This window comes from Pseudoalteromonas sp. SR43-5 (assembly GCF_014163835.1).
GTDB lineage: Bacteria > Pseudomonadota > Gammaproteobacteria > Enterobacterales > Alteromonadaceae > Pseudoalteromonas > Pseudoalteromonas distincta.
Window position 1 is genome coordinate 55,737 of the sequence record NZ_JACJEA010000004.1, and the last position, 115,343, is coordinate 171,079.

Annotated in this window: 104 protein-coding genes and 1 pseudogene (1 of these 105 only partly in view); 39 read left to right on the forward strand and 66 right to left on the reverse strand. The window is 39.0% G+C overall.

Annotated elements, in window-relative coordinates; all coding sequences use genetic code 11:
- Window positions 1-369: 369 nt before the first annotated feature.
- From nqrM to H5090_RS03610, 11 genes are all read right to left on the reverse strand, one after another.
- A complete protein-coding gene (gene nqrM / locus H5090_RS03560; RefSeq protein ID WP_007376137.1) occupies window positions 370-582 on the reverse strand; it encodes a (Na+)-NQR maturation NqrM in 213 nt (70 codons plus the stop codon).
- A 101-nt stretch (window positions 583-683) separates the two neighbouring features.
- Entirely contained in the window at window positions 684-1,715 is a 1,032-nt protein-coding gene (locus H5090_RS03565; protein ID WP_182695054.1) for an FAD:protein FMN transferase, read from the reverse strand.
- Window positions 1,716-1,824: 109 nt separating this feature from the next.
- A complete protein-coding gene (gene nqrF, locus H5090_RS03570) occupies window positions 1,825-3,054 on the reverse strand; it encodes an NADH:ubiquinone reductase (Na(+)-transporting) subunit F (RefSeq protein ID WP_002958895.1) in 1,230 nt (409 codons plus the stop codon).
- A gap of 18 nt (window positions 3,055-3,072) precedes the next feature.
- Window positions 3,073-3,681, reverse strand: coding sequence for an NADH:ubiquinone reductase (Na(+)-transporting) subunit E (nqrE, locus tag H5090_RS03575; RefSeq protein ID WP_002958896.1), 609 nt, complete (start codon window positions 3,679-3,681; stop codon window positions 3,073-3,075).
- Window positions 3,682-3,691: 10 nt separating this feature from the next.
- Window positions 3,692-4,324 carry an NADH:ubiquinone reductase (Na(+)-transporting) subunit D gene (locus H5090_RS03580; protein ID WP_002958897.1) on the reverse strand — a complete coding sequence of 211 codons (633 nt, stop codon included), beginning with the start codon at window positions 4,322-4,324 and terminating at the stop codon, window positions 3,692-3,694.
- Window positions 4,324-5,076: a Na(+)-translocating NADH-quinone reductase subunit C gene (locus H5090_RS03585; RefSeq protein ID WP_002958898.1), complete on the reverse strand. Its 753-nt coding sequence runs from the start codon at window positions 5,074-5,076 to the stop codon at window positions 4,324-4,326. Before H5090_RS03585 ends, H5090_RS03580 begins: the two co-directional genes overlap by 1 nt.
- Window positions 5,069-6,271: an NADH:ubiquinone reductase (Na(+)-transporting) subunit B gene (locus tag H5090_RS03590; protein ID WP_002958899.1), complete on the reverse strand. Its 1,203-nt coding sequence runs from the start codon at window positions 6,269-6,271 to the stop codon at window positions 5,069-5,071. Before H5090_RS03590 ends, H5090_RS03585 begins: the two co-directional genes overlap by 8 nt.
- Window positions 6,272-6,275: 4 nt before the next feature.
- On the reverse strand, window positions 6,276-7,619 hold the full coding sequence (locus H5090_RS03595; RefSeq protein WP_024596562.1) for a Na(+)-translocating NADH-quinone reductase subunit A: 1,344 nt from the start codon (window positions 7,617-7,619) through the stop codon (window positions 6,276-6,278).
- Window positions 7,620-8,247: 628 nt separating this feature from the next.
- Complete coding sequence (gene fabV, locus H5090_RS03600; RefSeq protein ID WP_182695055.1) at window positions 8,248-9,441, reverse strand: enoyl-ACP reductase FabV; 1,194 nt, start codon at window positions 9,439-9,441, stop codon at window positions 8,248-8,250.
- 113 nt (window positions 9,442-9,554) lie between these two features.
- A complete protein-coding gene (locus H5090_RS03605; protein ID WP_024596564.1) occupies window positions 9,555-9,866 on the reverse strand; it encodes a BolA family transcriptional regulator in 312 nt (103 codons plus the stop codon).
- A 61-nt stretch (window positions 9,867-9,927) separates the two neighbouring features.
- Window positions 9,928-10,539, reverse strand: a complete 612-nt coding sequence (locus H5090_RS03610; RefSeq protein ID WP_024596565.1) for an alpha-ketoglutarate-dependent dioxygenase AlkB — start codon at window positions 10,537-10,539, stop codon at window positions 9,928-9,930.
- A 42-nt stretch (window positions 10,540-10,581) separates the two neighbouring features.
- Here H5090_RS03610 and H5090_RS03615 point away from each other — a divergent pair, with 42 nt between their 5' ends.
- Genes H5090_RS03615 through H5090_RS03630 form a run of 4 tightly spaced genes read left to right on the forward strand, consistent with a single transcriptional unit; the run spans window position 10,582 to window position 14,337 of the window.
- Window positions 10,582-11,724 carry a methyltransferase gene (locus H5090_RS03615; protein WP_024604970.1) on the forward strand — a complete coding sequence of 381 codons (1,143 nt, stop codon included), beginning with the start codon at window positions 10,582-10,584 and terminating at the stop codon, window positions 11,722-11,724.
- The gene (locus tag H5090_RS03620) at window positions 11,725-12,285 is read left to right on the forward strand and encodes a YajG family lipoprotein (RefSeq protein ID WP_182695056.1); all 561 of its coding nucleotides are present in this window, start codon (window positions 11,725-11,727) and stop codon (window positions 12,283-12,285) included. It begins immediately after the preceding gene.
- A 2-nt stretch (window positions 12,286-12,287) separates the two neighbouring features.
- Window positions 12,288-12,908, forward strand: a complete 621-nt coding sequence (locus H5090_RS03625; RefSeq protein ID WP_182695057.1) for a peptidylprolyl isomerase — start codon at window positions 12,288-12,290, stop codon at window positions 12,906-12,908.
- A 49-nt stretch (window positions 12,909-12,957) separates the two neighbouring features.
- Window positions 12,958-14,337, forward strand: a complete 1,380-nt coding sequence (locus H5090_RS03630) for an AmpG family muropeptide MFS transporter (protein ID WP_002958907.1) — start codon at window positions 12,958-12,960, stop codon at window positions 14,335-14,337.
- A 70-nt stretch (window positions 14,338-14,407) separates the two neighbouring features.
- Here H5090_RS03630 and H5090_RS03635 read toward each other — a convergent pair whose 3' ends face one another.
- Window positions 14,408-14,647: a helix-turn-helix domain-containing protein gene (locus H5090_RS03635; RefSeq protein ID WP_002958908.1), complete on the reverse strand. Its 240-nt coding sequence runs from the start codon at window positions 14,645-14,647 to the stop codon at window positions 14,408-14,410.
- Window positions 14,648-15,093: 446 nt separating this feature from the next.
- Between H5090_RS03635 and H5090_RS03640 the strand changes: the two genes are divergently transcribed.
- Entirely contained in the window at window positions 15,094-15,282 is a 189-nt protein-coding gene (locus H5090_RS03640) for a hypothetical protein (RefSeq protein ID WP_024596569.1), read from the forward strand.
- Between the two features lie 49 nt (window positions 15,283-15,331).
- Here H5090_RS03640 and erpA read toward each other — a convergent pair whose 3' ends face one another.
- The gene (gene erpA, locus H5090_RS03645) at window positions 15,332-15,670 is read right to left on the reverse strand and encodes an iron-sulfur cluster insertion protein ErpA (RefSeq protein WP_002958911.1); all 339 of its coding nucleotides are present in this window, start codon (window positions 15,668-15,670) and stop codon (window positions 15,332-15,334) included.
- A gap of 321 nt (window positions 15,671-15,991) precedes the next feature.
- Between erpA and H5090_RS03650 the strand changes: the two genes are divergently transcribed.
- From H5090_RS03650 to H5090_RS03670, 5 genes are all read left to right on the forward strand, one after another.
- The gene (locus H5090_RS03650) at window positions 15,992-17,674 is read left to right on the forward strand and encodes a chloride channel protein (protein ID WP_002958912.1); all 1,683 of its coding nucleotides are present in this window, start codon (window positions 15,992-15,994) and stop codon (window positions 17,672-17,674) included.
- Between the two features lie 14 nt (window positions 17,675-17,688).
- Complete coding sequence (locus H5090_RS03655; RefSeq protein WP_002958913.1) at window positions 17,689-18,123, forward strand: CopD family protein; 435 nt, start codon at window positions 17,689-17,691, stop codon at window positions 18,121-18,123.
- Between the two features lie 114 nt (window positions 18,124-18,237).
- Window positions 18,238-19,254, forward strand: coding sequence for an aspartate carbamoyltransferase (locus H5090_RS03660; RefSeq protein ID WP_002958914.1), 1,017 nt, complete (start codon window positions 18,238-18,240; stop codon window positions 19,252-19,254).
- A 33-nt stretch (window positions 19,255-19,287) separates the two neighbouring features.
- A complete protein-coding gene (gene hemL, locus H5090_RS03665) occupies window positions 19,288-20,568 on the forward strand; it encodes a glutamate-1-semialdehyde 2,1-aminomutase (RefSeq protein WP_024596268.1) in 1,281 nt (426 codons plus the stop codon).
- Between the two features lie 179 nt (window positions 20,569-20,747).
- The gene (locus tag H5090_RS03670; protein ID WP_182695058.1) at window positions 20,748-22,589 is read left to right on the forward strand and encodes a methyl-accepting chemotaxis protein; all 1,842 of its coding nucleotides are present in this window, start codon (window positions 20,748-20,750) and stop codon (window positions 22,587-22,589) included.
- Window positions 22,590-22,803: 214 nt separating this feature from the next.
- On the opposite strand, the gene mrcB is transcribed toward H5090_RS03670, so the two are convergent.
- From mrcB to H5090_RS03690, 4 genes are all read right to left on the reverse strand, one after another.
- The gene (mrcB, locus tag H5090_RS03675) at window positions 22,804-25,146 is read right to left on the reverse strand and encodes a penicillin-binding protein 1B (protein WP_024596271.1); all 2,343 of its coding nucleotides are present in this window, start codon (window positions 25,144-25,146) and stop codon (window positions 22,804-22,806) included.
- A gap of 150 nt (window positions 25,147-25,296) precedes the next feature.
- A complete protein-coding gene (locus H5090_RS03680; RefSeq protein ID WP_024596272.1) occupies window positions 25,297-26,526 on the reverse strand; it encodes an ammonium transporter in 1,230 nt (409 codons plus the stop codon).
- A gap of 9 nt (window positions 26,527-26,535) precedes the next feature.
- The gene (locus tag H5090_RS03685) at window positions 26,536-26,874 is read right to left on the reverse strand and encodes a P-II family nitrogen regulator (RefSeq protein WP_004587162.1); all 339 of its coding nucleotides are present in this window, start codon (window positions 26,872-26,874) and stop codon (window positions 26,536-26,538) included.
- Between the two features lie 211 nt (window positions 26,875-27,085).
- Window positions 27,086-28,309, reverse strand: coding sequence for a diguanylate cyclase domain-containing protein (locus H5090_RS03690; RefSeq protein ID WP_002958922.1), 1,224 nt, complete (start codon window positions 28,307-28,309; stop codon window positions 27,086-27,088).
- A 363-nt stretch (window positions 28,310-28,672) separates the two neighbouring features.
- Here H5090_RS03690 and H5090_RS03695 point away from each other — a divergent pair, with 363 nt between their 5' ends.
- Window positions 28,673-30,190 (forward strand): S10 family peptidase, encoded by a 1,518-nt coding sequence (locus tag H5090_RS03695; RefSeq protein WP_182695059.1) that lies wholly within the window; start codon window positions 28,673-28,675, stop codon window positions 30,188-30,190.
- A 38-nt stretch (window positions 30,191-30,228) separates the two neighbouring features.
- On the opposite strand, the gene H5090_RS03700 is transcribed toward H5090_RS03695, so the two are convergent.
- From H5090_RS03700 to H5090_RS03715, 4 genes are all read right to left on the reverse strand, one after another.
- Complete coding sequence (locus H5090_RS03700) at window positions 30,229-32,460, reverse strand: ATP-binding protein (RefSeq protein ID WP_182695060.1); 2,232 nt, start codon at window positions 32,458-32,460, stop codon at window positions 30,229-30,231.
- A complete protein-coding gene (locus H5090_RS03705; RefSeq protein ID WP_182670812.1) occupies window positions 32,447-33,256 on the reverse strand; it encodes a phosphate/phosphite/phosphonate ABC transporter substrate-binding protein in 810 nt (269 codons plus the stop codon). Before H5090_RS03705 ends, H5090_RS03700 begins: the two co-directional genes overlap by 14 nt.
- Window positions 33,257-33,343: 87 nt before the next feature.
- Window positions 33,344-34,009 (reverse strand): START domain-containing protein, encoded by a 666-nt coding sequence (locus H5090_RS03710; protein WP_182695061.1) that lies wholly within the window; start codon window positions 34,007-34,009, stop codon window positions 33,344-33,346.
- Window positions 34,010-35,533 (reverse strand): CYTH and CHAD domain-containing protein, encoded by a 1,524-nt coding sequence (locus tag H5090_RS03715; protein ID WP_024596277.1) that lies wholly within the window; start codon window positions 35,531-35,533, stop codon window positions 34,010-34,012.
- A gap of 307 nt (window positions 35,534-35,840) precedes the next feature.
- On the opposite strand from H5090_RS03715, the gene H5090_RS03720 reads away from it, so the two are divergent.
- Window positions 35,841-36,446, forward strand: coding sequence for a TIGR04211 family SH3 domain-containing protein (locus tag H5090_RS03720; protein ID WP_002958928.1), 606 nt, complete (start codon window positions 35,841-35,843; stop codon window positions 36,444-36,446).
- 32 nt (window positions 36,447-36,478) lie between these two features.
- Here the strand turns inward: H5090_RS03720 and H5090_RS03725 are convergent, their stop codons facing one another.
- The 5 genes from H5090_RS03725 to H5090_RS03745 all read right to left on the reverse strand — a co-directional run bounded on the left by H5090_RS03725 (window position 36,479) and on the right by H5090_RS03745 (window position 42,435).
- Window positions 36,479-37,540 (reverse strand): DUF21 domain-containing protein, encoded by a 1,062-nt coding sequence (locus tag H5090_RS03725; RefSeq protein WP_182695062.1) that lies wholly within the window; start codon window positions 37,538-37,540, stop codon window positions 36,479-36,481.
- 55 nt (window positions 37,541-37,595) lie between these two features.
- Window positions 37,596-38,948 (reverse strand): magnesium transporter, encoded by a 1,353-nt coding sequence (locus H5090_RS03730; protein ID WP_182695063.1) that lies wholly within the window; start codon window positions 38,946-38,948, stop codon window positions 37,596-37,598.
- A gap of 314 nt (window positions 38,949-39,262) precedes the next feature.
- Entirely contained in the window at window positions 39,263-40,012 is a 750-nt protein-coding gene (locus H5090_RS03735) for a serine/threonine protein kinase (protein WP_182695064.1), read from the reverse strand.
- A 133-nt stretch (window positions 40,013-40,145) separates the two neighbouring features.
- Window positions 40,146-40,661: a MarR family winged helix-turn-helix transcriptional regulator gene (locus H5090_RS03740; RefSeq protein WP_259365683.1), complete on the reverse strand. Its 516-nt coding sequence runs from the start codon at window positions 40,659-40,661 to the stop codon at window positions 40,146-40,148.
- 106 nt (window positions 40,662-40,767) lie between these two features.
- Complete coding sequence (locus tag H5090_RS03745; protein ID WP_182695065.1) at window positions 40,768-42,435, reverse strand: methyl-accepting chemotaxis protein; 1,668 nt, start codon at window positions 42,433-42,435, stop codon at window positions 40,768-40,770.
- 521 nt (window positions 42,436-42,956) lie between these two features.
- Between H5090_RS03745 and H5090_RS03750 the strand changes: the two genes are divergently transcribed.
- The 8 genes from H5090_RS03750 (at window position 42,957) to pelG (ending at window position 57,630) form a co-directional block, all read left to right on the forward strand.
- Complete coding sequence (locus tag H5090_RS03750) at window positions 42,957-45,662, forward strand: endo alpha-1,4 polygalactosaminidase (protein ID WP_182695066.1); 2,706 nt, start codon at window positions 42,957-42,959, stop codon at window positions 45,660-45,662.
- A gap of 305 nt (window positions 45,663-45,967) precedes the next feature.
- Window positions 45,968-48,676 (forward strand): endo alpha-1,4 polygalactosaminidase, encoded by a 2,709-nt coding sequence (locus H5090_RS03755; RefSeq protein ID WP_182695067.1) that lies wholly within the window; start codon window positions 45,968-45,970, stop codon window positions 48,674-48,676.
- A complete protein-coding gene (locus tag H5090_RS03760; protein ID WP_182695068.1) occupies window positions 48,676-51,963 on the forward strand; it encodes a tetratricopeptide repeat protein in 3,288 nt (1,095 codons plus the stop codon). The genes H5090_RS03755 and H5090_RS03760 overlap by 1 nt, the downstream gene beginning before the upstream one ends.
- A 14-nt stretch (window positions 51,964-51,977) precedes the next feature.
- Window positions 51,978-52,493, forward strand: a complete 516-nt coding sequence (locus H5090_RS03765; RefSeq protein WP_024597301.1) for a hypothetical protein — start codon at window positions 51,978-51,980, stop codon at window positions 52,491-52,493.
- Window positions 52,490-53,788: a PelD GGDEF domain-containing protein gene (locus tag H5090_RS03770; protein ID WP_182695069.1), complete on the forward strand. Its 1,299-nt coding sequence runs from the start codon at window positions 52,490-52,492 to the stop codon at window positions 53,786-53,788. The genes H5090_RS03765 and H5090_RS03770 overlap by 4 nt, the downstream gene beginning before the upstream one ends.
- On the forward strand, window positions 53,785-54,768 hold the full coding sequence (locus H5090_RS03775; RefSeq protein ID WP_024597303.1) for a hypothetical protein: 984 nt from the start codon (window positions 53,785-53,787) through the stop codon (window positions 54,766-54,768). Before H5090_RS03770 ends, H5090_RS03775 begins: the two co-directional genes overlap by 4 nt.
- Complete coding sequence (gene pelF / locus H5090_RS03780) at window positions 54,761-56,278, forward strand: GT4 family glycosyltransferase PelF (RefSeq protein WP_182695070.1); 1,518 nt, start codon at window positions 54,761-54,763, stop codon at window positions 56,276-56,278. Before H5090_RS03775 ends, pelF begins: the two co-directional genes overlap by 8 nt.
- Entirely contained in the window at window positions 56,266-57,630 is a 1,365-nt protein-coding gene (pelG, locus tag H5090_RS03785) for an exopolysaccharide Pel transporter PelG (protein WP_182695071.1), read from the forward strand. Before pelF ends, pelG begins: the two co-directional genes overlap by 13 nt.
- A gap of 270 nt (window positions 57,631-57,900) precedes the next feature.
- On the opposite strand, the gene H5090_RS03790 is transcribed toward pelG, so the two are convergent.
- The 3 genes from H5090_RS03790 to H5090_RS03800 form a co-directional block, all read right to left on the reverse strand.
- Window positions 57,901-58,902, reverse strand: a complete 1,002-nt coding sequence (locus H5090_RS03790; protein WP_182695072.1) for a D-Ala-D-Ala carboxypeptidase family metallohydrolase — start codon at window positions 58,900-58,902, stop codon at window positions 57,901-57,903.
- 11 nt (window positions 58,903-58,913) lie between these two features.
- On the reverse strand, window positions 58,914-60,239 hold the full coding sequence (locus H5090_RS03795; protein WP_182695073.1) for a murein L,D-transpeptidase: 1,326 nt from the start codon (window positions 60,237-60,239) through the stop codon (window positions 58,914-58,916).
- Between the two features lie 209 nt (window positions 60,240-60,448).
- A complete protein-coding gene (locus tag H5090_RS03800) occupies window positions 60,449-61,426 on the reverse strand; it encodes a DNA topoisomerase IB (RefSeq protein WP_024597308.1) in 978 nt (325 codons plus the stop codon).
- A 311-nt stretch (window positions 61,427-61,737) separates the two neighbouring features.
- Here H5090_RS03800 and H5090_RS03805 point away from each other — a divergent pair, with 311 nt between their 5' ends.
- Both H5090_RS03805 and purU read left to right on the forward strand, forming a co-directional pair.
- A complete protein-coding gene (locus H5090_RS03805; RefSeq protein ID WP_182695074.1) occupies window positions 61,738-63,624 on the forward strand; it encodes a hypothetical protein in 1,887 nt (628 codons plus the stop codon).
- 206 nt (window positions 63,625-63,830) lie between these two features.
- Window positions 63,831-64,661 carry a formyltetrahydrofolate deformylase gene (gene purU / locus H5090_RS03810; RefSeq protein ID WP_182695075.1) on the forward strand — a complete coding sequence of 277 codons (831 nt, stop codon included), beginning with the start codon at window positions 63,831-63,833 and terminating at the stop codon, window positions 64,659-64,661.
- 100 nt (window positions 64,662-64,761) lie between these two features.
- On the opposite strand, the gene H5090_RS03815 is transcribed toward purU, so the two are convergent.
- Complete coding sequence (locus H5090_RS03815) at window positions 64,762-65,412, reverse strand: response regulator transcription factor (RefSeq protein ID WP_002958948.1); 651 nt, start codon at window positions 65,410-65,412, stop codon at window positions 64,762-64,764.
- A 104-nt stretch (window positions 65,413-65,516) separates the two neighbouring features.
- Complete coding sequence (gene acs, locus H5090_RS03820) at window positions 65,517-67,457, reverse strand: acetate--CoA ligase (RefSeq protein ID WP_039486744.1); 1,941 nt, start codon at window positions 67,455-67,457, stop codon at window positions 65,517-65,519.
- A 443-nt stretch (window positions 67,458-67,900) separates the two neighbouring features.
- Between acs and H5090_RS03825 the strand changes: the two genes are divergently transcribed.
- On the forward strand, window positions 67,901-69,067 hold the full coding sequence (locus tag H5090_RS03825; protein WP_024600614.1) for a DcaP family trimeric outer membrane transporter: 1,167 nt from the start codon (window positions 67,901-67,903) through the stop codon (window positions 69,065-69,067).
- Between the two features lie 219 nt (window positions 69,068-69,286).
- Window positions 69,287-71,410, forward strand: coding sequence for a TonB-dependent siderophore receptor (locus H5090_RS03830; protein WP_182695076.1), 2,124 nt, complete (start codon window positions 69,287-69,289; stop codon window positions 71,408-71,410).
- A gap of 189 nt (window positions 71,411-71,599) precedes the next feature.
- On the opposite strand, the gene recA is transcribed toward H5090_RS03830, so the two are convergent.
- Window positions 71,600-72,643 carry a recombinase RecA gene (recA, locus tag H5090_RS03835; protein ID WP_002958952.1) on the reverse strand — a complete coding sequence of 348 codons (1,044 nt, stop codon included), beginning with the start codon at window positions 72,641-72,643 and terminating at the stop codon, window positions 71,600-71,602.
- A gap of 67 nt (window positions 72,644-72,710) precedes the next feature.
- Entirely contained in the window at window positions 72,711-73,199 is a 489-nt protein-coding gene (locus H5090_RS03840; RefSeq protein WP_024597314.1) for a CinA family protein, read from the reverse strand.
- 21 nt (window positions 73,200-73,220) lie between these two features.
- Between H5090_RS03840 and mutS the strand changes: the two genes are divergently transcribed.
- Window positions 73,221-75,806 (forward strand): DNA mismatch repair protein MutS, encoded by a 2,586-nt coding sequence (gene mutS / locus H5090_RS03845; RefSeq protein WP_182693730.1) that lies wholly within the window; start codon window positions 73,221-73,223, stop codon window positions 75,804-75,806.
- A gap of 91 nt (window positions 75,807-75,897) precedes the next feature.
- Here mutS and rpoS read toward each other — a convergent pair whose 3' ends face one another.
- The 11 genes from rpoS to H5090_RS03900 all read right to left on the reverse strand — a co-directional run bounded on the left by rpoS (window position 75,898) and on the right by H5090_RS03900 (window position 83,484).
- Window positions 75,898-76,872 (reverse strand): RNA polymerase sigma factor RpoS, encoded by a 975-nt coding sequence (rpoS, locus tag H5090_RS03850; RefSeq protein ID WP_002958955.1) that lies wholly within the window; start codon window positions 76,870-76,872, stop codon window positions 75,898-75,900.
- Window positions 76,873-76,907: 35 nt separating this feature from the next.
- Window positions 76,908-77,732 (reverse strand): peptidoglycan DD-metalloendopeptidase family protein, encoded by an 825-nt coding sequence (locus H5090_RS03855; RefSeq protein ID WP_182695077.1) that lies wholly within the window; start codon window positions 77,730-77,732, stop codon window positions 76,908-76,910.
- A gap of 41 nt (window positions 77,733-77,773) precedes the next feature.
- A complete protein-coding gene (locus H5090_RS03860; RefSeq protein ID WP_002958957.1) occupies window positions 77,774-78,352 on the reverse strand; it encodes a YqaA family protein in 579 nt (192 codons plus the stop codon).
- 9 nt (window positions 78,353-78,361) lie between these two features.
- Window positions 78,362-79,000 carry a protein-L-isoaspartate(D-aspartate) O-methyltransferase gene (locus tag H5090_RS03865; RefSeq protein ID WP_002958958.1) on the reverse strand — a complete coding sequence of 213 codons (639 nt, stop codon included), beginning with the start codon at window positions 78,998-79,000 and terminating at the stop codon, window positions 78,362-78,364.
- Window positions 78,990-79,754, reverse strand: a complete 765-nt coding sequence (gene surE, locus H5090_RS03870; protein WP_024600608.1) for a 5'/3'-nucleotidase SurE — start codon at window positions 79,752-79,754, stop codon at window positions 78,990-78,992. The genes H5090_RS03865 and surE overlap by 11 nt, the downstream gene beginning before the upstream one ends.
- Window positions 79,735-80,787, reverse strand: coding sequence for a tRNA pseudouridine(13) synthase TruD (gene truD, locus H5090_RS03875; RefSeq protein ID WP_182695078.1), 1,053 nt, complete (start codon window positions 80,785-80,787; stop codon window positions 79,735-79,737). Before truD ends, surE begins: the two co-directional genes overlap by 20 nt.
- A complete protein-coding gene (gene ispF / locus H5090_RS03880; RefSeq protein WP_024604077.1) occupies window positions 80,784-81,281 on the reverse strand; it encodes a 2-C-methyl-D-erythritol 2,4-cyclodiphosphate synthase in 498 nt (165 codons plus the stop codon). Before ispF ends, truD begins: the two co-directional genes overlap by 4 nt.
- The gene (ispD, locus tag H5090_RS03885) at window positions 81,278-81,979 is read right to left on the reverse strand and encodes a 2-C-methyl-D-erythritol 4-phosphate cytidylyltransferase (RefSeq protein WP_182673805.1); all 702 of its coding nucleotides are present in this window, start codon (window positions 81,977-81,979) and stop codon (window positions 81,278-81,280) included. The genes ispF and ispD overlap by 4 nt, the downstream gene beginning before the upstream one ends.
- Entirely contained in the window at window positions 81,969-82,256 is a 288-nt protein-coding gene (ftsB, locus tag H5090_RS03890) for a cell division protein FtsB (protein WP_002958963.1), read from the reverse strand. Before ftsB ends, ispD begins: the two co-directional genes overlap by 11 nt.
- Window positions 82,257-82,293: 37 nt before the next feature.
- Window positions 82,294-82,929 (reverse strand): hypothetical protein, encoded by a 636-nt coding sequence (locus H5090_RS03895; protein WP_002958964.1) that lies wholly within the window; start codon window positions 82,927-82,929, stop codon window positions 82,294-82,296.
- 75 nt (window positions 82,930-83,004) lie between these two features.
- Window positions 83,005-83,484 (reverse strand): DUF2947 domain-containing protein, encoded by a 480-nt coding sequence (locus H5090_RS03900; protein ID WP_002958965.1) that lies wholly within the window; start codon window positions 83,482-83,484, stop codon window positions 83,005-83,007.
- A gap of 60 nt (window positions 83,485-83,544) precedes the next feature.
- Here H5090_RS03900 and H5090_RS03905 point away from each other — a divergent pair, with 60 nt between their 5' ends.
- From H5090_RS03905 to H5090_RS03915, 3 genes are read left to right on the forward strand one after another with little or no spacing between them, the layout of a single operon-like run.
- The gene (locus H5090_RS03905; RefSeq protein WP_039486721.1) at window positions 83,545-83,784 is read left to right on the forward strand and encodes a DUF1653 domain-containing protein; all 240 of its coding nucleotides are present in this window, start codon (window positions 83,545-83,547) and stop codon (window positions 83,782-83,784) included.
- A gap of 52 nt (window positions 83,785-83,836) precedes the next feature.
- Window positions 83,837-84,685, forward strand: coding sequence for a MoxR family ATPase (locus H5090_RS03910; RefSeq protein WP_182695079.1), 849 nt, complete (start codon window positions 83,837-83,839; stop codon window positions 84,683-84,685).
- A gap of 1 nt (window position 84,686) precedes the next feature.
- The gene (locus tag H5090_RS03915; protein ID WP_182695080.1) at window positions 84,687-85,874 is read left to right on the forward strand and encodes a VWA domain-containing protein; all 1,188 of its coding nucleotides are present in this window, start codon (window positions 84,687-84,689) and stop codon (window positions 85,872-85,874) included.
- Window positions 85,875-86,081: 207 nt separating this feature from the next.
- Here H5090_RS03915 and H5090_RS03920 read toward each other — a convergent pair whose 3' ends face one another.
- The 6 genes and pseudogenes from H5090_RS03920 to tkt form a co-directional block, all read right to left on the reverse strand.
- Window positions 86,082-86,732, reverse strand: coding sequence for a DUF4760 domain-containing protein (locus H5090_RS03920; RefSeq protein WP_182695081.1), 651 nt, complete (start codon window positions 86,730-86,732; stop codon window positions 86,082-86,084).
- A 493-nt stretch (window positions 86,733-87,225) separates the two neighbouring features.
- Window positions 87,226-87,387: pseudogene (locus H5090_RS03925) on the reverse strand (GNAT family N-acetyltransferase); the annotation flags it as partial.
- A 79-nt stretch (window positions 87,388-87,466) separates the two neighbouring features.
- Window positions 87,467-88,642 (reverse strand): NRAMP family divalent metal transporter, encoded by a 1,176-nt coding sequence (locus H5090_RS03930; protein WP_165743886.1) that lies wholly within the window; start codon window positions 88,640-88,642, stop codon window positions 87,467-87,469.
- Between the two features lie 202 nt (window positions 88,643-88,844).
- Window positions 88,845-89,201 (reverse strand): ribosome hibernation-promoting factor, HPF/YfiA family, encoded by a 357-nt coding sequence (hpf, locus tag H5090_RS03935; RefSeq protein WP_007376058.1) that lies wholly within the window; start codon window positions 89,199-89,201, stop codon window positions 88,845-88,847.
- 177 nt (window positions 89,202-89,378) lie between these two features.
- Window positions 89,379-89,693 carry a pyrimidine/purine nucleoside phosphorylase gene (locus H5090_RS03940; RefSeq protein WP_002958974.1) on the reverse strand — a complete coding sequence of 105 codons (315 nt, stop codon included), beginning with the start codon at window positions 89,691-89,693 and terminating at the stop codon, window positions 89,379-89,381.
- A gap of 184 nt (window positions 89,694-89,877) precedes the next feature.
- Window positions 89,878-91,869 (reverse strand): transketolase, encoded by a 1,992-nt coding sequence (gene tkt, locus H5090_RS03945; RefSeq protein ID WP_138489545.1) that lies wholly within the window; start codon window positions 91,867-91,869, stop codon window positions 89,878-89,880.
- Window positions 91,870-92,173: 304 nt separating this feature from the next.
- Between tkt and metK the strand changes: the two genes are divergently transcribed.
- The 5 genes from metK (at window position 92,174) to serA (ending at window position 96,610) form a co-directional block, all read left to right on the forward strand.
- Window positions 92,174-93,325, forward strand: coding sequence for a methionine adenosyltransferase (gene metK, locus H5090_RS03950; protein WP_002958976.1), 1,152 nt, complete (start codon window positions 92,174-92,176; stop codon window positions 93,323-93,325).
- A 175-nt stretch (window positions 93,326-93,500) separates the two neighbouring features.
- A complete protein-coding gene (locus tag H5090_RS03955; RefSeq protein WP_182695082.1) occupies window positions 93,501-94,049 on the forward strand; it encodes a hypothetical protein in 549 nt (182 codons plus the stop codon).
- Window positions 94,050-94,067: 18 nt separating this feature from the next.
- The gene (locus H5090_RS03960) at window positions 94,068-94,664 is read left to right on the forward strand and encodes a 5-formyltetrahydrofolate cyclo-ligase (protein ID WP_039486700.1); all 597 of its coding nucleotides are present in this window, start codon (window positions 94,068-94,070) and stop codon (window positions 94,662-94,664) included.
- Between the two features lie 53 nt (window positions 94,665-94,717).
- On the forward strand, window positions 94,718-95,371 hold the full coding sequence (gene rpiA / locus H5090_RS03965) for a ribose-5-phosphate isomerase RpiA (RefSeq protein WP_002958979.1): 654 nt from the start codon (window positions 94,718-94,720) through the stop codon (window positions 95,369-95,371).
- A 9-nt stretch (window positions 95,372-95,380) separates the two neighbouring features.
- A complete protein-coding gene (gene serA / locus H5090_RS03970) occupies window positions 95,381-96,610 on the forward strand; it encodes a phosphoglycerate dehydrogenase (protein WP_024595232.1) in 1,230 nt (409 codons plus the stop codon).
- A gap of 52 nt (window positions 96,611-96,662) precedes the next feature.
- Here the strand turns inward: serA and panP are convergent, their stop codons facing one another.
- Window positions 96,663-98,288: a pyridoxal-dependent aspartate 1-decarboxylase PanP gene (gene panP / locus H5090_RS03975; protein ID WP_002958981.1), complete on the reverse strand. Its 1,626-nt coding sequence runs from the start codon at window positions 98,286-98,288 to the stop codon at window positions 96,663-96,665.
- Window positions 98,289-98,818: 530 nt separating this feature from the next.
- Here panP and H5090_RS03980 point away from each other — a divergent pair.
- The gene (locus tag H5090_RS03980; protein ID WP_033020723.1) at window positions 98,819-100,699 is read left to right on the forward strand and encodes a GGDEF domain-containing protein; all 1,881 of its coding nucleotides are present in this window, start codon (window positions 98,819-98,821) and stop codon (window positions 100,697-100,699) included.
- Window positions 100,700-100,965: 266 nt separating this feature from the next.
- On the opposite strand, the gene H5090_RS03985 is transcribed toward H5090_RS03980, so the two are convergent.
- The 8 genes from H5090_RS03985 to folB all read right to left on the reverse strand — a co-directional run bounded on the left by H5090_RS03985 (window position 100,966) and on the right by folB (window position 107,138).
- Window positions 100,966-101,643: a tRNA (guanosine(46)-N(7))-methyltransferase TrmB gene (locus H5090_RS03985; RefSeq protein ID WP_024603594.1), complete on the reverse strand. Its 678-nt coding sequence runs from the start codon at window positions 101,641-101,643 to the stop codon at window positions 100,966-100,968.
- Window positions 101,643-102,410, reverse strand: coding sequence for an ABC transporter permease (locus H5090_RS03990; protein WP_002961025.1), 768 nt, complete (start codon window positions 102,408-102,410; stop codon window positions 101,643-101,645). Before H5090_RS03990 ends, H5090_RS03985 begins: the two co-directional genes overlap by 1 nt.
- Window positions 102,411-103,340 carry an ABC transporter ATP-binding protein gene (locus H5090_RS03995; protein ID WP_024595485.1) on the reverse strand — a complete coding sequence of 310 codons (930 nt, stop codon included), beginning with the start codon at window positions 103,338-103,340 and terminating at the stop codon, window positions 102,411-102,413.
- The gene (locus H5090_RS04000) at window positions 103,340-103,960 is read right to left on the reverse strand and encodes a flavin prenyltransferase UbiX (RefSeq protein WP_002961027.1); all 621 of its coding nucleotides are present in this window, start codon (window positions 103,958-103,960) and stop codon (window positions 103,340-103,342) included. Before H5090_RS04000 ends, H5090_RS03995 begins: the two co-directional genes overlap by 1 nt.
- A gap of 1 nt (window position 103,961) precedes the next feature.
- Complete coding sequence (gene mpl / locus H5090_RS04005; RefSeq protein WP_182695083.1) at window positions 103,962-105,317, reverse strand: UDP-N-acetylmuramate:L-alanyl-gamma-D-glutamyl-meso-diaminopimelate ligase; 1,356 nt, start codon at window positions 105,315-105,317, stop codon at window positions 103,962-103,964.
- Between the two features lie 175 nt (window positions 105,318-105,492).
- Window positions 105,493-106,293, reverse strand: a complete 801-nt coding sequence (locus tag H5090_RS04010) for an undecaprenyl-diphosphate phosphatase (protein WP_149603106.1) — start codon at window positions 106,291-106,293, stop codon at window positions 105,493-105,495.
- Complete coding sequence (folK, locus tag H5090_RS04015) at window positions 106,290-106,778, reverse strand: 2-amino-4-hydroxy-6-hydroxymethyldihydropteridine diphosphokinase (protein ID WP_024595488.1); 489 nt, start codon at window positions 106,776-106,778, stop codon at window positions 106,290-106,292. Before folK ends, H5090_RS04010 begins: the two co-directional genes overlap by 4 nt.
- Complete coding sequence (gene folB, locus H5090_RS04020; protein WP_024604056.1) at window positions 106,779-107,138, reverse strand: dihydroneopterin aldolase; 360 nt, start codon at window positions 107,136-107,138, stop codon at window positions 106,779-106,781. It lies immediately after the preceding gene.
- A 230-nt stretch (window positions 107,139-107,368) separates the two neighbouring features.
- Between folB and plsY the strand changes: the two genes are divergently transcribed.
- Window positions 107,369-107,980 carry a glycerol-3-phosphate 1-O-acyltransferase PlsY gene (gene plsY / locus H5090_RS04025; RefSeq protein ID WP_002961038.1) on the forward strand — a complete coding sequence of 204 codons (612 nt, stop codon included), beginning with the start codon at window positions 107,369-107,371 and terminating at the stop codon, window positions 107,978-107,980.
- Between the two features lie 20 nt (window positions 107,981-108,000).
- On the opposite strand, the gene tsaD is transcribed toward plsY, so the two are convergent.
- The 3 genes from tsaD to H5090_RS04040 are packed head-to-tail and all read right to left on the reverse strand — an operon-like array spanning window position 108,001 to window position 109,989.
- Window positions 108,001-109,014 carry a tRNA (adenosine(37)-N6)-threonylcarbamoyltransferase complex transferase subunit TsaD gene (gene tsaD, locus H5090_RS04030; RefSeq protein ID WP_024595490.1) on the reverse strand — a complete coding sequence of 338 codons (1,014 nt, stop codon included), beginning with the start codon at window positions 109,012-109,014 and terminating at the stop codon, window positions 108,001-108,003.
- A gap of 38 nt (window positions 109,015-109,052) precedes the next feature.
- Window positions 109,053-109,643, reverse strand: a complete 591-nt coding sequence (locus tag H5090_RS04035; protein WP_182670777.1) for a YjaG family protein — start codon at window positions 109,641-109,643, stop codon at window positions 109,053-109,055.
- The gene (locus tag H5090_RS04040) at window positions 109,636-109,989 is read right to left on the reverse strand and encodes a DUF2007 domain-containing protein (RefSeq protein WP_002961041.1); all 354 of its coding nucleotides are present in this window, start codon (window positions 109,987-109,989) and stop codon (window positions 109,636-109,638) included. Before H5090_RS04040 ends, H5090_RS04035 begins: the two co-directional genes overlap by 8 nt.
- A 75-nt stretch (window positions 109,990-110,064) precedes the next feature.
- Between H5090_RS04040 and H5090_RS04045 the strand changes: the two genes are divergently transcribed.
- The 3 genes from H5090_RS04045 (at window position 110,065) to H5090_RS04055 (ending at window position 112,461) form a co-directional block, all read left to right on the forward strand.
- Window positions 110,065-110,487, forward strand: a complete 423-nt coding sequence (locus tag H5090_RS04045) for a DUF2721 domain-containing protein (protein ID WP_002961042.1) — start codon at window positions 110,065-110,067, stop codon at window positions 110,485-110,487.
- Between the two features lie 377 nt (window positions 110,488-110,864).
- Window positions 110,865-111,749: a LysR family transcriptional regulator gene (locus H5090_RS04050; protein ID WP_002961044.1), complete on the forward strand. Its 885-nt coding sequence runs from the start codon at window positions 110,865-110,867 to the stop codon at window positions 111,747-111,749.
- Between the two features lie 91 nt (window positions 111,750-111,840).
- Complete coding sequence (locus H5090_RS04055) at window positions 111,841-112,461, forward strand: 2OG-Fe(II) oxygenase (protein WP_154903688.1); 621 nt, start codon at window positions 111,841-111,843, stop codon at window positions 112,459-112,461.
- Between the two features lie 38 nt (window positions 112,462-112,499).
- On the opposite strand, the gene ubiA is transcribed toward H5090_RS04055, so the two are convergent.
- Both ubiA and H5090_RS04065 read right to left on the reverse strand, forming a co-directional pair.
- The gene (ubiA, locus tag H5090_RS04060) at window positions 112,500-113,378 is read right to left on the reverse strand and encodes a 4-hydroxybenzoate octaprenyltransferase (RefSeq protein WP_182694150.1); all 879 of its coding nucleotides are present in this window, start codon (window positions 113,376-113,378) and stop codon (window positions 112,500-112,502) included.
- Window positions 113,375-113,914, reverse strand: coding sequence for a chorismate lyase (locus tag H5090_RS04065; protein ID WP_002961048.1), 540 nt, complete (start codon window positions 113,912-113,914; stop codon window positions 113,375-113,377). Before H5090_RS04065 ends, ubiA begins: the two co-directional genes overlap by 4 nt.
- A 154-nt stretch (window positions 113,915-114,068) precedes the next feature.
- On the opposite strand from H5090_RS04065, the gene H5090_RS04070 reads away from it, so the two are divergent.
- On the forward strand, window positions 114,069-114,467 hold the full coding sequence (locus tag H5090_RS04070; protein WP_002961049.1) for a flagellar basal body-associated protein FliL: 399 nt from the start codon (window positions 114,069-114,071) through the stop codon (window positions 114,465-114,467).
- 3 nt (window positions 114,468-114,470) lie between these two features.
- Here H5090_RS04070 and glpG read toward each other — a convergent pair whose 3' ends face one another.
- Both glpG and glpE read right to left on the reverse strand, forming a co-directional pair.
- On the reverse strand, window positions 114,471-115,289 hold the full coding sequence (gene glpG / locus H5090_RS04075) for a rhomboid family intramembrane serine protease GlpG (RefSeq protein ID WP_182695084.1): 819 nt from the start codon (window positions 115,287-115,289) through the stop codon (window positions 114,471-114,473).
- A protein-coding gene (gene glpE / locus H5090_RS04080) for a thiosulfate sulfurtransferase GlpE (protein WP_010554397.1) crosses the window boundary here: on the reverse strand, window positions 115,286-115,343 show its 3' portion. The gene runs 260 nt beyond the window's last position; only the last 58 of its 318 coding nucleotides appear in the window; its start codon lies beyond the right edge, outside the window; its stop codon occupies window positions 115,286-115,288. Before glpE ends, glpG begins: the two co-directional genes overlap by 4 nt.

A 115,343-nucleotide genomic window follows, 5' to 3' on the forward strand; every position in this document is an offset into this window, starting at 1 on the left:
ATAAAGATTCTTGGCTTACACTGCGTGGCAATTGTAGGGAATAAAAACAACTCAAACTCAGTCACCACCAAACTTGAGTTGCCTTTCACACTGACAACATCTTCACACACAATATAAAGATTCTTTTAAGCGAGGCTAACTTATGCCTCAAGCTTATGACGAGAGCCTTGCTCTTTGTCTATGGTTAAACTTTAGAGTGTTAGCTCCAATTTGACAAACGAGAAAAATAAACCTAATAGGTGAAAAAAACTAAACTATATACCTTTGTCTAATACATTTAGGTTGGATTGCTTTGGAAGCTATGATGCGAAGGCGTTTTACAGGCACAAAAAAAGCGCTATAAAGCGCTTTTTAATATTTAAGACAGGCTTAAATAATTTGGTTTTCTTTCCAGGCTTGCTCTTTTGCTAAACGGTTTTTGCGTTTATCACATGGATCATCGCAATCACAGGCTTTATCAATACCAACCGAACCTAAACCACCACAGCTGCTTGCCATAGATTTTTTTTGCACGATCATACCAACGGCCATAGCCGAAACTATCAAAATTAGTAAGCCAAAAGTAAGAAGAAAAAGTGACATTGCTTAGCCCCTATTGATCAGCAATAAATTAAACTCAAATATTTTTGAGCGACTGCTATTATATACCCAAATAACACGGAAATAAACAAGTCAGCACCATACTATAAATAAGGCTTAAATGCTGGGCTTGAGTAGGTAACTAAACCCTCTTTTGATTTACCTATTAAATAAACCGGTAAATCATGTTGTTCAGCATAAGCTTGCGCTTTTTGCATCCCCATTACAGTAAGTGCCGTCGCTAAACCATCTGCCGTCATAGCGCTTGGATGAAGCACAGTTACCGACACTAAGTCGTGCTTAATAGGCATACCTGTTGCTGGATCAATTAAGTGGGTATAGATCTCGCCATCCATTTTATAAAAAATACGGTAATCACCCGATGTCGCTATACCACTTGTACCTGGCGATAAGACACGGTGTACCTTACGCTCTCCAGGTTGCGCATCTGGTTGCTCAATCGCGATTTTCCAATCCTGATTATTTGGCTTTTCACCTGCTATACGCAGCTCACCACCAATCTCAACCATGTAATTAGTAATGTCGTGGCTTTCTAATAACTGGGCAACTTTATCAATACCATAGCCCTTAGCTGTTGCCGAAAAAGAAAGCTCCAGTCCATTAACTGTTTTAGCCAGTCCTTGCTCATTTAAGATAAGTTTATCAATGCCTATTTTTTCAACCATACTTGCAAGCTCTTCATCACTTGGGCGATTAGTTGGTTTTTTATCAGGCCCAAAGCCCCATAAATCAATTAAAGGCCCCATTGTTACGTCGAGTGTTTTAGTTGATTCACCCAAGCGAATAGACTCGCTTATAACAGCCCTAAAATCTTCGCTAATTGGCATGACTTGATTTGCAGGTAATCTGTTAAATGTATTTATTTCAGAGTCTGCTATGTAAGTAGACATAGATTGGTTCACATCTTTTAAAACAGCGTCTATTTGCAGCTGTAGTTGTGAAGCCGATAGCTGGGCTTGCTCATCATAATATTTAATATGATAAGTGGTACCCATAGTCTTACCTTCTAAAAAGGTTTCTTTTAACTCTGGCTTTTCACCACAACCAGACAATAATACAGTCAGTGTAATTAGTAAAAAGGCCATTATGCCCTGTGAAGTACTTACTCGATTCATAACAGCTCTACTTAATAGATTGATAAAATTAAAGAATAAAAAAAGCCTCGTAACACAAGTGCTACGAGGCTGGTATTTTAACCAAAACTAAACTGTTTTGGTATTAGTGTTAGCCACCGAAGTCATCTAGTAAGATATTTTCGTCTTCAACACCTAAATCTTTAAGCATAGTAATAACTGCCGCATTCATCATTGGAGGACCACACATGTAGTACTCACAATCTTCAGGCGCTTCGTGATCTTTAAGATAGTTCTCAAATAACACGTTATGGATAAAGCCAGTATAGCCTTCCCAGTTATCTTCAGGCTGTGGATCTGAAAGTGCTGTATGCCATACGAAGTTAGGATTTTCAGCGGCTAGGCCGTCAAAATCTTCTACGTAGAACATTTCACGCTCAGAACGTGCACCATACCAAAAACTCATCTTACGTTTAGAGTTCAAACGTTTAAGTTGGTCAAAGATATGAGAACGCATTGGCGCCATACCAGCACCACCACCAACAAATACCATTTCTGCGTCAGTGTCTTTAGCAAAGAACTCACCAAATGGGCCCGAAATAGTTACCTTGTCGCCTTCTTTAAGTGACCAAATGTACGAAGACATTTTACCACATGGCAAGCTAAGGTTTCTTGGAGGTGGAGCAGCAATACGCACGTTAAGCATAATGATGCCTTCTTCTTCTGGGTAGTTAGCCATTGAGTAAGCACGAATTGTTTCTTCGTCTACTTTTGACTCCAGATCGAAGAAACCAAAATGGTTCCAGTCGCCACGATACTCTTCAGGAACATCGAAATCTGCATATTTAACATGGTGAGGTGGAGCTTCGATTTGGATGTAACCACCCGCACGAAACGGCACTGACTCGCCATCTGGAATTTGCAGCTTAAGTTCTTTGATGAACGTTGCTTTGTTATCATTAGAGATAACTTCACAATCCCACTTCTTAACACCAAAAATTGACTCTTCAAGTTCAATTTCCATGTCATTTTTAACATTTACCTGACACGCTAAACGACAGCCTTCACGGGCTTCACCTTTAGATATGTGATCAAGCTCAGTTGGCAGAATATCACCACCACCTTCTTTAATGTGTACACGACACTGACCACAAGAGCCACCGCCACCACAAGCAGATGATACAAATATACCTGACTCAGATAGTGCGCCTAAAAGCTTACTACCTGCAGATGTTTTAATGGCTTTATCTGGGTCGCCATTAATGCCGATGATAATATCGCCACTTGCAACTAACTGAGATTTAGCACCAATGATGACTAAAACCAGTAGTACAACGATAGCGATAAAAACACCAACGCCTAAGAAAATCTGATAATCCATGATTTATCCTCGCTACCTTTACAGTGAAATACCAGAGAATGACATAAAGCCAAGTCCCATTAAACCAACAGTGATGAAGGTAATACCTAAACCACGTAAGCCGTCAGGTACGTCTGAGTATTTCAGTTTCTCACGGATACCTGCAAGTAATGTAATTGCAAGTGCCCAACCAACACCAGCGCCAATACCATAAACAACAGACTCGCCGAAGTTATAGTTACGCTCAACCATGAATGATACCGCACCAAATATTGCACAGTTAACTGTGATAAGTGGTAAGAAGATACCTAACGCGTTGTATAGTGCAGGGAAAAACTTATCTAATGCCATTTCAAGAATTTGCACAAGTGCTGCAATAACACCAATGAAAGTTAAGAAACGTAAAAAGCTAAGATCTGCATCTGGGTAACCTAACCAAGTTAGTGAACCAGGTGCAAGTACCGCATGATAAACCAAGTTGTTTACAGGCACAGAAATACCCAATACAACTATAACCGCTATGCCTAGGCCAATTGATGTAGTTACTTTTTTAGATACCGCTAAAAAAGTACACATGCCTAAGAAGAATGACAACGCTAAGTTCTCAATAAAAACGGCTTTTACAAATAAACTAATATAATGTTCCACTATTTGCCCCTTACGCTTTAGCTTCTACTTGGTCTTTCTTATAAGTACGCAGTACCCATATGAATAAACCAATGATGAAGAATGCACTCGGTGGTAAGATCAATAGACCCATAGGCTGATACCAACCGCCATCTTGTACTAATGGGATAATATCAACACCGAATAGTGAACCCTTACCAAATAGCTCACGAATGAAACCAACAGTAAGTAGTACTACAGAGTAACCTAAGCCGTTACCAATACCGTCAAGGAATGACATAAGTGGTGGCGACTTCATCGCGTATGCTTCAGCACGACCCATTACGATACAGTTAGTAATGATTAGACCAACGAATACAGAAAGCTCTTTTGCAGTAGCATAAGAAAATGCCTGTAATACTTGGTCAACAACGATTACCAATGATGCGATAATTGTCATTTGTACGATGATACGTACAGATGATGGGATCTGGTTACGAATAAGCGAGATAAAGAAGCTCGAAAACGCAGTTACAAGTGTCAATGCGATTGACATAATTAACGCATTTTTTAAGCTAGACGTTACCGCTAGCGCAGAACAAATACCAAGTACTTGTAGTGCGATTGGGTTGTTAGCTAAAACCGGGCCAAATAGGACCGCCTTCATTTCTTTAGTATCAGCCATTATTTCAATGCTCCTTTACGTACTTTCGCAAGGAAAGGGCCAAAGCCATTTTCGCCAGTCCAAAAGTCAACTGCATGATCAACACCGTTAGACGTTAATGTAGCACCTGAAAGACCATCGATCTTATGCTCATCATTGCCCGCAGTACCTTTAACAATTTGAATTGGAAGTTCTTTACCTTCCCATGTAGCAGTCCACTGTGGATTTTGGATTTCGCCACCAAGACCTGGGGTTTCATTATGCTTGTAAAAAATAATGCCCTTAACTGTTTCACCATCGCTTTCAAGCGAGATAAAACCGTACATCAAGCCCCATAAGCCGTAGCCTTGGATAGGAAGAATGATTGCATCAACTGAGCCATCTTCTTTTTTAGAGATATACACCGGTGACTCTTTAGTCACACGTTGAATACCAGCAATATCTTTAACGCCTTTCTCTTGAAGAGAAACACTTAGCGCTGCATCATATTTGCTTTTTTCAAAGTCAAAGATTGTTGGGTCTGTATCTACAAACTCACCTGTAGTCATGTTTACAACGCGCGCTTCGATTTTTGCATCAAATGTTTCAAGAACATTTTCAACTTTGTCGATGCCCGCAGCAGCTAAGATATTGCTTTGAATATCTTTGTTTTTATTAGCTTGCTGTAAAGGACGAAGCTGTACAGAAGCAAACGATACAATGATTGCACACACTAAACATAGTGCTACAACAACTGATAACGTTTTGCCGATTGATTCGTTATTACTAGACATTACGTGCCAACCTCCGCTTAATATTAGCCTGCACTACAAAGTGATCGAACAGTGGAGCGAACAAGTTAGCAAATAAGATTGCTAGCATCATGCCTTCTGGGAAAGCAGGATTCACAACACGTATCATAACCACCATAAAGCCAATTAGTAGACCATATGCTAATTTACCTTTGTCAGTAAATGCAGCTGATACAGGGTCAGTAGCCATAAAGAACATGCCAAACGCAAAGCCACCAAGTACGAAATGCCAATACCAAGGCATTGCAAATACAGGGTTAGTTTCTGAGCCAACAGCATTTAATAAAAATGCAGTTGCTACCATACCTAGGAATACACCTAGTACGATGCGCCAAGAAGCGATACGAACGTAAATTAAGAACAAACCACCTACTAATAATGCAAGTGTAGATGTTTCACCTACAGAACCTTGAATGAAACCATAAAACGCATTCCACCATAATTCCATGTTTGCAAAGTCAAGTGTGCCAGCAAATGCTTGGCCTAGCATAGTTGCACCAGAGAAAGAATCTACTGCTGTCCATACTGTGTCACCTGAGATTTGAGCTGGGTATGCAAAGAATAAAAATGCACGACCGGCTAAAGCAGGGTTTAAGAAGTTACGGCCAGTACCACCAAAGATTTCTTTAGCGATTACTACACCAAACGTAATACCTAACGCAACTTGCCATAAAGGAATAGTTGCTGGCAAAATAAGTGCGAATAATACAGAAGTAACGAAGAAACCTTCGTTAATTTCATGCTTACGCACTGAAGCAAATATAACTTCCCAGAAACCACCTACTGCAAATGTTACAGCGTAGATAGGTAAGAAGAAACATGCTCCATAGAACATCTTAGCGCCCCAGCCTGCGTCAGCGGTTAACTCACCACCGAATAACTGGAACAAACCAACTTGCCACGTGTTTGCTAGTTCAAAACCTTGTGCTAAAGCACCAGCGGCCTGATGACCGATATTGAACATACCAAAAAACATAGCTGGGAACGTCGCCATCCACACTAAAATCATCATACGTTTTAGGTCGATGTTATCGCGTACGTGTGTCGCGCCTTTATTTACGTAGCCTGGTGTATAAAAAATAGTTGCAGCTGCTTCATACAGTGCATAAAACTTTTCATATTTACCACCGGCTTCAAAATTCGGCTCGATATCTTCTAGATATTTTTTTAAACCCATCTCTCTAGCCTTCCTTCTCGATCGTAGTTAAGCAATCGCGTAGGATAGAACCATACTCGTATTTGCCTGGACAAACGAAGGTACATAACGCTAAATCTTCTTCATCAAGTTCAAGCGCGCCCAATGAAATTGCACTGTCTAAATCACGTGCAATTAAGTCACGTAATAATAGAGTAGGCAAAATATCTAACGGCATTACGCGCTCGTAGCTACCAATTGGTACCATGGCACGTTTTGAACCACCTGTTGACGTTGTCATTTTAAATAAACGACTTGGTGCAAGGTGAGAAAGGAATGTACGCGTTACAGAGAATTTATCACTACCTGGTGCAATCCAGCCAAACAATTCTTTTTCGCGACCTTCAAGTAAAACAGATACTTGAACGTGGTAACGACCTAAGAATGCATGAACACCGTTTGAAATAGAACCCGATAGAACAGAACCAGAAATAACGCGGTTATCTCCGTCTTCTAACTCACCAGCCACTAAATCATCCAATGAAGCACCTAATTGTGTTTTCACTAAACGTGGGTTTTTAACGCGAGGACCTGCAAGCGAAATAACACGATTTGTGTAAATTTCACCAGTAAGGAATAAGTGACCATACGCAATAACGTCTTGGTAACCAATATGCCAAACTTGTTTGCTAACAGAAACTGCATCAAGATGATGGATATGAGTGCCAACGAGGCCAGCCGGATGCACACCACCAAACTCATGTACTTCTACTTGAGCTATAGATGAGCTAGGAACTTGGCTGCCTGCTTTTTTACACACAAATACTTTGCCATCGGTCAAACGCGAAACAACTGCAAGACCCGCTTCAAATGCTTGCGCATTTTCTGCAATAATTACTGCAGGATCTGCAGCTAATGGGTTTGTGTCGATTGCGGTCACAAAAATAGAACTAGGATTTGCATCCACAGCCGCTACTTTGCTGAATGGGCGAACACGAAGTGCTGTCCATTGACCAGACTGGATAAGTACTTCTTTGGCTTTTTCGCGCTCTAAGCTCGGAAGCTCGTCTGCTTTGAAAGAGTCAAAGGTGATTTGCTCACTGCCTGCTACTTCAATAACAACAGATTGCAGCACACGTTTAGCACCACGATTTATTTCTTTTACTGTACCAGAAGCTGGAGCAGTAAATAGGACGCCTGGGTTCTTTTTATCTTCAAAAAGTACCTGGCCTTTTTTGACTTGGTCATCCACACGAACATGCATGGTTGGACGCATACCGATAAACTCTTCGCCAAGCACAGCTACACGTTTGACAGCAGAACCGTCATGTATAACTTGCTGTGGCGCGCCCTCTAAGGGTAAATCCAGACCTTTTTTTATGTTGATCATACGCACTTGCATTACATTAAAGGAAAGAAACTGAAAAATCGTATCAACCACGTCGCCATTTGAGTTATTCCAAGTTATATCAAGGTACAAAAGAGCAGCTTGCTAGAGATATCAAACAAGCAACGTAGTAAAACTCATCACATATTGTCGAGATTTTAACATCATTTTAGATGACTATGCGAGTGTATTTATGAAAATTATACGACAGAAACACTTATTTAGTTTTGTTAAGTGAATTAAATAAAAATCAAGCTAGACCAAAGTGGTAGCCTAAGCAATTATCATTCCTGATTTCATCGTAAATTCAACAAATCGCATAATACAAAAAAAGCCGCGATAGCGGCTTTTATAACTAGGGCCAGTTGACCTTTCAGGATTAAAATTTGTTCAATCTAGGGGCTATTTAATCGCGGCGTGAGGTTTGTAACCTAGTGGGCTAAGTAAAAACCAAGCAACAAAGAGTAAATAGCCCCTAGGCAGAACCCTTTGGGCAGCGCATGTTTGGCATTTATTCCACGTCATCGCCCATTTATGGGGAATAACCACACTACATAGGCTCTGTCTTGCCTAAATACCAAACAGGCTGCTGCAAATTTAACCTCGAAAGATAAACAGGCCCTAAGTTCTGTTAGTCAATCATATTGGCAATTGGCTTAACTGAATCTACATCTTGATCGTAGTCAACACTATCTATACCAAAACCAAATAAGCGTAAAAACTCATTATGGTAACCAACATAATCTGTTAGCTCATCAATGCTGCTCGTATCTACTTTATCCCAAACAGCTTGCACGCGAGCTTGTACATCGTCTTCTAGCTCTTTGTAGTTTTGGAATAAATGTCCACCGTCGTCAAAGCGAGGAGATTCACCATACAAGTTTTCACTAAATAAAGCGTGAATTTGCTCAATAGTGCCTTCGTATGTGCCATCTGCTTTCATAACTTTAAATAAAGCAGAGATATATAACGGCATAATAGGAATAGCAGAACTTGCTTGCGTTACCACAGCATTAAGTGATGAAACATATGCCTCACCATTTAAATCTTTTGTTGATTTTTTAATAGCAGCGGTTGCACGGTCTAAATCTTCTTTAGCCTTACCAATAGTAGCGTGTCCGTATATTGGCCATGTTAGCTCTTTACCAATATAAGTGTACGCAGTCGTTTTAAAGTTATCGGCTAATACATCCGCTTCTTTTAATGCGTCAATCCACATTTCCCAATCTTCACCGCCCATTACTTTAATGGTGTTGTCGATATCGTCTTGGTTTGCAGCTTCAACAGTAATTTCATCAATTTCACGCTTTGATGTATTTAAGTTTTTAGTAGTAACGGCATTTCCAATTGGCTTAAGCGTAGATGAGTAAACTTCGCCCGTATTTGGGTCTGTACGACGAGGAGACGCTAAGCTGTAAATAATACAATCTACTTTGCCCAAATCTGCTTTAATAGTGTCGATTGCTTTTTGTTTAATTTCGTTAGAAAACGCATCGCCATTAATATTTTTAGACCAAAGGCCTGCTTCGTCTGCTGCATCTTGAAAAGCAGCGGTATTGTACCAACCAGCAGAGCCTGTTTTGCGTTCTGTACCTTCTTTTTCAAAGAAAATACCTAATGTTTTAGCACCACCACCAAACGCTGCTGTAATGCGCGAAGCCAAGCCGTAGCCTGTTGATGCGCCAATAACTAATACATTTTTTGGTGCATTTTTTAATGCGCCTTGTTGTTTTACATAGTTAATTTGTTCTTGAACATGCTCTGCACAACCAGCTGGATGTGCGTTTGTGCAGATAAATCCACGAATTTTAGGCTTAATGACCATTGATCATCCTATATCTTTTACAATAAAAATTAGCGCTAGTTTAAAGGCTAATACTAAAAACACTGATCTGATCAGTTAACCACAAGTGTAACAATCAAATCGCTATTAATTATTTAAGCTAATTTAGAGCCGCCCATACAATTAGGTGAATCAGGTGCCTCGCCGCCCTGCTCTGTATACTCATCGGGTGTATATGTATGAATTGCGAGTGCATGAATATGATTTGCTAATTCATCTTTTAGAATTTCATTAATTTCACGATGGCGCTGCAATAAACGTTTACCTGTAAAACCTTCGCTAACCACTATTACTTTAAAGTGTGATTCAGTGCCCGCACTGTGCATATGGCTTTCGTTAATTACGTTTAAATGTTTACACGCAATAGCGTTGCTTATTTTTTCTTGGATCTGTTGCTGCATTGACATAAAAGACCGTTTTAATTAGCTAATTTATACACTTACTATAACAATTTAACGCAGCGCTTGGCTAACTAAATTGCTTTTGTTTAATGTCCTTAATAAATCGGTAAGTTAAACTTATTCGAGGATGTGCAAGCGTTGTTTGTTTAGGTATTGCATGTTGATAATCTCGCTGGCTATGTCCATTCATTATTAAACAGCTGCCACTTTGTAATTTTAAGTCGGTTACTTTATTGCTCGCCTTGTGCTTTAACTTTAGAACCCGATCAGCTCCTAGCGAGACACACACAATTGTTGGTTTATCACCAAGCTCTATTTCATCATCACTGTGCCAGCCCATCGTATCATTACCATCTCGGTAATAATTAACGAGTAATGAGTTTAGAGGCTGATTTAAGTGCGCCTCTAAACGCCTTCTCATATTAAGTAACAATTCATCCCATGGCTCTACTATTTGCTTACTACTTGAATAGCCGTATTCAATATTTAAATCGCTCATGAAGCATTGTAGCCGTGGAATAGGCCCCGTTTTACCATAAACAGTTACATCGGGTTGCTGCCAACGTAGGTTTTTTTGCAAATAATAAAATAGATCGAGGCTTTTTTGTGCACTAAGTGCCCTACTTTGATAAGAAAAGCCATTTGGTAACTGTTGGGGGTTGGCGTTTTGCCGTTGCATGTTAGAATTTACCTACATTAGATTACTGATCAACGAACCATTATGACGACGCAAGCCCAGCTAGGCGATAAAACCTTTACTCTTGAACGCTTTCCTTTGGATCAAAAAAACCGCAGCTTACAAGCGTGGGATTCGGCAGATGAGTACCTTATCAATTATGTTAACGAACATCACCCTGATTGTCGCTCATTGCTTATTTTAAACGATAGCTTTGGTGCACTTGCTTGTTATTTTAATAAGTTAACGGTTTGTTCAGTTAACGATTCTTATATTAGCCACCAAGCTGCGGCTTATAACTTACAAGAAAACAAACTGCCTACAGCAGATTTCACACAATTAGATAGTTTGTCTGCATTACCGCAGGATGTTGATTTAGTACTTATTAAAATCCCTCGTAATGTAGGTTTTTTACAGTTTCAGTTAAGTGAGCTCAGTGAAGTCCTTGCACCTGGTACGCCAGTAATTGCTGCAGGTAAAACAAAAGAAATTCATAACTCAACAATAAAATCATTTGAGCAATTTATTGGTGAAACAAAAACTAGCCTAGCAGTTAAAAAATCCCGCCTTATATTAAGTACAGCTAAAGGCGGATATAAAGCAGCAGATTTCCCTGTAACGTGGGAGCTTGAAGGTACTGAGTTTAATATAACAAACCATGCAAATGTGTTTTCGCGTGATTCGTTAGATATTGGTGCACGCTTCTTTTTTAACTACTTACCAGAAACACCAAAAGCTAAAAGCATTATTGATTTAGGCTGTGGTAACGGAGTTGTTGGATTAATGACGCTTGCTCGTTGCCCTAATGCATCAGTTACTTTTGTTGATGAGTCTTACATGGCAGTAGAGTCGGCTCGGTTAAATGTAGAAATTAACCTAGGCGATAAGTTTGATAACTGCGAGTTCATCGAAAACGACTGTTTAACAGGCTTTGAAAGAGACAGTGTAGATATGGTGCTTTGTAACCCTCCATTTCACCAAGCTCAGGCCGTTACCGACCATATTGCTTGGCAAATGTTTAAACAAGCAAAAGATACTTTAAAAGAAGGCGGCGAGCTGCGTATTATTGGTAATCGTCATTTAGATTATCATGATAAATTAAACCGTATGTTTGGCAACTGTAAGTTGCTAGGTTCAAACAAAAAGTTTGTCGTTTTAAGTGCAACAAAAAATAGTGGAATGCTATAAATGAAATTAACAAACATTATAATTGGGTGTTGTGTATTACTGATACTTGCTGGCTGCGCGAATCAGCCTAGCCAAGTAATACTTAACCCTGTTTATAAAAATGGTCAAATTAGCACTATAAATAGTAGCTTAAGTACTAGTGTAATTGATTTACGTGGCGATACATCAACACTTAAACTTATTGAGTCAGACAAAACTAAAACCTTTGCAAGCCAAGGCATTACCAGCTCTATTAAAAGTGTGTTAGACAGCGCCCTTAGCCGCAATGGAGCCAGTATTTCTAACTTAGCAACTGTTCGCTTTGAAGTAGATATTCATGCATTGCAAGCTGTTGTAACCGAAAAGCTAGTGAGCCATACCAGCGAAGCCCACATAGAACTTGGCGTGCGTGTTATTCGCGCCTCAAGTAACTTTAGTAAAGTGTATAGAGGCAGTGCTGATTTAGAAGGCCCATTTAGTCATGAGCGAGCAAAAATAGAAGGTCAGCTCAATAAGTTGACTGAGCAAGTTATTACCCGCATTGTATCTGACCCTGAATTAATAGAATTTTTAGAAGGTTAACTATGAGACGACTTTTTTTAATCTGCTTAGGCCTATTCTTTAGTGTAAGTAGCTTAGCAGCCCAAGAAGGCCGCTTTGTGCAAAAGGACAACATTTTTCCACGCGTAGAAATTGTAACGTCAATGGGTAGCATCGTGGTTGAGCTGGATCGCTCTAAAGCGCCCATCACAGTCAATAATTTTTTAACTTACGTGTCAGACAAAAGTTATCAAGGCAGCGTTTTTCACCGTATTGAGCGCGATGTAGAAAATGATCGCGACTTTGTTATTCAAGGTGGCGGTTACGATAAAGACTATGATGGCCTACATGAAAATGACCCTATTTTTAATGAAAGCGGTAACGGTTTAAAAAACGATATGTATAGCATTGCTATGGCCTATCAAGATAGACAACCGCACTCAGGAACTCGCCAATTCTTTTTTAATATGGATAATAACGATCACTTAAATCCAGGGAAAGATTGGGGCTTTGCAGTATTTGGTAGCGTAATGGATGGTTACGACACGCTTGATAAAATTATGACTGTTGAAACCGGTTTTAATGAAAAAATTGGCTACGATTTCGTACCTAAAAAACCTGTTGTCATCTTAAATATTAAAGTGCTTGAACAAGTCCCACTATAATTTTTTAAGAGCAGCTTAGCTGCTCTGCATCAAAGCCAATGAAGGCCCTATGAGCAAATCTCTCTCTATTAGCGAATATTTTTCTTACTTTAAAGACAAACGCTTAATCCACATTTTCATATTTGGTATGAGTAGCGGTTTTCCGTGGGTTTTAATTGGCTCTGTTATGTCTGCTTGGCTAAAAGATGAAGGGCTAAGTCGCAGTATGATTGGCCTATTTGGCATTGTATTTGGCGCTTACAGCATAAACTTTTTGTGGTCGCCACTCATTGACCGTACAAAACTTCCTATTTTATATAAATGGCTAGGCCAACGTCGCAGTTGGATACTATTTTGCCAAAGTTTTATTTTTATTGGCACCTTGCTATTAGCAGGGCTTGATTTAAAAGCTAATTTGGCAATTGTTGCTGCGATTTGTTTATTAATCGCCATTGCTTCAGCTACTCAAGACATTGCTATTGATGCCTTTAGAATAGACACCCTAAGCGAAAGCGAATCACACAAAGCAACCGCTGCAGCCGCAATGGCAACTTCGGGTTGGTGGACAGGTTATGCACTTTTAGGCGCCATTCCATTTTACATGGCCGATATACCCTCGCTCGACTGGCCACAAATTTATTACTTTTTAGCTGCCGTAATGCTGCTGTTAATGAGTGGAGCACTGTTTGCAAAAGAGCCCGAAACTAACCGCGAAGCAGTACATGCTGAACTTGAGCGTGTGTACCTTGAAAAACTGTCCTCTACAAAACAAACTCCTTTAACAAAAACTGTTGCGTGGCTTGCGGTAACCGTTATTGATCCCTTTAGAGCTTTTTTTACTAAAAATGGCGTTAAAACAGCACTAGCATTACTTGCGTTTATTTTCTTATTTAAAATAGGCGAAGCGTTTTTAGGGCGCATGTCGATTGTGTTTTATAAAGAAATTGGTTTTAGTAATAGCGATATAGCTACATTTTCGAAGGTAGGTACAGCGGTACTTACAATCATATTTACCTTTGTTGGCAGTTTATTTAATCAAAAATATGGCATTGTTAAGGGTTTATTTGTAAGTGGTATTGCAATGGCTGCTTCAAACTTAGCCTTCTCGTGGATTGCTTTAGTTGGCCCTGACCTAAGGCTGTATGCCTTTGCTATTGTTATTGATGGCTTTACGCAAGCGTGGTCGTTGGTCGCTATGGTGGCCTTTATATCGATGTTATGCGATAGAGCATTTAGTGCAACGCACTATGCATTACTGGCGTCATTAGGGAATTTAGGACGAACATTGCTTTCAAGCTACAGTGGTGTAGTAATTGATGATTGGTTAATGGGAAATTGGTCGCTGTTCTTTATTTTAACAGCCTTAATGGTTTTACCTTCGTTGATATTTTTATATCTGATTAGGCATAAGTTGTATGAGCTTGAGAAGAATTACCACAAAAATATTTAATGCATCCCTGCATTAACATATTGCTTAGCACTATCAAGTGCCCTTTAAAGTGTACTAAGCAATTATTGAGTTAATCTACTTTTAGCAAGCTAAGTGCTTCATGTGGATCAACTTCTAGAGCTGTACAATAGCGAACAAACTCAATGACATCTAAACGGCGTTCTTGATTTTCAATCTTGCCGATAAATGAATGAGGCGTTCCAAGCACTTGTGCTAGGCTTCGCATTGTATGACCCTTTTCATGGCGCTTAGTTTTAAGCCACTTTGTTAGCTTTGCATTTTCTTCAGAAGAAACTGTTTTGCCCATCATTTTACATCTCCTACTAGATGATTTGACGTACCCATTAAAGCAGTAGTTTCCATCAATAGCCGTAGGCAGGTAAGCAGTCATACTTTCAATAGCAAGCTATTGCTTAATAAAGCATGTGTTGCTACTCACTCCACCAACACAGCTAAAAACTACGCTAATAATATGGTAAAGATTTGTTTTTATTGAGAATGAAATTTTGCCCGTCTCATTCTTGGATACATTATATACTATTAACACTTTGGTTAAATAATTAATTACATACTCGGTACAAAATCAACCTGAACGAACATTTATAAACACTGAATATTTGACCTAAGTTATCAGAAAATATTAAAAAAATAATATTACCTTCATAAAACAGCTTAAAAATATTTATAACATATTTGTTCCTTTTTAATGTTACACGTTTATTATTAAGCAATAATTTGCACTAAAAAGGCCAAGTAATGTTCAGACTTCTTTTTTTATTACCTATCGTGTTGTGTTTAGGTTGGTACTTTTTTTTGCGCCACAACGGCGTACCAATTAAACAAGGTAAAAAAGGCTTTATGTATATTTTAGCGTTTTCAGCCTTTGTACTCGGCTTTTTTGTATTGATAATGCAAATTACCGAATACGCACCAACTGATTTATAGGCATTAAAAAAGCCGCAAAAGCGGCTTTATTCTATTTAGCGTTTGGCTGTTAAACGCTAAAGCTTGCACCACAACCACAGGTTGTTGTCGCATTTGGATTAGATACAAAAAAGCGTGCGCCTTCTAACCCTTCAGTGTAATCAACCTCACCATCAACCAAATATTGAATGCTCATTGGATCAATAACGAGTGTTACACCATTTTTTACAATTTCTAAATCGCCAGGATTCGCTTTTTCATCAAAAGTAAAACCATATTGAAAACCAGAACAACCACCGCCTGTTACATAAACACGCAGTTTTAAGTCTGGGTTTTCTTCTTCGTCGATTAACTGTTTAACACGAACAGCAGCCGCATCGCTGAACTTAATTGGTAATTCTTCAGACATTTTAAAACCCTCAATATCGCAATGGCGTGATTATCTAATACCCGAGTGTTTTAATCAAGTATAGTAAAACAACTCTTTCCTCTAAGTTATATCTATAAATTAGTAAAAAAGTGGCCAAACATTAACTAGCTAAAATAATACTTAAGCAAACTAAAAGCGACCTTTATACGCTATAAACTCATTAAATATTTTAGTTATAGGCAATAGGTCTTAATCTTCACTGCAAATTGTTAATATAAGTTACGAAAATTTCAAAATCACAAGGACTTAGCTAAACTCTTTTGCTAAAATGCTGCTGAAAAATACAGCGAGGAATTATGCATGTGGCTTGAGCAACTCAGGCGTCGGCTGGCAAAACCTAAAACATCTGTACAATTATGCTTATTAGGCGTAGTTGCCGGATTAATTGCTGCATTTTTTATTATTTTATTTCGCTTAACCATTCTGTTTTTCCAAAGCTTATTTTTAGAAACACCTGACGACTTTACTACCCTACCAACACTTGAACGTGTACTAATGCCTTTAGTTGCTGCATTACTAATAGCCACGTTTGCTGCCTTTACTGGGTTTAAACATTACCGCTTGGGTATCCCCTTTGTTATACACAGAATTAAACGTCACTACGGGCAAATGCCTTTATACAATACGGTTAATCAATTTGTTGGTGGCGCACTTGCTCTCATTAGCGGTTTTTCAGTTGGCCGAGAAGGTCCTTCCGTGCATATGGGCGCAACGGGGGCGAGTATTTTGGCAGATAAGCTACATTTACCGCATAATGCCATGCGTACTCTAAGTGGTTGTGGAGTAGCTGCAGGCATAGCCGCGTCGTTTAATACTCCACTTGCAGCCGTTATTTTTGTAATGGAAGTGGTACTTCGTGAATATAAAGTACATATATTTGTACCTATCATGCTTGCCGCTGTTACTGGCGCACTGGCAACACAGTTTGTTTTTGGTGAAGGCTCAGAGCTTGCACTCATTACCATAGCGCCATTGAGTGGTTGGCATTACCCTTATTTAATATTATGCGGTATGGCGCTGGGTGCTATTGCATTTAGCTTTAATCAAAACTTAATGCTAATTATTAAAACATTTAAACCTTTAAGTATGTTCCCTCGTTTATTAATTGCAGGATGCATTGCCAGCTTAATAGCTTACGCAGTGCCTCATGCTATGGGCTCTGGTATGAGCGCAATAACTATCGCGGTTGAATCTCCTGATGACGTGAAGCTACTCACAACTATTTTAATCGCTAAACTACTTGCTACATTGTTTGCTATCGGTTTGGGTATACCTGGTGGTTTAATTGGTCCGGTAATTGGGCTTGGCGTATTAATTGGCACTCTAATGGCTTTTTTTGCTCAGTTTATTAGTCCTGGCACTGATATAGCGGGTACTTATGGAGTTTTAGGTATGGCCGGATTAATGGCCGCCACATTGCATGCACCACTAGCTGCTTTAACAACGGTCATGGAGCTTACATCGTCACCTGAAATAATTGTTCCAGCTATGCTTGTGATCACCACGGCCTATGTAACAGCATTACAGTTTTTTGGAAATCGCTCCATATTTTTGCAGCAACTAGATTTTCAGGGATTACCGTACCATGTATCTCCCGCTACCGAAGCATTACAAAAAGTGGGGATAATGGATGATATGGATGAAGACTTTAAATTGCTTTATTCAGACGACAAAGTGCAAATAAAAAGCACATTAGATGCCATGGATAGCCAAACTCCGTTAATTGTTTTTGACGAAGAAAATGGCTATCGTCTCGCTGAATACGATTTAACGCTAATGTCTAATGAAACAATAAATATAAATTATATTAGCTTGCAGGGCATCAGTAGTCAGGCCACCCTAGCCGATGCTTTCGATATCCTAAAAGATAAAAGAAGTGGCGCGCTTTACGTTTATAACCTTTTAGATAATCAACAAATTATGGGGCTATTACGCTGGGATCAAATTCATCATATTTTAACCATTCGTAACAGCTTACTTTAAAAAATAGGACTATTATGAGCGCATTATTGATTTATAAAACACTCCACATATTTTTTATGATTGCGTGGTTTGCCGGTATTTTTTACTTGCCTCGATTATTTGTATATCACGCTATGAGCGAGGAAAGATCATGCAACTCTATGTTAAAAGTTATGGAGCGCAGACTACTTTATTTCGTTACCCCATTTGCTGTATTAACCGCTGTGTTTGGTGTATTAACCATTGTTGAATATGGTCGTGATTGGTTTAGATACAGTATGTGGTTGCACTATAAGCTAGTGCTGGTAATCATATTATATATATACCACGGCTACTGTTTTAAGTTATTAAATGACTTTAAACATGACCGCAACACTAAGACAGACCGCTTTTACCGTATTTTTAATGAGCTCCCAGTTATTGCGTTGCTCATCATAGTGGCACTTGCGGTAATAAAACCTAATTTATAAGCTTTGCGGCGCATGTTAAACTTCGCTGCAATTTACAATACTTGCTTTAACACGCGCGATTGCGTGCTCCATTTATGGATTATCGCGCCCATTTGATTGATTAGGAATAACCCCATGTTAAGTTTCCAAGGTGAGCATATACTGTCTGTAAATCAGCTAGACAGAGACTGCATTGAACGTATTTTTGCAGTAGCAAAAAAAATGGAGCCTTATGCTAAAAAGCAAAAGCAAACTACGGTGCTAGAAGGCGCTATTTTAGCTAATTTGTTTTTTGAACCAAGCACTCGTACACGAGTTAGCTTTGGCACCGCCTTTAACTTACTTGGCGGTGGTGTACGTGAAACTACAGGTATGCAAAGTTCAGCCCTTGCTAAGGGTGAGTCTCTTTACGATACCGCCCGCGTTATTTCAGCTTATGCTGACGCTGTTGCTATGCGCCATCCTGATGCAGGCTCAGTAAGTGAATTTGCTGACGGCTGTACTGTGCCGGTTATTAATGGCGGCGACGGCCCAAATGAGCACCCTACTCAAGCATTACTTGACTTATTAACCATTGAGCGCGAATTACATCGTTTTGGTCAAAATATTGATGGTATGCATATAGCGCTTGTGGGCGATTTAAAGTATGGCCGCACAGTGCATTCTTTATCTAAACTATTGTGCCATTATAAAAATGTAAAGTTTTCGATGGTCGCGCCTGACGGCTTACAAATGCCAACAAGCATTTTAGATGCAGTAGAAAATGCCGGCCATAAAATTGAGCTAGTAAATAAGATGGAAGGCAATTTAGCAGCCGATATTGTTTACCAAACACGTATTCAAGAAGAGCGTTTTCCTTCGCAAGAAGAAGCAAATAAATACCGTGGCGGCTTTAGGATTAGCCAATCTATCTACAGCGCTCACTGTAAGCCTAACTCTGTATTAATGCATCCTCTTCCACGTGATAGTCGCTTAGAAGCCAACGAGCTTGATAACGACTTAAACAGTAACGACAATTTAGCAATATTCCGCCAGGTACAAAATGGCGTATTAATTCGTATGGCACTGTTTGCTTTAACACTCGGCGTAGAAAACAAAGTCGATAAGTATGAAGTAGACGTACCTTGGTTTAGCCGCAAACGCGACAGCTAACCCCCTTTTAAGTGACAATTTATAGGATTTTTCATGACAATTAGCCAAGACTTATTTGAACGCGCCCAAGCTTCTATTCCTGGTGGCGTAAACTCACCAGTTCGTGCTTTTAATGGTGTAGGCGGTACGCCACTATTCATTACAAAAGCAGAAGGCGCGTTTACATTTGATGCCGACGGTAATCGTTACATTGATTATGTTGGCTCTTGGGGGCCTATGATCATGGGCCATAATCACCCTGCAATTAAACAAGCTGTACACGAAGCTGTAGAAAATGGCCTTAGCTATGGCGCACCAACTGAAGCCGAAATATTAATGGCTGAAAAAGTAAAAGAGCTAGTTCCATCAATCGAAAAAGTACGCATGGTTAGCTCAGGCACTGAAGCGACAATGAGTGCAATTCGTTTAGCACGTGGCTTTACCGGTCGCGATAAAATATTAAAATTTGAAGGTTGTTACCACGGTCACGCTGACTCGTTATTAGTTAAGGCAGGCTCTGGTGCACTAACAATGGGTGTACCTAATTCTCCAGGTATTCCTGAAGACTTTGCTAAGCATACACTTACAGTTTCGTTTAATAACCTAGATGAAGTAAAAGCTATTTTTGCAAAATACGCAGACGAAATTGCCTGTATTATTGTAGAGCCAGTAGCCGGTAACATGAACTGTATTCCACCAGTGCCTGGCTTTTTAGAAGGTTTGCGTGATGTGTGTGACGAATATAAATCAGTACTTATTTTTGATGAAGTAATGACAGGCTTTCGTGTTGCACTTGGCGGTGCACAAGCTTATTACAACATTAAACCAGATCTTACGTGTTTAGGTAAAGTAATTGGCGGCGGCATGCCAGTTGGCGCGTTTGGTGGTAAAACTGAAATAATGGATTACATTGCGCCTGTAGGACCAGTTTACCAAGCTGGTACTCTTTCTGGTAACCCTATTGCAATGGCTGCAGGTTTAAAATCACTTGAGCTATTAAGTGAGCCTGGCCTTCACGATAAGTTAGAAGCTATTTCAAAAGCAATTTGTGAAGGCTTTGAAGCTGGTGCTAAAAAAGCCGGTGTTGCGCTAACAACTAACTATGCGGGCGGCATGTATGGATTCTTTTTTACTGATGCTGAAAAAGTAACGACATACAAGCAAGCAACTGAGTGTGACCTAGAGCGCTTCAAACGTTTTTTCCACCTTATGCTTGAAGAAGGCGTGTACCTTGCTCCATCAGCATTTGAGGCTGGTTTTGTATGTGCTGCGCATACTGAACAAGAAGTAAAAGACACAATAGCGGCAGCAGAACGCTCGTTTGCTAAACTTTAAGCTAATAATTACTATTTATACATTTGTAACCACTTGTTTTTAAGTATGTAATTAAGACTAAAGATTGAAAAAAGCCCGAAAGGGCTTTTTTTATTTGTAGTGTACTATAAATGAATGATAATTAAGCATAACAAGGTCTATTCACCTTTACTCTATTACAAAAATTACAAGAGAGCCTTATGTCAGGATTACGCCAATTTTCTTTTCCCGCTATCCAGCTAATGGCAAACTTAAAATACAAAACTAAAATCAGCTTAATGTTTGGAATTTTACTCGTTCCTCTATCACTTAGTTTGTTTTTTTTAGTCTCGTTATTAAGTGAAAGTATTACTGTTTCAAAAATACAACAGCAAGGCTTAAAAGGCTACAGAGCTATACTTTCAAATCAAATGCAGGGAGATACGAATCAAAATATAAAAATAGCTCGCTCACTCGGCTTTGACATAAAAGACACACAAGCAAATGAAGTACTTGAACTTGTTTCTATTCAATCAAATCTAGCCTTAGACAGTCAGTTAGCAAGCGCTTATGTAAACCGCTCTTTAGTCACGCCAATTCCTGCACTTATAATGCAAATAAACTCAACAGCGCAAAGCGCTAATACTGTTTTAGCTAGTAACCGTTTTACGCCCGATACGTTTATAGCACTTTCAAATTTTAGTAAGTCACTTCCTTTATACGAAAAACAACTCGATAAAATACTCAATGTAGCCACCAATGCAGATAAATCAGTAAACAAAGCGCTCATGCCTCCTTTAACTAGTTTACACAGTGCTGTGGGTGCATTTAAAAACGCGATAGATGAAAAACTACTTGAGCCAGACGATATTCTATTAACTCAATCAGAATTTACTAAACTAACAAACAATGTTCACAGCAGTATTAATCAACTTGTTAGTAAGAGCATTCCAACCCTTGAGAGCCTTATTGAGGCAAAACTACAAACTCAACAGTGGACACGAAATCTTGTTTTAGCTGCTTCATTGATCAGTTTGCTATTTGCATTTTATTTGATGATTGGTTTTTATTTTGCAGTTGTTGATACCATTAATCGCTTTGCTGATGCCGCTAATAGAGCCGCGAATGGCGACTTAAATGCCACTATCGATTCGAGCACTAATGATGAAATGGGAATTATTGCATCGCGCTACAATGCATTACTTAATGCATTTTCACATTTATTATTTGATGTTAAAGCAAGTACAGAAGAGCTATGCGACGCAACTAAATCGCTATCACATGCGAGTAGCGAAACAAGCAATGATGTTTCAAAACAGCAAATTCGAGTCAATGCCATTTATAATGCACTAAGCGATATGGCTCAAAACGCACTTGCAGTTGAAGAGTCAGCGCATCAAGCTACGCTTACCGCACAAAATGCTGCAGTTCATGTGAAACAAGGTTCAGATAATACAATGGAGCTTGCTAAATATATGCAAGACCTCCAAATTGAATTTGCAGAGAGCCAACAAGCGCTCGATAAACTAGCACAAGATAGCCAAGAAATTAGCAAAGTAAGTAAAGGGATCAGTGAAATAGCCGATCAAACAAACTTGCTTGCACTTAATGCCGCTATTGAAGCCGCGCGAGCCGGCGAGCATGGCCGTGGATTTGCCGTTGTAGCTGATGAGGTAAGAACACTTGCTCAGCGTACACAAACACAAACCCAAGAAATACATCAAATTATTAGCTCTTTACAACAAGCATCTGACGACACTCAGCAAAAAATGCGCTCAAGTGTTGAAAAAATGGAGCAATCAGTAAAAGCAGCCAATCAAACCAATGAAGTATTGCAAAGTGCAGAGCAAAGTATGGGCGATATTAAACATCAAGGTGAAGTAATTGCAGAGCGTGTTAAACAGCAATCAAATGCAACAACACAAGCATTAAATGATTCGCAAGAAGTGAGTAATTTAGCAGATCAAACGCTAACATCGGCTCAATCAACGCTACAAGATGCACAGCAATTAAGTCGCTTATCTAATGATTTAACCAAATCAATGCAGTTTTTTAAATCTTAATACCAATTCGCTTAATTAAGTGATCTATTTTAAGGGAAGAAAATCGTGTCGATAACAAGGCAAAAATTTCGTTATTTAGTTGTTCTATATCACAAATTTTTAACGTAGTTAACGTCAGATTTAACCCCTCAAATTGATTAAGTATTATTACGTTAACTACAACTTACAACAAAGCCGCTAAATAAGCGGCTTTGTTGTTTAAAGTAATCTTAAATTAACGTATGCATTGCGGCCTAGGCTCGAACTCACTCGCCCTAAGCGGTAGCTGAATCACCTTGCCACATCCTGGTGGTGCCTGCTTACCCGTTTGTTCATTTACAAATGCCCAGCGTATTGATGGTGGACGCGTATCAGCTATTGCTTGTGGGTTAAGTGGTTTTAAGTAACGAATATATGCTTCTAATGCGCCTACGCTACCTGTTAAACCAGTGCTTTTGTTGTCATCTCGACCAAGCCACGCAACAGTCACTGTATTTTGATCAAAGCCTGCAAACCAACTATCACGTAAATCGTTGCTGGTCCCTGTTTTACCAGCGAGCTGGATTGACGGAAAGTGTAAATTTAAGCGTTTAGCAGTGCCATCTTTCGTTACGCGTTTCATTGCGTATTTGGTCATATACATTGCAGATTTATCAAAACGAGGCTCTGCATTTACTTTATGCTTATAAAGTACTTTACCAACAGAGTCAGTTAATGCCGAAATTGCAGTGAGCTTTTTATATTCGCCATCTGCAGCAATTGTTGTATAAAGCTGAGCCACTTCAAAACTCGACATTTCAACAGCCCCTAAAAGCAGCGATGGGTATTCGTCTATCGCCCCTGTTGCGCCTAAACCTTTCAATGTATTTACTACTTTATCAACACCTACATCGAGGCCTAAATTAACCGCTGGGATATTTATACTGTTACTAAATGCTTTATAAAGTGGAATTGCACCACGGTATTGGTGGTCAAAATTTTCTGGTTGCCACACTTTACCTTGCTCATTTGTGACCTGTACTGGCGAGTCATCAAGCAAAGTAGCTAAATTATAATGTGGCAATTGCAGTGCGGTTAAATACACGGCAGGTTTTACAAGCGAGCCTATATTACGTTTTGTGTCTAAAACACGGTTAAATCCTGAATATCGAACATCGCGACCAGCAATAAGTGCAGAAACACCGCCTTTTTCTACATTAACAGAGATCATGGCTGCTTCTAGTTTTTCAGTTCTAGGGCGATTTTCCAAGTACGGTAAACTCTTTTCAATCGACTCTTCCATTGCTGTTTGCTTTTGCAAGTCAAAATAAGTAAATACTCTTACGCCTGCATCAAGTGTTTGCTGATCAGGTAATAATTCATTTAACTCTCTGTTTACTAGCTCTAAATAGCCTGGGTATGATTTTTGTAAACTGGCTTTCATTGGCGCAATATCAATTGGGCGATTAAGCGATGCACGGTACTCTTTTGTGCTAAGTAACTTATTTTCGACCATTAGACGCAGCACTAAGTCCCTGCGCTCCATTGTGCGCTCTTTATAACGACGTGGGTTGTAATAAGATGGGCCTTTAACCATTGCCACCAGCAGAGCAATTTGATCGTACTCAAGCTCGTCTACAGGCTTTGAAAAGTAAAAGTCAGAAGCAAGCCCCATACCATGGATACCTTGGTTGTATGACTGCCCTAGGTATACCTCATTTAAGTAAGCTTCTAATATCTGATCTTTTGAATAGCGATAATCTAAAATAAGGGCAATAAAGGCCTCATTTATTTTTCGTACTAAAGAACGCTCACGCGTGAGGTAAATATTTTTAGCTAATTGCTGAGTAAGCGTACTGCCACCTTGAACGGTGCGTCCCGCTTTAATATTTGAATAAAGCGCACGTAAAATAGAAAACACCGACACACCATGGTGATCATAAAAATCACGGTCTTCAACTACCAGTAGCGTATCTTTAAGCATGGCTGGGAACTTATCTAGCGGTACAAATTCTCTATCTTGTTTAGAGTCGTTGCCAATTCGCGCTATTTGCACAGGTTCTAGGCGAGCAGAGTTTAAACGCCTGCCGAACTTATCTTTAATAGTCGCAACTTTTTGCCCTGCAAAACGAAGTTCAATAATATGTGATTCTTCAAGGCCATCATAAAATTCAAAATCACGGCGATAAATCTTGATGCTATCTGCTGTTTTAACAAACTGCCCTGTTCTGCTTAATCTATTAACAGATGAATAATGTAGACGCTCTAACTCAAACACAACTTCTTGGCTTGATAAAAATTGCCCCGGATAGAACTCCATAGAACGAGCATACACTTGCGCTGGAAGTTGCCATTTATTACCTTCAAATATACGTGTAGTTTTTGAATCTAAATAAATGAAATACATTGCCATTGCAATAAAAACAGCCAAGCTGAATTTCCAAAACACTGACCATGTTTTTCTCATAAAAGAGCGTTTAACAGTGGGATTCACTGTTTTTTTACTGCCCTTTGATGTGCTTTTTTTTGTCGTGCTTGACGATTTACTAGCACGTTTAGCTGCAGGTTTGCTGGTAGGTGTTTTTTTATTGTCGGCCATTTAAGTGTAATTTATTCCAAGGGTTATTCACGAGTGTGAGCTTAGCATATTGGGCATATCCTAACATCCGAAAAGTTAACCCCCCCTGAAACAAAAAAAGCCCTACCGAAGTAGGGCTTTATGTAAACACACTATTATTTAAATAAACTATTAGCTATTTCGAACAGAAACAAACTCTGGGTAGGCTTCAATACCACAATCGTGTTGATCCATACCGTTTAGTTCTTCCTCTTCAGTTACTCGTATACCCATTGTTTTGTTAAGCACAGTCCAAACAATAAATGATGCTACAAATACAAAGGCAAGAATACACACTAAACCAATTAACTGATTAACAAAGCTTGCATCACCATTGGTTAGCGGTACTAACATAATACCTAATGCACCACACACACCGTGTACAGAGATAGCACCTACTGGATCGTCAATCTTAACTTTATCAAGTGCTATAATGCTAAACACAACTAATGAGCCACCAAGTAAACCTAGTAAACATGCCATTAATGGAGAAGGTGAAAGTGGGTCAGCAGTAATTACAACTAAACCTGCTAATGCACCGTTTAATACCATGGTTAAATCTGATTTGCCCCAAAGTATCTTACATACAAACAGTGCAGCAATAGCACCCATTGCAGCAGCTGCATTAGTATTAAGTAATATTTGACCTACCGCAGTTGCGTTTTCTTTATCCGAAAGTAGTAATTGAGAACCACCGTTAAAGCCAAACCAACCCATCCATAAAATAAATGTACCTAGTGTAGCAAGTGGTAAGTTTGAACCTGGAATTGGGTATATTTCACCGTTTTTACCATATTTTCCTTTACGAGCACCTAGGATTAGTACACCCGCTAGTGCAGCAGCTGCACCTGCGCCATGTACAATTGCAGAACCTGCAAAATCTACAAAGCCCATTTCAGATAAGAAACCACCACCCCATGTCCAGTAACCTTCAATAGGGTAAATAAAACCAGTTAGTACTACAGCAAAGCCAAGGAAAGCCCATAGCTTCATACGCTCAGCAACTGCACCCGATACAATCGACATAGCCGTTGCAACAAATACTACTTGGAAGAAAAAATCAGATTCTAAAGAATGGTCAGCATCAGCAGCTTGTGTGCCAATTAAAGCGCCTATTGAAGGAATAAAACCACCTTCGGCATTGTCTACATACATAATGTTGTAGCCAACTAATAAAAACATCGTACATGCAATTGAATACAGCGCGACATTTTTAGTTAAAATTTCAGCTGTGTTTTTAGAGCGAACTAAGCCCGCTTCTAACATGGCAAAACCTGCTGCCATCCACATTACTAATATACCTGATATTAAAAAATAGAAGGTATCGAGTGAAAACTTTAGTTCTATTATTGTATTTTCCATGAGACCCCCTTAAATTGCTTCTTCGTCAAGTTCGCCAGTACGGATACGAACAATTTGATCTAAGTCGTACACGAAAATTTTCCCGTCACCGATTTTACCTGTTGATGCAATTTTAGTAATTGCTTCAACAACGCGTTGACAATTTTCAGTACGAGTTGCAATTTCAAGTTTGATCTTAGGAATAAAATCTACTTGGTATTCTGCACCACGATATAACTCAGTATGACCTCGTTGACGTCCAAAACCTTTAACATCAACTACTGTCATCCCCTCAATTCCTAAATCAGCGAGTGCTTCACGCACGTCGTCTAATTTAAATGGTTTTATGATTGCACTAATCATTTTCATAGCGGCCCCCTCGGACTCTTTATTGTTATCCTGTTGGGTTAAACAATCCAACCTTTGTGCCACTATTTTTATATTTTTTAAAACAATAAGTTAGTGAAAAACAGAAACTAAATAACAAAAAAAACGCACCAATTAGGTGCGTTAATTTAACAAGTTATCTACATTGGTGCGTGCAATATATTAATTGCATGCTTAGCTTTATATAACAGAGCTATACCACGCAGTTTCTTCCTTGGTTTTTAGCTTCGTATAATGCTTTGTCAGCAACACGCATTGCCTGCGTCAAGCTAGTGTCTTGAAAGTCTGCCAAGCCTATACTTGTAGTAATTTTAATTGATTTATCGCTGATAGAAAAATCGTAACTAGCCAGCTTTTTTCTAAATGCTTCAAAGTATTCACGACCACGTTCAAGCTCTATCTCAGGTAATATTATGGCAAACTCTTCTCCACCAACCCGTGCAACTGTAAACTTTGAAAACGTAGTGCGGATTAATGAACCAACCTGCTTTAAAGCCTGATCGCCACCCTCATGGCCTAATGTATCGTTAATATTTTTGAAAAAATCGATATCTAACAATGCGAGAGTATTTTTCTGGTTTTTACTTTTAAGGAGCTTTTCTGCATATTGATAAAAATAGCGTCGATTATGAAGCCCTGTTAAATGATCCCTATGCGCGCTTTCTTTAATATCTGAAATTAACGATAGTTGCTCCATTGTTTGAAGTACTCGACAATGAAACTCCTCATTCATAAATGGCTTTGTTAAAAAGTCATTGGCGCCATATTTAATAAATCGCGCTGATAGGCCATGTTTCCCCGCGCCCGACAAGCCAATAATTGCTAAGTCGTCTCGGCCTCTAAAGTTACGTACCGCTTTAACAAGTTCAAAGCCATCCATAGAAGGCATAGCGTAGTCGGTCATAAGTAGCTTTATATCAGGATTAGCTTTTAATATTTCGAGTGCTTGTTGTCCATCGTGGGCATCTGTCACATCAAACAATTGCTTTTCAAGCATTTGCTTCATTAACGAGCGGCTCAGTAATGAATCATCTGCTACTAATGCTTTACAACCTTGGTTTCTTAGCAATTGCGCAACGAGTTTAACGGCGTAATGGTAAGAGTCGCGATTATCTTTAATAACATAATCAACGACACCTAATTCAAGCATTTGTTGGCGCTTGTACTCATCTATTTTTGAGGTTAAAACAACCGTAGGAATCTTTTTAGATAAAGTATATTTTGCGACTTCACCGTGAGGAGCATCTGGCAAGGTTAAATCAACTAACGCAAGCGTGTAGTCGTATTTTTCTACGTAAGTGGCACATTCAGCTAAAGACCAAGCAAAATCGATTGCCACATCAAGGTATTGTGCAGTTAAGTGGCGAAGTACCTGCTGCACTACTTTACTGTCTTCAACCACTAATACTCTTTGCATAAAGCTTCTCTTTACCTTTAATTAGTTTTACCACAAAACGACAAATACCACGCAATTACTGCAATAGCATTAGTCATAAACATCCGGTGTAGAGTGCACTTATGTGCTTGAAAGCGTAATCCGTTAGATTTTTTGGTGATAGCCTGTATAAAAAATCAATACAAGTAGGCCGCAATATACCTGAATTTTGCAATTAACTAAATAAAGAAAGTAAATCCAAAATAACTATAAAAGCGATTAATACGCGCCTTTCAATGTATTAATACCTTACTTAACCAGTATTATCGGCCACTAGTCTCAATACTTTTGTTATTTAACTCATTTTTATCTTTAATGATGTATCAACAATAATAAGGACACCTAATGAAGCTTAGTCGTATTATCAGTTTACCGATAACCGTTATTGCATTAATAATTAGTACAAGCACGCTTGCCGATAATCAACGTCGTATTGATGTAGACAGCAAAGTAGTTACCCAACATAAGGCTAAAATTAATGGCCAGCGTTTTAGTTATACCGTAGCTACAGGCACACAACCTGTATGGGATGATAAAGGCGACGCGGTTGCTACACTACAATACACCTACTACACACGTGACAAAGTTGACGACAGAACAACCCGCCCATTACTTATTTCTTTTAATGGCGGGCCAGGTTCGGCTTCGGTATGGATGCACCTTGCTTATACTGGCCCTCGCGTATTAAAAATTGATGACGAAGGCTATCCAATTCAACCTTATGGCGTAAAAGACAACCCATATTCTGTACTTGATATTGCCGATATTGTTTACGTAAACCCGGTAAATACTGGCTATTCTCGCGTACTTGAAAACGAAAAAGGCGAACTGCCTTCCAAAGCAAAACAAAAAGAGTTATTTTTTGGTGTTAATGCCGATATTAAATACCTTGCTGAGTGGTTAAATACTTTTGTAAATAGAGCACAGCGCTGGCGCTCGCCTAAATTTTTAATTGGTGAAAGCTACGGTACAACACGTGTATCTGGACTCGCTCATGAGCTTCAAAACAGTCAGTGGATGTACATAAACGGTGTTGTTCTCGTATCACCTACTGACATTGGTATTAAGCGCGATGGTCCGATTAAAGCAGCTAACCGCCTACCTTACTTTGCAGCGACTGCTTGGTATCACAAAGCACTTAACGCCGATTTACAAGCTAAAGATCTTGATGAGTTATTACCTGAAGTTGAAGAGTTTACTGTAAATGAGTTAATCCCTGCGCTTGCTAAAGGTGGCTTTATTAATGCTGATGAAAAGCGACGCATAATTACAAAAATGGCGCACTACGCAGGCTTATCAGAAAAGTTTGTTGAACAAAATAACTTAGATATTCCAACTCAGTTTTTCTGGAAAGAGCTACTACGTGAACGTGGTCAAACTGTGGGTCGCTTAGATTCTCGTTATTTAGGAATGGATAAAAGAGACGCGGGTGAATCCCCAGACTACTGGGCTGAACTTACCTCTTGGTTACACTCTTTCACTCCTGCAATTAATCACTACTTGCGTGAAGAGCTAAACTATAAAACTGATGTAAAATATAACTTATTTGGTAATGTCCACCCATGGGATAGAACCGGTAATAATACAGGCGAAAACCTACGTTTAGCAATGGCACAAAACCCTTACTTAAACGTGATGATTCAATCAGGATACTTTGATGGCGCAACCAATTACTTTGACGCTAAATATACGTTATGGCAATTAGACCCAAGCGGTAAAATGAAAGACCGTTTGAGCTTTAAAGGCTACAGAAGCGGACACATGATGTACCTTCGCCACGCTGATTTAGAAAGCTCTAATAACGATTTACGTGACTTTATACAGCACGCTTTACCCAAAAAAGGGCAAGCGGCTAAATACTAATATACCTAAAACAAAAAATGGCTCTTTAAGAGCCATTTTTATGTGCGTTTTTCATATCGTAAACAATAGCTTTTAAGTTGTGTGACTACATCGTTAAAGCACTCTTCCAGCTGCTGTATATAATCACCTTTAACTATTTCACTCTCTGCCTGTGTTTCTATCTGTTGGCATATATTTGCCAACTCAATAGCCCCCACAGACTTTGAAGACGACTTTAATGCATGAGCCTGAAAAGCTAAATCAACATAGTTTTTACTTTTAGCATACGCGTTAGCTAATTTAATTTGCTCCCCTGCTGTTTGTAAAAACGCATTAAATACCATGCAATGTACGCTAGGATCATCACCAAGCATTGCTTTTAGTAGCGTAATATCTAATTGATCAAAACTATCTGAAGCTATATTTTCACCATCTGATTTTTCTGAACGTGTATTGACCATAGTTTGAGAATGCTCCATCAATAACGACTTTAATTTAACAAGCTCAATAGGCTTTGTTAAAAAGCCATTCATTCCACAAGTATAACAATTATCTATGTTGTTTTTGGTAATGTTGGCCGTAATTGCAATTATAATCAGTTCATCAAAATGAGTGTTTTCGCGTATTTTTTTGGCTAACCCTAACCCATCGAGTAAGGGCATTTGAATGTCGGTTAGTAAAATATCAAAGCGTTTATTTTGTATGGCCTCCCAAGCTTGCTCACCGTTACTTACAAAAGTAGAGCACACTCCAAGCATAGTTAATTGCTGTTTTAACACTTGCTGATTTGTAACTTGATCTTCTGCCACTAAAACCTCAAGCGTAGGAAGCGTTACCGCATTTAAGCTTTGCTGTGTTATTTGAGGGGCTTGCACTTGTGCTGGCAAGTCAGTTTGATCAAAACTGTTAAAGTTTAGCGTAAAACAAGAACCTTTGTGCTGCTCGCTTTGTGCGCTCAAAGACCCTTGCATACGCTCTACCAGCTGCTTAGTTATCACTAAACCAATACCGGTTCCATTTACTTTACTGGTTTCAGCGCCTAAGCGGTCAAAAGGTTTAAATAGGCGAGAAATGTCATCTGGAGAAAATCCACATCCGGTATCTATTACATCTATTTCGCATTGTTTATTACTTAACACCCGACAATTAATATTAATACTGCCATTTGGTTTGTTGTATTTAATCGCATTTGAAAGCAAGTTAAGCATGACTTGTTTAAAGCGGCGCTGATCAATATAAATACTCAACCCTTCTAAGGACTCAAAACCGTGAGTTTGCAGTGTTATTGATTGCCCTTTAATAAGCTCAGTGACAAGCTCTACTGACTCTTCTAATATGCTTTTAATAGGCACATAAGAAAAACTAAACTGCATATTACCCGACTCAATAGCTGTTAAATCAAGCACATCGTCTATGAGTAATAGTAAATGTTCTCCAGCTTGATAAATGCTTTTCGCGTTTTCTTTTTGTACTTTATTAGCACTCTCATCATATCCATACAGCTGGGCTAAGCCTAAAATTGCATTTAATGGAGTTCTTAATTCGTGGCTCATACTGGCCATAAAATCTGACTTTGCTTTACTTGCAGACTCAGCTTGAATTCGTAATGCATTTAATTTTTGATGGTTATTCGCAACCTCATCAACCATATTATTAAATGCATTTATTACACTGCCCACTTCATTTTGTTGTTGTTTATCTATATGGCAATCAAAGTCGCCTTTGGCTAAACGTGAAAACCCAAGTTTTAGCGTCCTCAACGGCGATGTAACCCTGTAATCCACCAGCCAAGCCAAACCTATAAAAACGATAACTAAAATAATAAATTGTATATATATTAAGGTGTAATGAAGTTTTGAAGATTCGTTAATTTCATTAGTAAAATTAACAACCAAGCTGATATTAGCCAGCGGTTTGTCTAAAAATATCACCTGTTGAGATAACAGCATGTCGCCGTTTTCATTTGCTCCAACCCAATTCTCAAGCGGATACAATTGATTTTTTGAATCAACATCAACAATTTTAATACTTTTCCAATTAGGGCGAGTTTGAAGTTGACTGTCTATCTCTTCATATAGCTCTGCATACTGCCTAGTTAACAACGGAGTCGTTATAGAAGTCGATAACTGCGCTAAAGAACGCTGAGCAGCCTTTGAAAGCCCATCGTTTACCCAACGCGCTTGTTCAGGTAATGCGTAAAACATAAAAAGACATGCCATAAGCAAGCCACAAAGCAATACAACAATAAAGCTTTGCGCCCTTAAACTACGAAACCCTCTAATTTTCAACATAAAATGAGCGCAAGCCCCACTGAGTTAACTGCTGATACTCTGCTAAAGTTGCAATACTAGGTTTAATAATTGGGATACCTGCAAGTAAATGTTTATGCTCTGCGCTTTGCCCTATATCTAAAATAGCTTGTTGCACTTTTAACTGTATTGCAGCATCAACCCTTGGGTGGGCGACAATTGGGTGGCGACTAATTTCACGCGTTTTATAAAGAATTTTGAGTTTGTTTTGTAAGCTTTCTGGTTGTTGTTTAAATGTGCCCATTACACCACCGCCCGCCATTGTTGAGTGCAGTGCTACATTTAAATATACCGATGGATGAGTTTGGACATATACAGGCTTTATTGTTAGCCCGTATAACAATGCTAAATCAGCTCTCATTAATAATGACGCACCTAATGCGTTAGGTGCAGGGAATGCTATTTCAGCGCCCTCTAGTTGGCTTAAATTATCAATATCACTGTCTTTGTTTACGAGCAAAATACCTTGCAGCTTTCGCCCTGCATCTTTTATTAGTGGTAAATACCCCTGTTTTTCGTATGCTACAACACTATGCCATGGGTTCATGTATGCAAAGTCGTACTCGCCATTAGCAAAGGCTTTTTCAAATACAGGAATAGACTCAACTGTAATTAGCTTTATTGTTACCCCTGTTTGCTTACTTACTTGCTTTAACAAAGGTTGCCAAATAGTATTTAGCTTTTGCGGCTCGTATTGCGGCACTACACCAAAGGTATATTCTTGAGCTAATAAGAATGAGCTGTGTATCAAACATAATATAGCCACTAAATACTTCATCAATTCTCCAAATAATAGCGTGTCATTATTGCTTAAGCGTAGTTAAAGACTACTCAACACACCATTAAATTATTATATATTCGATATTTAGCATTGACCTGCTTTGATTACAGGTAGTTTTGGAGTGTATTTTTTATCTGTGAGCATATGATGCAAGTTCATAAATGTGATGTAAGTACTTTTCAATCTGACCTTATTGCTTAGCCAAGTAGGTATTGCCCCATCAGGCAAAGCATATACTTGGTACTCAATATCAAGGCGGCCTTTGTCCTCACTCAGCAGCCAGCGTGCATTTAAAGTAGTAATTCTTATAACGCCATTGTTTTTGGGCTGCTTATTAGGGCGAGCCTTAATAAGCAATTGGCTTTTATTTGCAGTCAGCTGTGAATAACAAGAATAAGTAATGCTATCTCTATCTCTAATAGGCCAAGGAGAATTAAAATAACTGTACACTAAATTTTCTGATGGGCTTATGTGCTTAATAACCTTTACCTGAGATATATTTTCGAGCCATTGGGGTGCGGCATCGGTATCACTAAGTAATTCTAAAAACTCATTGGTGGATACGCCTTTCACGCTCATCTGCGCTTTTACTTCAAAGGTATTATCACTGTGGCTTTGATAATACACACTTACGCCATTTTTGTTTTTATACAAATGCCATATGGGCTCAGCGTAAGTGTTAAAACTAACTAATAAAAAAATAACGAATAAACACTTTTGCAACTGAATTTTATTACAAAAGCGCATCATTTATTTTTGCCAGTAAGGTTCTATGTCAAGTGAAGCAAGGCGACTTTGCTCCATGGCACTGACCAAATATTCAGACTTTTGTTCAAGCCATGACTGGATTTTAGCAAGCTGTTCGTCCTCTTGCCCTGCACATAATTGCTTTAAATACTCAAGCGTACTTAATTCATAAATACCATGAGAAATATCAAGCCAAGGCAATCTAAACTCTAGGCGTTCTTCTTTATCAAATAACGATCCTAAACAGTTACCGCTCAGTAGGCTATTTTCAAGCTGAGTTCGTAGGTTTAAATACGAAGCGACATCGAGTGTTTGCTCCTTTGGAAGCAACTCGTGCAGGTTTTTCCAGTCTTTATTGAAAAGCCTATTGGCAATAGACGACACATTTTGCTCAGCCGCTTGAAGCTCTGCTTGCCCCCAGTCTTTACGCCATTGCTTATCGATTAACCAGGTAGTTAACGATAGTAATAAACGATTATAACGTGCGCTGTGAAACAGTGCATTTATATCGTCAATGCTTGGCTGTAACTCTTTTAAGTCTCCAATGACTTGAGCAAGTGCTGGCGCCGCATTAATTTTTTTATAAAAAGCATGGCGTTTAGACGTGTACGTTTTTAATTGAATCGCGTTTTCTACCCACGCTAATTCACTTAATAACCATTTAAGTTCGGTACGTAAGTGCTCTGTACTTTCTTTAGATACTATATCGTCGTATAGCCAAAAAGTATGGCGGATTAAACTGATGCCGTCAGTTACGCGTTTAAGTGTTTTTAAACTTGGCTTATCGAAATAGCATTGCTCGTGCTTTTGTACAAAGCGAATGCCAAAGTTCATGGCTTCAACTAAAGCACGCTCTTGAGTAGTCGACTTTGGTAATTGTACAAAACCAATAGATTTGCTTGGCATTAAAGGTTTTTCATCAGCAAGTCGATAACCACGCGCGGCCTTAGAATACAAACCTAAGCGTATGCAGTTTTGGCTAACTAGTATATCTGCAAATGCAAACAGCTCATTACGACTGCCCTCAACTAGCTCAATTTCTAGCTCGCTAATAATTTCAATTTTACCCGAAGCCGCAATTTCACCTTTATCGAGTACGACTTCAATTTTAGCGCCACTTTCGGTTTCAATTAACCAAGTACGACGAATGAAGTTAGTACTAAATATTGGATACAAGTTTTTTGAGATGGCGCTTATTTGCATGCCATGAGGCCAAATATCAGCATCAAACGCCATTAAATTAGGGCGGCTTGATTCAATTGGTAAATTGTACTCTGGACGTTGGTGTAAACCACCTACCACTTCACCTGCAAGCTTTATAGTTTGCTCGCATTCGCTGTCAGAACAACGCGTTCGAAAGCCTATATCAAGCGCTCTAAGCTCTCTGCTTGGCGTATCGTAGTATGCATTTTGTAAGCTGCGAGACGGTTTATTCTTCACCGTTTTTGCAAATTGAGTAATTAACGAGGGGATCAGTGGAATAACGGCATCTGATACCAAAAATTTCAGTTCTATCTCAGTATCCATTCGGTTTGCGGATTACCTTTAAAATAAATAAGTGCTCAAAATAAACAAAGCGCCTTAACAATGCAAATTTTTTAACCTTATTTTAGGGCCTGATGACCTTTGTGGATTAAATTTCGTTCTATCTAGGAGCAATTTAATCATAGCGTGAGGCTTGTAACCTAGTGGACTCGATAACTACTCCTGCGTTACCGTACTGGGTTACAATATCAGTCTTGCTATTGATCTATTTAATCCATACTATCTAACTACTTATGTGAAATAAAAATCACGTTCATAACGGACGCAGTTAGATCAACAAGGTAGATAAATGCTAAAACATTGTTTATTAGGGCTACTTTTAACAGCCACCACATTCATGAGTTATGCACAAGAAGCACAACCTGCAAATTCAACGAATGCAAACACCGCTTATATTATCGATAATCTATACACTTTTATGCGCTCTGGGGCGAGTAAAAATTATCGACTACTCGGCTCTGTAGATGCTGGAACAAAGTTAACCTTGTTATCAAATGAAGAAAACGGCTTTATAAAAATTAAAGATGATAAAGACCGCGAAGGCTGGATAGAAACTAAGTTTATTACTAAAACAGCGGGCTTACACCAACAGTACAAAACACTAAGTAGCGAAATGAGCACTATGCAAGAAAAGCTACGTCAAGCTCAAATAGAACTTCCACAGCTACAAGAACAAAACCAAACTTTAACAGATCAAAATCTGCAGTTATCTGCTCAAATTACTAAGCTTAAAACAACGCTAGAGCAAGAGCGCACTCAAAAAGAAGCTGCTAGCTCAAAAGAGAAACGCCAGCTACTGACTTACGGTGGTGCTATTGCGTTTTTAGGCCTGTTTTTAGGTATTATATTAACGATAGTGCTGTCACGTCGTAAGCGCTACGAAGGTTGGGCGTAAAGCTCCATCCAACTAAATACAAAAAAGCCGCTTTACAGCGGCTTTTTATTCTCTGTATTTTCATGCAGTTCGAGTTTTGGTGCACTCATACCTTTGAGCAACCGACCAAATATATCAGCGCCGGTAATAATGCGTTTCACATCGCTCCACACTAATACCACATCGTGATCAATGGCCCCATCAAACGATTTATCTAAAGAATGATTAGCTCGTATTTTTAAAATCACTTCACTTAAACGCATCGCTTCATCAGCAACAATTATTGGTCTGTGACAATAGTGATAAGGGTCAAACGTATCTGGCTCAAATAACGCTGATCTTAAAAAGCCGTCAGCATCTACCACTAATAAAGGCCAACCGTCTTCATTGGTAATGATCACCCAGTTATAACCTGACTTATGTAGTTTGCGTAAAAACTCATTATCAGTTGTTAATGTAAGGTCTGGGAAAATAGGTAAATCAAGCTTAGTAGGCAAAGCAATAATAGAGTCTGGATCAATTACCTCACCCTCTTTGGTTACGCTTATTTCATCTAAGCTAAAAAAGTTAAGTGCGCCTATTCCCTCAACATGTTGAACATCAGCTTCTTCAGCCTCTATGTGTTTGCGAATAATACCTCTGAGCTCACTTTCAGCAAAGTACGTAATCCCCTCTTTGCCTAACCATGCATCGAGTATTAAAGCCGTTGGCTTAGCAACTATATAAAACAGAATCTGATAAAACTTAATTAACGGCGAAAGTAGGCTCGCCATTTTTAACGCATTACGCGAAAAATAGGCCTGCGGTGTTATTTCACCAATAATAGTAATTGCGATAGTTGAGAATAAAAACGAACTTGCGCCCATTAATACCGAATCAGAAAGTAGTGTAAGTAGTACGTTAATACCTACGTTGCCCCACAAAATAGTCGATAATAAAAAGTTAGAGTCGTTTCGAAGGGCCATTACTTTTATGGCCGACTCGTTCCCTTTTGCACTTTCCATTTCAAGCTGAAGCCTACTTAGTGAAAAAAACGCTAAGTTTAAGCCCGAAAATATTGCCGATTGTGAAATACACAAAGCAATTGCACACCAAATCATGACTTCAAAGGTCATTGTATTTTCCTGTTAGTAATACCAATTCACTTAATTAAGCGAATTGGTATAAGGCTTATAAAAGCAATAAACTGCCTAAACCTAAAAAGGTAACAAACCCAACAATATCGGTAACGGTAGTTAAAATTACCGAACCAGATAACGCAGGATCAATTTTCATTTTGTTTAAAATAGACGGAATAACAACACCTGCTAGTGACGCGGCCACTAAATTCAATAATATGGCTACCGTAATCGTAATACTAAGCATTAAGTCGTTAAACCATAAAAAGGTAAGTAGGCCGATTACAAACGCCCATACCAAGCCATTTACAGCGCCAACACGCAGCTCTTTTTTAAGCAACGCATTACGGTTTGAATCTGTAACCTGTCCAAGCGCTAAACCTCGCACAATAACGGTTAATGTTTGACTACCTGCAATTCCCCCCATAGAAGCGACCACTGGCATTAATACCGCTAGTGCTACAACTTGTTCTATCGTTGCGCCAAATAAACCGATAAACCACGACGCTAAAAAGGCAGTAGCTAAATTAATACCTAACCATATGCCACGGTTTTTAGCACTTTTTCGCACACTTGCGAACAGGTCTTCGTCTTCACGTAAACCACCGGCTTTAGCGGCTGCTTCATCAGCAATTTCTTGTCGTAATTCATAAGCAGAGGCAATGGTTAATCGCCCAAGTAATTTGTTATCAACATTAACCACTGGCAGTGCCATTTTTTCACTGTGGATCACCACTTCTGCCGCTTCATATAAATCATCATCAGCATGGAGCGATGAAAAGTCATGATTTGCCAATGTCATTAAGTTATCGGTGTCGCTGGCTTTTATTAAATCATTTACCGCAACCTCACCTATTAAACTACCCTTGCGGCTTACTAAATAAATAACTTCACTGTATTGCGGTAAACCTTTGTGTAGCAATTTTTTAGCACCACCGGCTGTTAGCTTCTCCGATACTTTTAAAAAGTCAAAACCTAACCAGTGACCTAATTGCTCTGGCGGGTATTGCTGCGCTAAATCATATTGTTTGGTTTGCGCTTCATCGAGTTGCTTTTTTGCATACTCAACAAATCGCTCTGGTATAACTTCTTCAAGTTCCAGTAGCTCTTCTACATTAACTTCATCAAGAAGTTTAAAAGCCTCAGTGTCTTCTAGCGTTTGCAGCAACCACAAACAACTATCTTCACTTAAATTAACAAAAATTTCGTGTTGTGTGTCTTCATCAAGCAACTGCCAAATTTCAAGTCGTTGTTCTTTTGGTATCGCCTCAAAAAGTAATGACAGGTGCTCTGTTGAAAGCGTTAACTGCGCATCTGCTAATAATTTATTTTTGCGTTCTGTTGTATCGCATTGCAATAAATCATTTATGAGCTGTGGAAGTTGGTCTACCGGATACTCAATCATCTTAAAACCTTAAAATTTAAAAGCGCACATTATTTATAGTCTACTTGAACAATAAAAAATTGCAGAAAAAACGTGAACTTATTAAGCATGCGCAAGCTATTTTTGCGCATTGTATGGGCAAACTAAATGCAGTACTAATATTTATTTTAAAAAATTAAAAAAACAGTAAAAGGAATTATTTTTGAGGGATTAAACAACAAGTAAGCAAACTAAAGGGATTACTTATAATAAAAAAAATCCCATATTAGCTAGGCTAATATGGGCAAAATCACACAATGAATTAGGTGTTTTTAAATTACGCTTTATGCTTTAAATTAAAGTCTATCAGTAATATTTCGTACTAAGTCAGAATCTACAAATTGAGTAATAAGTGCAGCGCCCCACGCATAGCCACGCTGTATTGGGTAACCTTTAAAAATCCAGCGTTTACGCACGTGATTAAAGCGCTCTAAATAGTCTTGCTTTTTTTGTGGCAGAGGCTGCTCACCCAATTTATTCCATGCTTTATATACGCCTGACATGTCAGATCCTCGCATAAAGCGTTGCAACCAACGTGGAAAACGAGAAAAGCTAATAGTGGACTGAAAATCAATAAAGTAAGGTTTACCGTCTGCGCCGCATAAAATATTACCCATATTACGCAAGTCTAAATGCACGATGCCTTTGCGATGCATTTTTGCTACTTGACGTTCAAGCTCACTAAAAAAGTTAACAGGTAGTGTTTTGTCTTCATGAATTAAAGCGCGCAGTGGCGTGCCTTCAATATAGTTATAAGCAACCGCTATCGGCGACAATCTACAAAAGCGGTTAGCAACTGCGTTAAGCTCTGCTAAACGGCTCAACCCCTTGTACTCTTGATTTACCGACATTCGTGCAAATGTTTTGCGGATAAACCACGGGCTTTGGCTAAAATCTTTAACAATTAAATCAAATTCATTATCTTTATATCGATACACAATCGCGTTAGCAAAACGTCCCTTATGGACAACACTTAAGTGATGTTGCATAAAAGTATGTTCTGGATATTGCTGCTGTAATTGTACTAACAAATTATTTTCAATCATAACAAACCTAACAAGATGATAACTTTAATTGCCTAGGCAACTATATTATCAAAGTTAGATTCTGCGCACAATCAGATCAACTAATTAGCACGCTAACTTTCTATTGAAACAGTATCGCTATTTTATTGATAATCTACTTTTGGGGGGAGTTTGGCAGTGAATCAAGATTATTTATAGCTTTGAATAGTAAGTCGATTATTTGGTTTTTTTCTGGCTCTGAAAAACCACTTAATGCTTGCGCATAGACTTCGTTCACTACAGGCATAATTTCAGGACAAAGAGCTTTACCTTTTTCACTTAAACACAAAATAGTTGAGCGCTTATCAAGCTCACATTGCGTTTTAATAATGAGTCCTTTTTCTTCAAGTCGGTTTAGTAAGCGGCTCATAGCGCCACGATCATAAACCATATATTCGCAAAGTCCTGCAAGCGTATTAACCGACTCTCTCGCAAGTAGTACAACCACAATATATTGCGCAGAAGTCAAGTCCATAGGAAGTAACTTGGCATCAACATGAATGGCTAATCTCGAACGTAAAAAAGAGACTAAACGCCCCAAATCTTGCTCTGGCGCTAACTCTTCTCGAGTACAACGTTTAATTGATGGCATGTTTTGCATGGTTATTCCACTGTATAAGTATATTTGCATGCTGATAGACCTTAACGCATACAAAAAATTCAATAATTTTTATAAAAAATCGCCCACAAAAATAAAGCCGCTATTAGCGGCTTTTAGTGTAGGGCTTTAAGCTTTGTTAAATTTTAAATTGGCCAACTAAGTGTCCTAAGCTTTCACCACGCCCAGCTAAATGCTGACCAACTGAAGAGGTGGTTTTACTTGAAATAGTTAGCTCATTAACTATTTCTTGAATAGCAAATACATTACGGTTTATTTCTTCTGTAACGCTACTTTGCTCCAGCGCCGCTGTCGCAATTTGTGTGCTCATGTCGTTAATTGATCTAACTGAGCTTGTTACAGCGCCTAAACTTTCTGAAATAGCACGAGAGGATTCAACAGAGCGATTACAACTACTTTGGCTTGCTTGCATTGCTGCAACTGCATCTGATACTAAATTATGTAGCTCACTCAACATTTCACTAATCTCTAGTGTGCTAACTTGAGTACGACTTGCTAGGCTTCTTACTTCATCGGCTACAACTGCAAACCCTCTGCCTTGCTCACCTGCTCGCGCAGCTTCTATTGCAGCATTGAGTGCAAGTAAGTTTGTTTGCTCAGCAATTCCACCAATTACACTTAGTACGCTATTAATCTTTTTAGATTGATCACTGAGTGAATCAACCTGTTCAGCAGCTAGGTTAATTTCGCCCATTAAGTTTGAAACCTCACAGAGTGAAATATCAACACACTCTTGAGCTTTAGCAACTTCTTGCGTTGCCGCTTGAGTTGACTCTGCCACTTGGTTTGTATTTTGAGCCACCTCATGAGAAGTAGCCGACATTTCGGTAATAGCCGTTGCAACAAGGTCTGTTTCATGATTGTGATTAAGTAACTTGTCTTCAATTAATCGTGTTTGTGTATTTATGTCACCAGAAGCTGTTTTTACATCGTGTGTTACATCAACCACATTAGTAATAATGCCATGTAGCTTATTTACAAACATATTAAATGCTTCGCCAAGTTGACCTATTTCATCATTAGTATCAATGTCTAGACGCTTAGTTAAATCGCCCTCACCTTTTGCAATATCGTCAAGGCTTTGCGCCATGCGCTGTATTGGTTTTACCATTGTGTTTGCGGCAACTAACGCACATATAATTGTTAAAACAACCCAAAATAAAGCAATTAATAATAAGGTCATTACCTTATCATTCATGTGCTCTTGCATTGTTGTTTGGTATTTAAGTAGCTCTGCGTCTATATCATCCATATATGCGCCAGTACCAATCATCCAGTTTGTGCCTGGTATCATTGCTGCATAGCCCATCTTTTCAACTAAGCCTGTGGTATTTGGTTTTTGAAAATGATAGTTAAAAGCGCCACCGCCTTTTCTAGCTTGCTCTAATAAGCCCACTATTATTTTTTTACCGTTAGGGTCAGTCATCCCTATTTTGTTTTGCCCTTCAATAGCATCACCTAGTAATGCATGAAAAACACTAATGCCATTGGTGTCGTATATAAAAAAGTAACCACCTTGGCCAAATGTTAAGTCTCTTAAAGCGTTTTTAGCATCTTGCTCAGAGCCATTTGCTAATTGATAGCGAACAATTTTGCTAGCAATTTCAATTTCGGTACTTAGTAACGTTTGCTTGTCACTTATTAACTTAGTTTGAAATGCTTCAAAATTTTGTTGCTGATTTTTATTCTCTAAATAATAAGAACTCAGCATTAAGCTGATCAAAAGTAGCATTAGCGGTAAAATAGCTAGTAACAGCAATTTGTTTTTCAAGCTTAAATTACTCATTTTTTCTCCGAGGTGAATAAAGGTGTGTGTGCAGCAACAACTAAAATCTAGCAAAACGAATATAGTTTGCAGATTTACTTATTTGCCCAAAATAACTTCGCTCATTTATATCGCTTTAAACTTATATTAAGAAAAGCATAGGTAAAATTAGGTAGGACCAAGTTAGTTAGAAGTCAGCTTAGCCATATTATAATCCCAACTCGGCATTTTAGACACCAATAACGCAGAGACCTTAGTCTTAATAAAAATAATTCATCCAACGTTTATCCATTATTTAAAACACTCTCTATAAATAATATCCACGTAGCCTTACTGCTTTTATTTAAGTCAATTAGTTTTAATTGCAGCGAGTTAGATTATTTGTAAGCGAGTATAAACATTGACCTCAAGGTTAAATTAACATGTAGAGATTAATTTTTTATTAACATATAATAACCCTATCTTCCTAGTACCAAATAACCAGATAGATTGAAACATATTGTTTTGAGCCACTGTTATGAATTAATAAAAATGAATTACTAATGAAATATATTTTATATCTTGTGCTTTTAATCTCTAGTCAAGTATTTGCAAAGCCTGTAAATAATAGTATTGCATTTTACTATTCATACCCTATGCCTCTAGCCGAAATGACCTTTTATTCACGCGTTGTAGTTCAGCCCGAACACGTCACTGAGCACGAACTTAATTGGTTTAAACAACGTAATATTGCTGTTTATGCTTATTTAAGTGTTGGCGAGTCCTTTAATAAAAATAAGTCATCACTTAGTATAAACCCCAACTGGGATAGTCATATTGCCGATTTAGCATCAGCACATTGGCAACAACATATTCAAAGGAGCGCTGAGACATTAAAAGCACGTGGTTTTAGCGGCTTATTTTTAGATACTCTAGACAGCTATCAACTTTTAGATGACAAGCACAGTAAACCCGAACAACAAGCTGGATTAGTCACCATAATAAGTTCACTCTCTGAGACTTTTGATAAGCACCTTATCCTCAACCGGGGCTTTGAGCTATTGCCTAAACTCGCTAATTTAGCCAACGACTTAGTGGCGGAAGGTTTGTATAGCCACTTCAACCCTAACGACAATAGCTATACACTGACTAACAAAAACGACCAAAATTGGCTAAGCGCACAATTAAAAAAAGCACAAAACTTAGGCCTCAACGTCCAAATTATTGATTATGCAAAGCCCGATAACCGCCTCGCTATGGCACAAAAGATTATAGACGCAGGTTTTAATCCATGGGTGACAGATGGCCACTTGCAAACATGGGGTACATCATCAATAAAACCGGTGCCTAGGCGAATATTAATTCCTTATAATAGCGATATTTCACCATTAGTTAAAAAATCTGTTCATTCAAAGCTTGCTACAATCATAGAATACTTAGGGTATATTCCTGATTATGTAGATGTAGCTAAAGAAAGCTTACCTAGAATAGATCCGAGTTTACATGCCGGCATTATTTCTTGGACTACTAGTAATATATTTTATAGTACTGAGATTATTAAATGGCTAGAAGAAGGTTTAGAAATAGTACCGGAACTAATATTAGGGGAATTACCTCAATCAAATAAATTACTAGCTAGTTTAGGCGTAGAAAATATAAATGTTGCGCAAGCTGGCCCTTATGAAGTTAAATACTTTGCCGATTGGCTAAAAGGTGAAACTACAAAAGCACCTGTAATTATCAGACCAAATTCCCTTAAGTTAACCTCAGACGCCACAGCGTTAATTAGCATTAGTTCAGCAAATGGTAAAATCCTAGCGCAAGGAAGTAAGACTAAACTAGGTGGCATAATAGTAGCCCCTTGGCTAATTGATAATTTACCACTGGAAGGCAGTAAATGGGTGATAGACCCTAAGAACTTGTTAACAAAAGTACTAAATTTACCCACAATATTAGCTCCTGATACAACGACTCTAAGCGGAAGGCGTATGTTAACTTTGCATATAGATGGCGATGGATTTAGTAGCATTGCGCACTTCAAAGATAAGCCATACAACTCAGAAGTAATTCGCGATGAGGTAATAAAAAGGTACAAATTGCCATTAACCTCCTCCATAATACAAGCAGACATAGAGCCTAACGGCTTACATTCAAAACAAAGTAAAGAACTTGAGCAAGTTGCAAGAGATATATTTGAACTACCTTATGTAGAGGTTGCATCGCACACATATAGCCACCCTTACTTTTGGAAAGTGCTATCAGGGATACAAAACATAGATGAAGATGATACGAAATACGGACTTAATTTAAATATTCCTGGGTATCTCTCTGTCGATTTAGAAAAAGAAATTTCAGGGTCAATTCAATATATTAATGAACGACTGACGCCAAAGAATAAAAAAACAGTATTAATTCTATGGTCAGGCGATGCGGTTCCAGGACCAAAGGCTTTAGCCATAGCAAGAAAAGCTGGCGTGCTCAACGTGAATGGTGGTAATACTTCAGTAAAAGCTGATAACCCAACTCTTACAAATGTATCGCCAATTGGACGACCTGAAGGTGACTTGTTATACCAAATTTATGCACCCATTATTAACGAGAACGTATACACCAACTTGTGGCATGGGCCTTATTATGGTTTTAAGCGCCTAATCGAAACATTTGAAATTACAGAAAAACCATACAGATTAAAACCCTATAGTATTTACTTTCATTTTTATTCTGGTGAACTACCTGCTGGACTTGATGCCCTGAAATATAATATAGACTACGTACTTGCAAGACCGAATACGCCAGTACATTTAAGCCAGTATGCAAAAATAGCTAAAGACTTTTATTTTTCAGCTCTTGCTAAAAACAGCAATAACGAATGGGTTTTTAGCTCTCAAAGTATTCGAACATTACGTATTCCCAATGATTTTGATGTTCCTAATGTAGCTCAAAGTTCAGGAATATCCGGCGTCACTCAAAAGGGTAATTACATTCATATAACTGATGATTTAGCAAAGCTTAGCTTTGATCACAGCCAAGAAAACAATGTACCGTATTTAGCTTCAGCTAATGTCTCCATGGATAATTGGCAAGTGAATGGAGCTGTCAGTTTTAAAGCCTGGGTGCCTGCTAAAATTGATTTAGTTAATGGGCGTTCTTGTGAGTTTGTTTCTAATGATGGAAAGCGCTTTAAAGGTAAATCAAATGCTGATATCACACAGTTTAGTCTGCCAAAAGGTCAATTCTACGGTTACTTAAAATGTAAAAGAGCTGCTTGATGGTGAGTAATAAAAAACTAAGCTCTTATTGTAAGTAACATATTGATACATTCTTTTATCGTTTTTCTAAGTATAGGTTTGTAGGTTGCTCTTAATAACTCGAGTGGCAAACCAATGGGTTTTATTGTGGTGAGTTAATCAAACCAGCATGTTATTATACCCCTTGAGTATATGGTTGAATTAACATGTAGAAATTAATCTTCCATTAACATATAATAACCCTATATTACTAATACCAAATAGCTAGATAAATTGGACCGCATTACTTTGAGCCACAGTTATAAATTAATTGAAATGAATTACTAATGAAATATTTTTTATACCTAGTGCTTTTAATTTCTAGTCAAGTATTTGCAAAGCCTGTGAATAATAGTATTGCATTTTACTACTCAGCGCCGATGCCATTAGCCGAAATGACCTTTTATTCTCGCGTTGTAGTCCAGCCTGATCTTGTGACTGAGCACGAACTTAATTGGTTTAAACAGCGTAATATTGCTGTCTATGCTTATTTAAGTGTTGGTGAGTCGTTTATTGAAAGTAAGTCTTCACTCGCAGTTAACCCTAACTGGAATAGCCATATTGCCGATTTAGCATCAGCACATTGGCAACAACATATTAAAAGTAGCGCTGCGGCATTAAAAGCACGCGGCTTTAGCGGCTTATTTTTAGATACCCTAGATAGCTATCAGCTATTAGATGCTACACACAGTAAACCCGATCAACAAGCTGGGTTAGTCACCATAATAAGCTCACTATCTGAGACTTTTGATAAGCACCTTATCCTCAATCGGGGATTTGAGTTATTGCCTAAACTCGCTAATTTAGCAAGTGACTTAGTTGCTGAGGGTTTGTATAGCCACTTCAATCCAACCGACAATAGCTATAAAGTGACCAACAAAAACGACCAAGATTGGCTAAGCGCACAATTAAAAACAGCACAAAGTTTAGGCCTCAACGTCCAAGTTATTGATTATGCAAAGCCCGGTAATCGCCTTACTATGGCACAAAATATTATAGACGCAGGTTTCAATCCGTGGGTGACCGACGGTCACTTGCAAACGTGGGGCACATCATCAATTACGCCGATCCCTAGGCGCATTTTAATCCCTTATAACAGTAACGTAAAACCACTCATATACACTACCGTACACTTAAAGCTTGCGACCATGATTGAGTATTTGGGGTACATACCTGATTACATAGATATGGCAAAACGCGACTTACCTTTGGTTGACCCTAGCTTACATGCCGGTATTATTTCGTGGACCTCAAGCGATGCATTTTACACCCCAACACTTACCAATTGGCTTGAAGCTAATTTAGGTGTTGTGCCAGAACTTATTTTAGGCGAGTTACCACAGTCAACTAAATTACTATTTAACATGGGTATTGAGTCGTTAAACACACTACCTGAAGGTCCATATAAACAAGATAGCTTTGCACCTTGGCTCAAAGGAGAATCCACAACACCTCCCCCTATCGTTAAACCATATTTACTAAAATTAGCAACTAATGCGACTCCTTTAATTACAATAAAATCAGCTGATAACACAATAATTGTACAAGCGGCTAAAACTAAATATGGTGCAGTCGTGGTTGCTCCTTGGCTAATTGATACATTTCCGATGGAAGGCAGCAAATGGGTTATTGATCCGCGTACATTGCTTACTCAAGCAATGGGGTTACCACCTATATTAGTGCCAGATACAACCACCGAAAGCGGCAGGCGAATGCTTACTTTGCATATCGATGGAGATGGATTTACAAGTATTGCCCACTACGCAGGTAAGCCTTATTCAGCAGAAGTAATTCGAGATGAAATAATTAAACACTACAAACTACCGTTAACGTCATCAGTGATCCAAGCTGATATTGAAGAAGGCGGTATTCATTCTAAACAAAGTGCCAAACTCGAAGGCATTGCGCGTAGTATTTTTAACCTGCCTTACGTAGAAGTTGCTTCACACACCTATAGCCACCCCTATTTTTGGACTGCTCTATCTGGGCAAAAAAAAATAGATGAAGACGACACTGATTACGGTTTTCATCTAGATGTACCTGGCTACAACACAATTAGCCTTAAAAAAGAAATTACCGACTCGATAAAGTACATTAATGACAAGCTCGCACCTAAAAATAAAAAAACAGTGATGATGTTATGGTCAGGCGATGCAACTCCTGGTCCTAAAGCGCTTGAACTGGCTCGTGATGCTGGCGTGTTAAATGTCAATGGCGGTAATACTGATGTAAATGCTGATAACCCAAGCCTTTCTCACATCTCCCCTATCGGTCGCCCTGAAAGAGATTTGCTGTATCAAATTTACGCCCCCATATTAAATGAAAATGTTTACACAAACTTATGGCATGGCCCTTATTACGGCTTTAGACGCTTAACCGAAACATTCGAAATAACAGAAAAGCCATATAGGTTAAAACCTTACACTATTTATTATCACTTTTATTCAGGTGAAGTTCTTGCGGGCTTAGACGCTCTAAAACACAACATAGATTATGTTTTAGCAAGGCCAAATACACCGGTGCATTTAAGCCACTATGCAAAAGTAGCAAAAGATTTTTACTTTTCTGCACTTGCAAAAAACAGTAATAATGAATGGTTATTTAGCTCAAAGTACATTCGCACTCTGCGCATGCCTACCGATTTTGATGTGCCAAACATAGCTCAAAGTGAAGGTGTATCTGGTGTAACTGAAAAAGGTGACTACATACATATTATAAATAACATAGCTCGCCTTAGCTTTGATCATAGCCAAAATAGTAAAAAACCTTATTTAGCATCTGCAAATGTTGTTATTAATAACTGGCAAGTTAACGGACCGGTTAGTTTTAAAGCATGGGTGCCCGCTTCACTTGATTTAATTAATGCACGTTCTTGCGAATTTGTATCTAATTTGGGTGAGCGCTTCAAAGGTATTAATCGGGGTAAATTAACACATTTCAAAATACCTGCAGGTGATTTTTATGGTTACCTTAACTGCGACGGAGCCGCACTATAATGAATACTACAAAGCGCCCTCAGTTAATTTCAGTAAAAACAATATTAGCGATATTAGCCGTAAGTTGTTTTGCACTTTATGCATTATTTCCACATACCTTATTTTTTGAAGATGATGCACTTTCACAAGACTATACCTTTGAGAAGTCTTACCTTAATGCAGCGCTCAATACAGAGCCCGACAACGAAAAGCTACGCGCAAAATTAGTTGAGCTACATATAGGGCTTAGTGAGTATTCACAAGCTACTAACGAGCTTGAAAAGCTACCTAGAGGTGAGCGCAAAGCAACACTTGAAATAAAGCTGCTCTACTCATTATGGCTAGCAAGCGGTGCTAAAGTTGACGACCGCTTTGAAGAGTTATCTTTAAAAATTGGTGCTCATAAAAACTGGAACGAACAAATATTAACTATTGCAAAAGCAGTTGGGTTAAATGCAAAAGTTGCTCAGTACTATCAAAAAAATAAACAGCCTCTCCTTGCAGCCGATTACTGGTTAAGCGCAGGGGAACCTGACAAAGCATTCGCTATTTATAAAACAAATATAAATGCTGATATTGCAGCTAAAGCGATTGAAACTGCACTTGGTGCAAATAACCCGATACAAGCTTATGCATGGTGGAAAACCTATGGCGACCAAGCCAATATTAAACGCACACTTTATTTGGCTAACTTAGCAGGCAATACAGAAGATGCGGCTCAAGCCATTGAAAGTTTATTAAAGACCGATCCAAATAACAGCGAGTACTTAACACAAGCAATGCACCTGCGTTTAGCAAATGGAAATGCAAAAGGGGCTGAGCAATTACTTGCAAAGCTATTACTACAAAGCCCAGCTGACAAAGAGCTACATTTATTAAATTGGAAGATAAAGCGCTGGCAAAACAAGCCTAAAGAAGCACTTCGAGAGTTTAAATGGCTAATGTCTAACAAAGCTGTAACTCCTGCGATGCTTACCGATAGTATTAACGATGCCACCGCTTTATATTTATACCAAGACGCTAATGATATATACGAATATAAAGCCCAAAATAGAAATCTAAAAGGTAATGGCTTTGCTAATTGGATGCAAGCTAACGAATTTATTGGTAACACAAAGCAAGAATTAAATAATATTGAACGCTTTGAGCAAATAAATGGTAAAAGTGCATTATCACAATATTGGAAAGCAAAAGTACTTCACGATACTGGTAATTTAAAAGCATTAAGAGCTTTGTGGCCTACATATAAAGGGCCTAAAAATGAAGAAGATTTACTTTGGATTGCCCGCGCATTTTGGCTAGATGATGACTTTTCTACAGCTCTGCAAGTACTAAAAAACAAACATGAAAGTTCTGACGATGAGTTTTGGAGCGCCAATGTTGACATGGCAATGCGAGTTAAGGACAAAGCTCATGAGCTATATGCATTAGAGAAGTTACAAAAAATAAGTCCTTTGAGCGTAGGCGACATGCTGCACTACCAACAACTGCGCTTTGAAGGTCGGCCTCAGGAGCTTCTTGATTATTTATGGAAAAGTGAGTCGCAAACTGACCGTCAATTGATTCAAATTGCATTATTAAGCACACAAGTAAATGATGCTAAATCAGTTGCACGTATTCATGCTGAACTTGATAAGCAGCGCTACAATAAAGCTCTCTACCCTGCTTGGTTAATTCTTTCTAATTGGTATCAAAACCAAAGTGATTTAAATTCAGCTTATACAACTTTAAACCGCGCTGCTAAATTAAGCGAATATGACTCTGATGTTGTGCTTGCACAAGGTTGGTTAGCGCTGCAAATGCATGACACTGTAATGATTGGCCGCATTTTAACGCGCTATTCTCAAAGCGACACTTCCTATGCGTGGACGCAGCTCTTAGCTAGCCTATCTATTCACGAAAAGTCATATAACAGTGCCTACTTTTATTTGCGTAAATTGGCCATTGCAGAGCCAAGTGACTTAACAACACTGGTTAACTTAGCCGATGTAATGAAACAACTTGGATATTATGCAAATGCTGCTGAACTTAATCACTATTTACTGCAACACTTACCTAAAGATAAATATGCATACAGAGGCTTAATGTTTCGCTGGGCGGGCGCGATGGCTGTTCCTCATTTAATGCAATTAAACACAATGGAAGAACTTGCCCCCGACACTATTGGTGAGCCCCAAACAAACTGGTGGTTAGCACGCCGAGCTGCACAAAAATTAGAGCCATGGCAAAAACTACAACTTTATATGACCAACGGCGAATTTAATAAAGCGAAACAGCTTATAGCTGAAGGTTCACTAAGCAAACTAGATGAGCTAAACGCCCTACTCTATTTAAAACAACCCTATGCCACCATGCAACGTTGGTACGAAGAACTCACTGGCGAGGCAAATGAATCGCAATTGAGTTTACTCAGAAATGCACGCGCATCCTATTTTAGAGCGCTTGAAATAAACCTATCGCCAGAGGCTGGTTTAAACAGTAGCCAGTACGATGTAAACGTTTATTTTCCTTATGCTAATGGGCAATGGAAATTAAGTTTAAGTAATCAGCAAAACCTTGATAACAACGGATTACTGTTTGCAATAGAAGATAAAATGACATTTGGTCGTTGGTATTTTGATGCAAAAATAGATTCGCACCAAGGCAGCTTAGTTAGCCGCCAAGGTCTTAGCATAGACTCTCGTTATCAATGGGATTCACGAACACAGGTAGGTTTAAAGCTTGAATATAATGTTGAAAACCGCCAATCAGAAGCACTACTTAGTTATGCTCAGCTAGATAAAGCCACGGCCTATGTTAACTACAATATTGATGGTAGACAAAACGTACAGCTATCAGCAGCAGCGATGTCTTTTTCTCGAAGAAGCGATGGCAGCTCACTAATAAACGGCCAAGAATATAATGCTCGTTACCAATACAGCATTTTAAAAGACCGCCCAATTTGGAACGCTTATTTTAGTGCGCAATGGCAAGACTTTGAACGTGTTAATGCATTAATAAATACAGATGCAAGCAGAAGACCGCTAAGAGTTGACCTTCAACCATTTAGACGTTTTGCACTAGGGACTTCATTTGCTTCAACTGGCTCATTAGAACCTCCTTATTTAGGCGCAAGCCCTTCGTGGTTATTTGATATAAGTACTGGCTATCAAACACTTAACGATACAGTAGATGTATCAGTTTCAAGTGGCGCAGGTTGGTCTGTACTGGGCGATGATTTATTTAAATTACAGCTGGGTTACCAAAGTAGTAATAAAGTGGGTAACTCAGATACACAATTACAATTAGGTTATTACGTACATTTTTAATGTTAGGAGAGAGTATGTTTCGTTTAATTATACCGTGTTTGGTATTACTATTATCAGCATGTACCACCAGCAGAGTTGCTGATGATATAGAGCTTAGCCCTTCAAAAACAGTGGCACTAATGCCGCTTGTTAATCATGCTCAAACACCGCTTGCCGGTGAGCGTGCTGAAGATATTTTAGCCAGTATTTGGCAACAAAATAAATTACCAACTCTTATACGTGCACCTCGCGTAAACACCAAAGAGCTTCCACCGCTGGATGATCAATACCGTTTAGACAATGCTATGCAATGGTTAAGCACTCAACAAGCTGACTATGTACTAACAGGCAGCATTGAAGAGTGGCGCTACAAAGCAGGGCTTGATGGCGAACCTGTTGTTGCACTTACATTATCACTCACCGTAAATGGACAAACCACACCAGTTTGGACGGGTACTATTGCTAAAAGTGGCTGGGGCCGCGATAGCATTGCAGCAACAGCACAAGATGTGATTGCCGATTTAATTTCTTATATAGAGGTTAGTGAGTGAAAACACATTTCCTTAGACCAAGAGACGTTCCTGAGCTACAAATATGGGCTGAGGTATTTATATTTACCGCGCTTGCTTTAGGGCTGCCTGTATTATTTAACGCACAGGACCCATTTTGGACTGAGGGAGGGTTTTCGTGGCCTGTACTTGGCCCACTTTTAGTTTCTTTACGCTATGGCTTTTCAAAAGGCTTTATTAGTATTTTATGTTTGCTTGTTGGCCAACTTTTTTTACTTCAAGCAAATATTTTATCACCGCAAAGCGACTTCAATATTAACGCTATGATTGGCTACATTATTGTAATTATGATCACAGGCGAATTTAGGGATGTGTGGGAGCGTACTAATCAACAGCAAAGTATTCAGCTTGAGTACGTAACAGATCGTCTTGAAACATTTACTCGTCAGTATCATTTAATTAATTCATCTCACGATAGAATTGAGCAAATGCTAGCTGGCCATACGTTAAGTTTACGTGAATCACTACAAGCAGTAAGAACCTCTATCGGGCTATTAAAAGAAAGAAGACTTGATAGCGCAGCGCAAAAAATAATCGACTTGTTTGTTGAGTACGGTTCGCTAGAAAGAGCGGGGTTATATAAAGTTGAAAACGACAGTGTTTTAGAGCCACCACTTGCCTCTATAGGTAAAATGAGTCAAATAGCTAAAAACGATCCTCTTATATTAGCGATGATCGAAGAAAAAGAATTAGTATCGGTAAAAGACGAAAAAGCATCATCGGGTATAAGTAAATACCATATAGCAATCCCACTTATCGATGTAAACAATACTATTTACGGCGCTATTTTGGTTGAAAGAATACAATTTTTTGCACTTAAAAATACCACTCTTACACTACTTGCAGTTATGGCTGGGCATATTGGCGATCTACTGCGCCATGAAATAACAAACCCAGTAATGACTTATGAAGAGTATCCATACTTTATTCGCCAAGTTAAACGTGCGAATAAAGAAGCAAAACGATACAACATTCCATCGCAGCTACTAAAAATAAAAGCTAATAATATTACTGATAAATCCACTCAACTTATGAGTTATTTAAGTGAAGCACGCCGTGGTTTAGACATTTATTTGTACGATAATCAAAATCAGGTATTACTGCTATTGATGCCATTAGCTGATGAGCTTGAAAAAGCAGGGTTTATCGCCCGAATGAACACTTGGTGTAAAGAGCGCACTGGTAGCACTTTAGCTGAGCTTGATATTGTTATTGAGCAGCAACTTGCACTACCTATAAGCTCAGATGACATAAAGAGATTGGTTTCACTTTCATGATTATAATTATTGTAGCGGCTATATTAGGGTGTATTTGTCAGTACTTTGCACTAATAGAAGTACTGGAAACACCTGATTGGTTTTTAGCTATATTATTGCATGCTATCGCTAGCATCTTTTTTGCTATTGTTAGTTATGTTTTTATACCTAAAAAATACAAAACGACTCCTTATAGCTCTTTGCTACTCATGTTTTTATTATTGTTTACATTACCAGTACTTGGAATTATAGGTGTTGTAGTAGCGCTTACATTTGCTCTTTGTAAACCTCTCAAGAATGACGAGATAGAAATAGAGGAGCATAAAATACCTGAGCTTCCTTTTGAAGCCAGAGCAATATCAGCAAATCCAACCTATTCAATTGGTGGACTTAAAGCAATTTTGAAGCACGCTAATGAGCCAAATAAGCGTTTAAGTGCTGTAATGGCGGCTCGTCACATGAGTGACTCACAAGCTATTCCTATTTTAAAGCTAGCACTTAAAGATTTAGAAGATGATATTCGCTTGCTCGCCTACTCAACCCTTGATGGTAAAGAAACCAAACTTAACGAAAAAATCAGTTTGTATCAGCAAGAAATAGCAGTTACAACTAAGCAGCCAAAATTGAGTCATTTACAAAAACAGCTAGCCGAACTTTATTGGGAACTGAGCTATTTAGGCTTAGCACAAGGCGCACTGCGTAAATACGTTTTAGAAAAAGCAGAAGCACTTGCATTGCAAAGTATTGAGCACGTAAAAACACCTGCAACTTTTATATTTTTAGGGCGTATATCTTTAGCCTTAGACAAATACGAAATAGCCCATGAGTATCTACTTAAAGCAACTGAGTTTGGTATGGCAAGGCGCCATGTATTGCCTTATAAAGCCGAAGTTGCCTTTTGTATGAACAAGTTTGACGACTGTAAACGCTACTTAAAAGAACTCCCAGAACAACCTAAGGGCAGTGAATTACGTCATTTGCAGGAGTATTGGCATGAGTAATAAAAATGCAGACATTTTACTGCTTTTAGAAGGCACTTACCCTTATGTACGTGGTGGCGTATCTAGCTGGGTTCATCAAATAATTGAAGGGTTACCTCATTATAACTTTGAGCTTGTTTTTATAGGTGGAGCACCAGAGCATTATGGCGAGATTCAATATACTTTGCCTGAAAACGTTACCAAGCTGCATGTTCATTATTTAGTGGAAAATGACACTTCTGAAATAAAAGCCAAGCATGGCGTTAAATATAAAAAAGAACTCTTTGATTTTTGGCAGCAACTACAAAATTATTTTAGGGATTGTGATGAGCCCATCCCAACTGAGTTATTAAAGTTTGCATTTGAGACTTTGGCTAAAAAAGACGGTATTAACGAAGCCGACTTTTTATATAGTGAATCATCGTGGCAAGTACTCACCAATTACTATTCAACTTTTTGTGATGAATCCTCTTTTATTGACTTTTTTTGGTCATACCGCAATTTATATAAACCGCTATTTAAAATAGCCGAAATTGCACGCGGACTTCCAAAAGTTAAACTTATTCACTCAATATCTACTGGGTATGCTGGTATTTTAGGATCTGGTGCCAGTGCAATAAGCGATACTCCCTTTTTGTTGACCGAACATGGTATTTACACCAAAGAGAGAAAAATAGATCTTATTCAAGCCAGTTGGATTAAAGAGTCTGAGCAAAGCCTAGGTAAAAACTTAAATACCGAGATGGGCTTTATTCGCCGTATGTGGATCAGCTTTTTTGAGCAAATCGGCCGAACAACATACCAAGAAGCAGATAAGGTCATTTCGCTATACGACGGTAACAGGCAGCGCCAAATAAAAGATGGTGCAGCGCCAGAAAAAGCATTTGTTGTACCTAATGGCATTAAAACAGTACGCTTTATTGAAGCGCTTGATCAGCGTCCAAAACAGATACCACCGGTTGTTGGGTTAATTGGACGTGTAGTGCCTATAAAAGATATTAAAACCTTTATACGTGCGATTAAAGAGGCACAATCGATGCTGCCTGAAGTAGAAGGCTGGATCATCGGCCCTTATGAAGAAGACCCGCAATATTACAAAGAGTGTGAACTACTTGTAGGCAGTCTTGATTTACAAAGCAGTGTAAAGTTTTTAGGTATGCAAGATATTACCAAAATTTTGCCTAAGCTCGGAATTGTAGCTTTAACCTCGATTTCCGAAGCGCAGCCTTTAGTACTTTTAGAAGCAATGGCGGCCGGTGTGCCTGTACTTGCTAGTGATGTTGGCTCGTGCCGCGAAATAATCGAAGGCGGAACTGATGAAGATAAAGCATTAGGTAAAGCCGGTGAAGTTGTCTCAATTGCTTCTCCGAGCGAAACAGCACAACAAATATCAAACATGCTAACAAATGAGCAAGTTTGGCTTGAGTATCAAAAAAGTGGTTTAGACCGCGTACAAAAATTTTATGACGAGAGCCACATGTTTGCCCGTTACGATAAACTTTATAAGGATACAATGGCATGGCCGGAATAGGTTTTGAGATACGAAAAATTCTCAAAAAAAATACCCTGCTCTCAGTTTTTGAAGCATACGGCTACGCGGGCTTAATAGGCTCAGGCCCTTGGCTGCTCTCTATTGTAGCGTTAATGCTAATTGGTATTTTAAGTTTAGGCGTTGTATTACCTAAAGTACTTATTATTCAGTTTTTAACGCTTGTTACCTACATGATGGCAGCTTCACTTATTTTAACGGGTGGCTTGCAGTTATTATTAACTCGATTTATTGCAGATTTGTTTTTTCAAAAAGAAGAGGCAAAAGTACTCCCTAATTTACTTGGTGCGCAACTTATAACAACAATAGCCGCATTATTGGTGGGCTTGGCTGTATGGCCTATGCTCCCTATACCCGTTGTTACTAAGATTATAATTTTAGGTGCCTTTGTAAGCTTATGTAATCAGTGGCTTGGCGCTATTTTTCTATCGGGTATGAAAGAATACCGGTTGATTTTGATTACCATGCTAAGTGGTTATGCCTTTATGGTACTGCTTGCATATTTATTAAGAGACTGGCAGTTAGACGGCTTGTTTTTTGCGTTTTTTGCAGGCGAAGCTCTGCTCTTTTTTAGCTTTTTGTTTATGATTATTCGCCGCTACCCAGGTGAAAAACTTATAAGCTTTGACTTTTTAAGCAATAAAAAAGTGTATTACAGCCTATTCTTTTGTGGTCTGTTTTATAACATTGGTGTGTGGGCTGATAAAATCATTTTTTGGTATTCACCAAGCACATCAATTCAAATTATTGGCACGTTAAGAGCCAGCCCAATTTACGACTTGCCTATATTTTTAGCCTATTTGTCTATTATTCCCGGTATGGCAGTATTTTTAGTAAAAATGGAAACCGACTTTGTAGAAGAATACGACCGTTTTTACACAGCTATTCGAGAGGGTTCATCGTTAGAAGAGATTTACTATTTAAAAGATAATATGATCCAAACTGCACGTGCCGGTTTATACGATATATTTAAAATTCAAGGTATTACCGTAGCCTGCTTATTATTATGGGGCGAGCAAATACTTACCTTTATTGGTATTGATCCAAACTATAAAACGCTTTTATTTATTGATGTAGTTGGTGTGGGTGTACAAGTTATATTTTTGTCTATTTTAAATATTTTGTTTTATTTAGATAAACGCTCAACCGTCCTGTTTTTAGCGGGACTATTTTTGGTAATAAACGTTGTTTTAACTTTGCTATCAATCGCTTTTGGGCCGCAGTTTTATGGTTACGGCTTTGCTCTCTCAACTATTATTACCTCTGTTGTTGGCTTATTTTGGCTTTCTAAACAATTTGAAGATTTAGAATACGAAACGTTTATGCTGCAATAGCATAATATAAAGGCTGCTTATGCAGCCTTTATATTTAAAGCTTTTCGTACAAAATTAAAATAATTAATTATTGGAAAGCGGCTGATACACACCATGTTTATAGCTCATATAAGCGCCTCAGTTTAAAGCAAAAAAGACTAGCTCAGTAAAGGTATAAAATGGTTATAAAACAAAGGACTTATAAAAACCAAGCTACCTTGGCTTAGCTAATCTCTTGTACAATTAGACTTAGCTAGTTTAGCTTTATGCTAAATGAGGTAGCCGTTGCAATTACTTACTCACCCATCGCGCTTTAAAACCACGCGTATCAACATGTATAAATGCGCCTCTGTGCGACTTAGGCCCATAAATACCTAAACCACCTAGCAAACATTTAAATGATTCACGTCTAGCTAACGACTCCACTATATCGGCCATCGCTTTAGCGTCACCAATTGAATGCTTACCGTCATTATTTATATCATCCATACGGTAGTTGCCATCGTTATCTATAAAAATATCGGCAGCATCACCAAATACATGTCGGCTAAGTTTTACATTGCCAATTGATTTGTTGTAGTACGGAGTTCTATAACCGCTCATAACCACCATATTACTAACCGGCATACCTTCTAAAATCAGTTCTTTGCGTATTTTTTCTAGTTTAAGTAGTAATTTATTTTGTAAAAATAAATACTTTGGGTACTTACTTCGCTGCTTACTAACAAATTCCTTTAGTGAAAAGTGAGGTGATATTTTTACGTTTTCATTTTCAGGGGTTACCTTAACAAAGCCATCGGGCACTATGTAGTGTGAAGCGTCTTTAATCTGTGAAGGTTTAGGATAGTGCCCAATGTGGTAATACTTGAGCTTTCCTCCTTCAACATTGTCTGCCGGTACTTTTACAAATACGTTGATTTTCATACGCTGTTTTTTATCGGGCGACTCAATAATTACCGTTGTTAAACCAGGCTCTTTGGGTGCTTGCCATTGCCAGCGGTTGGTGTCTGTAAGCTTAGATTTCCCTTGAGTGTTAATTAGCGTGTAAGCATTTTTTGATTGCGCAAAAAGCACTTCAAACTCAACTTGTTCTTTGGGCATTACAAATACTGAAAACACCGAATATGGCATAACTATGTCGTTAATTTTTAGGCTAAATTCTGCATCTTCAAAGCTGGCTTTGTTTTTTATATCAACTACCTGATGCGCGGGCTTTATAGGCGCGGCAGCAAATACATGATTGCTAAATATAAGTGTGAATATGGCGATAGAAATATAATGAATAAATTGCATAAACCCTCTCATTATTTATTTTTTAATAAAGCGGCAATCACCGACTGTTCATCATTTTTGAATAGCGCTTTTTTATCGCGTTGATATATGTCATCTCTAAAGTTAACCAGCTTATTTTCGTCAACCCATGCAGTCCAATAAACTAAATGAATAGGAAGAGGCTCATCTAAATAAAACGTCTGAGTACTATTTTGAGCAAGTGCGCTGTCCATATTATTAAGTGTTTGCACTTCTCCTTCGTGCTTAATAATTTCACGCGCTAACGAAAAAGGCTTTTCTATTCTTATACAGCCATGAGATAAAGCTCGGTTTGCTTGGCTAAAACGGTGCTTTGCTGGTGTATCGTGAACATAAATTGCTTCGGCATTGGGGAATAAATACTTAACTTCCCCTAGGGGGTTTTCTTCACCAGCACGTTTTACTAAAAAGTGATCAAATTGGTACGGCTTAATAGAGTCCCAATCAATATTGCTTGGATTAACAGTTTGTGAGTCTAGGTAGCTGTTTTTTCTAATTTCAATATTATTTTTTACAAGATAGTCAGGGTCCTCGGCTACCTTTGGAGCAATTTCTTTGGTGGCAATTGAGGTGGGTATACGCCATTCAGGATTAACTACAAACTTTTCTATTTCGTCGCTAAATGCAGGTGTTTCCCAACTTGGTTTACCTACAATTACGTTATTTTTTAATTTTACATCGCCCGCTTTTACAAATCGTAAGCTGTATTCAGGAATATTTACATACACATACTGCTCATCACTTGCGCCTGCAAAGTTAGTTATTCTATAAAAGTTAAGTTTTAATTTATCGAGTTTTTGCTGTGCGGGCACATTAAGCGATGCAAAAGTACGCTTACCCACTCGGCCATCAACTTTTAAACCATGGCGGCTTTGAAATTGCTTAACAGCTTGCTCTATATCTTTATCAAACGTGCATATAGCTTCGTCGCAAACGTTAATTTTTAAGTCACGCTCTTGGTATAAACGCTGTGCAAGTAAGCTCACTTGTTTATTATTACTGCCTAGTTCAAGCAATTCATCGTTATATAAGTGTGTAAAACCACCTTTGTTAACTATTTCTTGATACCAATTAATGGCTTTTTCTGTACGTTCAATTAACTGCGCTGAATATTGGTCAAAGTAGTAGGTGTCATCTGCTTGCACGTACTTTTGTGAGTTGTAAGTAGTTAGTGAAGAGTTAGCGAGTACCACACTTTCAAGCTCATTGGCAGCGAGTGTTGGTGCTGAGCATAAGCCGCTCATGCCAATAAACAATGCAGTTTTTAAAGTAAAACCCTTTGCTTTAGTAAGCGCTTGATTTGAAAATGACCCCTTCACTGTGTACCTCCTCGCTAAATATCGTTGATAAATGCTTATGTACTTACCACTAAGTAGTACACTGGAGGTGCAACGGTAATGCCAAATTAAAGTTTCAAAATAAACAATTGAAATTTAATGACTTTTTAAAAATCTTATTCTAAACGTTAATAAATTAAACTAGAGAATATGTAATTACTATGCTCAAGTGTGTAAAGTTGCTATGGCAATTAATCTTTTAAAAAAGCTAAAAAACCACGTTCATAACGACTCAAGTACTTTGTTTTTCGTGGTAATGAAAGAGACTCTCTCCACGCAGTTTGAGTATCTTCATCTTCTTTACACAGCGTAATTAAATCGGGATGCACATAAGATTTGCGTGCTATAGCGGGAGTATTACCAAGTTGCTCAGATACGCTATCAAGCATGTTTTTTAAACTAAGCGCCCCTTTAGCTTTAGCTAATTGTTTGAATGCAATAACGCTTGCTCGCCAAGTTCTAAAGTGTTTTGCACTAAACTCCTCGCCCATTATTTGCTGAATGTATTGGTTTATTTCACTTGATGTAACATTTGTGCGCTCACCTTCATTTATATACTGAAATAAATGCTGCCCGGGTAAATCTTGTAAGTCTTTTATAACATGGCTAAGCACCCTGTCGGTTATATTTACTTCACGTTCTTTACCTGATTTGGCACGATATTTTAGCTGAATATTTTTGCCCGTGAGTTTTGCATGGCGTGTTCGTAATGTTGTCGCACCAAAACTTTTATTTTGCTTTACGTTACGCTCGTTACCTACCCTCAGCGCACCTAAATCCATAAGTCTTACAACTGCTGCTAAAGTGCGTTCAATATTAAGCTCATCGCCTTGTAAGTCTGTTTCTAAACGCGCTCTTAACAAAGGGAGTTTATTACCAAATACTCCACATGCTTGGTATTTTTTTGCTTCTTGTTGCGCCCTAAATTCAGGATGGTAACGGTATTGCTTTCGCCCCTTACTATCAAATCCTGTCGCTAAAATATGCCCGTTTTCTTCTGGGCAAAACCAAGCGTTTTTATAGGCAGGCGGAAATGCCAATCCATTCAAACGATCAATCACATTTTGCTCTTTTATTTGCTTACCGATTGGATCAAAGTAAAGCCAACTTTTATGTTTAAGTTTACGAGTGATCCCTGGTAAATTATCGTCTACATAAATTAGCTTCATTAACCCTCCAGTTATATTTAAGCATGCGTCGGAATATAAAATGTATCACTTTAAAATAACCTTAAACTGAACAAGATTATTGATATATAATAAAAAACCAACAACAATTATAAATACTTAATATATATTAATAATTCTATTTAGGTTTTCGTAAAAGTAGGTCGAACTTACGCGCCAGCAACAAGTCTATTACGATTAAACTCGATGCACTTAGCGCTAAAAAAGCTACTTGAGATAGATTTATTATCCTAAGTTCAGATTAATTACACTTTGTCCCCTGCAATTGGGGTGCTGTTTAAATGGAGAATTCAATGGCTTTTGATTATGGATCGATTGATCTTGGACTAAAAAACCCCTTCAAACTGGAAGGTAAAGTAACAGCATTAAGAGGACTCATTGAGTCTATAGCAGGTATTAGTTTACTTGTTATTGCTGCGGGCTCTGTGAAAGAAGATACAACCGCAGGTTGGATTTTAATGGTGTTTGGCATGCTTATTTTAGCATTCGGCATTCGCTCACTATCTGCAGGTATTTATGCAACACTTAAATACTTTGTAGGTAGAAACCACCCAACTTCACTTGCTTATAACTACAGTAAATCGCAAGCATCAACCGCTCAAGAAGAACAAAAAGAAGTAGCCTACACAGCGCAATCACTTGAAGAAATGCTGGTTGGTCGTAAAAACAGTACATTTAAAGAGCCTAATGGTTTTTTATCACGCTTACTTCACAGCTTAATCCCTAAGCTATTGTTTCTACCATATCCTATTCGAAATGTTGCCCAGCGATTATTTGGCTCATGGGTAAGCACCTTTGTCGCCCTTATTGCTTATGGCCTTGTTGCATTTGTATCTTTGTCGGGCTTTACCGGTGAAGCTGGGGAATTAGCATTTCCGGTTTATAGTGCAATATTAATGTTTTACGTACTTTTTTCTTGGCGCTCTACAGGTAAACCTATCTCTCGAAATGCAGAAAAGAATATTGAAGCACTTGGTACTGGTGCGCTTGCTAAAATTATTTCTTTATCTTTTATTTTACCCATCGCTATTGGTCTTTCTATGTCATGGTTGATGAAAGAGCAGCACATTAGTAAACAAGAAATAGATAGCTGGCTTGAGCAACTGCCTAGTCTTCATGCTGGAATATACTTAATTGCAATTATTATATTAGCAACTCTAAGCTGTGCGCTTGCTTTTATCATGATTAAAGCGCGTTTAAATTCAGTTACCCCTGCAGCTGAAGTATCTGAACTACGTGAAAACTGGCAAGAGTCTGTTCATCCAGACGAGATTTTCATAAACCTCGATAACCTAGTAATGGCTAATCGCCGTTATAAAGAAGTACCTAACAGAGTTTACAGAGAATTAGACCCTAAGCTTCAAGAACAAATAGAAGGTAAAGGCGGTTTTAAAGGTGAAATGATCCAAGAGATTCAGCCTAAACTGCACTCAATGGACTTAGGTAAAAACTTTACACTCGCGAGATTACTTGCTTTGGTGAGCGGTAACTTACTTTATATTGTAGCGTTAGCATTTACTGTACTTTTAGCGTATTCGTTTATTAATATTTACCATTACATTGATGCGGCAAATATTAATAGTTTTAAACAGGCATTTAATAACCAACATGTCATTCAATTTAGTGAGCTATTAATGACAAGCTTTCACTTATTGCTAATAGGCGTACTTATTAAAGCATTTGCGCAGTTACTTGCAAACACAGCGCATCTATTTTTTGCAGAAATGCAATTTGAGTCACTGCTTGTGTACTTTAAATGTGAAGGCACTTTTACTGAGTCTAAAATATCAACAGGTACTGGTATTCACGATAGCACCCGCTCAGAAAATACTTTAGTACGCAGTAGCATAACGCCTTGGATTATTGTTTCTCGTGTTATCTCTACTACGTTTGCTGCAACAGGTATGAAAAACCTTGAACATCCTCGCCACATTATGGAAATGCATAAAGACGAAGGACAATTACAAGCAATCAAAAAAGACGTTATTTCATTCTTAAAAGACCGCGAATCTATCGCCTCAATCACCAGTGAGCGTGATTTAGGTAATGCGTCACAAATACATCAACTAAACCAACAAACGCGCGCTATACCTACTCAGCAAGCAATAGCGAAAGATGATGAAGAAGCTGCCGGGTATTTAAGACAAGAAGAAAACTTATCTCCCGAGCCCAAGGGTTAATTAACCTCAAACCTAGATAACTTTTATTAATGCCACCTTGTTAACTTAGGTGGCATTTTTTTTAACCTCTATTCAATACTTTTTAACTTTATTACCTCTTTTGCACTCAACAACATGATTAATATTGGATTAGTTCACAAAGCCCTTGCTTTATGTGCCAAAACACAAATAATGAAAGGATTAATTACAGGGTAAGAATGAGGACAATGAGCTATATACTAACCACCCAATGTGCTGATGATGTAGGCTTAATAGCTAAAATTACAGGGCTTTGCCATAAAAATAATTTAAACATTACGCGTAACAACGAATTTGTAGATAAAGACGCGCAGCGATTTTTTATGCGTACAGAGCTTACAGGCGAGCCACAAAGCGACTTTTTAGATCAACTACGCGCACTGTTGCCACAAGGCGCTAAACTTGCGCTACATTGCGGCGAAAAAACTAAAGTAGTTTTACTGGCAACTAAAGAAGCTCATTGTTTAGGTGGTATGCTGTTAAAGCAATTTGAACAAACTCTTAATATTGAAGTACTCGCTGTAATTGCTAACTATGCTGATTTAGAGCCGCTAGCTAAAGGGTTTGGTGTGCCATTTCATCTTGTATCGCACGAAGGGTTAACCCGTAGCGAACATGATAAAAAGGTAGGCGATTTAATTGCCAGTTACAATCCTGACATTATTGGTCTTGCTAAATACATGCGTATTTTAAGTCCTGAATTTGTGGGTCGATTTGAAGGTAAAATAATTAATATTCATCACTCATTTTTGCCTGCATTTATAGGTGCTAAACCTTATCATCAAGCATTTGAGCGCGGCGTAAAAATTATTGGTGCTACCGCTCACTTTGTTAATAATGAGCTTGATGAAGGTCCTATTATTTTGCAAGATGTAACCAGCGTTACACATGCTAATACCGCCGAAATGATGGCTAAAATGGGCAAAGATGTTGAAAAAACAGTGTTTTGTAAAGCACTTCAACTTGCCTCAGAGCATAAGCTATTTATTAATGGTAATAAAACCGTGGTGTTTTCTTAGCATTAATCCAACTGCTTAATTATTCTACATATAAAAAATGCCAGCATTGTTGCTGGCATTTTTTTGCTCATAAATAAGCTAAAAACTTTTTAAATGTAAATTATGCCTGCTCTATTGGTTCGAGCTTTAATTTAGCGGCAATTAAAACGGCTTGGGTACGATTGTACACACCGAGTTTTCTAAATATGGCTGTAATGTGTGCTTTTACTGTCGCTTCTGATATGTGTAGTTCATAAGCAATTTGCTTATTAAGTAAACCTTCGTGCAGATATTGCAGCACTCGGTATTGTTGAGGCGTTAATGAGGCAACTTGCGCTGCTATTTCTCTATCTTCACCTTCAATTTCAGCTACTTTGTTTTTTAGCTCTTTTGGTAGCCATGTATCGCCTTCAAGTATTTGGTTAATTGCACTGGCAATATCATCAGACGATGATGATTTAGGAATAAAACCCATAGCGCCGTAGCCCATTACTTTAGAAACGATATTCACGTCTTCACTACCCGAAACAACGGCAATAGGTAAGCTTGGGTATTCTTCTCTAATACGAATAAGACCATATAAATCACCATTACCTGGCATGTGAAGGTCTAGCAGTAATATATCAAGATCCTCTTGCTCGCTTAACACTTGCAGTGTGCTGTCAAAATCGGATGATTCAAAAACCTCTAAACCCTCAAATTTTGCGCTCAGTGCGCCCTTTAGTGCTTCACGAAATAACGGATGATCGTCCGCTATTAAAAACTGACTCATGGTTCACTCCTAATAAATTCGGCTGCCAGTTAGGTTTTAAACCTTTACTGACAGCCGATATACTACGTTTAGAATCAACTTGTAATCAAGTTTTTAACGCACATTTAACGATTTAATCTGTTCTCGATTAGTTCATCGACAACTGAAGGATCGGCAAGCGTTGACGTATCACCGAGTTGTTGGTGCTCATTTGCAGCGATTTTACGTAAAATACGACGCATAATCTTGCCTGAACGTGTTTTTGGCAAACCCGGTGACCATTGAATCATATCTGGAGATGCAATTGGGCTGAGCTCTTTACGAACCCAATTACGTACCTCTTTAGTTAATTCATCGCTTACTGTTATACCTTCGTTAGGCGTAATGTAAACATAAATACCTTGGCCTTTAATATCATGGGGGTAACCTACAACAGCAGCTTCTGCTACCGCTTCATGCGCAACTAACGCACTTTCAATTTCGGCAGTACCAAGGCGGTGCCCAGACACATTAAGTACATCGTCCACACGGCCTGTGATCCAGTAATAACCATCTTCATCACGACGACAACCATCGCCTGTAAAGTAAACTCCTGGGTAGGCGCTAAAATAAGTTTGTTCAAAACGTTCATGGTCGCCATAAACAGTTCGAGCTTGCGATGGCCAACTATCTAAAATAACTAGATTACCATCTACGGCACCTTCGAGTGTATTACCTTCAGCATCAAATAATGCAGGCGCAATACCAAAAAATGGATGTGTTGCAGAACCTGGTTTTGTATCAGTAGCACCCGGAAGTGGTGTGATCATAATGCCACCGGTTTCTGTTTGCCACCATGTATCAACAATCGGGCAATTAGATTTACCAATACTCTCGTAATACCATGTCCACGCTTCTGGATTTATTGGCTCACCTACTGAACCTAAAATACGTAAACTATCGCGATGTGACGAAGCTGTAGGCTCATCACCTTTAGCCATTAGTGCTCTAATTGCTGTAGGGGCGGTATATAAAATAGTAACGCCGTGTTTATCAACTACTTCGCCCATACGCCCTGCAGTTGGATAAGTGGGGACACCTTCAAATAAAACCTGAGTACAACCGTTTACTAATGGCCCGTACGCAATGTAACTGTGGCCTGTGATCCAACCTACATCGGCACTACACCAATACACATCATCTTCTTTTAAATCAAATACGTATTCATGTGTCATTGATGAGTAAACTAAGTAGCCACCTGTAGTATGTACAACACCTTTAGGCTGACCAGTAGAACCTGATGTATACAATATAAACAAAGGATCTTCAGCATTCATTGGCTCTGGCTCACACTGTGCTGGTAAGTCAGCAACTAGCTCGTGCCACCATATATCGTGCTCATTCCAATCAACTTCACCGCCTGTTAATTGATGCACAATAACGTGTTCAATTGTGGTTACAGTTTCTTGCGCTACCGCTTCATCTACATTTGCTTTTAATGGAACACAATTTCCTGCTCTGCGTCCCTCATCAGAAGTAATAACAACCTTAGCACCAGAATCTCTAATACGATCAGCAATAGCCGATGGTGAAAAACCACCAAATACAACAGAATGAATAGCACCAATACGTGCACAAGCTTGCATTGCATACACCGCTTGTGGGGTCATTGGCATATAAATAGCTACGCGGTCACCTTTTTGTACACCCAGTTTTTTTAAACCATTGGCAAATTTAGCCACTTCGTCATGAAGTTTTTGATAAGTAATGTTCTCACTTTGAGAAGGATCATCACCTTCCCAAATAAGCGCAATTTTGTCTGCTTTCGTTTTTAAGTGGCGGTCAATACAGTTGTAAGACGCATTTAAATAGCCATCTTCATACCATTTAATACTGATGTGGCCTTTATCAAAAGAGGTGTTTTTAACTTTAGTGTAAGGAGTAGACCAATCGAGGCGTTTGCCATGCTCACGCCAAAAACTTTCTGGGTCATCAATAGATTGCTTATAAAGCGTATTATATTTATTTTTATCAATGAGAGTCGCATCTTTAATATGCGCAGGAACTGGATAGATACTTTGTGACATCTTCGTCTCCATTTAAATTACTTGCCTTAAGCTTTTATCAAGGATTACTCAGCAGTACTTTATTAAGTATTAGACCTTAGTTGTACTCTACTCCAATTTACTCATTTGTAGTTTATAATCCACCTGCTTTCAATTTTTTACATAAATAATACAACGCGTTAAATGTAAGTAAATGCAAACTAATCAACTCTAAAACCTTAGTCTTATAGACCAATAGGTAATTGAGTAAATATTGCACATATTCAAAAGTGTTTGTGTACTTTAATAAAGATATTTGCGGTATTACTTGCCAAAGCTTTATTTAACGAATGAAAACAATATGTGTATTGAAAAGCCAAATTAACACCCTTTTTTATTCGTAAGTAATACTAGTAGCAAGTAATACAACCTTACATGAAAAAAAAAAAGCAACAAACAACAAGTAGCCTATAAAGGACACCACAATGAAATTTACCCCATTAAAAACATTAGCAGCAAGCGCTGTATTATGTGCACTATCAAGCACTGCTTATGCAGCGACTGCCGCAAAAATTGGTGATACGGAATTTACTTACGGTGGATACATTAAACTCGACTCTATGTGGAGTGATTATTCAGCGGGTGCGCCTGCAGGCTCAAACGTAGGTCGTGACTTTTACGTACCAAGTACCTTAACAGTTGGCGATGATAACAGCTCAGATGCTGTATTTGATATGCATGCTCGTGAGTCACGTTTTAACTTTGGCACAGCCACTGTTATGGATAACGGTAAAACCGTTAATACTAAAATTGAAATTGACTTTTTGGCCTCGGCTGCTGGCGGTAATGAGCGAGTTTCAAATTCTTACGCCCCGCGTATTCGCCATGCGTTTGTGACTTACGATGGTTGGTTATTTGGTCAAACATGGTCTAACTTCCAAAACGTGGGGGCGCTTGCTGAAACGCTTGATTTTGTAGGCCCTGCTGAGGGCACTGTGTTTGTGCGTCAATCGCAAATTAAATACACCACTGGCGCATGGTCGTTTTCATTAGAAAACCCAGAAAGTACAATTTCTACTACTAGCGGTATGGTAGTAACTGATGATGCATCATTGCCTGACTTTACAGCTCGTTACACACACAAAGCCGATTGGGGTAACATTGTGGTTGCAGCGCTTGCTCGCCAACTTACTTATAAAGTAGGCAGTGTTGATGCAGATGAAACTTCTTTTGGTATTAGTGCATCAGGTAAAATAAACCTTGGTGAAGACAACCTTAAATTTATGCTTACTCAAGGTAAAGGCTTAGGCCGTTACGTAGGCTTAAACGTTGCTCACGGTGCAGTACTTAATGGCGATGAACTAGATGCAATTGATTCGACTTCTGGTTTTGTTGCTTACCAGCACAAGTGGACAAGCCAATGGCGTTCAACGTTCTTATATTCATTCTTCAGTGCTGATAACAACACTGATTTATTAGCTATTTCTGGTGATCCGACTGAATCAAGCCAAAGCTATAGCGCTAACATTCTATACTCACCGGTTAAACGTCTAACTTTTGGTGCTGAGCTAAAGCATGCTGAGCGTGAAACTGAAAGCGGCGTTGATGGCGATTTAGACCGCTTACAGTTTTCTGTTAAATACTCTTTTTAATAACTAGAAAGCTAACTACTTTAAAAAGCGGCCTAGGCCGCTTTTTTTATAAGCGAGATTGAGTTCTATATAATTCATCAATTCGTACCTAAAATCTTTATATGTGGCGCTAAAATCCAAAAAAATAGAATTATTATTGATAAAAACACTAAACACAATTGCAAATCGATATCATTTAGATTAAGTTACGCACTTCTTTTGAACTAACTGGAAAAACTTATGTCGTCCCCTCAAGTTTTGCGTTTATCTAAACTAAGCTTTGCTACTTCTTTAATTTTATCTGGTTATGCACTTGCTGATGAGGCAAATGTAAAATCTGAACCTCTCGAAAAAATTGCGGTATATGGTCAGCATCATAAAAACTATATTACTGAAGAAGCGCAATCGGCTACCAAACTAGGTTTAACAATTAAAGAAACACCACAATCAATCTCGGTAGTTTCACGCGCACTAATGGACGACTTTTCACTAGACGACATAAACTCAGTACTTGAAAGCACGCCAGGCGTAACAGTAGAGCAAATAGAAACAGATCGTACTTACTTTAAGGCCCGTGGTTTTGAAATTACGAACTTTCAAGTTGATGGCTTAGGGATCCCACAAAGCTCAGGCTCTATTCAAGGTAGTCTTGATACATCAATTTATGACCGTGTAGAGATAGTTCGCGGTGCTAATGGTTTAATGACTGGCGCCGGTAATCCTTCTGCAACTGTAAACATGGTTTTAAAAAAGCCAACTTATACAACACAGGCAAATGCATCAGCATCGTATGGCTCATGGAATAAAAAACGTTTAGATTTAGATGTATCTACGCCAATAAATGAAGACCACGCTGTACGCGCTGTATTTACAAAGCAAAAAGCTGACTCATATTTAGATCGCTACGAAACAGATAAAACCATTGTTTACTTAGCCTACGAAGGCAAATTAACAGACAACACATTATTAAGCGTTAACTACGTTAACCAACAAAAAGACGCAGATAGCCCGCTGTGGGGTGCACTACCTCTTTATTATACAGACGGAACAGCAACCGATTACGACGAATCAACCAGCACTGCTGCTGACTGGTCTTACTGGGATAACAGTGCTGAGCAAGTATATGTAACACTTGAACAAAACTTATCGGCAACATGGGTAGCTAGAGCACGTTATGCTCACATCGAAAACGAACAAGACTCAGAGTTGTTCTACGTATACGACACCCCTGATAAAGATACTGAACTTGGTTTAACAGGTTATGCTAGCCGTTATGATTACGAAGATAAGCATGACTTATTTGATTTATATGCCAGTGGTAAGTTTGATTTATTTGGCCAAGAGCACGACCTATCATTTGGTGTTAGCCAAGCTAAAATGGATTACAACGAGCAGTCTCTTTACGATTACACTACAGGCAATGGTTTTCCAGATATGCCATCACTTAAAACGTGGGATGGTGTAGTACCAGAGGCAACACTTGCTGATGGCTTAGATGGTAGTGATATTACTAACGAGCAAAAATCAGCTTACATATCTACTCGCATTAAATTAAGTGAGCCTTTAAGTGTGCTCGCTGGTGTGCGTTATACCGATTGGAAAACAAAAGGGAGTGCTTACGGTGTTGAACAAACAAGAAGCGACTCTGAAGTTATTCCTTATATTGGCACGGTGTACGACTTTAACGAGTCTCTATCAGCTTATGCAAGCTACACAGAAACATTTGTACCGCAAAAAGAGCTTGATATTAATGCCAACCAATTAGCTCCCGTAATAGGTAAAAGCAGTGAAGTTGGTATAAAAGCACAGTTACTTGATGACCAAATTTTCGTAACTTTTGCTTACTTCGATGCAAAGCAGGAAGGGCTTGCCATAGCTTTACCCGACTCACTACCTAGTGATACGCGTTATTATGCAGCAGATGGTATTAACAGCAACGGCTTTGAAGTTGAACTAAGTGGTCGAATAACAGATGATTTAAGCGCAAGTGTAAGTTTTAGTAACCTAACTATTGATGGTGATGATTTAGTTAAAGATTACACACCTGAAAATCAACTTAAAGTGGCCGCAACCTACCAAGTACCTTTAGTTGATGGTTTATCATTTGGTGCAAACTATCGCTGGCAGGATTCAACTAGCCGAGTTCAAGTCGAAGATACAAATGGTATTGCAAGCGTCACTACTCACCAAGATGCATACGGGTTACTTGATTTAATGGCCACTTACGAAATTACAGATAACGTAGGAGTCACTTTCAACGTAAATAACACCACAGGTGAAAAATATTTGCACAGCCTGTACTGGGCACAAGGTTACTACGGTGCACCTCGTAACTACGCCCTATCTGTAAACTGGCAATTATAAATATATTTGATTAATTAAAGACTCTAGATTTTTTTCTATTGAATTAAAAAACGACACATTTTTAATGTGTCGTTTTTATTTTATCTAACCCGATGTAAGTTTTTAATAACAAAAAAGCGCTAATCATTACTGATTAGCGCTTTTCAAAGCTCGGGTCAAATCAAGCTTAAAAACTCATTTGGGTGCAGTTTAAAGGTCTGGATCGTCGCCTAACTTATCTTCACCGTCTTCAGGTTCAATAGTTGCTTTTAGTAAAAGCATTTCGCGTAACTTACCTTCAATCTCATCTGCAATTTCTGGGTTTTCTTTCAAAAACTTAATTGAGTTAGATTTACCTTGGCCAACCTTGTTGCCACTGTAACTGTACCAAGCACCTGCTTTTTCAACAATTTTATGCTTAACACCTAAATCAATTAACTCGCCTTGCTTAGAAATACCTTCGCCATACATGATGATAAATTCAGCTTGTTTAAATGGCGGCGCTACTTTGTTTTTAACAATTTTAACGCGGGTTTCGTTACCAACAACTTCATCACCTTCTTTCACAGAACCAATACGACGAATATCAATACGTACCGATGCGTAAAACTTAAGTGCATTACCACCCGTTGTTGTTTCTGGGTTACCAAACATAACACCAATTTTCATACGGATTTGGTTAATGAAAATACATAACGTGTTAGAGCGTTTAATATTACCAGTAAGCTTACGTAATGCCTGTGACATTAAACGTGCTTGTAAGCCCATGTGCGAGTCGCCCATGTCGCCTTCAATCTCAGCTTTTGGTGTAAGTGCAGCAACCGAGTCAATAATAACGACGTCTACTGCGCTTGAACGTACTAACATGTCACAAATTTCTAGTGCTTGCTCACCTGTATCAGGTTGAGATACAAAAAGGTCATCAATATTTACACCTAGTTTTTGTGCATATACAGGATCAAGAGCATGCTCAGCATCAATGAAAGCACATGTTTTACCTTCTTTTTGAGCTTCTGCGATAACTTGTAAAGTAAGCGTTGTTTTACCAGATGACTCAGGACCATACACTTCAACAATACGTCCCATAGGTAAGCCACCTATGCCTAAGGCAATATCAATACCTAGTGAACCTGTAGATACAGATTCAATGTTTAACGCTTTGTTGTCACCCAATTTCATAATTGAGCCTTTACCAAATTGACGTTCAATTTGTGATAGTGCTGCGTCTAACGCTTTTTGTTTGTTATCGTTCATTTTGTTCTCCAATCCAGCTAATGCGAACAAGTATACTGTATGAAATCACAGTATCAAGCTAATTTTTTCATTTTATCTCATCTATTACACTTTTTAATGCAAATACAATAGCTTGCAGTCTTACTTGAGCCCTATCACCAGTAAATATTTGTTTAAAGGTCAGTACTTTGTCATCAATTTGTATGCCAAACCATACAAGTCCAACAGGTTTACCTTCTGTCGCCCCGCCAGGCCCTGCAATGCCCGATACAGCTATAGATATATTAGCGTTTGTTGCTTTAATAGCACCTACTGCCATTTCATGGACTGTTTGCTCGCTCACAGCACCGTATTGATTTAATGTACTAGCACTAACATTGAGCAAATCTTGCTTTGCTTGGTTACTATAAGTGACAAATGCACGGTCGATATAAGCTGAACTTCCAGGTGTATCGGTAAGCGCATAACTCACTCCGCCACCAGTACATGACTCAGCAGTAGTGATCCATAAGCATTTATCCGTTAAAATAGCGCCTAATTGCGCAGCAAGTGTTTTAATCTCTTGATGTAATTCCATATTCAGCCTTTGGGTAAATACATGTCGTTTGATCTTTATGCACCACACACTATAAAACAACAAACCCCTATGATGCAGCAGTATCTAAAAATAAAATCAGAGCATCGCGATATTTTATTGTTTTATCGTATGGGCGATTTTTACGAACTTTTTTTTGATGACGCTAAACGCGCCGCTCAATTACTCGATATTTCGCAAACTCATCGTGGTAAAGCTGGCGGCGATCCCATTCCTATGGCGGGCGTACCCTACCATGCGGTAGAAAACTACTTAGCACGTCTAGTCCAAATGGGTGAGTCAGTCGCTATCTGCGAACAAGTGGGAGACCCTGCAACCAGTAAAGGCCCTGTTGATCGTAAAGTAGTGCGTATAGTTACACCCGGTACAATTTCTGATGAAGCGCTTTTACAAGAACGACAAGACAATCTCCTTACCAGCGTTTGGCAAAGTAAAAAAGGCCTATACGGGATTGCTTATTTAGACATTAACTCTGGTCGTTTTAATATTGTCGAAGTAAATACCGACGAAGCCTTTAGCTCAACTATTCAGCGCCTATCACCAGCCGAGCTTCTGTATAGCGAAAGCTTTGAAAACGTTCATTTAATTGAACATATAAAAGGTGCTCGCCGTCGCCCAGAGTGGGAATTCGACTTAGATACGGCTCAGCACTTATTATGCGATCAGTTTGGTACTAAAGATTTAGTTGGCTTTGGTGTTGATAAAGCCCATAGCGCGCTTGTTGCTGCAGGTTGCCTAATGCAATACGTAAAAGATACACAACGTATTGCACTGCCACATATTCGTGCAATTACGCTTGAGCACAACGAACACGCTGTTATTTTAGATGCCGCTACCCGTAAAAATTTAGAATTAACTGTTAATTTATCGGGCGGGTTTGAAAATACACTTGCTCAAGTACTTGATAAAACAGCAACGCCAATGGGTTCTCGCTTACTTAAGCGCCGTATTCATACACCAATTCGTAATAAAGACGAGCTAAATTCACGTTTAAATGCAATTAGCGCTATTTTAGATGCGCAGCTTTGTGGTGAATTACACGAATCATTAAAAGAGATTGGTGATGTAGAGCGTGTTATTGCACGCCTAGCTTTATGTACTGCACGCCCGCGTGATTTAACTCGCCTGCGCAGTGCGCTACAAGCACTTGCACCACTGCATACTTTGTTAGCTGACGCTAACGATCCTCGTATAGCAGGTATCATCAAGCACTCGCCTGAACTCCCTGATTTACAAGCGTTATTAGAACGAGCTGTGATAGAAAACCCACCGGTACTTATTCGTGACGGTGGTGTTATTGCTCCAGGTTACAATAGTGAACTTGATGAGTGGCGTAACTTAAGCAAAGGTGCCACTGATGTCCTTGAGCAATTAGAACTGCGAGAGCGCGAACGTACGGGCATTAGTACGCTTAAAATTGGTTATAACCGCGTACATGGCTTTTTTATTGAAGTAAGTAGAGCTAATGCGCACTTAGTGCCAGCCGACTACATTCGTCGCCAAACGCTTAAAAATAACGAACGCTACATTATTCCAGAGCTTAAAGAGCACGAGGATAAAGTACTCGGTAGCCAATCAAAAGCTCTCGCGCTTGAAAAACAACTATACGAGGAGCTGTTTAGATTTATTGCTCCACATATTGAGCAGTTGCAAATGATGGCAGCAGCATTGGCCGATTTAGACGTTTTAAACAATTTAGCTGAGCGTGCATTCGCACTCAATTATGCAAAACCAGAATTGTGCGATAACGACAATATAAGCATTAAGCAAGGTCGTCACCCTGTTGTTGAACAAGTAATGAAAGAACCGTTTATTGCTAACCCTGTTGAATTAAACAGCCAACGTAAAATGCTAATTATTACCGGTCCAAACATGGGCGGTAAATCAACCTATATGCGCCAAACGGCACTTATTGTTTTAATGGCTCACATTGGCAGTTATGTACCCGCTGACAGCGCTAAAATTGGTAATATCGACCGCATATTTACACGTATTGGTGCAAGCGATGATTTAGCATCAGGGCGTTCAACCTTCATGGTAGAAATGACCGAAACAGCAACGATTTTAAATAATGCAACTGCGCAGTCTTTAGTATTAATGGATGAGATTGGTCGCGGTACAAGTACTTACGATGGACTCTCTCTTGCGTATGCAACAGCCGATCATTTAGCATCAAAAATATCTGCTAAAACATTGTTTGCTACGCACTACTTTGAATTAACAGAACTTGCTGAGCAAACTACGGGCCTTGTAAACGTGCACCTTGATGCAATAGAGCATAACGACACGATTGCATTTATGCATACAGTTCTCGACGGTGCAGCAAGCAAAAGCTTTGGTTTACAAGTAGCAGCTCTTGCAGGTGTGCCAAAAGCTGTGATTGCACAAGCAAAGCAAAAACTTAAGTTGCTTGAAAATCATCAAAGCGTTACTGCACCAAATACAGAGCAACAAGCCTTTACTTTTAATAACGAAATTGCACAAAGTACACCTTCAGAAGTTGAAGAGCAGTTAAGCGCAATCGACCCTGATAATTTATCGCCACGCCAAGCGCACGATTTGTTATATAAACTAAAAGCATTGCTGTAATTTATATCACCTAATTTACAAGCATAAAAAAAGCCGAAGAATAAACTCTTCGGCTTTTTAACACACATAGTCTCTTAAACTATTTAACTAGTTACGAAAACTGATTAAACAAGCTATCTGTACTTAAACCTTCTTGTTGCAAAATATCTTTTAGACGACGTAATGCCTCTACCTGAATTTGTCTTACTCGCTCACGTGTTAAGCCTATTTCACGACCTACATCTTCAAGTGTAGATGGCTCATAGCCAAGCAATCCAAATCGGCGTGCTAACACTTCACGTTGTTTAGGGTTTAATTCACCTAACCAATCAACAATATGTTTATTAATATCATTATTTTGTACTTCGCCTTCAGGACCAGCACTTTTTTCATCAGGGATGATATCAAGTAGTACACTGTCGTTTTCGCCACCAATAGGCATGTCTACTGATGCAATTCTTTCGTTTAAACGTAGCATTTTAGTAACGTCTTCAACGGGTCTATCTAGGCAAGCTGCAATTTCGTCAGCTGTTGGCTCATGGTCAAGCTTTTGAGTTAACTCACGCGCTGTACGTAAATAGACATTAAGCTCTTTAACTACATGAATAGGTAAGCGAATGGTACGCGTTTGGTTCATAATGGCACGTTCAATTGTTTGACGTATCCACCATGTAGCGTAAGTAGAGAATCTAAATCCACGCTCAGGGTCAAATTTTTCAACTGCGCGAATTAAGCCTAAGTTACCCTCTTCAATTAAATCAAGTAGAGCAAGGCCGCGATTATTGTAACGACGTGCTATTTTAACAACCAAACGTAAGTTACTTTCAATCATACGTTTACGTGAGGCTTCACACCCTCGAAGTGATTTGCGAGAAAAAAACACTTCTTCTTCAGCACTAAGCAAAGGAGAAAAACCAATTTCGCCTAAATAAAGTTGAGTTGCGTCAAGATTTTTAGTTACTTCTTCTTTAGCAAAGATTTCATCGTCGTCTACTTTATCTAGTAGAGCTGTGCTTTCATCAACATCGATGTCATCGAACTTTTCGTCAGTCGTAGTATGTTTGTCAAGTTTTGCTGCGCTAGCCATAAGCCTTCTCCCGAGCAATTATCAATACCTAAAAATTAGGGTAGGTATTTAGCAGGATTGACAGCTTGCCCTCGGTAGCGAATTTCAAAGCGAAGCGCGGTGACCGGAGATTCTGAATTACCAATTTCTGCTATTTTTTGTCCTGCCTTAACTTTCTGCTTTTCTTTAACAAGTAATTTCGAGTTATGTGCATAAGCACTTAGGTAATCATCATTATGTTTCAATATGATTAAACTACCATAACCTCGAAGGGCGTTACCCGCGTATACCACTGTTCCTTGTGCCGCAGCTAAGACTGAAGCCCCTTTGCGATTAGTAATCTGTAAACCTTTATAACCGTTTTCCTTATTAGAAAAGCGTTTGGTAATTTTGCCCTGTGCAGGCCAAAACCACTTAACTTTACTGCTCGACAAACGTTTAGTATTACTAATTTTGTTACTGGCTTGTTTCTGAACATACTCTCGTTGTTTTGGGGGATCAAGCTCTTTCTTTAAAATTTTGTTATTTTTTTGTAATTTTTTTATAGACTTTTTACTCGAATTCGTATAATTTCCATCCCTTTTTGTTTTTTCGGGCTTAGGGAGTAAGGAGATGTTTTGCCCAGGGAAAATTGTGTAAGGTGATGGAATTGAATTGTTTTTTGCCAACTCCCTAAAGTCTTGCCCAGCACTAAAGGCAATAGAGTAGAGCGTATCTCCTTTTTGTACTTTATAGCTAACCCCATTAATGTTAACAGTATGACCTAAATCATTAACATTATTATTTAAGCTACTAACAGGTGCAGGAACATGGCGAGAAGAGCAACCAAAGAGAAAAATACTAATAAATATAGTTACATACAGTAAACACTGTTTATTCATTGTATTTTTCCCCTAAATTAGAAAATTGATATTTTTAACGCTTAACGCAATAAAAAGTAAGCTAGCGCAATTAATACCACTAATCCCCAACCAAGTATTTCAATATACTGACGTAATTTTCGCTCCATTTGAGCTCCGCCCCACTTCATTAAGGCTGAAACTAAAAAGAATCGCGCACCGCGCCCAATGGCTGATGCTATTAAAAATGGCAAAAATGCCATTTGTAAAACACCTGCGCCAATCGTAAATACTTTATATGGTATAGGCGAAAAACCGGCTAAAAACACAACCCAAACACCGTAATCCTTAAACCAGTTTAGTGCTATATCAAACTTTTCTTGCCAGTGCATTTGTGCAATCAATGGCTCTACAACGGGTTCAAATAGCCAAAAACCAAGTAAGTAACCAACCACTCCACCAATAACCGATGCTATTGTGGCAAAGCTTGCAAATCGCCATGCTTTGTTTGGTTGCGCAAGTGACATAGGTGCAAGCATTACATCAGGTGGTATCGGGAAAAAAACTGATTCTGCAAAGCTCATAGCAGCTAAGTAACGTTCCGCATGACGGTGTTTTGCCCACACTAGGGCCATATCGTATAACTTGGTAAACAACTTCAAAATGAATTCCTATTCAATATCGCCAGGTACTAACGGCACAAATCTAACGGGGGCAATAACATGCTCTTTATAATTATCGCCTTTGCGGATAACCATTACTAATTTTTGATCGCTCTCACCTATTGGGGCTAATAACACGCCACCATCGGCCAACTGAGCAAGTAAGTCTTGCGGAACTTTAGAGGCCGCAGCAGTCACTATAATACCATCAAACGGTGCTTGTGATTGCCAGCCTTGCCAACCATCGCCATGCTTCATGGTTACATTATATAAATCGAGTTGCTGCAAACGTCTTTTTGCCTGCCACTGAAGTGTTTTAATACGCTCTACCGAGTAAACCTTCGTAAACGTTTTGGCCAATATTGCAGTTTGATACCCAGAGCCGGTACCTATTTCTAGCACTTTATTACGCACACCAGCTAAACGAAGTAGCTCTGTCATGCGCGCTACTATATAAGGCTGAGAAATTGTTTGCCCTTGCCCAATAGGTAGCGCTGTATTTTCATAGGCTTTGTGTTTTAGCACATCATCTATAAAAATATGGCGCGGAATATCAGCTATAGCACTAAGTACTTGCGTATCTTCAACACCTTCACGCTTTAGTAAGTCAGAAAGCGCTTTAGCACTGCGGGTATAATTAGCGAGCACGATTAATCTCCAAATCGGCTAACCACTCTCCTACTGCCTTTAAGCTATCTTTAGCTGTCATATCAACACTCAGTGGCGTAACTGAGGCATAGCCGTTATTGATTGCGTAAAAGTCGGTGCCTTCACCAGCATCGCTTTCGGTACCAAGCGATCCGTACCAATAAATATCACGACCCCAAGGATCGGTTTGTTTAGTCATAGTTTCGGCTTTATGACGAGCACCTAAACGTGTTACTTGCACCCCTTTTAATTCACTTAATGGAATATCTGGCACATTAATATTTATTATTTGATCTTTAGGCAGCGGATGCGAAGCCAAGCCTTTAATAATATTGACGGTAACTGCAGCGGCTGTTTCAAAATGATCGCCATTATGTGAGCAAAGCGATACCGCAATTGCAGGCAGACCTAAATGGCGACCTTCAGTTGCAGCAGCAACAGTACCGGAATAAAGCGTGTCATCACCCAAATTGGCACCATGGTTAATACCAGCAACAACTAGATCTGGCTTTTCATCAGCTAACTGATTTACACCTAAATGTACACAATCAGTAGGTGTGCCATTAACTGACATAAAACCATTTTCGAGTGTAGTCGCTCGTAGCGGGTTCATAAGTGTTAAAGAATTACTCGCGCCACTACAGTTGCGATCAGGTGCAACAAGGGTTACATCTGCAATTTGTATAAGCGCCTGATATAAAACCGCAATGCCTTTGGCATTTACGCCATCATCGTTACTTAACAGTATCTTCATTTATGCCATTATCCTTTTCTTTGCGCTCTCGAGGGCTAGCATCAGTGTAATCCACCAGCTCACGTAATAATGCGGTTGCAAAACACCCTTTTGGCAAACCAAAGCTTAGTTTTAGTGTGGTTTCATCAAGTGTTTCAACGGTTAAGTTTTGTGGAATTAAGCGCAGCATTCGGCGCTCATTTTTAAGGCCTAACTCACCTAAACCATCACACCATGTTTGGAAAGGTTCGAGCCATACTTTTTCTTGTTCGGTTAAGCCTTTTTCGCTTTTTCCCACCATAGGTGCCGACATCATAATATCGCCGGTGGCTAATCGCTCTATGTTTTCGTCATTAATTGCATCTTCAAAAAATGCATTGCTGCCGCTGAGCATAAATACTTCACGATGCATTGTTTTAGCTAAACCATGCTCTTTTACACGTAGGCTCACTAACTGATTAAATACATGCGACCGTGCTGCTGAAATAATAATACCGCGCAACTTTTTATCGCGAATACGCTCACCGCCAAACATTTTTTCAGCCATAACTAAGTTATGACCGCCATGCCCAAAGCGCTGCTCGCCAAAGTAATTTGGCACACCTGCGCGCACGGCATTAATACGGCATAAAATATCAAGAGGGTTGGTTACGTTACGAAGCGTAATAGTAAATTTATTACCTTTGTGGCAGCCCGTACGTAACTTACGGTCGTGGCGCTGTTGCGACACAATAAAAATACTCTCACTATTTAAATCACTAAAATCGATAGGCTTTTTAATTGGTACTTTTACACTAAACCACTGTGAGCACACGCCGTGGCGATCTTTCATGCCTGCATAGCTTACGTCTCGCGGTGAAACACCCGCACGCTGTGCAATTAGCTTTGCAACGTATTGCGTGTTTTCGCCTTTTTTAACCACCTGCAAACACACGTGTTCGCCACTGCCGGTAAATTCTATACCTAAGTCTTCATCAACCATAAAGTCTTCAGCTGTGGTTTTAAAATCAGCTTTAGAAAGCGGTGCACCGTATAAATAATTTAAATCGCTCATGCGTTTTTTGTACTCGCAAGCTCTTTACTCATAATAACCACCGCATGGCTCGAAATACCTTCTTTGCGCCCTTCAAAGCCTAGCTTTTCGGTAGTAGTGGCTTTAACGTTAATTTGGCTAAGGTCGCAATTTAAATCGCTGGCTAAATTAGCGCGCATAGCTTGAATATGTGGCAACATTTTTGGTGCCTGAGCAACAATAGTCACATCGCCATTACCAAGTACATAACCTTGTTCTTTAGCTAAGCCCACCACATGGCGAAGTAAAATACGGCTATCGATATTTTCATACTCGCTTGCCGTATCGGGAAAGTGCTTACCAATATCACCCATTGCAAGTGAGCCTAAAATAGCATCGCATAATGCATGAATAGCAACATCACCATCTGAGTGCGCTAAAAAGCCCTGTGGGTAATCAATTTTTTCACCACAAATAGTTAACGGGCCTTCGCCGCCAAATTTATGTACGTCAAAACCATGGCCAATTCGTATCATAATCCACTCTCGTTTTGTTGTTTATGTAATAAAAACCCAGCCAGATCTAAATCCTCTGGCGTGGTTATTTTAATATTATCGCTACGACCTGCTACAAGCTTAACCGGTTTACCCGCCCACTCAATTGCACTGGCTTCATCGGTAATAGTAGCCCCACTTGCTAATGCGTTTTGCAGTGCATTTTTAAGCTCGTCATATTTAAAAAACTGCGGGGTAAGTGCTTGCCATAAATCATCTCGCGGCACAGTTTGTAGGGCATGAGTGTGGCCGCGTTTTATAGTGTCTTTTACTTTGCTAGCTAAAATACCGCCTTCATCAGCGTTAATGCATTCATCAATTAAACGTTCTATATCACTGATATTAACTAATGGACGAGCAGCATCATGCACCAATACCCATGTAGGTGGGTTAGGCGCTAAAAAAAGCAAGCTATTGAGCACCGAGTCGGCTCGCTCTTTTCCGCCACTGGCTCGCACAATGCGATTATCAAGCAGTGGGAGTTCGTCAAAATAGGGGTCGCTGTCGCTAAGGGCAACAACAATAGTGCGTAATTGAGGTAATTGAGAAAGTTTAGCTAAGGTGTGTTCTAAAATGGTTTTACCGGCTAATTGTATATATTGCTTAGGCGCATTGTGCTGCATTCTACTGCCAACACCCGCAGCAGGTACAATTGCTGCAATAGTCTGTTTATTTGTCATATTGTTTGCCCGGTAAAACACGAATAAATGTTTCGTCCGGTTTAATCATTCCCAATTCGTTGCGTGCACGCTCTTCAATGCCTTCTTGGCCAAGCTTTAAGTCTTCAATATCTGCTTTAAGTACTTTATTACGTTTAATGAGTTTTTCGTTGGTTTGATGATGTGACGTTACTGCACCTTTTAGTCGTGTGTAGTCTTGTAAACCATTATGACCAAACCATAACCTGTATTGTACAAACAGTGCTAAGCACAGTAAGCCAACTTGAAAAATACGCATTTAACACTCCTTATTTTAAATTCCAAATACCTTAACTTTAATACGCTAAGGGGCGCTTTAAATTGCGCCAATTAATACTACCCGCTAAAAGCATTTCGCGTAGTGATAAAACCCGTGGCATGCAACGCTTCGAAAATTGCCACTGATGCCCGCAACATGCAGCGGTTAAACTCACTTTACTTGGCTTTATTAGCTGAGCATTTTGCTGCTCTAGCCCATTTCCTAAAAAATCAAACCAACCAAGCTCGTTACAATGCAGCTTATTTTCGCCTAACTGATCGATACTGTCTATTCTAAGACGCACCTGATCGTAGCCATGCAATATAACGGGCACAATAAGCCCCACTTTGGCATACGTTTGATAAAAAAGTTCATTAGCTTGAACATTCACATCGGGTGGGGTCGGTTTTTGCTTTTCAAGCCACGTACCATTTTGTGCATCAAGCGTAAAAGGCGTGTCACCATTGGCAACTAACGTTGCCGCTCGCTCAATATAATAAGGTAGGCTTTTTAACTGGCGGCGCAGTTTATCGGCATTAGGCTCTGCAACTAATCGCTGAACCTCACGCTGATAAAACGCATTGCACAATTGTGCATACAACACTTTTTGTGCATCAGTTTGCCAAATTTCAACTTGCTGTTGAGCACCAAGTGACTGATTTTTAGCGACCAAAAGCTGTACTCAAAAATATTCAGGTAAATGTTTTATAACACAGTATTGAATGTTTTTTAAGCGCAGCGCACTATTTTAAGCGCTTGGCTTTTCACCTAATTTTGCTTTACCTGATTCTAAAAATTGCACAACCGTATTACGCTTTTTACCAATCAATAAACTGCCATCAGCTAAAAACATAAAGTTTTGCCAATTGCGTTTAAATACATCAAACGTCGTTTCGATAATATTATCGCGTGCCATACAAAAATAAACCGTGGTGTTAGCTTCCCAATCTAAAAACGTTAAGATTGCTTCTGGTGGTAACGCATCGCCATTTTCCCACGCATCTTGCCAATCTACTTCTTGGCTAAAGCTTTTTTCTTGACCACACCAATCGGTGTCTTCAAAAAAATCAGGGTGATCAAACTCACGGCTCACCATGGTTGTCCAAAGTACGGCTGCGCGCTCGTCGCTCATAGGCTTTATTTTTGCTGCGTCTTCATCAGATACAGGTAAATCTTTGTGGCGAAAAACCCACGCCTTTTTGTAATCATCTAAAGAAATATAGTTCATAGTATTGGCAAATTAGTTAACATTAAAAGTGCAAAGCCAAATTATACAAGAGATCAAAACATGACTACAGCAATAAAACCACTTTCCCTAAAACCAGGCATATACCAACACTACAAAGGCCCGCAATATAAAGTTATTCATGTTGCCACCCATAGCGAAACCGAGGAACAGCTTGTGATTTACCAAGCACTTTATGGTGAATTTGGTATATGGGCGCGCCCACTTAGTATGTTTTTAGAAACTGTTGAAAAAGAAGGTGAGGTCATACAGCGTTTTGCTTATATTGGACCTGCTGCTTAACTATGGCATTATAACAAAATAACTTACTGCTCAGACCAGACAAGGGTACACCGTGCAATTTAATTCAACTGACAATTACATAGCGAGTAGCGCACTTAAACAAGCTGTAAATGCTGCCATTATGCTCGAAAAACCACTTTTAATTAAAGGCGAACCTGGCACAGGTAAAACCATGCTGGCTGAGGAGTTGGCTAAAAGCTTAGACACCACGCTTATTCAGTGGCATATAAAATCGACCACCAAAGCGCAGCAAGGCTTGTACGAGTACGATGCGGTTTCGCGCCTGCGCGACAGCCAATTAGGTGACGAGCGCGTACACAACATTAGTAACTACATTGTTAAAGGTAAGCTGTGGCAGGCATTTACGTATGCAGAGCTCAACGGTAAACGCCCAGTACTATTAATTGATGAAATAGACAAAGCCGACATAGAGTTCCCAAACGACTTACTACTTGAGCTTGATAAAATGGAGTTTCATGTTTATGAGACTAACGAGCGCATTGTCGCAAAAGAGCGCCCTATTGTGATCATCACTTCAAACAACGAAAAAGAGCTGCCTGATGCATTTTTACGCCGCTGTTTTTTTCATTATATTGACTTTCCAAGCAGCGAAGAAATGCAGCAAATTGTTGATGTACATTACCCTAACGTTAAACAAGATTTAGTACGCCAAGCATTAGAAGTATTTTTTAACTTACGTGAAGCCAACGGCCTTAAAAAGAAGCCCTCCACCAGCGAATTGTTAGATTGGTTAAAACTTTTAATGGCAGAGGATATAGACGCTAAAACATTGCACGACAAAAGTCAAAAAGGCGGCTTAATGCCGATGTTTGGCGCATTACTTAAAAATGAGCAAGATATAAGCCAAATCGAAAAATTAGCCTTTATGAGCCGCCGTTAAGATGTTGATTGCGTTTTTCTTCAAACTGCGTGAATACCGCCTACCTGTAAGCCTGCGCGAACTACTCGATTTAATTAACGCCTTAAAAAAAGGCGTTATATTTGCCGACGTAGACGCGTTTTACCATTTAGCGCGCACCATAATGGTAAAAGACGAAACGCACTTTGACCGTTTCGACAAAGCCTTTAGTGACTACTTTAGCGGTATTGCCGACCTTGATTTACTCGAAAGTTTAAAGCAACAGCACAACTTACCTGAAGACTGGCTACGTAAAGAGTTTGAAAAAAACCTAAGCGATGAAGAAAAAGCCCAACTTAAAGCTATGGGCGGGCTCGATGAGCTTATGAAAACCCTAAAAGAGCGTTTAGAAGAGCAACAAAAACGCCACGCTGGCGGTAATAAATGGGTAGGTACTGGCGGCACATCACCTTTTGGTGCATACGGCTATAACCCAGAAGGTGTACGTATAGGGCAAGACGGCAATCGTAACCGCCAAGCGGTAAAAGTGTGGGATAAACGCGAATACCGCAATTTAGACTCCGACAGAGAAATTGGCTCACGTACAATAAAGCTCGCCCTTAAAAAGCTACGTAAATTTGCCCGCACTGGCGCAAGCGATACCCTTGATTTAAACGAGACTATTCGCGCTACTGCAAAACAAGGCGGCATGCTTGATGTAAAAATGGCACCCGAACGCCACAATGCAGTAAAAGTATTGATGCTGTTTGATATTGGCGGCTCAATGGATGACTACATCCACACCTGCGAAGAATTATTTAGCGCCGCCCACAGCGAGTTTAAACATTTAGAGTTTTACTACTTTCATAACTGTTTATACGAGCACGTTTGGCAAGACAACGCGCGCCGCCATTCAAACGTAATTGACACCATGACGCTGATTAATAAATTCACCAGCGACTACAAAGTCATATTTGTTGGCGATGCCACTATGGGCCCATACGAAATAGCTTATGCGGGCGGCTCGGTAGAACACTACAATGAAGAGCCCGGCAGTGCATGGTTGCAACGTATAACAAACCACTTTGATAAAGTCGCCTGGCTCAACCCACAACCCGTTGAACACTGGGCGTACTATCAGTCAATTGATTTTATAAAGCAGCTGATGGATAACAGAATGTACCCGCTGAGTTTAGATGGAATAAGTAGCGCGATAAAAGAGCTGAGTTAGAATATTAATTTACGAAGGCTCAGAACTAGCAGCGGAGCTTCAGGCGTGAACCTGTAACTTTGTTGGGTGGCGCCTTTGGCTTAACCAACCTACCTTTTTGACGTAGGTCGGATAAGTGGCGAAGCCACGCCATCCGACAGTAAATGATAAATTTATTAGAAACAAGCCGACTTACCGAGTTAATGTAGGTTTATTTTTGTGTCGGGTTTATTTTTGTGTCGGGTTTATTTTTCCTGACTTAACTTTATCAAGTTGTCTGAATATACGCTTCAATTCTTTTTTTGTTTGTTGTGATTCAAAACTATCTCTTTTAATAGTCCACTTTAATGCCAATAGGCTAAAGTCAGAATAAAGAGAAATATTTTTCTTTTGACGTGCTCTAATAAATGGTCTTAAGTGTAGGCTAAGATCGATAACAGAAGATTTATGTGAGGAGTACAAAAATTCTTCATCATACAACTTATGCCTAATAGCATTTGCCGCTTGTTCCCAAGTATTTAAAACATAACGTATAGACATAACCCTAGAGTCATTAGAGTTTTCAGGCTTTGCAAGCTCTAAGAGTGTCTGCTTTCTTTCGAGGCTATGTATTATTCCACCTAATACAACCACATGCGCTAAATAATCTTTATCATCTTTAAGCTTTTGTTGAAAATCTAATGTATTTTTTTCTTTCGCTGTTTGCCGTTGGTAAAACATTCCTGCTAATGCTGCTGATAAGCCCAGTAAAGCAGAGAGCAAAACAGCTCCGCTTGGAAAGAGTTTAGGGTCCATCTTTGATATAAAGTAAATTCCTGCAACAGGAGCCACTATAAACCAAAGAATAAAAATACTTTTCATTGAATCACGCTTACTCACTTATTCATTCCTTAGAACAAAAAAAGAGCCATTTAGGCTCTTTTCTTTAAAACTAGTGACGGGCTATATTGGCCAATCTTCTTCATTGTATGTAATCATATTACGTCTCCTGGCGTGGAAAAGTGGTAGTATTGCTTTACTACCAAGCGGTATACAAATGTTAATTTGTTTAAATATTTACCGTGTAAAAGAATATAACTGACCGTTACAACAGTTACAACAATACCGTTCCTGCGAATAACCTTGAATCTCAGTGAATTGCCTTGCACCTCTCTAAAAACGTACTTTAGAACTATTTGCTATATAAACATACGTTTTTAATATTAAAATGAATTTGAGAGTTTTTAGCATTTTATAGAACAGGATAACGGAACGACATTATTTGTATCTGTACAAGTTCCCAGCTTTCAGTTATTGGATACAGATTAATCTATGAACCTTATTGATAAGAGGAGAACATAGAAGCAAAACTGCTAATTTAAAACGTAATTTTATCAATCCATAAGCTATAAAAAGTTATATCGGGCTGAGTGAGTTTACTCACATCAAGTGCATGTACGCTCTCAACGGGTGAGTGTTTTAACATATCGTTATGGTGTGCTTGTAGTAGCTTTATAACGTGTGGGTTTGAAAGCTCACCTATTCTAATATCCATTTATGCCTCGTTTAATCCTAGAATTTAATGCTTGAGGGCTTTAGGGCTTTAATTAAAACCCTAAAGTAAGTGGCTCTATTTAGGCTGCTAGTTTCCATACTACAAACGCAACAGCAAAGCCTACTAAATACACTAAACCTAACCACGTTAAACTACGTAATAGCACGCTGTGCTTTATAGCAGGCTCTGAGCGCACAAGGCTAAAGTTGAGCCATGCAAATACAGGCGTTGTAACAAATGAAAGTGTCATTGCAAACGTAAGCATGGGGCCAAGGGCTGATTTAAAAAATAAAATAACGGCCATACCGGCAAGTGCTTGTAGTATTAACCAAATATTTAGACTGTGTTTTGATTGCCCAAAGCCAAGTAATTTATGGGATTCGTTAAGCGTACGCGCGTAACCATCAAGCACGGTAAGTGTAGTACCAAACATACATAAAAAAGCGATTGCTGATACAAGCGGCCTTGCCCACTCGCCTATTGTTAATGCGTACATATCAATAAGCTGCTTGGCAAACGCAACACCGCCGAGTTCTATACTACTGGTCTGCCCGTACTGCACTAATACACCTAAGCTAAAAAATACCAAGGCTAAGCCAGCTGTAAGCCAGTAACCTACGTTAAAATCGAACAAGCCTTGGCTTTTAGAAACTGTTTGCTGGGCTTGTTTTTCTTTTAGCCATAAAGAACTTAATGCAGATATTTCGATAGGGGCTGGCATCCAGCCCATTAAAGCCACCATAAAGCTCAGCATAGCAAGCTCATATGGTGATGGACCAACATAATCAGCAGGCGCCATTGGGCCATTACTAAACGCGATAACTAACGCAATAACGGTAGCCAGCGTTAATAACCCCATTATGCCTTTGGCCACACTGTCGAGCGCTTTAAAGTGCCCTAACAATAATATGGCTAAGCACACTCCTAATAATATCCAACATAGCAGTGTTACTTCTATCACTACGGGCAACGCGTAATGCAGTAAGCTTGCAGTAAGTAGTAATACGCCAGCGGTATTAACTACGGCGGCTACAATGTTTAAACCGATAAAACTGTAAAAATAAAACGGGCCTTTGCTTTTATAGCCCTCCACTAGGCTATTTTTAGTGGCGAGTGTGTATTCCATACCAAAGCGAAAAAACGGGTACTTTAAAACATTAACAACGAGGATAAGCCAAAATAATTGCCAGCCAAATATTGCCCCAGCTTGCGTAGAGGCAACTAAGTGAGAACCGCCAATAGCGGCTGTTGCCATGAGTATTCCAGGTCCAAGCGCACCTAGTCGAGACTTCCATACTGCTTTTGTTGTGTGCATTAATTTCTCAAAATATGTGTGTTATACGCTGCTTTTATTAATTTTTTTAATCAATAAACTGCAAGAACGCATAACTTACCTAAATTACAGACAATAAAAAAGAGCCATACGGCTCTTTTTTACAATACTTTGTGACTAAATTTTATTTAAGATCCATCTCTTGGATGATCTCGTGTGCGATTTCAGGTGTAGTGCTAACAGGCTTTTCGTGTAAGTTTGCTTTTATCTGCCCTTTTCGATGTTTTAGTGCCGCATCGAGTTTTTTAGCTGCGCTTGCAATGGCTGGGTACATAACTTCGTTTTCCCCTTTTACCGATATGCGCGTGCCTTCGTAATTAGTGCTAATTTCAGCTTGGATTTTATGATGCTCTTTAGACAAAATAATATCGAGTGCAATAAGCGATGGAAAGTGGCTCTCGATTTTTGAAAATTTTTCGTTGATGTGCTCTCTAATAGAGTCAGTAACTTCAACATGGTGACCAGAAAGATTAATTTTCATAGGGTATCCTTTTATTTGTTACCTCATAAATAGTATTGGGGGCTATTTAGATTAACACAAGGAAAAAAGAGAGATATTTGAGGTTTATTTGCGGTTTTTGGTGATTTAAATCATGCGTTGTGCAAAGTTTATGCAAAGCCCATAGTGCATGGGCTTTCAGACGTCTAGCTGTATTGATTAATCTGTGTACGAACAACAGTAGTCAGCAAAATCAGATACTTTTACTTTAAAGCTTACATTTGCATCAACATTAAACGATTCACCTGCGTTAAATGTTTTCCACTCACTTGCCCCTGGTAATAAAATATCCCATTGGCCAGCTAAAAGCTCCATGCATTCTTTTTGGTTTGTATCAAAAACAAACTCACCAGGTTGCATAAAGCCTAAAGTTTTCGCTTCGCCATCACCTAAAATAACGGTACGGCTTGACACTTTTCCGTCAAAATATACATTGGCTTTTTTTACTACACTTACGTTATCGAACTTTGGCATTTTTAGCTCCTGCTATTAATTTAAGATTTTTATTTATAAATTTTATCGCACTACCTTGCCTGATAGCTTACTTTCTTGCAAGGAAAGCAGCATTGTTCAAGGTGAAGTTGCTTCATGTAAGGGCATAAAAAAACCCGCAACATGTGCGGGTTTTTCAATTACTTACTTTATTTAATCAAAGCGATTAAAAAAGCTCGTTTGCTTTACTTACAATGTTTGCCACTGTAAAGCCAAAGTGCTCAAACAGCTCACCAGCAGGTGCCGACTCACCAAAGGTAGTCATACCTACTACTGCGCCATTTAGACCTACGTACTTGTACCAGTAGTCAGCAATACCTGCTTCTACTGCTACGCGGCGTGTAACAGATGCCGGTAATACGCTTTCTTTGTACTCTGCGCTTTGATCTTCAAAGGCATCAGTACATGGCATAGATACAACACGTACCTTTTTACCTTGGCTGCGTAGCTCAGTTGCTGAATCTTGTGCTAGTTGCACTTCAGAACCCGTTGCAATGAAAATAATCTCAGGGTTGCCGTCACAGCTAAGGATGTAACCACCCTTTTTAACATCGCTTAATTGCTGTGCGTCACGCGCTTGTTGCTCAAGACCTTGGCGAGTAAAGATTAACGATGTAGGACCGTCTTTACGCTCAATAGCTTGTTGCCATGCAATTGCCGACTCAACTTGGTCACATGGGCGCCAGTTGTATAAGTTAGGCGTTAAACGCATGCTTGCAATTTGCTCTACTGGTTGGTGAGTTGGACCATCTTCACCTAAACCGATTGAATCGTGCGTGTATACAAAAATGCTTGGTTGCTTCATTAATGCAGCCATACGTACGGCATTTTTTGCATATTCAACAAACATTAAGAACGTAGCACCGTAAGGAATAAAGCCTTTATGAAGGGCAATACCATTCATAATTGCCGACATACCAAACTCACGTACACCGTAGTAAATGTAGTTACCGCTTGCATCGTCGTGTGTTAAACCTTTAGAGCCATCCCAAATTGTTAAGTTTGAGCCTGCTAAATCGGCTGAGCCACCCATAAATTCTGGTAATAACGGACCAAATGCGTTTAATGCATTTTGCGATGCTTTACGAGACGCTGGGTTTGCAGGGTTTGCTTGTAATTGCTCAATGTACGCTTGAGATTTTTCAGCCCAATCGCCAGGCAGTTCGTTATTAATACGACGCTTATATTCAGCTGCAAGCTCTGGGTATGCTTTTGCGTATGCTGCAAATTTTTCGTCCCAGCTTGATTCAAGCTGTTGACCTTTTTCTTTGCTATCCCATTGTGCGTAAATATCATCAGGAATTTCGAACGCATCGCCAGTCCAACCTAAGAATTCGCGAGACGCTTTAATTTCGTCATCACCTAGTGGTGCACCGTGACAATCGTGGCTACCAGATTTATTAGGTGAGCCGTAACCAATAATTGTTTTACAACAAATTAGTGATGGTTTATCGGTAACACTTTTAGCTTCTGCAATTGCAGCACTTATAGCATCGCTGTCGTGGCCATCAACACCACTAATTACATGCCAACCGTATGCTTTAAAGCGAGCTGGCGTGTCATCTGTAAACCAACCTTCTACTTCACCATCGATTGAAATGCCGTTGTCATCCCAAAATGCAACAAGTTTACCCAGACCTAATGTGCCTGCAAGTGAACCAGCTTCATGAGAAATACCTTCCATAAGGCAGCCATCGCCCATAAATGCATAGGTAAAGTGATCAACAATATCGTGACCTTCGCGGTTAAACTGTGCAGCTAGCGCTTTTTCAGCAATTGCCATACCTACGGCATTTGTGATCCCTTGACCTAATGGACCCGTAGTAGTTTCGATTCCTGGTGCATAGCCATATTCAGGGTGACCTGGTGTTTTAGAATGCATTTGACGGAAGTTTTTAATTTCGTCCAGTGGTAAGTCGTAACCACTTAGATGCAATAGAGAATAGATAAGCATTGAACCGTGGCCGTTTGAAAGAATAAATCTGTCACGGTCAGCCCACTCTGGATTTGTTGGGTTGTGTTTTAGATAATCGCGCCATAATACTTCTGCGATATCAGCCATGCCCATAGGGGCTCCAGGGTGACCAGATTTGGCCTTTTGTACTGCGTCCATTGACAAGACGCGAATAGCATTTGCAAGTTCTTTGCGAGATGGCATGAATTCTCCTACCTTTATGTGTATTTGCGCGGGTATTTATGTGTTTGTTTATGCACCCAAGTAACTTGGGTTTGTTTATATCGACCATTCTTACTTATTGTGGGGGCTGTGTGCAATTAAAAACCCTATAAAAGTGAGGCATTATGAATATTTTTTAAGACCAAAAAGTTATTAGTAATTTTATTTAGACGTCTAGGCGTAAAAACACTATGCAAGGTGTTTTGTTTTCGATAAAATACGCCCCTTAATTTTTTAGCGCTAATACCGACGTTTGTGAAGCGCAATATTTGTGAGCAGAAATACAATGGCAAAACATTTATTTACTTCTGAATCAGTTTCTGAAGGTCATCCGGATAAAATCGCCGATCAAATCTCTGATGCGGTACTTGATGCTATCCTAGAGCAAGACTCTCATGCCCGTGTTGCGTGCGAAACTTACGTAAAAACAGGTATGGTTATGGTTGGTGGTGAAATCACTACTAGCGCATGGGTTGATATTGAAGAAATTACACGTAAAACAGTACGTGAAATTGGCTACACGCATTCAGACATGGGTTTCGATGCAGATTCATGTGCAATTTTAAACACTATTGGTAAACAGTCTCCTGACATTAACCAAGGTGTTGACCGTACTAGCCCAGAAGAACAAGGTGCTGGCGACCAAGGTCTTATGTTTGGTTACGCATGTAACGAAACAGAAGTACTAATGCCTGCGCCAATTACTTACTCACACCGTTTAGTACAGCGCCAAGCGCAAGTACGTAAAAGCGGCGAGCTTAACTGGTTACGTCCAGATGCAAAATCTCAAGTTACTTTTGCATACGAAAATGGTAAGCCAGTAGGTATTGATGCAGTAGTACTATCTACTCAGCACAGCGAAGACATTTCGCAAAAAGATTTAGTAGAAGCGGTGATGGAGACTATCATCAAGCCGGTACTTCCTGCAGAGCTTATTACAAGCGCGACTAAATTTTTCATTAACCCAACGGGTCGCTTTGTAATTGGCGGACCAATGGGCGATTGCGGTTTAACAGGTCGTAAAATCATCGTTGATACATACGGTGGTATGGCTCGTCACGGTGGTGGTGCTTTCTCTGGTAAAGATCCATCAAAAGTTGACCGCTCAGCTGCATACGCTGCACGTTACGTTGCTAAAAACGTAGTTGCGGCTGGCCTTGCTGATAAATGTGAATTACAAGTTTCTTACGCAATCGGTGTTGCAGAGCCTACATCTATCAGCGTTGAAACGTTTGGTACAAGCAAGTTAGAAGAAAGCCGTTTAATCGAGCTTATTCGTGAACACTTTGACCTGCGCCCTTACGGCTTAATTCAAATGCTTGATTTAGAGCGCCCTATCTACCTTCCTACAGCGGCTTACGGCCACTTTGGTCGTGACGAATTCCCTTGGGAACGTACAGATAAAGCTGATGCACTTCGTGCAGCTGCTGGCCTTTAAGCTAAAAGTGTTGAAGTAAATTAAAAACGGCCCTTAATAGGGCCGTTTTTGTATCTAAAACTTATCAGTTACATTGTTTGTAGTACGTCTACAAAATAACTATAAAATCAACCTCGAATTCTTTTGTACTTTAGGTATATACTCATTTCATTATAAAAGCTTTAGGGATAGTTAAATGGCCGATAACTTTCGCGTTATATTTGCAGGACTTGCCGATAACGTTGACATAAAAACAGCGTGCGCAAACTTAGCTGCAAAATTAAAAACGTCAGATGAAAAAGTAGCTCTTTTTTTTAAAGGTAAGCCGCTGTTTGCGCCAAGCGATAAAGACAAAGCGTTAAAACAGACTAAGTTATTAGCAAGCCTAGGTATTAAAAGTAAGCTGCAAGCTGTTTCAAATGCGATTCAAAATAGCTCCCCCGCAGCTGCAAATAACAACCAACGTGATGAACGTATTTTTGATGCACTTGATTACATCACTAGCAGCTTAATACGCCTTGAAGAAAAGCTAGATGAGCTAGAGCAACGCCTTCCTGAAGCTCAATTAAATACACCAGACGAAAGTGTAGACGAATGGCAAGATGACGACCTAATGCTAGATGAGGATTTAGCGACTCCTAAAAAACGCAGTAACTTACTTTTATATTCATTGATTGCAACTGCCACCATCTTGCTAGTCGTACTGGCTGTTTTTTTGATTTTTCCCGATTTATTCTCTTTTTAAAAATGGCTAATTAGTTTAATGAGCAATAAACGCGCACAAATAAGAGCTGAAATTCGTAACACCCGTAAAAACTTGTCAAATAATCAGCAAATAATTGCTGCGCAATCGCTAAAAATGAATTTTATTCAACACTTAAAAAGCGAAAATACAACGAATTCAAAGCATATTGCCATTTATTTAAGTAACGACGGAGAACTAGACACTTCATTGTTAATTAAAGAATTATGGAACTTAAACCACGTTGTTTATCTACCTATAATACACCCATTCAATGGCGCTAATTTACTATTTCAGCGCTATGAGAAAAACTCACCCATGAGGGCAAATCGCTATGGTATCTTGGAGCCTAAGCTGAACTGCTCTCAAATATGCCCATTACCAGCGCTTGATTACCTCCTTATGCCATTAGTGGCATTTGATAAACAAGGTAATCGCCTAGGAATGGGAGGTGGGTTTTACGACCGGACATTGGCGCGTTTACACGAACAAAATTGGCAAAAACCACAACTAATTGGCCTTGCACATGAATGCCAAAAAGTTGATGCTCTACCAATCGAGTCATGGGACGTACCACTTGAAACCATTATCACCCCAGATAAAACATACTGTTGGTAACATTTAATTTTGGTTACTAGCCGCATATTTCTGACATACATGAGCACAAAGCAATGACACAAGACGAATTAAAAAAAGCAGCTGCCTGGGCAGCACTCGAGTTTGTAAAAGAAAACACCATTGTAGGTGTCGGTACAGGCTCTACTGTTAATCACTTTATTGATGCCCTTGGCTCAGTAAAGGACACTATTGTAGGCGCTGTATCAAGCTCAGAAGCGTCAACTGCACGTTTGGAAGCGTTAGGTATTGAAGTGTTTGAACTTAATAACGTTGATGCTTTAGATGTATACGTTGACGGCGCTGACGAAATAAACGCTCAAAACGAAATGATTAAAGGCGGCGGCGCAGCGCTAACACGTGAAAAAATAGTAGCAGCAGTTGCAAAACAGTTTGTGTGTATTGTTGATGACACAAAGCTGGTAGATACATTGGGTGACTTCCCGCTTCCGGTAGAAGTTATTCCAATGGCGCGCAGCTACGTTGCACGAGAATTATTAAAACTTGGTGGTGACCCTGTTTATCGCCAAGGCGTAGTTACCGATAATGGTAACGTTATATTAGATGTATTTAACTTAAAAATTACCAATGCCAAACAACTTGAAACACAAATCAATTCAATTGTTGGCGTAGTTACCAACGGCCTATTTGCGATGCGAGGTGCTGATAAAGTGATTATCGGTACCAAAAATGGGCCACAAATTAAATAGGATGAGGTTATGAGTAAGGTATCGTTAGCAAAAGACAAAATTAAAATTCTCTTGCTTGAAGGTGTTCACCAAAGCGCTGTTGAAACGCTAAAACGTAACGGTTACAGCAATATCGACTACGTTAAAACATCCTTACCTGAGGACGAGCTTAAAGAGCGCATTAAAGATGTTCACTTTGTAGGACTTCGTTCTCGTACTCATATTAACCAAGCTGTATTAGACTCAGCTGAAAAGCTAGTTGCTATTGGTTGTTTTTGTATTGGTACAAACCAAGTTGATTTAGATGCAGCACGCGAACGTGGTATTGCTGTATTTAACGCTCCATTTTCTAATACTCGTTCAGTTGCTGAACTTGTACTTGGCGAAATTCTACTTTTATTACGTGGTATTCCAGAGCGTAATGCAGCGGCTCATCGTGGTGGCTGGTTAAAAACAGCAAATGGTTCGTTTGAAGCACGTGGTAAAACATTAGGTATTATTGGCTACGGTCACATTGGTACTCAGCTAGGTATTATGGCTGAAAATATCGGTATGAACGTGGAGTTTTACGATATCGAAGATAAGTTATCACTGGGCAATGCAACACAAGTTCATAACCTTACTCAGCTGTTACAACGCTCTGATATTATTAGCTTACATGTACCAGAAACACCGCAAACTAAAAACCTTATTGGTACAGCAGAACTTGCTGTTATGAAGCAGGGGTCTATTTTGATCAATGCATCACGCGGAACTGTTGTTGATATTGATGCTCTTGCAGAAGCGCTTACAGAGAAAAAACTAAGTGGTGCAGCAATCGATGTGTTCCCTACTGAGCCAAAATCTAACGATGAAGAATTTGTATCGCCACTGCGCCAATTCGACAATGTTATTTTAACGCCGCACATTGGTGGTTCTACACAAGAAGCGCAAGAAAACATTGGTATTGAAGTAGCGGGTAAATTGGCTAAATATTCAGATAATGGCTCAACTATTACTGCGGTTAACTTCCCTGAAGTATCGCTACCTGAGCTTGCTAATCGTAGCCGTTTATTACACGTACACCACAACCGCCCAGGTGTACTAACGCAAATTAACCAAGCGTTTGCACAGCACGGTATTAATATTGCTGCGCAATACCTACAAACAGACGCATCTATTGGTTATGTAGTTATTGATGTTGATACAGATCAATCTGAAGTAGCACTTAAAGAACTGAGCGCTGTTGAGGGTACAATTAGAGCACGTATTTTACATTAACCATTCTTTGATATTAAAAAAGGGTCCTTATGGACCCTTTTTTGTATTTAGATTACATATACTTTCTCAAGTATTTTTTGAATACCGGATCTGTTGCAGCCAACTCTTTTTGCTCAGCTAATATCTCTTTTAAAATAGCGCCTGAGGTAAGCGGGTTAGCAAGAACCACTCTAAATACAACCGTTGGTTGATTGTCGTATTTAGAAGGCGTTAAGCGTGTACGTGATACAAATGAGCGACCAGACTCGCGTTGACGCTTTTGCATACTGGCAGTAAAACGGTTCAGTGAAGCAAAAATATCTAACCGAGTTGCAGCATCTGCATCGGCTATTGCTTGTTTAATTTGCTTAGGTACATAACGATACGTTAATAAGCACAACTCAGGCTCCGAAATAAGCTCAAAGTCTTCATCAGCCTTAATTAAATCAGCAAAGTAATGTGCTTTTTTGATGCTTCGATCAATCAGCATTTCGTAACCTTTACGACCAATAACACGTAAGCAAGCATGTACTAACATTGCCATACCAGGTCGGCTGCCTTCAAGCGTGTGGCTACCTAAGTCTTTTGAACCTTTACGTAATATATACTCAGCGTGATGTTCTATTGCATCAGTTGCAGCGGGGTCTTTAAATAAAACCAAACCCGCTCCCATTGGTACATACATTTGTTTATGTGCATCGATGGTAATTGAATCTGCTCGCTCAATCCCTTTTAGTAAAGGACGGTGCGTACTCGATAAAAGGGTCGCTCCCCCCCATGCTGCATCTACATGAAAATGGCAGTTAATGTCTTGTGCTAAGTCGGCCATTTCATCAAGTGGGTCAATATTACCGGTTTCGGTTGTCCCCGCGACCCCAATAATCGCCATTACTTTAATACCTTGCGCTTCAAGCTCACGTGCTTTTTCGCGCATAGCTGTTACATCGACTTTATTATTTTCACAGGTTTTAATACCAATTAAGTTATCGCGACCAATGCCGAGTAAATCAACCGATTTACCTAACGAGTAATGCCCGCGTTCTGATATTAATACCGCTAAACCTTTATAACCGTAATGCAGCATACCAGCAATTAAGCCTTGTGCACCAATGCCTCTAAAATCGCCATCAGGTTTTAATAAGCGGTTTCGCGCAATCCAAAGCGCAGTAATATTAGCAACCGTACCACCAGAGCAAAATGCACCTAATGAGGTTTTAGCACTGTGCATCCATTTAGAATAAAATGAGTCTTCTTGCCCATAAGCTAAATGATGCATCATCCCAAGCACTTGACGCTCAAGAGGCGTAAACGCTTTAGATGTTTCTATTTTTACTAGATTTTGATTTAGCCCTACCATCAATTTTGACAGCGGCAATAAAAAGTGCGGCAAGGCAGAGGTCATGTGACCAATAAAACTAGGCGCAGCTGTATGCACAGAATGTGCAACAAGCTGCTCCATTATGTCTTGGGCATAAGCAGAGACAAACGTTGGATCTTCTGGGATCACTGCCGATTGAAAATCTTTTTCTATTTCATGTAATGGTTTTTCAATTGCCGCTATATTTTCGTTTAGAAAACCTGCTAAATTACTCGAAATTTCAAGCTCGATTTTGCTTAAAGTTGAGTCTGGCGCTTCAGGTACAGTAAATATACGCTTAAGGCTTTCTTTAGAGGCGACGGCACAACGCTTTTGATCCATCTTAATACCTAGTGTGTGTAGCTAAAACACGCGCTTACCCATCAAAAACGCCTACTTATTAGGACATTTGGAGCAATCGTGTTTCTTTAAAAATTGCGCTAACTTTACTGCAATATAACTAAAATGTCTCGTTTAAACCTATAAAAGCAATCAAAGCGATGACAAAAAAATGATAATTTAGGGTCTATTTATCTTTCAAGGTTAAATTTGCAGCAGCCTGTTTGGTATTTAGGCAAAGCAGCGCCTATGTAGTGTGGTTATTCCCCATAAATAGGCGATAACGTAGCATTAATGCCAAACAGGCGCTGCCCAAAGGGTTCTGCCTAGGGTCTATTTACTCTTTGTTGCTCGGTTTTTACTTAGACCACTAGGTTACAAATCTCGCGCCGCGATTAAATCGCCCCTAGTTTGAGCAAATTATAATCCGCAAAGATAAACAGACCCTAATTAAAACTCTACCAAACCTAATTATTTATTGGGCATTTACTTATTTTGGGTATAATAAATTTGATAACAAAAAAGGGACACATATGCCAGAAGGAAGAGTCAAAGTTAGTTGGATAGTGGCAGGCTTTAGCTTGTTTTTAATAAGCTTGCTAACCTACGTTTACTACACTTACCAAACCACGCGTGCTGAAATAATGCAGTCGGTTGATAATCGCTTACTTAATGCCGCCACCAGCGTTAAACATATTTTAGGTGACGATTATTTAAGTGCGGTTAATCAAGGCGATAATATAAGTTTTTCTTACTATCAAGATAAAAGTAAACAACTCTCTGAGTTTGCTCAAGCACTTGATATTGCTTATGTCTATTCAATGATTTTAAAAGACGGTAAGGTGCTTTTTAGCTCATCAAGCTACACGCAAGACGATCAGAATAATGGCAAGGTAACTCAATTTTTAGATCTCTACCCTGAAGCTACCGATGCAAATATAAGTGCTTTTTATTCAACAGAGCCAGTATTTGAAATATCGAGCGATCAGTGGGGCCACTTTAAAACAATTTTTATTCCTTACGTTGACCCAATCAACGGCAATACCTATTTAACGGGTGCCGATATCACTATTTATGACTTAAACGAGAAACTTAAAGAAAGCGTATCAAAAGCTGCTGCAATGGCTAGCTTCTTCTTTTTTATCGCGATACTCGTTGCCGCCATATATATTTATTTACTAAAACGGTCTTTAGCAACTGACTCAAGTACTGGTTTTTCAAATCATATTGCACTTGAGTATTTTATTAAAAAAAGTAATGCACATCACATGCAATTAGCCGTTATTTGGGTTAATGAAATAGAAGATATAAACAGTTTTTACGGCACGGAAGTGGGTGACAAGGTAATGAAAAACTTACTTATTCACTTTAAACTTAGAAGCTCTACGCATTGCCATATATACAGACTAGCAACAAATAAAATAGTATTACTCGCGCCTAAGGAAATGAGTAATGACGAATTTACCGACCTCGTAAAAACATATAACTTTAATACACCGGTGTTAACTGACCCTTTTATCTACATAACCCTATGTGCAGGCATTGCCAGTGGTAATAAATCGCTACTACTTGAAAACGCTCATATAGCAGCGCTGCAAGCTAAACAAGGCAGGCATAGTGTAGTTAACTACTCAAAAGCGCTACACGATGTAAAAACGCAATATCAATACAATGTAGAAATGGCTAAAGAAGTGCGAGAAGCGTTTGATAACAATCGTATAGTGCCTTACTTTCAACCCATTATTGACACAAATACCAATAAGGTCGTTCAATACGAATGTTTAGCTCGAATGGTAACAGCGCAAGGGGAAGTATTAAAACCTGATGCATTTTTAAATGTTGTTACCCGCTCAAGAATGGACGGAATACTTACCCGTACTATATTTTCACAATGTGTTAGTCGCTTTAGAAAAACCGATATTTGCTGGAGTTTAAATATAACAGCACAAGATATGCTCGACCCTAATTTAAGTGAGTTTATTGCGGACGAACTTAAGCGCTACCCGCATCCTGGTAATATCACATTAGAGCTTTTAGAAACCCAAGCTATTGCCAACTTCTCTGAAGTAAAAGCATTTATTGGCATGGTTAAAACGAAAGGCGTTAAGGTTATTATTGATGACTTTGGTAGTGGTTATTCAAATATATCAAACGTACTTAAGCTTGAAGTAGATGGTATTAAATTAGATGGCGCACTAATAAAGCAAATAGTGAATGACAAAGATATCTACTTGTTTATTGAGCATATAGCCAGCTTTGCTAATCAACTTGGTTTACAATTAATGGCAGAATCGGTAGAAAATACAACCATAGTAACCGCACTTAAAAAGGCGAATGTGACACTAATGCAAGGCAATTATTTTGCCCACCCAGTGCCACATGTTAATACGGTTACAGAAGAATTAGCACTTTGACTTACTTTAACCAGGGCGTGTTGATCTTTGTGGATTGAAATTTGTTCAATCTAGGGGCGATTAAATCGCGGCGCGAGGTTTGTAACCTAGTGGACTAAGTAAAAACTGAGCAACAAAGAGTTAATCGTCCCTAGAAAGAACCCAAAGGGCAGCACATGTTTGGTCTTTATGCTGCGTTATCGCCTATTTATGGGGAATAACCACACTACATAGGCTCCGCCTTGCCTAAAAACCAAACATGCTGCTGCAAAATCAATCACGAAAGGTCAACACGCCCTAGGTAAGTTTATAACGAGTCGGTGGCTTTGCTGGCCACTGGCCCAGTATTTACGCTCAAAAGGCGTAATTGCATCGTCTGACTCATAAAGTGTTACATCGCAAGGGTTGCCTGTTAATTCAAGCGCCCGAGCAAACTCCTTAACGTAAATATCCCAATTGCTGCGCACTTCTAATTTTCCACCTAACTTAACGATAAATGGAAAAATAGCTGCGCCATGCCAGCGCCTACGAATATGCTTAGATTTAGGCCACGGGTTTGGATACAACAAATAATGGTGCGTAGGTTGCCAATTGGCGGCTACCGCTAAACGCCAAAAGTCATTTAAATCTGCTTGCACTAAGATGTACTGACCACTGTCGGTTTGCTTATATTCAACATCATGCTTATCTAATCGGTGCGAAGATTTATCAATTCCAACTATAAGTGCATCAGGGTGGCGCTTAGCTAAGTTAGCTGAGCTTTCACCCACGCCACAACACGAGTCCAAAATAAGCGGGCCACTAAAGGCTTGTACTTTAGCATTAACCTCGTCAAATGCAGTTTGCGTATGCGCTGCTATTGGCTTTTTAAATTCAGCATCTAAGTGCTTATTTACTATTTCATCAAGCTTTTCGTGAATACCCGCTTGATTAGATACAATACTACGTGAATTTGCATCACTCATTAGTGTCTTAGCCCCACACCTTTTTTAATTAAAGTTAGCGCTAAAGTAAATAACACCGTAATAAACACCAAAATAACACCTAGCGCTACACTTAAATCAACATCCGACACACCTAAAAAGCCATAGCGAAATGCATTTACCATGTAAATAATAGGATTTATTTGCGATACGTTTTGCCAAAATTCTGGCAATAACGTTATTGAATAAAATACACCGCCTAAGTAAGTTAATGGCGTTAGTATAAAGGTGGGAATAATGCTTATATCGTCAAAGCTATTTGCGTAAATTGCATTAATTAAACCACCTAAAGCAAACACAGCTGAGGTTAAAATAACGGTCGCCATAATTACAAAAATATTATGAATTTGAATATCAACAAATAACAACGATACACAAGTAACTATAAAGCCCACCATAATACCGCGCGTCATACCGCCGCCCATATAACCCAGTACAATGATGTAATTAGGCACAGGTGCAACTAAAAGCTCTTCAATGCTTTTTTGAAATTTTGTTGAATAAAAACTAGAGGCTACGTTGGAATAGGAATTAGTAATAACCGACATCATTATAAGGCCAGGTACAATAAACTCCATATAACTAAAGCCGCCCATATCACCAATACGTGAACCAATTAAGTTACCAAAAATAACAAAATATAAGCTCATCGTAATTGCTGGCGGCACTAAGGTTTGCACCCAGATACGTAAAAAACGAATACACTCTTTAATCCATAAACTCTTTAAGGCTACGCCATATTTAAACATTTATTCGCCCCGCCCTTGCTCTAATAATCCTACAAATAACTCTTCTAGTCTGTTTGCTTTATTTCGCATACTCAATACTGTATTTCCTTGGGTTGTTAATGCGCTAAATACCGCATTTAAGCCCTGTGATTTAGCGACTTCTACTTCAACAGTATGATCGTCCGTCATCGTGAACTTATAACCTTCAAGCGTGACAGGGTTTGCTGGCATTTTTAAATCTAAAATAAAGGTTTCTTTATCAAGTTTTGCAAGCAGTGCTTTAATGGTGGTGTTTTCAACAATTCGACCAGAATCAATAATCGCTATGTTTTTACACAGTAACTCAGCTTCTTCAAGGTAGTGTGTGGTCAAAATAATAGTAACGCCTTGCTCATTTATTTGGCGTAAAAAATCCCACATTGAACGACGAAGCTCTATGTCTACACCCGCTGTTGGCTCATCAAGTATAAGTAATTTTGGCTCGTGCATAAGGGCGCGTGCAATCATTAAACGGCGTTTCATTCCGCCTGAAAGCGTACGAGCTTGCTTGTCTTTTTTCTCTAATAAACCCAGCTGTGCTAGGTATTTATCAGCACGTTTATGGGCTTCACCACGTGGCACACCATAATAACCGGCTTGGTTAACCAGTATTTGGCTAAGCGTTTCAAACTGACTAAAATTAAATTCTTGCGGCACTAAGCCTAAATGCGCTTTTGCAGCTTCTAAATCAGTATCAATATCACAGCCAAATACTTCTACTTTGCCTTTTGTTTTATTAACAAGTGACGAAATAACACCAATAGTAGTTGATTTACCAGCTCCATTTGGACCAAGCAAAGCGAAAAAATCGCCCTCTTCAACTTGTAAATCAACGCCTTTAATAGCCTCAACACCATTTTTATAAACCTTGGTAAGGCCTTCTATATTTAAAGCAATATTTTGCTTATTCATTACTTACCCTCACCATAACCCCAACGTTTTGTTAGGTTATGCTCAATGTTTAAATGATCTAAAATTCTCGCCACCATAAAATCAACTAAGTCTTCGATACTTTGTGGCTTATGATAAAAACCAGGTGCGGCTGGCATAATTGTTACCCCTAAACGAGATAACTTAAGCATGTTTTCTAAATGAATTTCGTTAAATGGTGTTTCGCGAGGCACTAAAATGAGCTGTCCGCGTTCTTTAATTACCACATCAGCGGCGCGCTCTAATAAATTATCAGACGCCCCCACTGCAATTGCAGAAACCGATCCGGCACTACATGGGCATACTACCATTTTTTTAGGAGCAGCAGAGCCCGAAGCCACAGGGCTAAACCAGTTATCTTTACCGTATACTTTTAGCTGTTCAGGTTTGGCATTAAACAGCGTACTTAACTGCTCTGTGGCTTTATCTTCATTACCAGAGAGCTTAATATTTGATTCTGTATCAAGCACCACGCGTGCTGCACTTGAAATGAGAACGTAGACCTGAAATTGCTGCTCTAGTAATACTTCAAGTAACCTAAGCCCATAAGGCGCACCCGATGCACCACTAAAAGCGAGCGTAATTCTATCTTTAAATTGCACACTATTCTCCGCTGTATTTATCAGCTAAGCCATCAACAAGGTGTTGATGAAGGCCATTAAAGCCGCCATTGCTCATAATTAAAATATGCTGATTAGGCTCAATATTTTCAAGCACCGTATCAATAATTGTTTGCGTGCTGCTAAAGCACTGCATGCCTGCTTTATCTGCTTGCTCTTTTAGCGACCAATTTAGATTCTCTGGTTCAAAAAGGAGTACGTTGTCAGCATCACGCAGTGAATCTAATAATGTATGTTGGTGTACGCCCATTTTCATGGTGTTTGAGCGCGGCTCTAAAATAGCGATAATTTTTTCATCGCCTACTTTTGCGCGCAATCCTGCAAGCGTAGTTTTAATTGCTGTTGGGTGATGCGCAAAGTCGTCATACACTTTAATATTATTTATATCCGCCTTTAGCTCCATACGCCTTTTAGGGCTAATAAATTCTCCTAACGCATCAATACTATGATCAATGGCTATACCCACATGGCGCGCTGCTGCGATAGTCATAATCGCATTTTTAACGTTATGCTCCCCTATTGCTTGCCAACAGACAGTGCCCTGCTTTTCGCCATTAAGTAATACATTAAACTCACTTCCATCGGCTTTTATTAATTCATAGCTCCAATCATCGCCTAGCGTTTCGCTTTCGCTCCAAAGCCCTTGTGCTATTACATCATTAAGCGCTACGTCTTGCTTTGGCCAAATTACCTTGCCGCTTTGAGGTAATGTACGCATTAAGTGATGAAATTGTTTTTTTATTGCGTTTAAATCTTCAAAAATATCAGCATGATCGAATTCAAGATTATTTAAGATAAGTGTACGCGGGAGGTAATGTACAAACTTACTGCGCTTATCAAAAAAAGCAGTGTCGTATTCATCGGCTTCAATAACAAAAAATGGCGTTTCACCCACTTTTGCCGATACACCAAAATTTTGCACTATGCCGCCAATTAAAAAACCTGGTTTTAAACCTGCGTACTCTAACACCCACGCAAGCATACTTGCTGTGGTTGTTTTACCATGCGTACCAGCAACCGCAAGCACCCAAGAATCTTGCAGTAAGTTATGCTTAAGCCACTCAGGGCCAGATGTATAAGGCAGACCTTTATCAAGCACATATTCAACACATGGGTTACCCCGGCTCATTGCATTACCAATAACGACCATATCTGGCTTTGGCTCTAATTGAGATACGTCGTAGCCTTGAGTCAGTTCAATGCCAAGCTCTTCAAGTTGCGTACTCATTGGTGGGTAAACGTTTTGATCGGAACCCGTTACTTTATGACCCAACGATTTAGCAATGGCTGCAATGCCACCCATAAACGTGCCACAAATGCCCAAAATATGTATATGCATATACTTTCCTTAAATCGTATGCTCACTTTACAGCTATGCAAAGTTTAATGGCGCTATAATGCCAAAATTCGTGCTTAGTTACCATTGCGAGTAAGCATTTCACTCGTGCCAAAATGACCACTTGATAATAAAAAAGCCTTCTTAATTAGAAGGCTTTTTTATTAGTCATTATTTGCTACATCATTAAAAATACTATTAAACCTACACCGAGCAATAAACGATATATCACAAATGGCAACATGCCCATTCGCTCTATTACTTTTAAAAACATAAATATACATGCATAAGCCGATAAGAACGATAGCACTACACCTAGTAATAATGTATTCCAATCAACCACATGGTCACCCAAAGCAAGCTCTGCAGTATAATAAAGCCCCATCATAGAAATAATTGGAATTGCCAGTAAGAACGAAAACCGCGCTGCGCTTTGCTTATTCATTCCAAGCATTAAACCAGCAGTCATCGTGATACCTGAGCGAGAAGTTCCCGGGATCATTGCAACAGCTTGTGCAAAACCAATAATAAGTGCTGTTTTCCAATTAAGCTGATAAATAGTTTTAATTTGCTTACCTTTTGCATCCGCGTACCAAAGCAATAAACCAAACACAATTGTGGTAGTAGCAATTACCCAAGCGCTTCGTAGGTACAACTCTATAAAGTCTTTTAAAAGTAAGCCTAAAATAGCGGCAGGCACAGTGCCTAAAATTATCCACCAACCTAGCTTACTATCATCAGTAGTACCCTGTGCTCCAAAGGATTTAAACCACGCACTGAGTATGTCGACGACCTCTTTGCGAAAATAAATAACAACGGCAATTAAAGTACCAACATGTACTGCCACGTCAAACGCAAGCCCTTGATCTTCCCAGCCTAAAATTTGCGATGGGAGAATTAAGTGCGCAGAACTAGAAATTGGTAAAAACTCAGTAAATCCCTGTATGAGGGCTAAAATAATTATTTCGATGATACTCATGGGTTAGAAAACTCCACCTTCCATAGCTTTTGTTGAGGGTTATTATATTCATTCCATAACTGCGCAATCGTTTGTTTAGCTACAGGATGATAGAAATCTGGGGCAACCTCGCTAAGAGGTTGTAATACAAATGCGTTTTTAGTTATTTCATCTCGTGGTAATTGTGCTGGGGAGTCGCAAATTACATCATCATAAAATAGTAAATCTAAATCGAGCGTTCGTGGACTAAATTTTTTATCGTTCGCTGTGCGTCCATTATCACGCTCTATTTGTTTTAATAAAGCGCATACATCAACAAGTGACATATCAGTTGTAGCGCCAACGACTGAATTATAAAAATTATTGCCAGCAAACCCTACTGCTTCACTTTCAAAAACAGACGAGTGTACAATATGTTCAAAGTGCTGCTTAAGTGCAATTAATGCACATTGTATATAATGCGCTTTATTTATATTTGACCCTAGGCTGATATAAATTTGAGCCATTTAGTCAGTTGCCTTAACACGTGTAATTTCAACACCTACAGTTTGCGCTTGTGCTACTGCTGCTGGTTTACTTACTCTTATAGTAACTTGTGGAGTATTAAACTCGCTTAAAATAATATGCGCTAATTGTTCAACTAAAGTTTCTAGCAACTCTACAGGTTTTAAAGTGCAGTGCTCAATAACTCGCTCACTTACTTTTGAGTAATCCAGTGCTAAATTAATATCGTCATTTTCAGCTGCGGGCTTAATATCGCTTAGCATTTCAATATCAAAATAAAGGCTCTGTTTACTTTCTTTTTCAAAGTCGTACACTCCAATAATAGTGTCGACGTGCAATTGAGATATAAAAACCTTATCCATTGATACTCCAAATAACAACAAACTACTAAGCAACTATACTAAGCATCAATAAAATTAATACTGTATATGGTTTAGCCAGTGTTTAAATATGTAAAAATAACTTCTACAATAGCAAAATAACTAAACTAGCTATTAAATAGCCTGTTAATAATTTTTACGATAAATTTTGCTGCCAATAATAGCCTAAAAGCACTATCAATTGGTATAGCAATTAAAAAATAAGGAAGCGCGTGTTAGCCACTATAATGTTTGTTTTAGCTTATTTACTTGGGTCGATTTCGTCGGCTATTTTAGTGTCGCGGTTGTTCAAACTTCCAGACCCTCGTAATAGTGGTTCTAACAACCCAGGAGCTACAAATGTTTATAGATTAGGCGGAGCATTTCCGGCTTGCTTGGTTCTAGTGTTTGATATTTTAAAAGGCACTATTCCGGTATGGGGGGCTTATTTTTTAGAAGTTGAACCTTTAGAGCTTGGTTTAGTCGCAGTAGCTGCTTGTTTAGGCCATATGTACCCACTGTTTTTTAGCTTCAAAGGCGGTAAAGCCGTAGCAACGGCATTTGGCTCATTATTACCTATTGGCTTATCATTGGCAGGTTTACTTGTGTGTACTTGGTTAGTTATAGTGGCAATAACACGCTATTCATCACTGGCGGCGCTTGTAGCTGTATCTTTAGCGCCCTTGTATACATGGCTAATAAAGCCACTTTATACTCTTCCCGTTACTTTTATCACGCTGTTAATTATATTTCGTCACCGTACTAATATTATTCGATTATTTAGTGGGGAAGAACCAAAAGTGGGTGCTAAAAAAGCACCCACCGATGAAAACAAAAATATCTAAAATATCTAAAATATGAGTCATTAAATCGACTCAAGGCTATCTATAGGCCAACGAGGTTTTGTTTTCATATCAAGCGTGGCAAATTGCCCTGCTTTTAAGCGTTGCATTCCGGCATAAGCAATCATTGCACCATTGTCGGTACAAAATTCAGTACGCGGATAAAACACTTCGCCTTTCATACCTTTCATTACGCGTTCAAGCTGAAGTCGAAGCTGTGTATTTGCACTCACACCACCGGCGATGACCAAACGCTTAATACCTGTTTGTTTAAGCGCACGCTTGCACTTAATAACGAGGGTATCAATAACCGCAGTTTGAAATGCATGCGCTATATCAGCTTTGGTTTGATCATCGTCGTCATTTTCACGAATCGTGATTGATGCCGCTGTTTTTAAACCACTAAAACTAAAATCAAGACCTGGCTTGTCGGTCATAGGGCGAGGAAATACAAAGCGCTTTGCTACGCCTTGTTCGGCCATTTTAGCTAAGCGCGGGCCACCGGGGTAATCAAGACCAAGTAACTTAGCCGTTTTATCAAAGGCCTCGCCTGCGGCATCATCAACTGACTCACCTAGTACTTCGTATTGTCCAATACCCGCTACTTTGACCATCATGGTATGACCGCCCGATACAAGCAATGCAATAAACGGAAACTCAGGGGTATTTTCCTCAAGCATCGGAGCAAGTAAATGCCCTTCCATGTGATGTACTGCTACCGCAGGTATATCCCAACCGTATGCTAATGAACGACCAATAGACGTACCTACCAATAATGCACCAACTAGACCTGGGCCTGCAGTATAAGCAATACCGTCTAAATCTTCCGGGCCACAACCTGCTTGTGCAAAAGCTGCATCTATAAGTGGTAATGTTTTACGAACATGATCGCGCGATGCAAGTTCCGGCACTACACCGCCGTAATCAGCGTGTACTTTTACTTGGCTGTATAATTGATGAGCTAACAAGCCTTTTTCGTCATCATATATTGCAATACCCGTTTCATCACATGACGATTCAATGCCTAAAATTCGCACTGTACTTCTCCTGCCTTTTAAATTCTACTTTGCTTTTTTTATAACGTAAGACCAATATTTGTTTGGCCATCTTCAAGGGCAAACTTTTTTAGTGCCTTTACGCTATCAGAGGTAATACGCCCCATATTTTCTACAAAATCAATTAGCTCACCTAATACTTCAATTTCGTACTGCATTAATGGGTGCTCTCTCACTGCTGTGTTATCAGCAACCTCACCTTCAACCGTCATTTGGTATTCAATAAAGCGAGCCACTGTTGCTTGAGATATTTTGCTCACACTAATGAACTCTTGCTCATCTTGCGCCACTAAACCGTGCATTAAGCTAAGTAAAGACGTTGCAGCATCAATAGCAGGATAAGTACCAAACATATCAAAATCAGCAAGTTCAGGAACATTTGGCTCTATTTTTTCAACTTGTTTTTCGAGATCTATTTTACTTTTAGGCAGTAAGATTTTTTCCCAACAAACATTAAGCGAATTACGTAATAAGGTTTCATCACCAAACCCCGTTGCTTCGCTAAATAAACCGTAATTTGGCAGCATTCGCTCTATTAAAGCACTTGCTAAGACGGCCTTTTGTAAATAGTTAAGCTCTCTAATACGCTGAAAATTATTTGCTTTAGTCATTCTTTAACGTCTCACACGACCAACAAAAATCAAATGTTGATCCATTATGCTCATTACAATTAGGGCATACCCAATCTGGAGCGGATTGTTTTACTTGTTGATAGTTTACCAATATTTGCCGCGCATGGCGCTCTTTTATCGCATAAACCTGCACACTAACTTGCGCCTGATCATATGGAATTTCTCCAAGCGCCCCTTGGAGCATCTCGCCTTTAATTTTACACTCTATTCCAGCAGTTTGTATTAAGCCTTTTACGATATTCGCTTCCAAGGTATTTTCAGCTTTATAAATTGTAACCCATTGAAAAGAGCTATCTGTTGAATTGTTATTATTAATATTTTGCAATATTCACCTCATTTATTTTGTGTTAACAATATCCTGCGCTAAATTATTAGTATGCTGTACTTTTAAGGAATAAACATGACACTAACAACCCCAGGCTTACTTTTTCCGGCCATATCGCTGTTATTACTCGCCTATACAAACCGATTTTTAGTTTTAGCGCAATTAATTAGGGAGCTAAATGCGCGTGAAGGTGAATCTATTCGGCCTGTTGTAGTGGCTCAAATCACTAACTTACGTAAACGTATTAAGCTAATTAGAACGATGCAAGTGTACGGGGTAGCCTCTTTTCTACTGTGTACACTATCAATGTTTGCATTATTTATTGAGTTTAATGCCACAGGAATTATTTTATTTGGCATTAGCTTAGCTTGCTTAAGTTTATCGTTATTAACGTCTTTATTTGAAATACATATTTCCTGTGATGCAATCGAGATAGAACTGCAAAGCATTGAAAATAAACCACTAAGTAGCCGAATAAATAGAAATTTTGTAAAATAGTTTATTATAAATAAAACTCTCTATTATTTGTCACAATCATGTTGTATGAACGCCCCTTTTTGGGGCGTACTTTTTTATTAATTAGAACAATTTAATCCAAATATACTAACTAACTTACTGACTACAAATAAGTTTACTTAGCTAGCCCATTGCAAAAACATAGATAAAATACAATAAACAACTAGTTATGAATTTAAAAAGTAATACTATTTGGTCGCTTTTCTCTTTAATTAATACTAAAAGGGGGGTATCCTGCTGGAAACACGTATGAACTTGCAACCGTATTTCAATATAGAATTTTACTAAACTTTAGAATAAAAATTAATATATTTGATGTCCGTGGTATCTGCGACTTACTTATAAAAAGGGACTATAAAGTGAGATTTGAACAATTAGAGCAATTTGTAGCACTTGGTATATTACGTCATTTTAGACAAGCTGCTGAACAAACCCAAATTAGTACTTCAGCGCTAACGCGCAGCATTCAAACACTTGAAGATGAAATGGGATATGAGTTAGTAAAACGCTCAACACGCTCTGTTAAATTAACGCCAGAAGGCGAGCTTTTTCTAGAATATGCTAAAACGACCCTATCGGAACTTGAGCTAACGAAAAAGCGGATTTTTCAATCAGTAAACGGTAATGCCAATGAAAAGCTCGTTATTGGGTATACCAATAAGGCAAGCAGCATAGTACCTATTTCTTGTGGACAGTTTTTAGCTCAATACCCTCATATAAAAATTGAGATGCAGCTACAAGATCAGCAAGAGCTAACACGCAAACTCCAACAAGGTGAAATAGACATTAGCGTATACTCTCAAGCTATTAATAGTATTGGCAGTGACATTCACTTACCTGATCAGCTTGTGTTATTTGTTTCAAAAAACCACCCTCTTGCCCATAAAAACGATATAAGTAAACAAAACCTTGATAGCTACCCGATGTTTGGCTGTTTCTCTGAGTCTAAACAAGTACAAACTATGCTTAATGAGGCAATTGATTCTTTAAATAAATCATCAAGTATTAAAGTGGGCAGTATTGAGCAAGTAATGGCAGGTGTAGTTAAATCAGATCATTTTGCTATTGCAAGCATTGAACATGCTAATGCAATCGCAGAGAATTCTGAATTAGTACAACTTAAAACAAATAAAGGTTTAAACCACGAACAACTCGTTGTACAAACAAGCCAACAGACGTCGATTACTGAACATGTAGAGCATTTACTATCGCTTATAAAAAAAGCGGGTGCTGCATTTAGCTAATCTGATGTTTCAAAAAGTGCGGCACAATAAACAGTAGCTTTTAACAGCTTTTCGGCTACACTGTCGCACCTTTTTTAAACAGCTGATGTGAATGAACACACTTTTTGGTCCTGATGTCTATTTAGATGATATAGAACGCCAAGGATATACCGTAATTCATAACGCGCTTATTGCCGATTTAGTTAACGATTTAGTTGCAGACTGCCACCGTATAAACCCTCACTTTAGCCTTGCTGGTATTGGTCGATTAAATGACTTACAAATAGATAAAGCCGTACGTACTGATAAAACCTATTGGTTTGACGGCAGCTCTCAAGCACAGCTTACCTATCAAGCAATAATGCAAAGTATAAAGACCACGTTAAATCGCAGTTTTTTTATGGGGTTATTTGATTACGAATGCCATTATGCAAAATATACACAGGGTGATTTTTACAAAAAGCACTTAGATGCATTTAAAGGTCGCTCTAATCGAGTATTTACAACGGTACTTTATTTAAATACGCCTAAGCAAGGTGGCGAACTTGTTATTTATAAACCTAAAAGTAAAGAGATAGAAATAACAATTAAACCAACTGCTGGCACATTAGTAATGTTTGAAAGCGAACGCTTTGCCCACGAAGTACTTCCCGCCGTTGACGATCGCTATTCTATTGCAGGCTGGTTTAGGAAAAACGCCTCTATTAGCGGCATTATTGATCCGCCCCGATAACTCCTAATAGAGCATTTTAACAGCCTTTATTGAGGCTTTTAAAATGCTATTGGGTATGAAAGTAATAACCCTATAAAGATAGCCAAACCCACGTAATGATTATTTAAAAACGCTTTAAAACAGGCATCTCTTTCACGTTTATGAATAAGCGCTTGTTGGTATGCCAATAGGCCCGCAGCAATACTTAAACCAACGCCAAATGCGACACTTAAATGATTGCTTATACCAATAAAAGCAACCAACGCTATAAATACAGCATTAAGTAAAAAGATAATATGGCGGTCGTATTTACCAAATAAAATAGCGGTTGATTTTACCCCTATTTTTAAATCGTCGTCCCTATCAACCATCGCATACATGGTGTCGTAAGCCACTGTCCAGCAAATATTGGCTATAAATAATAACCATGCCTGCTGTGGTAGTGCATTAATTGAAGCCATATACGCCATAGGAATAGCCCAACCAAATGCAGCCCCTAAAACAACTTGAGGTAACTGTGTATAGCGCTTCATAAAGGGGTAACAAAAGGCTAAAGCCAAAGCACCAAAAGAAAGCAAAATAGTATTGACGCTAAGCATTAATACTAAAATGAACGCAATAACTATGAGTAGTAAAAATAGACTAAGTGCTTCACCACTACTCACCTGTCCTGAAGCTAGCGGCCGTTGAGCTGTGCGTTTTACCGAGCCGTCTATTTTTCTATCTGCAAAATCATTAATTACACACCCTGCGCTACGCATAACAACAACGCCCAGCGTAAATACAATAAAGTTGAGTAAGCTCGGCATCCCACTATTAGCAAGCCATAAAGCCCAGTATGTTGGCCAAAGTAATAACAAGGTACCAATGGGCTTATCTATACGCATTAACTGTATATAATAAGGAATATGTTTTGGCTTTAAAGCGGCTAATTTCATGAGTATAAATATGCTCCAGGTAAAAACACTTCACACACTAAAAACTTATATTCTTTGAGTGAGAATACACTTCGACGCCCTAGTAAGTTTTTCTCGGGTAAGTTCAATTTTGTAACTAATTGCTGAATAGGGTGCGTGTCATCAAAATAAGCAATTTCTATATCCGTTCTTTTTAATGCTGGGTCTTGAAAAATCACATCACCTAAAGGACGCTCGCCCATATTGTGCAAAGGATTAATAGAATCATTTTTAGGAAGCCAGCTTTGTGCGTACACCACAGGTTTGTTATCGCACAATAAGAGTACTTCTCTATTAATAGCTGTTTTAGCTGTGCTGTTTAGTAGTAAGTTTTGCTCTGGGCTTAAAGTAAATAACTGCTCACTTAATACCTTTACATTAAAAGTTTTTGAGTTACTTTTTAATTTAGCCGTTAATGAATTCTGTTCAAAAAGCCACTCTTGCTCTAGAGGAGATAAGTCACTTATATAAGAAGTGGACTGCCAATTAGCAGATATAGACAGAGGATAAGTAATCACAATAGCTCAACAAAATAAAAAACAACGAGATGATACCATTGCCAAAGCTTTTGAAAAAGTGATGTTTTATAACCATAAATAATTGCTTGGCGCTGTTTATTACCTACTATTAAGTATAAACTATTTGTAACAAGTTTTAAGAAACGCTTTAAATATGAAAAAAATAGTATACGCAGGTCTTTTTACGTTCTTTGTAAGCGTTATAAGCTTTACAGCTCGTGCTGAATCCACAGTTGGTTATTTTGGTTTTGAGCCTGATATAATCACCAACTACATTGGCGCATCAAGTAAAAAAATGGGCTATGTGCGTGTAACTATTGATTTAATGCTTACTGATACTTCTGATATTGCAGTGGTTGAACACCACACGCCATTACTTCGTGATGCCCTAGTAGAGATTTTATCTAAAGAACCAGAAGAAAAAATAAAATCACTTACTGGCCGTGAAGAAATACGTGCAAAGTGCGCCGAAAAACTAAAAAGCCTGCTAAAAGAAGAAACAGGACAAGAGATCATCCGTGAAGTCTTGTTCACTAAATATTTATATCATTAGTATTTAACGTTTTGCGTTAAATATTTTGGCGGTATAGGCAAAAGCCATACCGCTAACTAACCCACCTAAGTGCGCCCAATTAGCCATACCTACAAACAATACATCAGCAAACCCAAGCACTAACCAAATCAACATAAAACCAATAATAGCCGTGCTAACTAGGGCAGGCTTGTTAGGATTTAAAAAGCTATGAATCCAACAAAAACCAAGTAATCCATATACTACGCCACTCAAACCGCCAAAGTTAGGACCAACCATTAGGTATTGCGCCCAATTACTAATAAGTGCAGTCACTAAAAACAAGCCTATTAAGCTTAGTTTTCCGCATTGTTTTTCGATATTGTCACCAAGCGACATCCACCAAATTAAATTAAACACTATATGCATCGCGCTAAAATGTACGAGGGCGGGCGTTAACCAACTTAAAGGCTGCGTAGGTTTAAACTGCATCATGGTGTAAATGGTCTCAAAACCACCTAGTAAAAAAGCAAAATAAATTATAACGCTTACAATACTTACGGTTTGATTAAGCCAGCTGAGCGCTTTAAAACGGGCTATTAGATTAAGTGATTGCCCTTGATATTTAAGCGGTGATTGCGTGCTGCCTACATCCCAAGATGCTTGTAGGTATTTTTCATGATTAGGGTTTTGTGTAAATTCAGCCCATAAAGGTTGTATTTGATGAAAATGCTCAGGCGCAACACTAATAATGACATTGCTACCATCTGAGGAGCTTAATTGTCCTTGTAAACCTTGGCTTTTTAAATAATCTATAAAGCCCTGTGCGGCGCGCGGGTTATTTAAACTGCCAAGCTCTATCATCGCTCTACTTTCTCGCTGTAAGCAGCTTCCCAAGCTGTAAAGCCGCCATCCATA

Bases quoted from the DNA above. Each gene is read 5' to 3' on its own strand.
- nqrM (WP_007376137.1), bottom strand. From the start codon at position 582: ATGTCACTTTTTCTTCTTACTTTTGGCTTACTAATTTTGATAGTTTCG.
- H5090_RS03565 (WP_182695054.1), bottom strand. From the start codon at position 1,715: ATGAATCGAGTAAGTACTTCACAGGGCATAATGGCCTTTTTACTAATT.
- nqrF (WP_002958895.1), bottom strand. From the start codon at position 3,054: ATGGATTATCAGATTTTCTTAGGCGTTGGTGTTTTTATCGCTATCGTT.
- H5090_RS03580 (WP_002958897.1), bottom strand. From the start codon at position 4,324: ATGGCTGATACTAAAGAAATGAAGGCGGTCCTATTTGGCCCGGTTTTA.
- H5090_RS03585 (WP_002958898.1), bottom strand. From the start codon at position 5,076: ATGTCTAGTAATAACGAATCAATCGGCAAAACGTTATCAGTTGTTGTA.
- H5090_RS03590 (WP_002958899.1), bottom strand. From the start codon at position 6,271: ATGGGTTTAAAAAAATATCTAGAAGATATCGAGCCGAATTTTGAAGCC.
- H5090_RS03595 (WP_024596562.1), bottom strand. From the start codon at position 7,619: ATGATCAACATAAAAAAAGGTCTGGATTTACCCTTAGAGGGCGCGCCA.
- fabV (WP_182695055.1), bottom strand. From the start codon at position 9,441: ATGGTCATTAAGCCTAAAATTCGTGGATTTATCTGCACAAACGCACAT.
- H5090_RS03605 (WP_024596564.1), bottom strand. From the start codon at position 9,866: ATGTCAATGCAGCAACAGATCCAAGAAAAAATAAGCAACGCTATTGCG.
- H5090_RS03610 (WP_024596565.1), bottom strand. From the start codon at position 10,539: ATGCAACGGCAAAACGCCAACCCCCAACAGTTACCAAATGGCTTTTCT.
- H5090_RS03615 (WP_024604970.1), top strand. From the start codon at position 10,582: ATGACGACGCAAGCCCAGCTAGGCGATAAAACCTTTACTCTTGAACGC.
- H5090_RS03620 (WP_182695056.1), top strand. From the start codon at position 11,725: ATGAAATTAACAAACATTATAATTGGGTGTTGTGTATTACTGATACTT.
- H5090_RS03625 (WP_182695057.1), top strand. From the start codon at position 12,288: ATGAGACGACTTTTTTTAATCTGCTTAGGCCTATTCTTTAGTGTAAGT.
- H5090_RS03630 (WP_002958907.1), top strand. From the start codon at position 12,958: ATGAGCAAATCTCTCTCTATTAGCGAATATTTTTCTTACTTTAAAGAC.
- H5090_RS03635 (WP_002958908.1), bottom strand. From the start codon at position 14,647: ATGATGGGCAAAACAGTTTCTTCTGAAGAAAATGCAAAGCTAACAAAG.
- H5090_RS03640 (WP_024596569.1), top strand. From the start codon at position 15,094: ATGTTCAGACTTCTTTTTTTATTACCTATCGTGTTGTGTTTAGGTTGG.
- erpA (WP_002958911.1), bottom strand. From the start codon at position 15,670: ATGTCTGAAGAATTACCAATTAAGTTCAGCGATGCGGCTGCTGTTCGT.
- H5090_RS03650 (WP_002958912.1), top strand. From the start codon at position 15,992: ATGTGGCTTGAGCAACTCAGGCGTCGGCTGGCAAAACCTAAAACATCT.
- H5090_RS03655 (WP_002958913.1), top strand. From the start codon at position 17,689: ATGAGCGCATTATTGATTTATAAAACACTCCACATATTTTTTATGATT.
- H5090_RS03660 (WP_002958914.1), top strand. From the start codon at position 18,238: ATGTTAAGTTTCCAAGGTGAGCATATACTGTCTGTAAATCAGCTAGAC.
- hemL (WP_024596268.1), top strand. From the start codon at position 19,288: ATGACAATTAGCCAAGACTTATTTGAACGCGCCCAAGCTTCTATTCCT.
- H5090_RS03670 (WP_182695058.1), top strand. From the start codon at position 20,748: ATGTCAGGATTACGCCAATTTTCTTTTCCCGCTATCCAGCTAATGGCA.
- mrcB (WP_024596271.1), bottom strand. From the start codon at position 25,146: ATGGCCGACAATAAAAAAACACCTACCAGCAAACCTGCAGCTAAACGT.
- H5090_RS03680 (WP_024596272.1), bottom strand. From the start codon at position 26,526: ATGGAAAATACAATAATAGAACTAAAGTTTTCACTCGATACCTTCTAT.
- H5090_RS03685 (WP_004587162.1), bottom strand. From the start codon at position 26,874: ATGAAAATGATTAGTGCAATCATAAAACCATTTAAATTAGACGACGTG.
- H5090_RS03690 (WP_002958922.1), bottom strand. From the start codon at position 28,309: ATGCAAAGAGTATTAGTGGTTGAAGACAGTAAAGTAGTGCAGCAGGTA.
- H5090_RS03695 (WP_182695059.1), top strand. From the start codon at position 28,673: ATGAAGCTTAGTCGTATTATCAGTTTACCGATAACCGTTATTGCATTA.
- H5090_RS03700 (WP_182695060.1), bottom strand. From the start codon at position 32,460: ATGTTGAAAATTAGAGGGTTTCGTAGTTTAAGGGCGCAAAGCTTTATT.
- H5090_RS03705 (WP_182670812.1), bottom strand. From the start codon at position 33,256: ATGAAGTATTTAGTGGCTATATTATGTTTGATACACAGCTCATTCTTA.
- H5090_RS03710 (WP_182695061.1), bottom strand. From the start codon at position 34,009: ATGATGCGCTTTTGTAATAAAATTCAGTTGCAAAAGTGTTTATTCGTT.
- H5090_RS03715 (WP_024596277.1), bottom strand. From the start codon at position 35,533: ATGGATACTGAGATAGAACTGAAATTTTTGGTATCAGATGCCGTTATT.
- H5090_RS03720 (WP_002958928.1), top strand. From the start codon at position 35,841: ATGCTAAAACATTGTTTATTAGGGCTACTTTTAACAGCCACCACATTC.
- H5090_RS03725 (WP_182695062.1), bottom strand. From the start codon at position 37,540: ATGACCTTTGAAGTCATGATTTGGTGTGCAATTGCTTTGTGTATTTCA.
- H5090_RS03730 (WP_182695063.1), bottom strand. From the start codon at position 38,948: ATGATTGAGTATCCGGTAGACCAACTTCCACAGCTCATAAATGATTTA.
- H5090_RS03735 (WP_182695064.1), bottom strand. From the start codon at position 40,012: ATGATTGAAAATAATTTGTTAGTACAATTACAGCAGCAATATCCAGAA.
- H5090_RS03740 (WP_259365683.1), bottom strand. From the start codon at position 40,661: ATGCAAATATACTTATACAGTGGAATAACCATGCAAAACATGCCATCA.
- H5090_RS03745 (WP_182695065.1), bottom strand. From the start codon at position 42,435: ATGAGTAATTTAAGCTTGAAAAACAAATTGCTGTTACTAGCTATTTTA.
- H5090_RS03750 (WP_182695066.1), top strand. From the start codon at position 42,957: ATGAAATATATTTTATATCTTGTGCTTTTAATCTCTAGTCAAGTATTT.
- H5090_RS03755 (WP_182695067.1), top strand. From the start codon at position 45,968: ATGAAATATTTTTTATACCTAGTGCTTTTAATTTCTAGTCAAGTATTT.
- H5090_RS03760 (WP_182695068.1), top strand. From the start codon at position 48,676: ATGAATACTACAAAGCGCCCTCAGTTAATTTCAGTAAAAACAATATTA.
- H5090_RS03765 (WP_024597301.1), top strand. From the start codon at position 51,978: ATGTTTCGTTTAATTATACCGTGTTTGGTATTACTATTATCAGCATGT.
- H5090_RS03775 (WP_024597303.1), top strand. From the start codon at position 53,785: ATGATTATAATTATTGTAGCGGCTATATTAGGGTGTATTTGTCAGTAC.
- pelF (WP_182695070.1), top strand. From the start codon at position 54,761: ATGAGTAATAAAAATGCAGACATTTTACTGCTTTTAGAAGGCACTTAC.
- pelG (WP_182695071.1), top strand. From the start codon at position 56,266: ATGGCCGGAATAGGTTTTGAGATACGAAAAATTCTCAAAAAAAATACC.
- H5090_RS03790 (WP_182695072.1), bottom strand. From the start codon at position 58,902: ATGCAATTTATTCATTATATTTCTATCGCCATATTCACACTTATATTT.
- H5090_RS03800 (WP_024597308.1), bottom strand. From the start codon at position 61,426: ATGAAGCTAATTTATGTAGACGATAATTTACCAGGGATCACTCGTAAA.
- H5090_RS03805 (WP_182695074.1), top strand. From the start codon at position 61,738: ATGGCTTTTGATTATGGATCGATTGATCTTGGACTAAAAAACCCCTTC.
- purU (WP_182695075.1), top strand. From the start codon at position 63,831: ATGAGCTATATACTAACCACCCAATGTGCTGATGATGTAGGCTTAATA.
- H5090_RS03815 (WP_002958948.1), bottom strand. From the start codon at position 65,412: ATGAGTCAGTTTTTAATAGCGGACGATCATCCGTTATTTCGTGAAGCA.
- acs (WP_039486744.1), bottom strand. From the start codon at position 67,457: ATGTCACAAAGTATCTATCCAGTTCCTGCGCATATTAAAGATGCGACT.
- H5090_RS03825 (WP_024600614.1), top strand. From the start codon at position 67,901: ATGAAATTTACCCCATTAAAAACATTAGCAGCAAGCGCTGTATTATGT.
- H5090_RS03830 (WP_182695076.1), top strand. From the start codon at position 69,287: ATGTCGTCCCCTCAAGTTTTGCGTTTATCTAAACTAAGCTTTGCTACT.
- recA (WP_002958952.1), bottom strand. From the start codon at position 72,643: ATGAACGATAACAAACAAAAAGCGTTAGACGCAGCACTATCACAAATT.
- H5090_RS03840 (WP_024597314.1), bottom strand. From the start codon at position 73,199: ATGGAATTACATCAAGAGATTAAAACACTTGCTGCGCAATTAGGCGCT.
- mutS (WP_182693730.1), top strand. From the start codon at position 73,221: ATGTCGTTTGATCTTTATGCACCACACACTATAAAACAACAAACCCCT.
- rpoS (WP_002958955.1), bottom strand. From the start codon at position 76,872: ATGGCTAGCGCAGCAAAACTTGACAAACATACTACGACTGACGAAAAG.
- H5090_RS03855 (WP_182695077.1), bottom strand. From the start codon at position 77,732: ATGAATAAACAGTGTTTACTGTATGTAACTATATTTATTAGTATTTTT.
- surE (WP_024600608.1), bottom strand. From the start codon at position 79,754: ATGAAGATACTGTTAAGTAACGATGATGGCGTAAATGCCAAAGGCATT.
- truD (WP_182695078.1), bottom strand. From the start codon at position 80,787: ATGAGCGATTTAAATTATTTATACGGTGCACCGCTTTCTAAAGCTGAT.
- ispF (WP_024604077.1), bottom strand. From the start codon at position 81,281: ATGATACGAATTGGCCATGGTTTTGACGTACATAAATTTGGCGGCGAA.
- ispD (WP_182673805.1), bottom strand. From the start codon at position 81,979: ATGACAAATAAACAGACTATTGCAGCAATTGTACCTGCTGCGGGTGTT.
- ftsB (WP_002958963.1), bottom strand. From the start codon at position 82,256: ATGCGTATTTTTCAAGTTGGCTTACTGTGCTTAGCACTGTTTGTACAA.
- H5090_RS03900 (WP_002958965.1), bottom strand. From the start codon at position 83,484: ATGAACTATATTTCTTTAGATGATTACAAAAAGGCGTGGGTTTTTCGC.
- H5090_RS03905 (WP_039486721.1), top strand. From the start codon at position 83,545: ATGACTACAGCAATAAAACCACTTTCCCTAAAACCAGGCATATACCAA.
- H5090_RS03915 (WP_182695080.1), top strand. From the start codon at position 84,687: ATGTTGATTGCGTTTTTCTTCAAACTGCGTGAATACCGCCTACCTGTA.
- H5090_RS03930 (WP_165743886.1), bottom strand. From the start codon at position 88,642: ATGGCAACAGCCGCTATTGGCGGTTCTCACTTAGTTGCCTCTACGCAA.
- hpf (WP_007376058.1), bottom strand. From the start codon at position 89,201: ATGAAAATTAATCTTTCTGGTCACCATGTTGAAGTTACTGACTCTATT.
- H5090_RS03940 (WP_002958974.1), bottom strand. From the start codon at position 89,693: ATGCCAAAGTTCGATAACGTAAGTGTAGTAAAAAAAGCCAATGTATAT.
- tkt (WP_138489545.1), bottom strand. From the start codon at position 91,869: ATGCCATCTCGCAAAGAACTTGCAAATGCTATTCGCGTCTTGTCAATG.
- metK (WP_002958976.1), top strand. From the start codon at position 92,174: ATGGCAAAACATTTATTTACTTCTGAATCAGTTTCTGAAGGTCATCCG.
- H5090_RS03955 (WP_182695082.1), top strand. From the start codon at position 93,501: ATGGCCGATAACTTTCGCGTTATATTTGCAGGACTTGCCGATAACGTT.
- H5090_RS03960 (WP_039486700.1), top strand. From the start codon at position 94,068: ATGAGCAATAAACGCGCACAAATAAGAGCTGAAATTCGTAACACCCGT.
- rpiA (WP_002958979.1), top strand. From the start codon at position 94,718: ATGACACAAGACGAATTAAAAAAAGCAGCTGCCTGGGCAGCACTCGAG.
- serA (WP_024595232.1), top strand. From the start codon at position 95,381: ATGAGTAAGGTATCGTTAGCAAAAGACAAAATTAAAATTCTCTTGCTT.
- panP (WP_002958981.1), bottom strand. From the start codon at position 98,288: ATGGATCAAAAGCGTTGTGCCGTCGCCTCTAAAGAAAGCCTTAAGCGT.
- H5090_RS03980 (WP_033020723.1), top strand. From the start codon at position 98,819: ATGCCAGAAGGAAGAGTCAAAGTTAGTTGGATAGTGGCAGGCTTTAGC.
- H5090_RS03985 (WP_024603594.1), bottom strand. From the start codon at position 101,643: ATGAGTGATGCAAATTCACGTAGTATTGTATCTAATCAAGCGGGTATT.
- H5090_RS03990 (WP_002961025.1), bottom strand. From the start codon at position 102,410: ATGTTTAAATATGGCGTAGCCTTAAAGAGTTTATGGATTAAAGAGTGT.
- H5090_RS03995 (WP_024595485.1), bottom strand. From the start codon at position 103,340: ATGAATAAGCAAAATATTGCTTTAAATATAGAAGGCCTTACCAAGGTT.
- mpl (WP_182695083.1), bottom strand. From the start codon at position 105,317: ATGCATATACATATTTTGGGCATTTGTGGCACGTTTATGGGTGGCATT.
- H5090_RS04010 (WP_149603106.1), bottom strand. From the start codon at position 106,293: ATGAGTATCATCGAAATAATTATTTTAGCCCTCATACAGGGATTTACT.
- folK (WP_024595488.1), bottom strand. From the start codon at position 106,778: ATGGCTCAAATTTATATCAGCCTAGGGTCAAATATAAATAAAGCGCAT.
- folB (WP_024604056.1), bottom strand. From the start codon at position 107,138: ATGGATAAGGTTTTTATATCTCAATTGCACGTCGACACTATTATTGGA.
- H5090_RS04035 (WP_182670777.1), bottom strand. From the start codon at position 109,643: ATGACTAAAGCAAATAATTTTCAGCGTATTAGAGAGCTTAACTATTTA.
- H5090_RS04045 (WP_002961042.1), top strand. From the start codon at position 110,065: ATGACACTAACAACCCCAGGCTTACTTTTTCCGGCCATATCGCTGTTA.
- H5090_RS04055 (WP_154903688.1), top strand. From the start codon at position 111,841: ATGAACACACTTTTTGGTCCTGATGTCTATTTAGATGATATAGAACGC.
- ubiA (WP_182694150.1), bottom strand. From the start codon at position 113,378: ATGAAATTAGCCGCTTTAAAGCCAAAACATATTCCTTATTATATACAG.
- H5090_RS04070 (WP_002961049.1), top strand. From the start codon at position 114,069: ATGAAAAAAATAGTATACGCAGGTCTTTTTACGTTCTTTGTAAGCGTT.
- glpG (WP_182695084.1), bottom strand. From the start codon at position 115,289: ATGATAGAGCTTGGCAGTTTAAATAACCCGCGCGCCGCACAGGGCTTT.